At 65.6% G+C, this 111,628-nt stretch carries 102 protein-coding genes (2 of these 102 only partly in view); 45 read left to right on the top strand and 57 right to left on the bottom strand.

The annotated features are described in order from the left end of the window. Positions 1-315, bottom strand: the beginning of a protein-coding gene (locus tag AC1DQ3_RS01280) for a hypothetical protein (protein ID WP_477118353.1). 2,517 nt of this gene lie to the left of the window's left edge; the window shows 315 of its 2,832 coding nt (coding positions 1-315); its start codon is at positions 313-315; its stop codon lies beyond the left edge, outside the window. Between the two features lie 145 nt (positions 316-460). Between AC1DQ3_RS01280 and AC1DQ3_RS01275 the strand changes: the two genes are divergently transcribed. Then, the gene (locus AC1DQ3_RS01275) at positions 461-1,147 is read left to right on the top strand and encodes a hypothetical protein (protein WP_477118352.1); all 687 of its coding nucleotides are present in this window, start codon (positions 461-463) and stop codon (positions 1,145-1,147) included. A 19-nt stretch (positions 1,148-1,166) separates the two neighbouring features. Here AC1DQ3_RS01275 and AC1DQ3_RS01270 read toward each other — a convergent pair whose 3' ends face one another. Further along, positions 1,167-2,138, bottom strand: coding sequence for a DedA family protein/thiosulfate sulfurtransferase GlpE (locus AC1DQ3_RS01270; protein ID WP_477118351.1), 972 nt, complete (start codon positions 2,136-2,138; stop codon positions 1,167-1,169). A gap of 219 nt (positions 2,139-2,357) precedes the next feature. After that, positions 2,358-2,744 carry a copper resistance protein CopQ gene (locus AC1DQ3_RS01265; RefSeq protein ID WP_477118350.1) on the bottom strand — a complete coding sequence of 129 codons (387 nt, stop codon included), beginning with the start codon at positions 2,742-2,744 and terminating at the stop codon, positions 2,358-2,360. 228 nt (positions 2,745-2,972) lie between these two features. Here AC1DQ3_RS01265 and AC1DQ3_RS01260 point away from each other — a divergent pair, with 228 nt between their 5' ends. Further along, a complete protein-coding gene (locus tag AC1DQ3_RS01260) occupies positions 2,973-3,497 on the top strand; it encodes a cupin domain-containing protein (RefSeq protein WP_477118349.1) in 525 nt (174 codons plus the stop codon). Positions 3,498-3,525: 28 nt separating this feature from the next. On the opposite strand, the gene AC1DQ3_RS01255 is transcribed toward AC1DQ3_RS01260, so the two are convergent. Further along, positions 3,526-4,047 carry a hypothetical protein gene (locus tag AC1DQ3_RS01255; protein ID WP_477118348.1) on the bottom strand — a complete coding sequence of 174 codons (522 nt, stop codon included), beginning with the start codon at positions 4,045-4,047 and terminating at the stop codon, positions 3,526-3,528. Positions 4,048-4,445: 398 nt separating this feature from the next. Here AC1DQ3_RS01255 and AC1DQ3_RS01250 point away from each other — a divergent pair, with 398 nt between their 5' ends. Then, entirely contained in the window at positions 4,446-5,294 is an 849-nt protein-coding gene (locus tag AC1DQ3_RS01250; RefSeq protein ID WP_477118347.1) for an IclR family transcriptional regulator domain-containing protein, read from the top strand. Between the two features lie 52 nt (positions 5,295-5,346). Here the strand turns inward: AC1DQ3_RS01250 and AC1DQ3_RS01245 are convergent, their stop codons facing one another. Continuing rightward, positions 5,347-6,096 (bottom strand): flagellar brake protein, encoded by a 750-nt coding sequence (locus tag AC1DQ3_RS01245; RefSeq protein ID WP_477118346.1) that lies wholly within the window; start codon positions 6,094-6,096, stop codon positions 5,347-5,349. Positions 6,097-6,339: 243 nt separating this feature from the next. After that, positions 6,340-7,329, bottom strand: coding sequence for a LysR substrate-binding domain-containing protein (locus AC1DQ3_RS01240; protein ID WP_477118345.1), 990 nt, complete (start codon positions 7,327-7,329; stop codon positions 6,340-6,342). A 165-nt stretch (positions 7,330-7,494) separates the two neighbouring features. Here AC1DQ3_RS01240 and AC1DQ3_RS01235 point away from each other — a divergent pair, with 165 nt between their 5' ends. Beyond that, the gene (locus AC1DQ3_RS01235; protein ID WP_477118344.1) at positions 7,495-8,133 is read left to right on the top strand and encodes a LysE family translocator; all 639 of its coding nucleotides are present in this window, start codon (positions 7,495-7,497) and stop codon (positions 8,131-8,133) included. Positions 8,134-8,165: 32 nt separating this feature from the next. Here AC1DQ3_RS01235 and thpR read toward each other — a convergent pair whose 3' ends face one another. Genes thpR through AC1DQ3_RS01220 form a run of 3 tightly spaced genes read right to left on the bottom strand, consistent with a single transcriptional unit; the run spans position 8,166 to position 10,811 of the window. Then, entirely contained in the window at positions 8,166-8,777 is a 612-nt protein-coding gene (thpR, locus tag AC1DQ3_RS01230; protein ID WP_477118343.1) for an RNA 2',3'-cyclic phosphodiesterase, read from the bottom strand. 28 nt (positions 8,778-8,805) lie between these two features. Continuing rightward, a complete protein-coding gene (locus AC1DQ3_RS01225) occupies positions 8,806-9,342 on the bottom strand; it encodes a methylated-DNA--[protein]-cysteine S-methyltransferase (protein WP_477118342.1) in 537 nt (178 codons plus the stop codon). Next, positions 9,339-10,811: an AlkA N-terminal domain-containing protein gene (locus tag AC1DQ3_RS01220; protein WP_477118341.1), complete on the bottom strand. Its 1,473-nt coding sequence runs from the start codon at positions 10,809-10,811 to the stop codon at positions 9,339-9,341. The genes AC1DQ3_RS01225 and AC1DQ3_RS01220 overlap by 4 nt, the downstream gene beginning before the upstream one ends. Positions 10,812-11,050: 239 nt before the next feature. Between AC1DQ3_RS01220 and AC1DQ3_RS01215 the strand changes: the two genes are divergently transcribed. The 3 genes from AC1DQ3_RS01215 (at position 11,051) to AC1DQ3_RS01205 (ending at position 16,154) form a co-directional block, all read left to right on the top strand. Beyond that, the gene (locus AC1DQ3_RS01215; protein WP_477118340.1) at positions 11,051-13,888 is read left to right on the top strand and encodes a M16 family metallopeptidase; all 2,838 of its coding nucleotides are present in this window, start codon (positions 11,051-11,053) and stop codon (positions 13,886-13,888) included. A 160-nt stretch (positions 13,889-14,048) separates the two neighbouring features. Then, positions 14,049-14,453, top strand: a complete 405-nt coding sequence (locus tag AC1DQ3_RS01210; RefSeq protein ID WP_035874511.1) for a hypothetical protein — start codon at positions 14,049-14,051, stop codon at positions 14,451-14,453. Between the two features lie 390 nt (positions 14,454-14,843). After that, positions 14,844-16,154: an MFS family transporter gene (locus AC1DQ3_RS01205; protein WP_477118339.1), complete on the top strand. Its 1,311-nt coding sequence runs from the start codon at positions 14,844-14,846 to the stop codon at positions 16,152-16,154. Positions 16,155-16,195: 41 nt separating this feature from the next. Here the strand turns inward: AC1DQ3_RS01205 and AC1DQ3_RS01200 are convergent, their stop codons facing one another. The 3 genes from AC1DQ3_RS01200 to AC1DQ3_RS01190 all read right to left on the bottom strand — a co-directional run bounded on the left by AC1DQ3_RS01200 (position 16,196) and on the right by AC1DQ3_RS01190 (position 18,972). Further along, on the bottom strand, positions 16,196-17,047 hold the full coding sequence (locus tag AC1DQ3_RS01200) for a hypothetical protein (RefSeq protein ID WP_477118338.1): 852 nt from the start codon (positions 17,045-17,047) through the stop codon (positions 16,196-16,198). A 127-nt stretch (positions 17,048-17,174) separates the two neighbouring features. Further along, on the bottom strand, positions 17,175-18,332 hold the full coding sequence (locus tag AC1DQ3_RS01195; RefSeq protein WP_477118337.1) for an acyl-CoA dehydrogenase family protein: 1,158 nt from the start codon (positions 18,330-18,332) through the stop codon (positions 17,175-17,177). A 319-nt stretch (positions 18,333-18,651) separates the two neighbouring features. Beyond that, on the bottom strand, positions 18,652-18,972 hold the full coding sequence (locus AC1DQ3_RS01190; protein WP_477118336.1) for an H-NS histone family protein: 321 nt from the start codon (positions 18,970-18,972) through the stop codon (positions 18,652-18,654). A gap of 961 nt (positions 18,973-19,933) precedes the next feature. Between AC1DQ3_RS01190 and AC1DQ3_RS01185 the strand changes: the two genes are divergently transcribed. The 9 genes from AC1DQ3_RS01185 to AC1DQ3_RS01145 all read left to right on the top strand — a co-directional run bounded on the left by AC1DQ3_RS01185 (position 19,934) and on the right by AC1DQ3_RS01145 (position 27,810). Continuing rightward, positions 19,934-20,884: a LysR family transcriptional regulator gene (locus AC1DQ3_RS01185; protein WP_477118335.1), complete on the top strand. Its 951-nt coding sequence runs from the start codon at positions 19,934-19,936 to the stop codon at positions 20,882-20,884. A 115-nt stretch (positions 20,885-20,999) separates the two neighbouring features. Further along, positions 21,000-21,473 (top strand): aminoacyl-tRNA deacylase, encoded by a 474-nt coding sequence (locus tag AC1DQ3_RS01180; protein ID WP_477118334.1) that lies wholly within the window; start codon positions 21,000-21,002, stop codon positions 21,471-21,473. A 534-nt stretch (positions 21,474-22,007) separates the two neighbouring features. Then, positions 22,008-22,526: an arsenate reductase (azurin) small subunit gene (locus tag AC1DQ3_RS01175; protein ID WP_477118333.1), complete on the top strand. Its 519-nt coding sequence runs from the start codon at positions 22,008-22,010 to the stop codon at positions 22,524-22,526. Between the two features lie 15 nt (positions 22,527-22,541). After that, positions 22,542-25,028 (top strand): arsenate reductase (azurin) large subunit, encoded by a 2,487-nt coding sequence (locus AC1DQ3_RS01170; protein ID WP_477118332.1) that lies wholly within the window; start codon positions 22,542-22,544, stop codon positions 25,026-25,028. Positions 25,029-25,239: 211 nt separating this feature from the next. Then, positions 25,240-25,566, top strand: a complete 327-nt coding sequence (locus AC1DQ3_RS01165; RefSeq protein ID WP_477118331.1) for an ArsR/SmtB family transcription factor — start codon at positions 25,240-25,242, stop codon at positions 25,564-25,566. Positions 25,567-25,578: 12 nt separating this feature from the next. Continuing rightward, complete coding sequence (locus AC1DQ3_RS01160) at positions 25,579-26,061, top strand: ArsI/CadI family heavy metal resistance metalloenzyme (RefSeq protein ID WP_477118330.1); 483 nt, start codon at positions 25,579-25,581, stop codon at positions 26,059-26,061. A gap of 10 nt (positions 26,062-26,071) precedes the next feature. After that, positions 26,072-26,566, top strand: a complete 495-nt coding sequence (locus AC1DQ3_RS01155) for an arsenate reductase ArsC (RefSeq protein ID WP_477118329.1) — start codon at positions 26,072-26,074, stop codon at positions 26,564-26,566. A gap of 18 nt (positions 26,567-26,584) precedes the next feature. Beyond that, complete coding sequence (locus AC1DQ3_RS01150) at positions 26,585-27,079, top strand: arsenate reductase ArsC (RefSeq protein ID WP_477118328.1); 495 nt, start codon at positions 26,585-26,587, stop codon at positions 27,077-27,079. A 5-nt stretch (positions 27,080-27,084) separates the two neighbouring features. Beyond that, positions 27,085-27,810 carry an aquaporin gene (locus tag AC1DQ3_RS01145; protein ID WP_477118327.1) on the top strand — a complete coding sequence of 242 codons (726 nt, stop codon included), beginning with the start codon at positions 27,085-27,087 and terminating at the stop codon, positions 27,808-27,810. 139 nt (positions 27,811-27,949) lie between these two features. Here AC1DQ3_RS01145 and AC1DQ3_RS01140 read toward each other — a convergent pair whose 3' ends face one another. After that, a complete protein-coding gene (locus AC1DQ3_RS01140) occupies positions 27,950-28,315 on the bottom strand; it encodes an ArsR/SmtB family transcription factor (protein WP_477118498.1) in 366 nt (121 codons plus the stop codon). Positions 28,316-28,669: 354 nt separating this feature from the next. Between AC1DQ3_RS01140 and pdxR the strand changes: the two genes are divergently transcribed. Beyond that, a complete protein-coding gene (gene pdxR / locus AC1DQ3_RS01135; RefSeq protein WP_477118326.1) occupies positions 28,670-30,268 on the top strand; it encodes a MocR-like pyridoxine biosynthesis transcription factor PdxR in 1,599 nt (532 codons plus the stop codon). Positions 30,269-30,369: 101 nt separating this feature from the next. On the opposite strand, the gene AC1DQ3_RS01130 is transcribed toward pdxR, so the two are convergent. The 3 genes from AC1DQ3_RS01130 to AC1DQ3_RS01120 form a co-directional block, all read right to left on the bottom strand. After that, entirely contained in the window at positions 30,370-30,684 is a 315-nt protein-coding gene (locus AC1DQ3_RS01130; RefSeq protein ID WP_477118325.1) for a HigA family addiction module antitoxin, read from the bottom strand. A 144-nt stretch (positions 30,685-30,828) separates the two neighbouring features. Continuing rightward, positions 30,829-31,608, bottom strand: a complete 780-nt coding sequence (gene eutC, locus AC1DQ3_RS01125; RefSeq protein ID WP_477118324.1) for an ethanolamine ammonia-lyase subunit EutC — start codon at positions 31,606-31,608, stop codon at positions 30,829-30,831. A gap of 40 nt (positions 31,609-31,648) precedes the next feature. Continuing rightward, complete coding sequence (locus AC1DQ3_RS01120) at positions 31,649-33,031, bottom strand: ethanolamine ammonia-lyase subunit EutB (protein WP_477118323.1); 1,383 nt, start codon at positions 33,029-33,031, stop codon at positions 31,649-31,651. Between the two features lie 244 nt (positions 33,032-33,275). Here AC1DQ3_RS01120 and AC1DQ3_RS01115 point away from each other — a divergent pair, with 244 nt between their 5' ends. Beyond that, entirely contained in the window at positions 33,276-34,313 is a 1,038-nt protein-coding gene (locus tag AC1DQ3_RS01115; RefSeq protein WP_477118322.1) for an AI-2E family transporter, read from the top strand. Between the two features lie 201 nt (positions 34,314-34,514). Here AC1DQ3_RS01115 and AC1DQ3_RS01110 read toward each other — a convergent pair whose 3' ends face one another. The 4 genes from AC1DQ3_RS01110 to AC1DQ3_RS01095 all read right to left on the bottom strand — a co-directional run bounded on the left by AC1DQ3_RS01110 (position 34,515) and on the right by AC1DQ3_RS01095 (position 39,252). Continuing rightward, positions 34,515-35,666, bottom strand: a complete 1,152-nt coding sequence (locus tag AC1DQ3_RS01110; protein WP_477118321.1) for a CaiB/BaiF CoA transferase family protein — start codon at positions 35,664-35,666, stop codon at positions 34,515-34,517. Between the two features lie 60 nt (positions 35,667-35,726). Then, a complete protein-coding gene (locus tag AC1DQ3_RS01105) occupies positions 35,727-36,179 on the bottom strand; it encodes a PaaI family thioesterase (RefSeq protein WP_477118320.1) in 453 nt (150 codons plus the stop codon). Between the two features lie 166 nt (positions 36,180-36,345). Continuing rightward, a complete protein-coding gene (locus tag AC1DQ3_RS01100) occupies positions 36,346-37,326 on the bottom strand; it encodes a Bug family tripartite tricarboxylate transporter substrate binding protein (RefSeq protein WP_477118319.1) in 981 nt (326 codons plus the stop codon). Between the two features lie 111 nt (positions 37,327-37,437). Then, positions 37,438-39,252, bottom strand: a complete 1,815-nt coding sequence (locus AC1DQ3_RS01095) for an acyl-CoA dehydrogenase family protein (RefSeq protein WP_477118318.1) — start codon at positions 39,250-39,252, stop codon at positions 37,438-37,440. 274 nt (positions 39,253-39,526) lie between these two features. On the opposite strand from AC1DQ3_RS01095, the gene AC1DQ3_RS01090 reads away from it, so the two are divergent. Beyond that, complete coding sequence (locus AC1DQ3_RS01090) at positions 39,527-40,405, top strand: LysR family transcriptional regulator (protein WP_477118317.1); 879 nt, start codon at positions 39,527-39,529, stop codon at positions 40,403-40,405. 238 nt (positions 40,406-40,643) lie between these two features. Here AC1DQ3_RS01090 and AC1DQ3_RS01085 read toward each other — a convergent pair whose 3' ends face one another. Next, positions 40,644-40,943 carry an antibiotic biosynthesis monooxygenase family protein gene (locus AC1DQ3_RS01085; RefSeq protein WP_477118316.1) on the bottom strand — a complete coding sequence of 100 codons (300 nt, stop codon included), beginning with the start codon at positions 40,941-40,943 and terminating at the stop codon, positions 40,644-40,646. A gap of 255 nt (positions 40,944-41,198) precedes the next feature. Between AC1DQ3_RS01085 and AC1DQ3_RS01080 the strand changes: the two genes are divergently transcribed. From AC1DQ3_RS01080 to AC1DQ3_RS01070, 3 genes are read left to right on the top strand one after another with little or no spacing between them, the layout of a single operon-like run. Next, positions 41,199-41,504 carry a FeoA family protein gene (locus AC1DQ3_RS01080; RefSeq protein WP_477118315.1) on the top strand — a complete coding sequence of 102 codons (306 nt, stop codon included), beginning with the start codon at positions 41,199-41,201 and terminating at the stop codon, positions 41,502-41,504. 21 nt (positions 41,505-41,525) lie between these two features. After that, positions 41,526-43,403, top strand: coding sequence for a ferrous iron transport protein B (feoB, locus tag AC1DQ3_RS01075; RefSeq protein WP_477118314.1), 1,878 nt, complete (start codon positions 41,526-41,528; stop codon positions 43,401-43,403). Between the two features lie 14 nt (positions 43,404-43,417). Then, complete coding sequence (locus tag AC1DQ3_RS01070) at positions 43,418-43,738, top strand: DUF6587 family protein (RefSeq protein WP_477118313.1); 321 nt, start codon at positions 43,418-43,420, stop codon at positions 43,736-43,738. A gap of 162 nt (positions 43,739-43,900) precedes the next feature. Here AC1DQ3_RS01070 and AC1DQ3_RS01065 read toward each other — a convergent pair whose 3' ends face one another. Both AC1DQ3_RS01065 and AC1DQ3_RS01060 read right to left on the bottom strand, forming a co-directional pair. Then, a complete protein-coding gene (locus AC1DQ3_RS01065; RefSeq protein WP_477118312.1) occupies positions 43,901-45,271 on the bottom strand; it encodes a hypothetical protein in 1,371 nt (456 codons plus the stop codon). Between the two features lie 656 nt (positions 45,272-45,927). Further along, positions 45,928-47,424, bottom strand: a complete 1,497-nt coding sequence (locus AC1DQ3_RS01060) for an AMP nucleosidase (RefSeq protein ID WP_477118311.1) — start codon at positions 47,422-47,424, stop codon at positions 45,928-45,930. A 173-nt stretch (positions 47,425-47,597) separates the two neighbouring features. Here AC1DQ3_RS01060 and AC1DQ3_RS01055 point away from each other — a divergent pair, with 173 nt between their 5' ends. Next, positions 47,598-47,987 carry a GNAT family N-acetyltransferase gene (locus AC1DQ3_RS01055; protein WP_477118310.1) on the top strand — a complete coding sequence of 130 codons (390 nt, stop codon included), beginning with the start codon at positions 47,598-47,600 and terminating at the stop codon, positions 47,985-47,987. Positions 47,988-48,029: 42 nt separating this feature from the next. Here AC1DQ3_RS01055 and AC1DQ3_RS01050 read toward each other — a convergent pair whose 3' ends face one another. The 3 genes from AC1DQ3_RS01050 to AC1DQ3_RS01040 form a co-directional block, all read right to left on the bottom strand. Beyond that, the gene (locus tag AC1DQ3_RS01050) at positions 48,030-49,016 is read right to left on the bottom strand and encodes a Bug family tripartite tricarboxylate transporter substrate binding protein (RefSeq protein WP_477118309.1); all 987 of its coding nucleotides are present in this window, start codon (positions 49,014-49,016) and stop codon (positions 48,030-48,032) included. A gap of 72 nt (positions 49,017-49,088) precedes the next feature. Next, a complete protein-coding gene (locus AC1DQ3_RS01045) occupies positions 49,089-49,454 on the bottom strand; it encodes an AtuA-related protein (RefSeq protein WP_477118308.1) in 366 nt (121 codons plus the stop codon). Continuing rightward, entirely contained in the window at positions 49,451-50,812 is a 1,362-nt protein-coding gene (locus tag AC1DQ3_RS01040) for an acyclic terpene utilization AtuA family protein (RefSeq protein ID WP_477118307.1), read from the bottom strand. The genes AC1DQ3_RS01045 and AC1DQ3_RS01040 overlap by 4 nt, the downstream gene beginning before the upstream one ends. Before the next feature lie 193 nt (positions 50,813-51,005). On the opposite strand from AC1DQ3_RS01040, the gene AC1DQ3_RS01035 reads away from it, so the two are divergent. After that, positions 51,006-51,902, top strand: a complete 897-nt coding sequence (locus tag AC1DQ3_RS01035; protein WP_477118306.1) for a LysR family transcriptional regulator — start codon at positions 51,006-51,008, stop codon at positions 51,900-51,902. A 44-nt stretch (positions 51,903-51,946) separates the two neighbouring features. On the opposite strand, the gene AC1DQ3_RS01030 is transcribed toward AC1DQ3_RS01035, so the two are convergent. From AC1DQ3_RS01030 to AC1DQ3_RS01000, 7 genes are all read right to left on the bottom strand, one after another. Beyond that, positions 51,947-52,714 carry an SDR family oxidoreductase gene (locus tag AC1DQ3_RS01030; protein WP_477118305.1) on the bottom strand — a complete coding sequence of 256 codons (768 nt, stop codon included), beginning with the start codon at positions 52,712-52,714 and terminating at the stop codon, positions 51,947-51,949. A 220-nt stretch (positions 52,715-52,934) separates the two neighbouring features. Then, a complete protein-coding gene (locus tag AC1DQ3_RS01025) occupies positions 52,935-53,447 on the bottom strand; it encodes a DUF1269 domain-containing protein (protein WP_477118304.1) in 513 nt (170 codons plus the stop codon). Positions 53,448-53,692: 245 nt separating this feature from the next. Further along, entirely contained in the window at positions 53,693-55,132 is a 1,440-nt protein-coding gene (locus tag AC1DQ3_RS01020) for an acetate kinase (protein WP_477118303.1), read from the bottom strand. A gap of 120 nt (positions 55,133-55,252) precedes the next feature. Continuing rightward, positions 55,253-56,443: a hypothetical protein gene (locus AC1DQ3_RS01015; protein ID WP_477118302.1), complete on the bottom strand. Its 1,191-nt coding sequence runs from the start codon at positions 56,441-56,443 to the stop codon at positions 55,253-55,255. A 10-nt stretch (positions 56,444-56,453) separates the two neighbouring features. Next, positions 56,454-57,149: a C39 family peptidase gene (locus tag AC1DQ3_RS01010; RefSeq protein WP_477118301.1), complete on the bottom strand. Its 696-nt coding sequence runs from the start codon at positions 57,147-57,149 to the stop codon at positions 56,454-56,456. Then, positions 57,146-57,601, bottom strand: a complete 456-nt coding sequence (locus AC1DQ3_RS01005) for a hypothetical protein (protein WP_477118300.1) — start codon at positions 57,599-57,601, stop codon at positions 57,146-57,148. The genes AC1DQ3_RS01010 and AC1DQ3_RS01005 overlap by 4 nt, the downstream gene beginning before the upstream one ends. Before the next feature lie 194 nt (positions 57,602-57,795). Continuing rightward, positions 57,796-59,265, bottom strand: coding sequence for a hypothetical protein (locus tag AC1DQ3_RS01000; RefSeq protein WP_477118299.1), 1,470 nt, complete (start codon positions 59,263-59,265; stop codon positions 57,796-57,798). A gap of 661 nt (positions 59,266-59,926) precedes the next feature. On the opposite strand from AC1DQ3_RS01000, the gene AC1DQ3_RS00995 reads away from it, so the two are divergent. From AC1DQ3_RS00995 to AC1DQ3_RS00980, 4 genes are read left to right on the top strand one after another with little or no spacing between them, the layout of a single operon-like run. Further along, positions 59,927-60,703: a GntR family transcriptional regulator gene (locus AC1DQ3_RS00995; protein ID WP_477118298.1), complete on the top strand. Its 777-nt coding sequence runs from the start codon at positions 59,927-59,929 to the stop codon at positions 60,701-60,703. 50 nt (positions 60,704-60,753) lie between these two features. After that, the gene (locus AC1DQ3_RS00990; protein ID WP_477118297.1) at positions 60,754-61,782 is read left to right on the top strand and encodes a tripartite tricarboxylate transporter substrate binding protein; all 1,029 of its coding nucleotides are present in this window, start codon (positions 60,754-60,756) and stop codon (positions 61,780-61,782) included. Next, on the top strand, positions 61,779-63,086 hold the full coding sequence (locus AC1DQ3_RS00985; protein WP_477118296.1) for a 3-isopropylmalate dehydratase large subunit: 1,308 nt from the start codon (positions 61,779-61,781) through the stop codon (positions 63,084-63,086). The genes AC1DQ3_RS00990 and AC1DQ3_RS00985 overlap by 4 nt, the downstream gene beginning before the upstream one ends. Next, entirely contained in the window at positions 63,083-63,601 is a 519-nt protein-coding gene (locus AC1DQ3_RS00980; protein WP_477118295.1) for a LeuD/DmdB family oxidoreductase small subunit, read from the top strand. Before AC1DQ3_RS00985 ends, AC1DQ3_RS00980 begins: the two co-directional genes overlap by 4 nt. An 18-nt stretch (positions 63,602-63,619) precedes the next feature. Here the strand turns inward: AC1DQ3_RS00980 and AC1DQ3_RS00975 are convergent, their stop codons facing one another. Beyond that, entirely contained in the window at positions 63,620-64,327 is a 708-nt protein-coding gene (locus tag AC1DQ3_RS00975; protein WP_477118294.1) for a phosphoribosyltransferase, read from the bottom strand. A 403-nt stretch (positions 64,328-64,730) separates the two neighbouring features. Between AC1DQ3_RS00975 and AC1DQ3_RS00970 the strand changes: the two genes are divergently transcribed. After that, positions 64,731-64,913: a hypothetical protein gene (locus tag AC1DQ3_RS00970; RefSeq protein ID WP_477118293.1), complete on the top strand. Its 183-nt coding sequence runs from the start codon at positions 64,731-64,733 to the stop codon at positions 64,911-64,913. 55 nt (positions 64,914-64,968) lie between these two features. On the opposite strand, the gene AC1DQ3_RS00965 is transcribed toward AC1DQ3_RS00970, so the two are convergent. Continuing rightward, a complete protein-coding gene (locus AC1DQ3_RS00965; RefSeq protein WP_477118292.1) occupies positions 64,969-65,145 on the bottom strand; it encodes a CsbD family protein in 177 nt (58 codons plus the stop codon). Between the two features lie 669 nt (positions 65,146-65,814). Between AC1DQ3_RS00965 and AC1DQ3_RS00960 the strand changes: the two genes are divergently transcribed. After that, positions 65,815-66,417 (top strand): response regulator, encoded by a 603-nt coding sequence (locus tag AC1DQ3_RS00960; protein ID WP_477118291.1) that lies wholly within the window; start codon positions 65,815-65,817, stop codon positions 66,415-66,417. Positions 66,418-66,769: 352 nt separating this feature from the next. On the opposite strand, the gene AC1DQ3_RS00955 is transcribed toward AC1DQ3_RS00960, so the two are convergent. Then, complete coding sequence (locus AC1DQ3_RS00955) at positions 66,770-66,898, bottom strand: hypothetical protein (RefSeq protein WP_477118290.1); 129 nt, start codon at positions 66,896-66,898, stop codon at positions 66,770-66,772. 476 nt (positions 66,899-67,374) lie between these two features. Here AC1DQ3_RS00955 and AC1DQ3_RS00950 point away from each other — a divergent pair, with 476 nt between their 5' ends. The 9 genes from AC1DQ3_RS00950 (at position 67,375) to gmd (ending at position 77,050) form a co-directional block, all read left to right on the top strand. Further along, entirely contained in the window at positions 67,375-68,082 is a 708-nt protein-coding gene (locus tag AC1DQ3_RS00950) for a GntR family transcriptional regulator (protein ID WP_477118289.1), read from the top strand. A 375-nt stretch (positions 68,083-68,457) separates the two neighbouring features. Beyond that, entirely contained in the window at positions 68,458-68,586 is a 129-nt protein-coding gene (locus tag AC1DQ3_RS00945; RefSeq protein WP_477118288.1) for a hypothetical protein, read from the top strand. Positions 68,587-68,658: 72 nt separating this feature from the next. Further along, positions 68,659-68,991, top strand: coding sequence for a hypothetical protein (locus AC1DQ3_RS00940; RefSeq protein WP_477118287.1), 333 nt, complete (start codon positions 68,659-68,661; stop codon positions 68,989-68,991). A gap of 441 nt (positions 68,992-69,432) precedes the next feature. Continuing rightward, positions 69,433-70,398: a GDP-L-fucose synthase family protein gene (locus AC1DQ3_RS00935; protein ID WP_477118286.1), complete on the top strand. Its 966-nt coding sequence runs from the start codon at positions 69,433-69,435 to the stop codon at positions 70,396-70,398. 1 nt (position 70,399) lies between these two features. Then, the gene (locus AC1DQ3_RS00930; RefSeq protein ID WP_477118285.1) at positions 70,400-71,476 is read left to right on the top strand and encodes a glycosyltransferase; all 1,077 of its coding nucleotides are present in this window, start codon (positions 70,400-70,402) and stop codon (positions 71,474-71,476) included. A 45-nt stretch (positions 71,477-71,521) separates the two neighbouring features. Then, positions 71,522-72,784, top strand: coding sequence for a WcaI family glycosyltransferase (locus AC1DQ3_RS00925; protein ID WP_477118284.1), 1,263 nt, complete (start codon positions 71,522-71,524; stop codon positions 72,782-72,784). An 815-nt stretch (positions 72,785-73,599) separates the two neighbouring features. Continuing rightward, on the top strand, positions 73,600-74,499 hold the full coding sequence (locus AC1DQ3_RS00920; RefSeq protein WP_477118283.1) for a helix-turn-helix transcriptional regulator: 900 nt from the start codon (positions 73,600-73,602) through the stop codon (positions 74,497-74,499). A 213-nt stretch (positions 74,500-74,712) separates the two neighbouring features. Next, positions 74,713-75,645 (top strand): glycosyltransferase family 2 protein, encoded by a 933-nt coding sequence (locus tag AC1DQ3_RS00915; protein WP_477118282.1) that lies wholly within the window; start codon positions 74,713-74,715, stop codon positions 75,643-75,645. 208 nt (positions 75,646-75,853) lie between these two features. After that, entirely contained in the window at positions 75,854-77,050 is a 1,197-nt protein-coding gene (gene gmd, locus AC1DQ3_RS00910) for a GDP-mannose 4,6-dehydratase (protein WP_477118281.1), read from the top strand. Positions 77,051-77,113: 63 nt separating this feature from the next. Here gmd and AC1DQ3_RS00905 read toward each other — a convergent pair whose 3' ends face one another. From AC1DQ3_RS00905 to AC1DQ3_RS00880, 6 genes are all read right to left on the bottom strand, one after another. Continuing rightward, positions 77,114-78,286 (bottom strand): glycosyltransferase family 4 protein, encoded by a 1,173-nt coding sequence (locus tag AC1DQ3_RS00905; protein ID WP_477118280.1) that lies wholly within the window; start codon positions 78,284-78,286, stop codon positions 77,114-77,116. Positions 78,287-78,292: 6 nt separating this feature from the next. After that, the gene (locus AC1DQ3_RS00900; protein ID WP_477118279.1) at positions 78,293-79,666 is read right to left on the bottom strand and encodes a hypothetical protein; all 1,374 of its coding nucleotides are present in this window, start codon (positions 79,664-79,666) and stop codon (positions 78,293-78,295) included. After that, the gene (locus tag AC1DQ3_RS00895) at positions 79,660-80,838 is read right to left on the bottom strand and encodes a glycosyltransferase family 4 protein (protein WP_477118278.1); all 1,179 of its coding nucleotides are present in this window, start codon (positions 80,836-80,838) and stop codon (positions 79,660-79,662) included. The genes AC1DQ3_RS00900 and AC1DQ3_RS00895 overlap by 7 nt, the downstream gene beginning before the upstream one ends. A gap of 3 nt (positions 80,839-80,841) precedes the next feature. Then, positions 80,842-82,149 (bottom strand): hypothetical protein, encoded by a 1,308-nt coding sequence (locus AC1DQ3_RS00890; protein WP_477118277.1) that lies wholly within the window; start codon positions 82,147-82,149, stop codon positions 80,842-80,844. Positions 82,150-82,209: 60 nt separating this feature from the next. Next, positions 82,210-83,397 carry a glycosyltransferase gene (locus tag AC1DQ3_RS00885; RefSeq protein ID WP_477118276.1) on the bottom strand — a complete coding sequence of 396 codons (1,188 nt, stop codon included), beginning with the start codon at positions 83,395-83,397 and terminating at the stop codon, positions 82,210-82,212. 65 nt (positions 83,398-83,462) lie between these two features. Beyond that, entirely contained in the window at positions 83,463-84,290 is an 828-nt protein-coding gene (locus tag AC1DQ3_RS00880; RefSeq protein WP_477118275.1) for a class I SAM-dependent methyltransferase, read from the bottom strand. Positions 84,291-84,674: 384 nt separating this feature from the next. Between AC1DQ3_RS00880 and AC1DQ3_RS00875 the strand changes: the two genes are divergently transcribed. Next, positions 84,675-85,400 carry a polysaccharide deacetylase family protein gene (locus AC1DQ3_RS00875; RefSeq protein WP_477118274.1) on the top strand — a complete coding sequence of 242 codons (726 nt, stop codon included), beginning with the start codon at positions 84,675-84,677 and terminating at the stop codon, positions 85,398-85,400. Between the two features lie 54 nt (positions 85,401-85,454). On the opposite strand, the gene AC1DQ3_RS00870 is transcribed toward AC1DQ3_RS00875, so the two are convergent. After that, positions 85,455-86,510, bottom strand: coding sequence for a glycosyltransferase family 4 protein (locus AC1DQ3_RS00870; protein WP_477118273.1), 1,056 nt, complete (start codon positions 86,508-86,510; stop codon positions 85,455-85,457). Between the two features lie 459 nt (positions 86,511-86,969). Here AC1DQ3_RS00870 and AC1DQ3_RS00865 point away from each other — a divergent pair, with 459 nt between their 5' ends. Genes AC1DQ3_RS00865 through AC1DQ3_RS00855 form a run of 3 tightly spaced genes read left to right on the top strand, consistent with a single transcriptional unit; the run spans position 86,970 to position 90,762 of the window. Next, on the top strand, positions 86,970-88,061 hold the full coding sequence (locus AC1DQ3_RS00865; RefSeq protein ID WP_477118497.1) for a polysaccharide biosynthesis/export family protein: 1,092 nt from the start codon (positions 86,970-86,972) through the stop codon (positions 88,059-88,061). A gap of 11 nt (positions 88,062-88,072) precedes the next feature. Then, positions 88,073-88,537 (top strand): low molecular weight protein-tyrosine-phosphatase, encoded by a 465-nt coding sequence (locus AC1DQ3_RS00860; RefSeq protein WP_477118272.1) that lies wholly within the window; start codon positions 88,073-88,075, stop codon positions 88,535-88,537. Then, the gene (locus tag AC1DQ3_RS00855; RefSeq protein ID WP_477118271.1) at positions 88,534-90,762 is read left to right on the top strand and encodes a polysaccharide biosynthesis tyrosine autokinase; all 2,229 of its coding nucleotides are present in this window, start codon (positions 88,534-88,536) and stop codon (positions 90,760-90,762) included. Before AC1DQ3_RS00860 ends, AC1DQ3_RS00855 begins: the two co-directional genes overlap by 4 nt. Before the next feature lie 170 nt (positions 90,763-90,932). Here the strand turns inward: AC1DQ3_RS00855 and AC1DQ3_RS00850 are convergent, their stop codons facing one another. From AC1DQ3_RS00850 to AC1DQ3_RS00840, 3 genes are all read right to left on the bottom strand, one after another. Then, positions 90,933-92,798, bottom strand: coding sequence for an alpha/beta fold hydrolase (locus AC1DQ3_RS00850; protein WP_477118270.1), 1,866 nt, complete (start codon positions 92,796-92,798; stop codon positions 90,933-90,935). 105 nt (positions 92,799-92,903) lie between these two features. Beyond that, the gene (locus tag AC1DQ3_RS00845) at positions 92,904-95,240 is read right to left on the bottom strand and encodes a polysaccharide biosynthesis tyrosine autokinase (protein ID WP_477118496.1); all 2,337 of its coding nucleotides are present in this window, start codon (positions 95,238-95,240) and stop codon (positions 92,904-92,906) included. A gap of 87 nt (positions 95,241-95,327) precedes the next feature. Then, complete coding sequence (locus tag AC1DQ3_RS00840) at positions 95,328-96,794, bottom strand: mannose-1-phosphate guanylyltransferase/mannose-6-phosphate isomerase (RefSeq protein WP_477118495.1); 1,467 nt, start codon at positions 96,792-96,794, stop codon at positions 95,328-95,330. Between the two features lie 510 nt (positions 96,795-97,304). On the opposite strand from AC1DQ3_RS00840, the gene AC1DQ3_RS00835 reads away from it, so the two are divergent. Beyond that, on the top strand, positions 97,305-98,381 hold the full coding sequence (locus AC1DQ3_RS00835; RefSeq protein ID WP_477118269.1) for a DUF1839 family protein: 1,077 nt from the start codon (positions 97,305-97,307) through the stop codon (positions 98,379-98,381). A gap of 41 nt (positions 98,382-98,422) precedes the next feature. Here the strand turns inward: AC1DQ3_RS00835 and AC1DQ3_RS00830 are convergent, their stop codons facing one another. From AC1DQ3_RS00830 to AC1DQ3_RS00780, 11 genes are all read right to left on the bottom strand, one after another. After that, positions 98,423-99,145 (bottom strand): Crp/Fnr family transcriptional regulator, encoded by a 723-nt coding sequence (locus AC1DQ3_RS00830; RefSeq protein WP_477118268.1) that lies wholly within the window; start codon positions 99,143-99,145, stop codon positions 98,423-98,425. Between the two features lie 306 nt (positions 99,146-99,451). Continuing rightward, positions 99,452-101,977, bottom strand: coding sequence for a glycoside hydrolase family 2 protein (locus tag AC1DQ3_RS00825; protein ID WP_477118494.1), 2,526 nt, complete (start codon positions 101,975-101,977; stop codon positions 99,452-99,454). 17 nt (positions 101,978-101,994) lie between these two features. Then, a complete protein-coding gene (locus tag AC1DQ3_RS00820; RefSeq protein ID WP_477118267.1) occupies positions 101,995-102,978 on the bottom strand; it encodes a DUF1839 family protein in 984 nt (327 codons plus the stop codon). Continuing rightward, positions 102,978-103,955 carry an amino acid--[acyl-carrier-protein] ligase gene (locus AC1DQ3_RS00815; RefSeq protein ID WP_477118266.1) on the bottom strand — a complete coding sequence of 326 codons (978 nt, stop codon included), beginning with the start codon at positions 103,953-103,955 and terminating at the stop codon, positions 102,978-102,980. The genes AC1DQ3_RS00820 and AC1DQ3_RS00815 overlap by 1 nt, the downstream gene beginning before the upstream one ends. Before the next feature lie 10 nt (positions 103,956-103,965). Continuing rightward, positions 103,966-105,141 (bottom strand): acyl-CoA dehydrogenase family protein, encoded by a 1,176-nt coding sequence (locus AC1DQ3_RS00810; RefSeq protein WP_477118493.1) that lies wholly within the window; start codon positions 105,139-105,141, stop codon positions 103,966-103,968. 17 nt (positions 105,142-105,158) lie between these two features. After that, a complete protein-coding gene (locus AC1DQ3_RS00805) occupies positions 105,159-105,407 on the bottom strand; it encodes an acyl carrier protein (protein ID WP_477118265.1) in 249 nt (82 codons plus the stop codon). A 105-nt stretch (positions 105,408-105,512) separates the two neighbouring features. Further along, on the bottom strand, positions 105,513-106,916 hold the full coding sequence (locus AC1DQ3_RS00800) for an undecaprenyl-phosphate glucose phosphotransferase (protein ID WP_477118264.1): 1,404 nt from the start codon (positions 106,914-106,916) through the stop codon (positions 105,513-105,515). 117 nt (positions 106,917-107,033) lie between these two features. After that, the gene (locus AC1DQ3_RS00795) at positions 107,034-107,708 is read right to left on the bottom strand and encodes a phosphatase PAP2 family protein (protein WP_477118263.1); all 675 of its coding nucleotides are present in this window, start codon (positions 107,706-107,708) and stop codon (positions 107,034-107,036) included. Between the two features lie 676 nt (positions 107,709-108,384). Beyond that, positions 108,385-108,696, bottom strand: coding sequence for a hypothetical protein (locus AC1DQ3_RS00790; RefSeq protein ID WP_477118262.1), 312 nt, complete (start codon positions 108,694-108,696; stop codon positions 108,385-108,387). 98 nt (positions 108,697-108,794) lie between these two features. Next, positions 108,795-109,247, bottom strand: coding sequence for a DNA-binding response regulator (locus tag AC1DQ3_RS00785; protein ID WP_477118261.1), 453 nt, complete (start codon positions 109,245-109,247; stop codon positions 108,795-108,797). Between the two features lie 224 nt (positions 109,248-109,471). Further along, positions 109,472-110,320 carry a helix-turn-helix transcriptional regulator gene (locus AC1DQ3_RS00780; RefSeq protein WP_477118260.1) on the bottom strand — a complete coding sequence of 283 codons (849 nt, stop codon included), beginning with the start codon at positions 110,318-110,320 and terminating at the stop codon, positions 109,472-109,474. A 498-nt stretch (positions 110,321-110,818) separates the two neighbouring features. Here AC1DQ3_RS00780 and AC1DQ3_RS00775 point away from each other — a divergent pair, with 498 nt between their 5' ends. Continuing rightward, positions 110,819-111,628 carry the beginning of a phage integrase family protein gene (locus AC1DQ3_RS00775; protein WP_477118259.1) on the top strand. It continues 855 nt past the right edge of the window, so 810 of the gene's 1,665 nt are visible here — the first part of the coding sequence; its start codon is at positions 110,819-110,821; the stop codon falls past the right edge of the window.

Raw genomic sequence — 111,628 nt, 5'->3', positions numbered from 1 at the left:
GGTGGTGGCCGGCGGGGGCACGGCGACGGCAGGCGCGGGACCATCGCCTTCCTGCACGGCGTCCTGCGTGGCCTCGGGAGCGCCGTGTTCCTGCGTGACCGCATGCGGCGGCGCACCGGCCACCGGCGGCGTTGGCGCCTTTGCCAGCGCCTGCATCACGCCCAGGCAGAAGGTAGCGCTGCGAATCCCGCCGCCGGAGAGGGCCAGGGCCCAGTTGCCGTCGCCATCGCGGATGCGCCTGGCAATGCCGAGTTGCCGGCGCCGGCGCGCGATGCGGGCCAACTCGTCTCCGGAAACCTGGTCTTCGACTGGCATGCCGGGCCTCCCTGACAGATCCCCGCCCAAGTATAGGCGGCGCCACGGCGTGCGGAAGACCACACGCGGGCATTTTCAGCGGGCGCGCTTCGGTGTATGGTTGCGCTCCCGACGCAGTCCCTGCCTTAGCGGCTATTCTTGCAACATGCTCCGCCTGAACGACACCGACAGCCCCGCGCTGTCCCGCTGCCTGTCCACCCTCGCCGCCTGCGCCGCGCTGGCTGCCCTGCCCGGCTGCGAGCGCAATGAACCGGCGCCGGCCGCCCCCACGGCCGCGGCCGCCTCGGATGCGCTGGCCGCACGCCGCGACGACGCCGCCCAGCCGGACGACACGGCCACGTTCGCGCCCGCGCCGCTGGCCCGTCCGCTGGTAGCCCTGCGCGGGCTGACCAGTATGGCGGATGTCCAGGCAGCGTGGGGCAAGCCGCCCGACATCACGCCCAACCAGGACGAGTGTGGTACGGCGCTGGATGAAGAGCACCTGATGGACTACCGCTATCCGGATGCGCTGATCGAAGTAGGCCGCAGCGGCGACGCCGTGATCCGCGCGCTGCACGGCATCCCGGCCGGCCTGACGCTCAAGCTCGAAGGCCACGACATCACCGCGGCTTCCACGCTGAAGCAGCTCAACGCCGCCCTGCACAAGAACCCGCGCTGGAAGATGGCCGAGGCGCCGGACAAGGTGCGCAGCCCCGCCGACCGCGACGAGAGCGATCCCCTCGAACACCTTGCCTACACCACGCTCTACACGCTGGATGGCGACGGCGACCAGTACCGCCTGTACTTCCTCGGCGACCGGCTGGTGGGCTACGCCTACTGGGTCGGCTGCTGACTTACGGCCTGCGCCGCCGCTAGCGCGGCACGCCGGGAACGTGCGCGTGTGGCGTGAGCGTCTCCGCAGCGACGTCTTCCACGACGCCATGCAGCCGCTTCCACTCGTCGAAGCCGCCGGCCAGCGCCCAGGTATTGGCATAGCCGGCGGACTTGAGCCGCTCCGCCAGGATCGCGGCCGATACCTCATGCGGACACGCGCAGTAGATGACGATATCAGTCGTGCGCGGATGGTCGGAAAGCAATGCCAGCGGCGCGTTCAGGTCAATGATCATGGCGCCGGGGATGCGTTCGGCCGCGTCGCTGCGTACATCCAGGACCAGCGGAAAGCGATCGCCCAGCCGGCGCGCCTCCAGTTCGCTCACCGACATGCGCGGCACGCGCTGCGTGCGGCGCAGCAGGCGCACGCGGCGCCAGAATTTCCACGCCACGAAGGCCCCGAACGCCGCCACCAGCAACATCACGGCCACCGGGCCATACGTGCTGAGCGCGCTCAGGATGACTTCGACGAAATCGGTAAACACCACGCCCACCAGCAGTGCGCCGCCAGCCCACACCAGCGCGCCGAGCGTGTCATAGAACAAGAAGACAAGGAAAGGCGTGGACGTCATGCCCGCCATGGCCGTGGACAGCGCGCCGGCGCCCGGCAGCAGCTTGGCGAAGATGAGCGAGCGCGGACCCACGCGCAGGTACAGCGACTGGGTCTGGCGGATACAGCTGTCGGGCGAGATCGAGACGCGGCAGATGGTGCGCAGCATGGGCTGGCCGAGGCGCTTGCCGGCCAGGTACCAGGCCGTATCGGCAATCAGGCACGCCAGGATGACCGCCGCCAGCACCGCGCCCAGCGCCGGGCCGCCCTCGCGCATGCCGAGCGCGCCGGCGACGAACAGCATGGGAACGGCCGGCACCGGCAGCCCGGCCTGCTCGGCCAGCACGTTGAGAAACACGAGCGTGACGCCGTGGCTCTCCAGCAAGGACTGCAACTCGCCCACACCAATCTCCCGCTCTTGCGCATTTGCGCTTGTTCCGCCCCGTCAAGGTATCCGGCGCGAGCGACACGCTCGCGCCGACGGGCATAAGCCGTAGTGTGCCACCAAGGCGGGCACGGTGCAGTTCGTTGTCTTGCATGCCAACGTCAAAATCCCTGAACGAATGGCCGGTGCCGACGTTGGCGCGATGGTCAGGCGTGGTTCAGGCTATCGCGCCGATAGTCAGGCGTTGGCGCCATCCTGGAACGTATCGAATTTGCGAGCAGGGTCCGAGGAAACGCCGCTACGGTCCATGCCGGCCAGCTTTTGCGCGCCGTCCTGGTAGGGATCGACCTGCCGGGCGGGGTCGGAGGAGACGCCGGTGCGGTCCATGCCGGCCAGTTTTTTCGCACCGTCGGAGAACGGATCGGGCTTGCGCGGCCGGCTGGCGTCGGCGCCGTCGCTGTACACATCGAAGCGCGAGGCGTGGAACACGTAGCCATAGCGGTCCGCGGACACGGGGCTGTCCTTGGGGCCCGAGGCTTGTGCCGGAGCCGCCATGGCGGCAAGTCCGGCAAGTCCGGCGAGTGCGGCCGAAGTCATCAACAGCTTGAGGCATTGGTTCTTCATGACGGTCTCCTTCTGGCGATCGGCGGATCGCCGCTGGCTTGCGGGAAGCAGCGCATCGCGCTGGTCCGGCCACACGTGAATCGCGTGGTTAGACCAGATACGCCGGGCAACGCGGCGTGGATGCAAAGGGGAACGAAAATGCTGGCGTCCTGGCGTCCTGGCGTCTGGCTTATTGCTTGATGCGCTCTTGGGCGGGCATCATGGCGGCTACCGAACCCGGAGCCGCGCATGCCTGCCCAACCCGCCGCGCAAGACCAGTTGATCCATCGCTTTGGCCTGCAGCCGCATCCCGAAGGCGGCTACTACCGCGAGACGCATCGCGATATGGCACGCGTGGCACGCGAAGGCGCGAATGGGGGCCCGGCCACGCACGCCGCTTCCACTGCGATCTACTACCTCCTGTGCGACAAGGCGTACTCCGCCTGGCACCGGATCCGCTCCGACGAGGTGTGGCACTTCTACGCCGGCTGCCCGCTCGACGTGCACGTGCTGGAGGACGGCGGCCGCCTCACCACGCACCGGCTGGGCAACGCGCTCGCGCATGACGACGCGGTGTTCCAGGCAGTGGTCAAGGCCGGCTGCTGGTTCGCCGCCGAGCGCACCGATCCGGACGGCGTCTCGCTGGTAGGCTGCACGGTAGCGCCGGGTTTCGAGTTCAGCGAATTCGAGCTGGCCGATAAAGACAGCCTGCTGGCAACGCATCCACGGCACGCCACGCTAATCGCGCGGCTCGCGCCAGGGCCGCAGGGCTAATGCATCATCAGGCAATGTAACCAGCCACCTAGCGCGGTTTCCGGTATTCGTTCCCGATCCAATCCACTGCACTAGCCTTGCTCAGCTTGAACCCTGCCGGCACCCGCACCTGCGCCAGCTCATCCCCGTTCCCGTCGCTCGCCCTCAGCACCGCATAGGGATCATCCTCGTCCGGCACGATATCCAGCGTCACGCTGATACGCCCCGTATCCGTATCCACAAACACACTCTTGTGCAGCATGGCATGCAACTGCTGCTCATGCCGGCGCAGCACTTCCGAGGCCGTCTTGACCAGCGTCGAAAAAGCGTTGGTATCGAGCGGCTTGGGGTTCTTTTTATCCCGACCCATGGTCCAGGGCCCAACCAGGGCGGGCTCCGGCTCGCCATCCTTGATCATGGCAACAGCCCAGCCATCGTCGTCCTCGTTCTTGATCACGCGGGCGGTCCAGCCGTCGGCGCGCCACAGGCGCGGCTCCTGGATCTTCTCTGCGTTGTCGCCGTCGGCGTCCTGGTCGTAGGCTTGGGGTGAAAGTTCGGGCTGGTTGGTCATGGCTGGCTTCGATTCGGGGCTGCGCGGTGGACTGCGGGCGCCGCCCGGGCCAGGCGCCCGGTACTGGCGGCTGCGGGGCGGGACGGCGGCGGCAACAAGGGCGCGATTTTACCCGCCCTGCCGCGGCGGGGGCGAAAGCGGTCCCCGCGATACTTCAATCCCCTCCGAAGTTGCATGTCATGCCTGAGCGCGATGTCCTATGGTGGAAACGTCGCCAAGGCCCCCGTCCTGGTGACGCACTCCTTCCAGTCGCCGCCACCTTGAAACGGCGACATTTTTTATCCGCCGCCCGATTCCTCGCACCAGAACAGGGAGCGGACTTAACAAAAGCACTGGCCCGGGGCGCCCGGCCGGTTTAAGATGCGCGATTATCGAACAAACTGCGCGCACTCGCTCACATGGACGCCCCTCCTCCTAGCAGCCCTGGCCAGGCAACGGCCGCTACTGTCCGCGTCGCCCGCCCCCAGGCCGACCTTCTCAACAGCTTTTCCGGCGACCCGAATTTCATGCTGTCGCTGGCGCGAGGCCTGAGCGTGCTTGAGGCCTTCTCCGAGCGTAAGCGCCCGCTCACCATCTCCCAGGTGGCCCAGCGCACTCAACTCTCGCGGGCATCGGTCAGGCGTTGCCTGTACACGCTGGAGCAACTTGGCTACGTCAGCCAGCAGGCTGGCCAGTTCGCGCTACGCCCGCGCGTGCTGCACCTGGGACATGCCTATTTCTCGTCGACCTCGCTGGTGTCGCTGGCCCAGCCTATCCTCGACAGCCTGAGCGCGCGCATCCAGCAGACCACGGCGCTCGCCATCCTGGACGACACCGACATCCTTTACCTGGTGCGCTCGGAAGTGCAGCGTGTGCTCACATATTCGCTCGGCATGGGCAGCCGTTTGCCGGCCTATTGCACCTCGATCGGCCGCCTGCTGCTGGCCCATCTCGCCGAGCCGGCGCTGGAGGACTTCTTCGACCACGTCGATCTGCGCCCGCGCACGCTGCAGACCAAGATCTCGCGCCCCGAGCTGGAAGCCAGTTTCGCCAACGCGCGCGAGCTGGATTACGTGGTGATCGACGAAGAACTGGAGCCGGGCCTGCGCGCCATCGCGGTGCCGGTGCGGGGCATCTCGGGGAGTGTGATGGCGGGCATCAGCGTGAGCGTGCGCGCGGCGCAGGTGTCGGAGGCCGAGATGATCTCGCGCCTGCTGCCGCCCATGCGTGAAGCCGCGGGGGCTATTGGCAAGCTGATCGCCGCCTGAGCCGCATCAGCGCGGGCCAGGCGGGAAGGAACCGCCCCCGCGCCTCGGTCGGTCAGCCGCGGCTGGCCAGCTCCAGGGCGAACACCAGACGCTGCAGGAAGTTCTCCATGCGGCCATCGAGATTGGAGAAGGCGCAGCCGAAATGGTGGATGGCGCTGTCATCGCGCCCGGCAAGCCAGTGGCCCACCACTTGCAGGCTCAGGTCGAGCTTGCCCAGCGAGCCAAAATCCAGCTGGACGCCCGCGATCGTGCAGCCGACCGGCAATTTCGTGGCATCCACGGTCTTCGAGCGCAAGCCGACGCCCGAAAGCGAGAGATCGGCAATATCGAGCTTGAGCACGGTGCCGTCGCTCATCTTGATGGTGCAAACGTAGCCCTTGGTCAGCAGGGTGCGCGCGCGGAAATGGCGGCGGCGCTGGAAATGGTAGAGCTTCTCCGGGAACGGCGCGGTGAAAGCCGGACCGCCCTTGAACTGGGTGGTCTCGGGGGTACCGATGATGAAGTTCACCGGCACGCCGCGCAACGATGCCGAAAAGGCATTCTCCCTGGAAATCAGCAGCGCCTCGCGCTCGGGCTCGGTGGGGCACCAGTCGAAGACGAAGGTGCGGCTGGCCGGGTCCACATGCAACACGGTGGTGACCATCTCGTGCGCGGAATGCGCACGCACGTTCAGGATGCACTTCTGCCACGCGAGGTCGCGCAGCACCGTGCCGATCTGCGAGGAATGGGTGAGGCGATAGCGGTCGTCTGGCAACGCGCCGGCGTCAAGCTCGGATTGCTCCGGGGAATCTTCGAGACTCATGAAAATCGCGCAAACGTCTGAGAGAGAGGCCTGTGTCGCGCCAGACTGGCTTGCGACGGGGAATTCGGGCTGCCCGCATATCAGGTGCAAGCGGGGCGCGAGCAGCCAGCGCCGCATGTTAAGCGCGGCGCCCGCCGCTATGCAAGCTCTTGTTTGGACAACGGCAAAGTGTAGCAAAACTTGAGACAAACTTCCGTGGGGTAGCCTGCCCGGGCGGATTTACGCATCGGTGGTCTGCGTGGACTAGTCTGACCCTGCTAATTTGTGACTTAAAGCGCCCTTTCCCACCACGCGCTGGCCCGCTGTGCCCTTGGCTCGGCGGCGCCCCTTTGCCCTGTCCGCCGGCGCGGCCGCCGTCCCAGGATCCGCGCCAAGCGATGCTTGCGCCTCGTGGCACAGCCAGTCGCGGACCGCACGGCGTCGCTCGTCGCGCTCGAACGCCACCGCCGAGAGCAGATGGTAAGACGAGCCGTCGCGCACGAATCCCCGCGGCGCGACGATGCGGCCGTCGGCCATCTCGTCGGCCACCATGAGGCGCGAGGCGATGGCGCAGCCAAGCCCGGCCGCGGCGGCCTGGATGGTCAGGTAGAAATGCTCGTACCACGCATCGGCGCCAAAGCGCTGTGTGCTGCCGGCGGCCTGGGCCCAGCGCTGCCAGGCATCGGGACGCGAACGCGTGTGCAGGCGGTTGAGCGAACTCAAGGCAGGCGCCCGCGCCGTGCCGATGCCCGCGCGGCACACCACGCCTACCCATTCCTCGGCAACCTCGTGCGCATGCAGATGCGCCCCGAAGTGAAAATCGTTGCGGCGCAACGCGAGGTCCACGCCGCTGCGGGCGAAGTCGACCGGCCCGCCGGCGGCCATCAGGTGCAGCGTCACGTCCGGATGCGCCTCGGTAAAGCGCGGCAGGCGGGGAATCAGCCAGCGCATGGCAATGGTGGGCTCGCACGACAGCACCAGCGCCTTGGGCTGCCCCTGCGCGCGGATGCGCTCCGCCGCCGTGGCCAGCACTTCCAGCGACTGCGTGGCGGCGGCATGCAGGATGCGTCCGGCCTCGGTCAGGAAAACGGCCCGGTTGCGCCGCTCGAACAGTGCCACGCCGAGCGCCTCCTCGAGCTGGCGAATCTGGCGGCTGACGGCGCCGTGGGTCAGGTGGAGTTCGTCGGCCGCCCGCATAAAGCTCTGGTGCCGTGCCGCCGCCTCGAAAAAACGTATCCCGCCCAGCCAATGCATGTTCGCCTCGATGTGGTTTTTATGTCAGTTTTCCTCACGGATTTGCACGAGTATAAATCGATTGTGGTGCGCCTTTCCGGCGCGGAGAATTGCATCGTTCCAGCCGGATTCCAAATGCAGGCGCCAAGAGCCCGTTCCCGTCCACGTCACGAATACTCACACGATATGCATTCCCTCACCGAACTGCTGGCCGTCGCCACCATCACCGTGCTGGCCGTAATCAGCCCCGGCCCCGACTTCGCCATGGTGATGCGCAACAGCTACCTGCATGGCCGCAGGGCGGGGTTGCTTTGCGCGCTCGGCATCGCGCTGGGCGTGCAGGTGCACGTCTTCTATACGATGTTCGGCGTGGCGCTGCTGATGGAGCACGCCCGTGGCCTGCTGACCGTGGTCAAGATCCTCGGTGCCGCCTACCTGATCTGGATCGGCATCCAGACCTTGCGCAAGCGCGTGCCGGATGAGACTGTGGCGTCGTTCGCAGCGCACGCTGCCACGCCGGCGTTGACATCGTCCGGCGCGCTCAAGATGGGTTTTCTTACCAATGCGCTCAATCCCAAGACCACGCTGTTCGTGGTCAGCACCTACACGCAGGTGCTGACCACGCAAACGCCGCAGGCAGTGCAGTTCGGCTATGGCCTGTTCATGTCGCTGACGCACCTGGTGTGGTTCGGGCTGATTGCGTGCTGCTTCACCACGCCCGCGCTGCGCGCCGCGATGCTGGGGCGGCAGCGCGTGCTGGACCGCGTGATCGGTTCGGCGCTGCTGGGGTTGGGGCTTGCGCTGGGCCTGAGCAACCTGGCCTGATGGGCCGCTTCGGGGCCGCTTCGCGTGCGGCATCAGCCTGCCAAAGGATCTTTCATGGCGTTGAGCGCATAGGCGCGACGGCACACATGCTGCGCGCCGCCGGAATGCAGGTGGCTTTGGTACAGGATGAAGCGATCGACATGGAACGGCTCGCACACCATCCCGTCGTGCGAACCCCGCCATGCCTGCAGCACCGTATCCGGCACGGCCGGCATGCAACGGGCCAGCGTGATGTGTGGATGGAAGCGCGGATGGGAACGCGCCCGGGGCCGTGAAGCGGAGTCCGGCCCGGCAGTGCTCTTGTCGTCGTGCCCGCCACCCATTCCGGCGAGGGCGTACTCCACGCCCGCGTGCAAGCCATCCAGCGCCGCGTTGGGCGCCACGCCCGCCCACAGCACGCTGTTGCCCCGGCTGCGGAAACAGCCAGCCTCTTTCACGGTAAGCGCAAACGGCACGCCGGACACCGTCTCCAGCGCCTGCTCGATGCGCGCTGCCGCGGTGTCCTCCTGCTCTCCGAGGAAATGCAGCGTGAGATGGATCTGGTTCAGTGCCGCTGGCCGGATGCCCGCCACGCGGGGTACGCGCGCGAGCAGCGCAAGCGCGAGCGGCTGCGGGATCTCGATTGCGACGAACAGGCGTGCCATCGGTCTCGCCTCGCTTGCGTGCCTGCGTTCACTCCAGGGCCAACGCTGACTGGCGCAAGATAGGCAATGCCATGGCCGCGGCCGTGCCCTCCAGCTTGAGCAGCGCGCGCTTGCGGTCCGTGCCGCCGGCGTAGCCGGTCAGGTCGCCGCTCGCGCCCAGCACGCGGTGGCAGGGCACGATCACCGACAAGGGATTGCGCCCCACCGCGCCGCCTACCGCGCGCGCGTGGGTGGGCGCAAGCCCAAGACCGGCAGCGAGTTCGCCGTAGGAAATGGTCTCGCCGAACGGGATCTCGCACAGTGCCTGCCAGACGCTGCGCTGGAACGGACTGCCGGCCAGCATCGTCGGGACGGAGAAGGCCTGCAGGCGTTCGGCAAAGTAATCGGCCAGCTCGTCGGCGGCCTGCTCGAAGAGCGGCCTGGCGGCGGCGGGTACATCGGCATCCGGCGTGGCTGCCGCCGGATAGTACTTCTGCCCGGTAAAGAACAGTCCGCTCAAACGCGCGCCATCCGCGCGCAGCAGGACTTCGCCCAGCGGGCTGGCGACGATACGGTAGGCAATCATGGTGTGTCCCTTTTCCTGTCTTCTTGTCCCGGCTTGCGTTCTTCGTGGCGCCGCCACAGGTGGATGGCAGCGTAGGCACGCCACGGCGCCCACTGCGCCACGTGCTCGTTCATGCCTCGCACGGTAGCGATGCCGAGCACCTTGCGCAAGACATAGTCGGTACCCGGGAAGGCGTCCGGCCAGCCTAGCGCGCGCATGGCCACGTATTGCGCGGTCCAGTCGCCCACGCCTTCGATCGCACGCAGGCGCGCCAGCGTGTCTTCCGGCGCGGCGCTGGGCTCCAGCCTGAGTTCGCCCGCCGCCACTCGGCTGGCGATAGCGTGGATGGCCCGGCCCTTGCCCAGCGGAATGCCGATCTCGCGCAGGCTCTCCGGCGTTACCGCGGCCAGGGTGGCTGCGTCAGGGAAGGTAAGGCGCAGCGCAGGCGCCGGCTGCGCCAGCGCGCGGCCGTGGTGCTCGGCCAGCCGCGCCAGCAGCGCGCGAGCATGCTTCACGGAGATAACCTGGCCCACCACCGCGCGCACCGCGATCTCGAAACCATCCACCGTGCCCGGCAGGCGCATGCCGGGCGCCTCGGCCGCCAGCGGCCCCAGGTGCTGGTCCACCACATCGGGCCGGCAACCCAGGTCGCACAGGCGGCGCACGCGCCCCAGCGCTTGCGGAATCACGTGCGCCAGCGAGCCGGACAAAGTCACCTTGATCACATGGCGCCGCGCCACATGCTCCAGCCGCAGCCAGCCGAGATGGCTGCGGCCCGCGCCGTCGATCGCCAGCGTGCGCGCATAGCTGTCATCGCCAAGCTGCTCGATGCCGTCCACCGCCCGCACGCGCAGGAATTGCAGGAAGGCCGCCCAGGCCATCGGCGGACGGTAACCCAGTTCGAACACCAGTTCGTCGGCCACGTTGTCGGCGGCGCGCTTGCGCATCGCGAGCGGCGTCAGCCCGTAGCGCGTCTTGAGCACATCGTTGAAACGCCGCACGCTGCCAAACCCGGCGGCATGCGCCACATCGGTGACCGTCAGCGCGGTATCGGTCAGCAGGCGCTTGGCCAGCAGCAGCCGCTGCGTCTGTGCGTACTCCAGCACCGAGACGCCGAACTGCGCGTCGAACAACCGGCGCAGGTGGCGCTCGGTAATGCCGATGCGCGCGGCCAGCCCGGCGACGCCGGCATCGGCCATGAAACCTTCGTCGATCAGCGTGGCCGCCGCCTGGGCCAGCCGTCCCGACAGGTCGGCCAGCCCATGCCCCGGTGCCAGTTCGGGCCGGCAGCGCAAGCAGGGGCGGAAACCTTGCTTCTCGGCCGCCGCCGCGGTTTCGTAGAAGGAACAGTTCTCGCGCTTGGGGGTACGCACCGCGCAGACCGGCCGGCAGTAGACGCCGGTCGACGACACGCCCACGAAGAAGCGGCCGTCGAAGCGGCGGTCATGCGAGGCAACGGCCTTGTAGCAGGTGTCCGGATCAAGTTTCATAGCCCGCATGCTACTCCGTCGCGCGGGCCGGACTAGCCGGATTCGGACATTTGCCTCGGCGCCATGCCGGAGTCCGAAGGATGCGGAATATTCCCAGGTTCACGGCGAATCGACCGGGAAGCGCGGCGCCGTGTGGCCATGGGGCCGACAACAGCTAGAATCAGCTATCGGGCCGGCCTTACCGCGGCCGACTTGCCGCGCCCCGCGACAAGGCAGCCAATCCGCACATCGAATTCCGCATGCGTCTCATCTTCAAGCGCCTTACCTGCCTGCTGGCCCTGGCTTTCAGCGTCTCCGTACCCGCTGCGCCGGCAACGCCGGCGGCCGCTGCCGGCGCGCCGGCCGAAGTGGCCAGCGTGGAAGGCATCACCGAGTACCGGCTCCCCAACGGCCTGCGCATCTTGCTGGCGCCCGATGCCGCGCAGCCCGTCACCACCGTGAACATGACCTACCTGGTCGGCAGCCGCCATGAGAACTATGGCGAAAGCGGCATGGCCCACCTGCTCGAACATCTGCTGTTCAAGGGCACGCCATCCCTGCCGGGCAACGCCATCGCGCAGGAATTCACGCGCCGCGGCATGCAGTTCAACGGCACCACCGCCTTCGACCGTACCAACTACTTCGAGAGTTTTGCCGCCAGCGAGGAGAACCTCGACTGGGCGCTGAAAATGGAAGCGGACCGCATGGTCAACAGCTTTATCGCCCGCGAGGCCCTCGACAGCGAGATGACGGTGGTGCGCAACGAGATGGAGCGTGCCGAGAACAGCCCCGGCGGCGTGCTGATGCAGCAGATGCGCTCGGCGGCCTATCGCTGGCACAACTACGGCAAGCCGCCGATCGGCGCGCGCAGCGATGTGGAGCACGTCGCCATCGGCAACCTGCAGGACTTCTACCGGCGCTATTACCAGCCCGACAACGCGGTGCTGGTGGTGGCCGGCAAGTTCGACACGGCCGCCACGCTGGCGCGCATCGGCACTTACTTCAGTGCGATCCCGCGCCCGTCGCGCACGCTGCCGGCCCAATACACCGTGGAGCCGCCGCAGGAAGGCGCGCGCGAGGTCACGCTGCGCCGCGTCGGCGACTCGCAGGTGGTTGCCGTGCAATACCATATCGCCCCCGGCGCCCATCCGGATACCGTGGCCATGCAGTTGCTGGCCGACATCCTCACCGATGGCTCGGGCGGCCGCCTGTACAAGGCGCTGGTCGAGAGCGGCAAGGCCAGCTGGCAGTTCGGCTCGCTGTCGTCGCTGAAGGATCCCGGCACGATCCTGTTCGCCGCCGGACTGAGCAAGTCACAGGATCTCGGGGCGGCGCGGCAGGTGCTGCTGGCACAGATCGAGGGCATTGCCGCCCGGCCCATCACCGAGGTGGAACTGGAGCGTGCCCGCACCCGTATGCTCAACGGCTACGAGCGCCTGCTGGAGAATCCCTCCGGCTATGCCGTGGCCTTGTCCGAGGCCATCGCCAAGGGCGACTGGCGCTTGCTGCAGATCGCACGCCAGCAGGCCGAACGCGTGACGCTGGCCGACCTGCAGCGGGTGGCGCAGAACTACCTGCGCGCGAGCAACCGCACGCTGGGCCGCTTCGTGCCCATCGATATGCCCGGCGATACGCCGGCCGAGGCACTCGCGCAGGCCAGCATGCCCGCCGCGCCGGACATCGCCACGCTGGTGGCCGCCTACCAGGCCAGGCCGGCCAAGGCCGCCGTGCCGGCCTTCGACCCGAGCCCGGACAATATCGAGTCCCATACTTCGCGCGGCAAGCTGGCCAACGGCATGCAGTTCGCCTTGCTGCCCAAGCCCAGCCGCGGGCAGACCGTCAATGGCATGCTGATCCTGCGCATGGGCGACGAAAACAGCCTGCAAGGCATGGATGCCGCCGGCACCCTCACCGCCGCCATGCTGATGCGCGGCACCCTTGGCCTGGATCGCCAGCAGATCGCCGACAAACTGAATGCGCTCAAGGCCGTGGTGTCGTTGCAGGGCGACGCCGAATCCGTCAACGTGCGCTTCGAGGCGCGGCGAGAAACGCTGGCCGCTACGCTGACGCTGCTGCGCGACATCCTGCGCGAACCCAGCCTGCCCGCCGCCGAGTTCGAGACGCTGCGCGCCAACGCCATTGCCGGCGTCGAAAGCGGGCTGAGCCAGCCCGAGACAGTCGCATCGAATGCGCTCGGCCGCCACGGCAATCCCTACGAGCTGGGGGACCCGCGTTATGTCCCCACGACAAAAGAGAATATTGCGGCACTCAGGCAGGTGCGGCTGGCCGACTTGCGCTATTTTCACTCGCGCTTCTATGGGGCCAGCCACGGACAGGTGGTGCTGGTCGGCGACTTCGACCGCGAGGCGGCCGAGGCGCAGCTCGCCACCCTGTTCGGCGACTGGCAGGCGCAGGCGCCCTATATCCGTGTCGAACGCCCTTTCATTCCGCTCGCTCCCGCCCGTCTGACCCGCGAGACCCCGGGCAAGGCCAATGCCATCTACCTGGCCGCCCTGCCGATCGAGCTGACCAGCAATTCCCCGGATTATCCGGCTCTGGTCATTGCCAATCGTGTGTTCGGCGGCAACGCGCTCAAGGGTCGCCTCGCAGATCGGCTACGCCAACACGACGGCATCAGTTACAGTGTCGGCAGCTTCGTGCACGTGGGTGCGCTCGACACCAACGGCAGGTTCGGCATGCAAGCGCTCTATGCGCCGCAGAACCTGGATAAACTCAAGCGCGGCGTCGAAGAGGAATTGTCCCGCCTGACCAAGACCGGCATTACGCCGGAGGAACTGGCGCAAGCCAGGAGCGGCCTGCTGCAGCAAGGCACGCTTGGCCGCACCAGCGACTCGGCATTGGCCGGCGAGCTGGCCAACCAGCTGTTCCTGGGGCGCACGATGCGCTTTGTCACAGAGTACGAGCAAGCTATCGCCACAGCGACCGTCGAACAGGTCAACGCGGCAATCCGCAGGTACCTGGACCCGGCGCGGGTGGTGCATGTCTATGCGGGGGATTTTTCTGTCACGGCAGCGCAAAATGCCGGAGCGACGATGAAAACGAACGGCGCGGCTGTTGAGACCGCGCCCACTCCCTAAATGGGCCAGACTGGAGGAAAATAGCGGCAGCGCGAGGCGGCGGAGGACGCTGCCGGCGCGGTAGTCCAAAAGTAGTGTAAAGCGCCCGGGGGCTAACCCCTTGCCGCAATGACGCGTTGACTGTATATTCGTACAGTATAAGACGATATAAGAGGTGTGGATGTCAATAGTGCGAGCTAGCAGCAAAGCAGAAGCGCTTCGGCTTCTCGCATCGAAAGATGTGCTGGCGCTTGAGCTGGACTATGAAACCGGATGGCAGGACGCCGTCGAACTCGGCCGGCTCGGAGAGAAACGCGGCATCAAAGTGCAATACCGCGGACAGGAAAGCATTGCTGTCCATTCGCGCGAAGCCCTGATCGAGGGGCTGGCCAAGACCAAGACCACCTTCCGGCAGCGCAACCTGTATTGCCAGTTCGATCTCGGCACGCTGGCCGATCATGAACTGCTCGATCTCGAAGCCAAGGCGACCCGACTGGGCGACTACATCCTGGCAGGCCATCTGCTAAGGGATGTGGACGGAGTCTGGCCGCAAGAAGCGCAAGAAACGCAAGAACCCACGCAGTAACCCGCGCGATATAGCCGTAAGTCGCGGCAAGAGGCGCCATCCACGTCGAACACGGCGGCACGGGCCTGCCGCCGGACGGCAAGCGGCACCTGGCGTGCCGCTTGCCGCGACCAGCATCGGTGCCGGTTTGTTTTCGTGCGGCGCCGTCACCTTGCACAGGAAGCCCCTGGTTCATTCATGGCGGCATCTCGTTCTTCCTGTGCTTCGCGTTCCTTCCCCGCCTGCTCCTTCCCATCTGTCTCTTCATGCCTGGCTCATGCCTGGCTAGCGGTTACCGAGTCGGCAGGGACTCGACGCGAGCATGCACAAGCGCACTACACTGGATGCTACGTGCCGATCTCGCGCCACGGCTCTTCACGTGGACGACCTGCCGAAAGGAAGAGACAAATCATGACCGAGCTGTCCACCCCCCTTCTCGATGCACCGCCGACCTCCGAGGAAAAGCGCAAGCGCATCTACGCGATCGTGGCTGCGTCTTCCGGCAATCTTGTCGAGTGGTTCGACTTCTACATCTATGCGTTCTGCGCAATCTATTTCGCGGGATCCTTTTTCCCCAAATCCGATCCCACCGCGCAATTGCTGAATACGGCGGGCGTATTTGCCGCGGGCTTCCTGATGCGGCCGATCGGCGGGTGGCTATTTGGCCGCTTCGCCGACAGGCACGGCCGCAAGAACTCGCTGCTGCTCTCGGTGACGATGATGTGCTGCGGTTCGCTGATGATCGCCAGCCTGCCCACCTACAACAGCATCGGTGCCTGGGCGCCGGCACTGCTCCTGGTGGCGCGGCTGTTGCAGGGGCTGTCGGTGGGCGGCGAGTATGGCACCACCGCAACCTATATGAGCGAGGTCGCGCTCAAGGGCCAGCGCGGTTTTTTCTCGTCGTTCCAGTACGTCACGCTGATCGGCGGCCAATTGCTGGCCGTGCTCGTGGTCGTAGTGCTGCAGCAGTTCCTGGACGAGCCGGAACTCAAGGCCTGGGGCTGGCGCATCCCGTTCGTGATCGGCGCGATCACGGCGGTGGTGGCGCTGTTGCTGCGCCGCACCTTGCATGAAACCACCTCCGCGGCCACCCGCGGCAGCAAGGAGGCCGGCACGCTGACCGAGCTGTTCCGCAATCACAAGGCGGCCTTCTTTACCGTGCTTGGCTACACCGCGGGCGGTTCGCTGATTTTCTACACGTTCACCACGTATATGCAGAAGTACCTGGTGAACAGCGCCGGCATGCCGATCAAGACCGCCAGCTATGTGATGACCTGCTGCCTGTTTTTCTACATGTGCATGCAGCCATTCTTCGGCGCGCTTTCCGACCGCATCGGGCGGCGCGCCAATATGCAGCTGTTCGGCGCGCTGGGTGCGCTGGCCACGGTACCGATCCTCACCGCGCTCGGCAGCGTCCACAGTCCCTTCGGCGCCTTCGTGCTGATTTCCCTCGCCCTGGCCATCGTCAGCCTGTACACCTCCATCAGCGGCATCGTCAAGGCCGAGATGTTCCCGACCGAAATCCGGGCGCTGGGCGTGGGGCTCGCTTATGCCGTCGCTAACGCAATCTTCGGCGGCTCCGCCGAGTTTGTGGCGCTGGACCTGAAAGCCCTCGGCCACGAATCCAGCTTCTACTGGTACGTGACGGTGATGATGGTCATCGTGTTTGTCGTCAGCTTCCGCTTGCCGCGGCAGGCCAGATACCTGCATCACGAACACTGACGCCGGGACGGGCGCGGGCGATGGCCCGCGCGCCGCCGGGGTTAGAAGGGAAAGGCCGCGTGCTGGTGCGCGCCTGCCCGCGTTGCGCCATGCCTGGCGTCCACGGCCAGCTCGATGCTGAGGCCGTCGTCGAGCCGCAGCGTTTGCGGTGCCGCGCGCAAGCCCTTCCCGCCGCCGAGGTCACCGGCGAGCAGCCCGAACGCCGTCTCGCTGGCCCAGGTGCCAAGCGCGGCGCCATCGCGCCTGAGCGTCAGCATGGCCTTGCGGGAGGTATAGGACAACCAGCGCCGCGCCACGTGATGCACCGGCAGGCAGAGGCGTCCGGCCAGCGTGGCCAGCACGTCGAGGTCCACGGCGCCGGGCAAGGCCAGGCGGCAGGCGTTGAGCGGCATCAGCAGCCGGCTCGCGAAGCCATAGGCCAGCCCGCCCGCGGAATCATCGTCCGGCATCGCCATCAGGTCGGCGTTCGCGCATTCCACGTAGTCCAGCGCGCCGCCGCCGAGCAACTGGCAGCCCAGCAGGTAAGCAATCATGAAGCGCACATCCGGCGCGGCCAGGCTATCGCTGTAGAGAATGGTCCAGGCGCCGGTGCCGGTGCGGTAGAGCGCGCCGTCAAAGCTCTGCAGGCGGGTCGGCTGGACCGAGGTCACGGGATCGGCGCGGCCCAGCACGCCGGCCGCGTCGAGCGCCAGGCGGATACAGTCCAGCGGCGCATTCGAGGGACGCGCGGCGCAGGCCATCAGCGCTTCGATGATCGGGTAGCACGGTGCGCTATCGGGGTCCGGCACCGTTTGCCACGACGGCGCGAGGACGGCGGCACCGTGGCTGGCCGGGTTCCGCCGAGGCGGCAGGTCGGCACTGCGAACGGGAAGACTGAGAGCGGCAATTGCCATCGGGGCGGCCTCCGTTGAAAGCAACAGGACAAACGCGTGCGCGCTTCGATTGGCCCGCGAGCCGGGCAGGCGTGCGCACGCGAACGACAAGGCGGGCCTTGCGCCCGCCTCGCTTCGCGTCGTCCGATCAGTCGCGCAGCAATTGCTTGGCGATGATCAGTTGCTGGATCTGCGTGGTCCCCTCATACAGGCGCAGCAGGCGCACATCGCGATAGAAGCGCTCGGCCTTGTACTCGGCGATATAACCGGCGCCACCATGGATCTGCACAGCGCGGTCCGCCACGCGGCCTACCATCTCGGTACAGAACATCTTGGTGCAGGAGGCCAGCATGCTGACTTCCGGATCGCTCTTGCCAGGCGTCTTGGCGTCGTAGCGCTGGGCGCAGTCGCGCACCATCGACAAGCCGGCATACATCTCGGCCTGGCTATCGGCCAGCATGGCCTGGATCAGCTGGAAATCGCCGATCGGCTGGCCGAACTGCTTGCGCTCCCTGGCGTAGGCCACGGCATCGGTAATCAGGCGGTGCGCCATGCCGCAGGCCAGTGCGGAGAGATGCAGGCGGCCGCGGTCGAGCACCTTCATGGCGGTCTTGAAGCCAACGCCGGGCACGCCGCCGATGATGTTGGCGGCAGGCACGCGCACGTTTTCCAGGACCACGTCGCAGGTCTTGGTGCCGCGCTGGCCCATCTTCTTGTCCGGCTTGCCGAGCGAGACGCCCGGCGTGTTCGCTGGCACGATAAACGAGGAAATACCCGATGCCCCGGCGCCGCCAGTGCGCGCCATCAGCGTAAAGGCGCCGGCGCGCGGCGCGTTGGTGATGAAGCGCTTGGTGCCGTTGATGACGTAGTGATCGCCGTCGAGTTCGGCCTTGGTCTGCAGCGAAGCCGCGTCGGAACCCGCGTTCGGCTCCGTCAGCGCGAACGAGATGACCAGTTCGCCGCTGGCGATCTTCGGCAGGTATTCCTGCTTCTGCGCCTCGGTGCCGTCCATCAGGATACCCTGCGAGCCGATGCCGACATTGGTGCCGAAGACCGAGCGGAAGGCTAATGCGGTGTGACCGAGGTCATACACCACATCGCATTCCTGCGCCATCGACAAGCCGATGCCACCATAGGCCTCCGGAATGGAGATCCCGAACAGGCCCATCTCCTTCATGTCGGCGACGATATCGGCCGGTACGTCGTCGGTTTCCTCGAGCGTGTCTTCCGCCGGCTTCAGGCGTTCGTCGATGAAACGCTGCACCGACGCGCGCAGCAGCGAAAAGGATTCTGCATCCAGGCTCATGGGGATCTCCGATCAAAGCAAACAACGATGTGGCTCACATGGTACGCCGACACATGGATTTGACAATCCCACAGACACTGGACAGAATGGATAACAAGATTTGACAATGCGGATGCGCCGCCTGCGCGGCAAAGAACACAGCAAGCACTAACGCTGAAAGCAGCGCTTTTTTTATTTGCATCCTTTGGAATATTGTCCCGGACGCCATTGGCGCGCGCATGGCGCGGCCAATGGCTTATCGCAATGCCCGATAAGGGACAAACCAGATGGGCAGGCGAGCGCCGGCCGGGGCCAGCGCGTTCAGGCTGCTACGGCGCGATCAGGCTTCGGCAATCAGGAAACGGGTGCGGTTCCTACCCAGCCATGCCGGTGCACGGCCACGGCCGGTCCAGGTGGCGCCGGTCTTGGGATCGCGATACTTGGGGGGCAGGCTGGTCTTGGGCTTGGCCGCGGCGCCATTCGCGCTGGCGGCCGGGCGGCCCCGGCGGCGCTTCGGGGCGATATCGTCGAGCGTCAGTTCGTATTCCGCCATGAGGCCCTGAATCTGGGCAATAACGCCGTCCACTTCGCTGGCACGCATCTCTGCCAGCTTGGACTCAAGCGCTTCCTTTTCTGCAATCAGTTGCTTGTAAGTCGCCATGTTGATTCTCCTGGAGCGGTGTTAATTCAATGATAGGGGAGATTTTGCCGGCACAGCCTACCACGTTTGATTAAAGAAAATCCAATAGCGTAATAACTTGATACATCCGACCGAAACTGTACCGAAATGAAAAGGCTCCCGGACACACGCATTGCACGGCGGATTGGAGTGTGGAATGCCGGGCCGGAGCGGACCAATTCCTGACCGCATTGCCGGATTCAAGTAATAGCTTGCGCGGCAACGAGGGGCCGACAATATGCTCCCGCTTGCCGCTGACGGCATTGACGCGGCTCACGGCGACACACATCGGCACGAAGACGCAATAAGACAAAGCCGTCCACATTGTCCTTGCAAGGACATTGCGCCAGTCATCGCCAGGCAAGCCATCAGACTAATCCGAAAGATGACTGGACGATACCGATGTGATAAGGAAGACAGGCCCGGCGAGGATGGGCTTACGATAGATGGGCTTATGATAATTACCGGACATCGGGATAAGGCCCACTCCCGATGCTGAGCGCCAGGCAGCAGCTCGCTTTGATTTCGCCGTATTCGTGCCCGACGGCAGGTCGGTCGAATGGCTGGCCGGCATGGCGCGCCGCGGAGTCCGCGTGAGCCCGAGGCAATGCAATGCCAAGATCGGTCGAATTTCCTTTTGCTGCCGAGGCCGAATTCAATTCCGCTGTTCAAACGCACCGGGCAGGATCGCCGAGCGACCTGATTCCCGTGAACGGATTGTCCGCAAGCAGGGATGGCGTATTGGCCAGCAGGCTCACGCCAAGGAAATCCTGCCACGGGCAATAGGAGGGCAATAGAGCAATGGGGCAATGGGGCAATAGGGGCAGCGCCGAACCTGTGCATTGCGCCCTATTGACTCAATCATGCTGGCTGCAAACGCTACACTATCTGCCGTGCCCGCGCCCGCCGGCACGTTTTCCCCCAAAGGAAGCCCACCTACCCCATGGATCTGAACGCCCTACGCCTTTTCGTGGACATCGTCGACGCCGGCAACCTCTCGGCTGCCGCGCGCAAGCTCAAAATGACCCGCGCGAACGTAAGCTACCACCTGAAGGCGCTTGAAGAGGAACTGGGCGTGCAATTGCTGCGCCGTACCACCCGCCATGTCGAACCCACGCCGGTGGGCGCCGGCCTGTACGAACACGGCCGCAACATCCTCGGCGAAGTGGCGGCGGCCAACGCGTTGATCACCAGCATGGGCAAGAGCCTGCAAGGCCACGTGCGCCTGTCGGTACCCACGGGGCTGGGGCATTCGCTGCTCTCGCCGTTGCTGGTGAAGTTCAAGCATCGCTACCCCGACATCACGCTCGACGTGGTGTTCGACAACCGCATCCACAACCTGGTGTCCGAAGACGTCGAAGTCGCCCTGCGCATCATTTCCACGCCGCCGGATTCGGTGGTGGCGACCGAGATCGGCGTGGTCGAATGGGTGGTGTGCGGGTCGCCTGGCTATCTCGCGGCGCAGCCGCATCCGCGCGTGCTGGCCGACCTCAAGGACCATGCCATCGTCTGTGCCTCGCCCATCGGCCAGAAGCTGAAAGCCTTCGGCACACGCGCCAACGGCAGCGACGCCATGCGCGAACAGGTGGCGCTGGAGCCCACGCTGAGTTCGGAGAACTTCGCCTTCCTGAAGGACGGCGTGCTGGGCGATCTCGGCCTGGGCATCTTCCCGCGCTATGCCGTCGACGCGGAACTCGACGCGGGCACCTTGCAGCCCGTGCTGGCGGATTACCACATCAGCGTATTCGGCAGCCGCCTCTATCTGCTGACCATGCCCAACCGCTACCAGACCATGGCCACGCGCTACCTGCTGAATTTCCTCAAGACCGAATTGCAGGCCCTGTGGCCCCAGCCGCGCCGGGCACCGCCCGCGCAAGCGGACGAGGAGGCATGAAGGCATGCCTGGCGGCAAGGCGGTCGCGGCGGACAGCATTGCACCGTCTATAGTAGGAAAGGCAGGGGCCCGCCCCCGTGGCCCTGAGCACAACGTACAGCGAAGGAGACGCACCATGGCCTTGGCTACCACACTGGCAAATTGCCTCAACAGCAGAAACAGCCGCTTCGACACCATCCGCCATCCCTACACCCTCAGCAGCATGGCCACTGCGGAGGCTGCGCACGTTCCCGGAGATCGCCTGGCCAAGACGTTGTTGCTGGAGGATGACATCGGCTACGTAGCCGCCGTGATCCCATCCAGCCACCACCTGAACCTGGCCGCCATCTGCGCGCAAACCGGGCGCACGCTGGTGCTCGCTCACGAAGAGGAAATCCGCGAAGTCTTCAAGGATTGCGACCTCGGCGCGATACCGCCGGTCGCCATGGCCTACGGCATGCACACCTACCTCGACGACAGCCTGCTAGCCCAGCCCGACGTGTTCTTCGAGGCAGGCGATCACCAGCAACTCGTCCACATGAGCAGCGACCAGTTTGCCGACCTGATGGCAGGAGCGGAGCAAGGGCATTTTTCGCGCCGCATGATGTAACGGGCAGACACCCGACTTCCTCGCCGCACGGGCCAAGCGAGACGTCACGCTCTTGCCGGGGCCCGCCCTCTCCCCGGCGCCCTCTCCCGCGGGCGGGAGAGGGAAGCCAACCAAAGACAACGCAAACCTCGCGGCTTGCAACCGTGTTTACCTCCCCGCGCGGGTTGGTGAAACCCGCTTTGACTTTACTGGTTTGAGTGCGCGCAAATCATGCTTGACGATTCCGCTGTCGAGATTCGCTCAACGCTGAACTTTGCTCACTTAACTTTGATCTCCGGCGGCCAAGGTGGCCCATGCCAGCCAAGGGGGGTGGCGCGGTTGCACTTTTTGGCGACTGTCTGTACCGCAGTGCAACTTGCATTCGTTGCACCGTTGCCCTAGAAATAATTAAATATTTCCAAAAATATCGGCTGTTGTCATAGCCGCGTGGCCCCACCGGGGCTGCGGCCGCAAGCATGACCCCCATGCCAACGACCACGGAATGCCGGAGACCCGCGACGGGCATCGCTATCGCATTCCGTAGAAGGGGTGATCATGTCCATCACGCGCAGACAGTTCCTGAAGGCCACCGGCGGCGCGGCGGCCGGCGTTGGCGTTTCGGGGAGCTTGCCCACTCCGGCGCAGGCCGCGCCACCCCCCGCACAGCTAGGTCGGACGACCTTGCCGTTCACCCCTAGAGTGGTCGCGCACCTTGGCCAGCTGCGGGTCAATACCCCGGTCAGTTTCCTCTACCCGGACGCGTCGTCACCCTGTGCCGTCATCAAGATGGGGATTCCGGTGCCCGGCGGGGTCGGCCCCGACCGCGACGTGGTGGCCTACAGCACGCTCTGTACGCACATGGGCTGCCCCGTCGCCTACGACGCTGGCGCGCGCACCTTCAAATGCCCCTGCCATTTCAGCATCTTCGACCCTGAGAAGAGCGGCCAGATGGTATCGGGGCAGGCAACCGAGAATCTGCCGATGATCCAACTCCAGTACAACGCCAGCGATGGCACGGTGAAAGCCGTCGGTGTCGAGGGGCTGATCTACGGACGTCAAGCCAACCTGCTGTGAAGGGGGCGTACTGCCATGGCAACCAACAAGGACCGGGTGGCGCTGCCACCCGTGAATGCGCAGCGGACCAACCTGACCTGCCATTTCTGCATCGTCGGCTGCGGCTATCACGTCTACAAATGGCCGGAGAATAGCGAGGGAGGGCGAGCGCCCAGTCAGAACGCGCTGGGGCTGGACTTTCGCAAGCAGCTGCCTGCGCTGGCGGTGGTGATGACGCCGAACATGCAGAACACCATCACCGACCGGGACGGCCAGCGCCACAACATCCTCATCGTCCCCGACAAGCAATGCAGCGTGAACAAGGGCTTGTCGTCGACGCGAGGCGGCCAGTTGGCCAAGGTGATGTACAACCCCGATGGCGTGGCCAGGGCCCGCTTGCGCAGCCCGCGCGTCTATATGGCCGATCAGTGGGTCGATACCAGTTGGGATGATGCCCTGGCCCTGTACGCCGGCGTGACCAAGCGGATCCTGGATCGCGACGGGCCCGCCGGGCTGGCGTTCGATTGCTTTGACCACGGTGGTGCGGGCGGCGGCTTCGAAAACACCTGGGGCACTGGCAAGCTGATGTTCACCGCCTTACAGACGCCGCTGGTTCGCATCCACAACCGGCCGGCATACAACTCCGAATGCCACGCCACCCGCGAAATGGGTATCGGGGAGCTCAACAACAGTTACGAGGACGCCGAACTGGCCGACGTAATCGTGGCGATCGGCTGCAACTCCTACGAAACGCAGACCAACTACTTCCTGGCCCACTGGCTGCCGAATCTGCAGGGCCAGACCATGGACAAGCGCAAGGCGCGCTTCCCGGGCGAAAGCGTTGCCGCGGCCAAGGTGATCTTCGTGGACCCGCGCCGCACCACGACGATCGCGGTGGCGGAGCAGGCGGGCGGCAAGGACAACGTGCTGCACCTCGATATCGAGCCCGGCACCGACATCGCGCTGTTCGATGGGTTGCTGACCTACGTGGTCGAACAGGGTTGGCACGACAAGGAGTTCATCGCGGGCTATACCAAGGGCTTCGATGCGGCGCTGCAGGCGAACCGGTTGTCGCTGGAAGACACGAGTCGCATCACCGGCGTCCCGGTCGATAAGCTCAGGCGCGCGGCGGAGTGGGCCTACAAGCCAAAGGCGTCCGGGCACCGGCCGCATACGATGCACGCCTATGAAAAGGGCATCATCTGGGGCAACGACAACTACCTTATTCAGTCCGCGCTGGTGGACTTGGTACTGGCCACGCACAACGTGGGCCGGCGGGGCACGGGCGTGGTGCGCATGGGTGGGCACCAGGAGGGTTATGCCAGGCCGCCGTATCCTGGCAACACGAAGATTTACGTGGACCAGGAGATCATCCACGGCAAGGGGCTGATGTACACGGCGTGGGGCGCCAATCCATTTCAGACCACGCTCAATGCGCAGGAGCACCGCGCCGTGATCCTGCGGCGCACCGCGGTCGTGCGAGAGGCGATGGCACGCCAGCGCGGGGCTACCGGGCCGCAGATGGCGGATGCGATCTACGACGCGGTGAAGAGCAAGGGCGGGCTGTTCCTGACCAACATCAACCTGTATCCCACCAGCCTGGCAGACGCCGCGCATCTGATGCTGCCGGCCGCCCATCCGGGCGAGATGCACCTGACTTCGATGAACGGCGAGCGCCGGATGCGCCTGTCGGACCGGTTCATGGATCCACCGGGCACCGCGCGTCCGGACTGCCTGATCGCCGCCGATATCGCCAATACGCTCAAGCGGCTGTACGAAGCCGAGGGCAAGCGCGAGATGGCCGCGCGCTTTGGCGGCTTCGACTGGCGGACCGAAGAGGATGCCTTCAATGACGGCTTCCGCCAGGCGGGCCAACCTGGCGCCGTCCCGATCGATAGCCAGGGCGGCAAGACCGGCAATCTGGTCACGTACGAGCGCCTGCGCGCGATGGGCAACAATGGCGTGCAGCTGCCCACCAAGGAGTACCGCAACGGCCAGCTGATCGGGACCGAAATGCTCTACATGGACGGCAAGTTCGATACGGCCGACGGCAAGGCCGAGTTCAAGCCGGCGACCTGGCCTGGACTGCCGAAGCCGGTCGCCGAGCAGAAGGCCAAGTATCACTTCTGGATCAACAATGGCCGGGTCAACGAGGTGTGGCAGACGATGTACCACGACCAGTTCAACGAGTTCGTGCGTGCGCGGGTGCCCATGGCCTATCTCGAGATCCATCCAGAGGACGCCCGGGCGCTGGGCGTGACGTCCGGCGACGTGGTCGAAGTCTATAACGACTACGGTTCCACCTATGCCCTTGCGTATCTGGAGCCGGACATCAAACGCAACCAGACCTTCATGCAGTTTGGTCATTTCAACGGGGTCATGGGAAACGTAACCACGCCGTGGACCGACCGCAATGTCGTGCCGTACTACAAGGGCACCTGGGCGGACCTGCGCCGCGTTGGCAGCATGCAGGATTTCAAGGATACGGTCAGCTTCAAGCGGCGACGGTTCGACCTTGCCTAGCGCGAATCCGATTGGTGGCGCGCTCCACGTTCTGCCCGTCCGGCCGCCAACCCCCGGTGGCCGGACCGAGCCCATGCCCGCTGGCCGGTGCGCCAGCCTTGCCGATCACGTCACGAATTTGACATTGACGGCGCCTACTGTCGAACTGGAGCGCGCCTTGCCCGCGCTTGGCGTGTTTGCCTTTGATCCATATTTCTAATATTATGGAAACATGGAAGAAAACGATGTGATCCGCTCGCTCGCCGCGCTGGCCCATGGCCTGCGCCTTCAGGTTTTCCGCCTGCTGGTGGTGGCCGGGCCGTCGGGGTTGACGCCCGGTTCGATCACCGAGCAGGTCGGGGTGCCCGGTGCGACGCTGTCTTTCCACCTGAAGGAACTGATGAATGCCCGCCTGATCACGCAGGAGCGTGAAGGCCGGCACCTGATCTATCGCGCCGCGTTTGAGCACATGAATGACTTGCTGGGCTTTCTGACAGCTAACTGCTGCCAAGGAGAGGCCTGCATCGAAAATACCGCTGCCACCGTTTGTCCGTGTTAAAGGGGAACTCCAATGAAGCGCTTTCACGTCCACCTCAACGTCCAGGACCTTGGCAAGAGCATTGCCTTCTACTCGAAGCTGTTCGCGGCCGAGCCCACGCGTGTCGAGAGCGACTACGCAAAGTGGATGCTGGAAGATCCGCGAGTGAACTTCGCCATCTCCACGCGTGGCGGGGAGCCTGGTGTGGATCACCTGGGGTTCCAGACCGACAACGCGGAAGAGCTCGTGGCGCTGAAAGACCGTGCGGAAGCTGCCGATATGGCGCTGCTCGATGAAGGGCAGGCCACCTGCTGCTACGCACGTAGCGATAAGCACTGGGTCACGGATCCCCAAGGCATCGCCTGGGAGCATTTCCATACGCTCGGCAATGTGCCGGTGTTCGGTGAAAGCCGGCCCACGGAGTCGGCAAACGCAGACTCGGCATGTTGCGCGCCGCGCGCCCCGCAGGGCAAGCCGATTGGCATCGCCGTGAAATCCAACTCGTCGTGCTGCTGAAGAGTCCAACATGAGCGAGAAGACCTATAACGTGCTCTTCATCTGTACCGGGAATTCGGCGAGGTCCATTCTCTCCGAAGGGCTGATGAACCATCTGGGCAAGGGGCGCTTCCAGGCCTACTCGGCCGGCAGCCACCCGACGGGCGTGGTGAATCCCCTTGCGCTGGCGACCCTGAAGCACTACGGACTGCCGACGGAAGCCTTCCGCAGCAAGAGCTGGGACGAGTTCTCCCAGGACGGCGCGCCGCAACTCGATTTTGTCTTCACAGTCTGCGACAAGGCCGCCGGAGAAGTGTGCCCGGTGTGGCCGGGTCAGCCGGTGACGGCGCACTGGGGCGTGCCGGACCCGGCCGCATGCGAAGGGACCGAGGCGCAGAGGCAGCAGGCGATCAACGATGCCGCCATCACGCTGAAACGACGCATCGAACTGTTCCTGTCCCTACCTATCCTTAAGCTCGATGCCGTTGCCCTGCAGAAGGCAGTGCGCGATATCGGGCAAAGCTGACCATTGCTGGCAGTGCTTATGACAACCAACGTTCTAATCCTCTGCACCCACAACTCTGCGCGAAGCGTACTGAGCGAAGGCATGCTCAACCATTGGGCAAAGAAGCTGGGCAAGAATGTCCGTGCCTATAGTGCGGGAAGTGCGCCAAGTGGCCGCCTGAATCCGTTCGCCCTCGAGGCGCTGACCAATGCCGGTGTTGACGTCAGCGGCTATCGCAGCAAGAGCTGGGACGAGTTTGTCGGCGAAGGCGCGCCTGAGATGCACATTGTGATCACCGTGTGCGACAGCGCAGCCGCGGAGGAATGCCCATATTGGCCGGGCAGTCCGGTGAAGGTGCATTGGGGTTACGTCGACCCGTCGAACGCGCCCGGTGGGGATGACGGTAAGCGTCAGGCCTTCGAGCTGACACGCCAGGCCATCAGCTACCGCATGTTGCAATTGCTGCAGTTGCCGCTTGAGAATCTGAGCAAGGCCGATCTGCAGGAAGTCTTGACCGCCATTTCGAAGAGCTAAGCATCATGGCAGACCTGCCTCGCAAACTTGGGGCGGAAGCCCTTGGCACGGCGCTACTGCTGGCCGTTGTCATTGGTTCGGGAATCATGGCCGAGCGCCTGGCCGGTGGCAATGTCGCCATTGCCTTGCTGGCCAACACACTCGCCACTGTGGGCGGCCTCTATGTGTTAATCGAGGTATTCGGTCCGATCAGTGGAGCGCACTTCAATCCGGCCGTCAGCGCGGTCATGGCGGTCCGGGGCGAACTGCCCATGCCGGCCCTGCTGCCTTACATCGTGGCCCAATTGCTTGGCGCCGTGCTCGGTGCGTGGCTAGCCCACGCGATGTTCGACATGAGCATTCTGCAGTTTTCCGCCAAGGTGCGAACCGGCCCCGGCCAGTGGATCGCGGAAGCAGTGGCGACGGCCGGCCTGCTTCTGGTCATCCTGCGGGCGCCGAATGGGCGCGCACCCGCCATGGTGGCGAGCTACATCGGCGCCGCGTACTGGTTCACCGCTTCCACTTCCTTCGCCAATCCGGCGGCCGCCTTCGGTCGGATGTTCAGTGATACGTTTGCCGGCATCGCGCCTGCGAGCGTGCCTGGATTCATGGTCGCCGAGTTGGTTGGCGCTGCCGTCGGACTGGCGCTGCACAGCGCGTTCGAGCCTCGCACGAAGAGCGCCGGTCATCCGAACGTGATCGAGTCCTCAGGCCAACAGGACCGCGCTCCAGGGGCGCGCGAAAATCTCTAAAGTGTTCGCACGGAAAGCGGTGACCGCGGACCCGGTCACGAGGCCTCCGAATCCCACTCACCTCAAAGGTAGCGCCTAGCCGTAACACTGGGCGCTATCACCTCTGGCGCTGCGGCTATGGCACTGAGAGCCCCGTCGCTCAAGTTGTCTTGACGGCCGACCTGGTTCGTTTTGCCGACTTGGGCTCGCATTCGAACGGCGTTACGTCGCAACCCTCAGGGTTGCCCTCGCAGCAGTGTTCAGTGAGGAAACCAATGAGCTCGTTGATCTGGTCATACTGGGCCTGGTAAATGACGAACCTGCCTTCCTGGTGGCTCCTTATCAGCCCGGCGTGGACGAGTTCCTTGAGATGAAACGAGAGGGTGGCCGGCGGCAGCCCCAACTCCTGGCCAATCCGTCCGGCGTTGACGCCTTCCAGGCCCGCTTGAACCAGCAGACGGAAGATCGCCAGGCGAGATTGTTGCGCGAGCGCGGCCAGGGCTTTGACGGCGGAGGCACTTTGCATTGGTTGTTGCATTTGGAGAAGCGATTCCACGTATCCACGTATTCTCCGTCAGGTTTCAGACGGACGGTTGCTTCCTGGCATGGATGCCGGGAAATCAATGCGATCGAGTGCGCCCCCAGCAATCGCGCCTTGAGGTTTAATGCTCAGCGAAACTCGACATGCGCGACCGGAACAGAACGACCGCCCCCCACTTGAGCCCCATCCAGAGAAGCTTGGCGGTGGCGTCCACCGTGGTGAGCAGCGTCAGTGTGGCGAGGCCTCAAGAACCCGACGATCGAAACACAATGGGTGGAAACTTGGCCGATCATTGGTACCATACATAGATCCATATTTCTCTTTCCACCAGGGGCCGCTTTGAAAGAAACAATTCTATCGGAGCTGCTGCTACAGCGTCTGGAGCGGCCCGCGGACGGTCCGGCGGACAAGAATGGCGCGCATATGAACCGCCAGCTCTACGAGATCATTCGCCAGGCAATCCTTGCCGGCTCACTGATTGCGGGCAGCAAGCTGCCCGCCTCGCGGCTGCTCTCCAAGGAAGTGGGCGTTTCCCGCAATACCGTGCTCTACGCTTATGAGCAGTTGCTCGCGGAAGGCTATGTCACGGCAGCGAGTGGAAGTGGCACCTTCGTGTCGCAGAGTTTCCCCGACCATAGTGCATTGCACACCATCAGGCCACAAAGCGGCACCGCGTTTGTGACAGAGATGCAGCGAAACCCGAACCGCTTCACGCTTTCGCGGCGCGGCCAGCATCTGGTATCGCATTCCGGTGCATCGGATCGGCAATGGGGTGCCTTTGTTTCGGGCGTGCCCGACGTGTCGCTGTTTCCGCACGCTGTGTGGGCACGCCTGTTGAACAAGCATTGGCGCGCGCCGCGCCCCGAGCTGCTCACTTATGCCAACAACGGCGGCTACATGCCGCTGCGCCGCGTGATGGCCGAGCACCTGCGGCTGGTGCGTTCGGTGCGCTGCGACCCCGAGCAGATCATCCTGACCACCGGCATCCACCAGGCCATCGACCTGATCGCCCGGCTGCTGGGCGACGTCGGCGACAAGGCGTGGATGGAAGACCCCGGCTACTGGGGCACGCGCAGCCTGCTGAACAGCGCGGGCATCGAGACCATCCCGGTGCCGGTGGACAGCGAGGGGCTTGCCCCGGACGCGGCTACCTTGCAGAATCCGCCGCGCTTTATCTTCGCCACGCCCTCGCACCAGTACCCGCTGGGCATGGTGATGAGCCTGTCGCGCCGGCGCATGCTGCTGGAGTATGCGCGCCAGCATGGTGCCTGGATCGTGGAGGACGACTACGACAGCGAGTTCCGCTTCGAAGGCCGGCCGCTGGCCTCGCTCCAAGGGCTGGACGAGCACGACCGCGTGATCTACATGGGCACGTTCTCCAAGACGCTGTTCCCCGGCCTGCGCATGGGCTTCATGGTGCTGCCCAAGCCGCTCGCCCCGCATTTCGCCACCGGGCTGTCGGAGCTGTTCCGCGAGGGCCAGCTGGTACAGCAGGCGGTGCTGGCCGACTTTATCGAGGACGGGCACTACGCCACCCATATCCGCCGCATGCGGCAGCGCTACGCGCAACGCCAGGGCCTGCTGCGCGCAGCCATCGCGGCGCGCTTCGGCGCGGACTGGCCGACTTCCACGCACGAAGCGGGCCTGCACATGGTGATCCACCTGCCGCCGGGCGCGGACGATCTCGGCATCAGCATGGCGGCGCGCACGCGGGGCCTGTCCACGCGGCCGCTGTCGCGCTATTTCGCCGATCCCGCGCAGGCGACGCAGCAGGGACTGCTGCTGGGCTATGCCTGCGTGCCGGAAGCCGAGATCGGGCCGGCCTTCGACCAGCTGGCGGAAGTGATCGAACCCGCTCTGGAGCACCTGGCGCGCACGCAGGCGCCGCGCCGCGCGCCGGCGGCGGCGATCAACCGGGAGGCGTGGAGCGGCGCGTGAGTGCCCGGGCGATGGTGCCGCGTGATGTACGGTGTGGTGCGGGAATGCAAAGGCAGCGTTTGCGCGGAACACGGTCCGAAAGCGCGGGCGCGCGGAAGTGTTCAGGCAGCCTCGAGATCGCGTGGTGTGATCTCGGCAGCAATCTCTTTGCCATGTTCGCGCTGAGCGACTTTCAGATCATAAGACAGCTGCAGCTTAAGCCAGGATTCAGCGTCGCCGCCGAAGTAGCGCGCCAGCCGCAGGGCGGTATCTGGCGTAATCCCCCGGCGCTCGCGCACGATGTCGTTGATGCGGGCTGCAGTGACATGCAGTGCCACAGCGAGTGCATTGGCGCTCATGCCCAGGGGGACAAGAAATTCCTCGCGGAGGATTTCGCCGGGATGGACCGGACGCATACCGTTCTGGAAGCGGGCCATGGTGATTGCCTTTCAGTGATAGTCCACGATCTCGACGCCCTCCGGGCCGTCGGCCAACCAACAAAACACACTCGCCACTGATCGTTGATGCTGTCGATTATCCCGCACAGCCATTTCTTCCGACCGATCGCCGTCTCAGCCGCGTCAGGTCAGTGCGCGCGGCGATGGCTCCGGCCACGCAACTTGCCCGCTGTCGTCCTTGAGATCCACGCCGCTGCGCCCGAGCGCCAAGGCACCGCGCAACAGGAACGCAAGCTTGTCCGCCGCCAGGACATAGGACAGCCCTTCTGGCCGCACGTTGGAGATGCAGTTACGCTCGGCGTCGCTGCGCCCGGGGCGCGGGTCATAGGTGAGGTAGACGCCGAGGCTGTCGGGCGAGCTCAGCCCGGGCCGCTCGCCGATCAGCATCACCACCTGCCGCCCGCGCAGCAATAGCCCGGCCTCGTCGCCCAGCGCCACGCGCGCCTGCTCAGCCACCACCACCGGCCCGATGCGCCAGCCGGGCAGGCGCTCGCGCACGGCCAGCAACAGTGGCACGGCATGGCGTTCGGCGGCCAGCGCGGAAAGGCCGTCGGCAATCACGAAGACCACGTCGGGCGCATCGGCCGCACGTGCCTGCGCCAGACGCTGGCGGCTGGCGTCGTCAAGCTGGCGGCCCAGGTCCGGGCGGCGCAGATAGTGCGCGCGGTCCGCCGCTGCGCTGTGCGCGGCCACGCTCGCCAGGCCCGCATCGCGCAATGCCTGTTCGATGGCGGTGCGCGCCAGCGGCAAGTGCACCGCGTCGCGGGCCTGTGCGTGCGCCAGGCCAAAGGCTAGCACCGTGTCCGTCGTCTGGCTGTTGCCGGCGCGGCCCAGCGCGATGCGCGCCACGGTGAACTGGCGCAGGCGTTGCCAGGGGTTATCGTGGATCAGCTTCTGGCTCATGGCGGTAGCCTCAAACGTGCGCGGGTGCGTTGGCCGGCCCTTACAGGCCGCGGGCGAGTTGCAGCAGCGGCTGGCGCTCGGCCAGTTCCAGCAGGCGCCCGTCGGCGCCGAGGATGCCCATGCGCTGCAGCCAGTCGTCGAATTCCGGCGCGGGCCGCAGGCCCAGCGTGTCGCGCAGGTAGAGCGCGTCGTGAAAGGAGGTGCTCTGGTAGTTCAGCATGATGTCGTCGGCGCCTGGCACGCCCATGATGAAGTTGATGCCGGCCACGCCGAACAGCGTCAGCAGCGTGTCCATATCGTCCTGGTCGGCTTCCGCGTGGTTGGTGTAGCAGACGTCGCAACCCATCGGCACGCCGAGCAGCTTGCCGCAGAAGTGATCCTCCAGGCCGGCGCGGATGATCTGCTTGCCGTCGTACAGGTATTCGGGGCCGATAAAGCCCACCACCGTATTGACCAGCAGCGGCGAGAACTCGCGCGCCACCGCATAGGCGCGCGCTTCCATGGTCTGCTGGTCCACGCCATGGTGCGCGTTGGCCGACAGCGCACTGCCCTGGCCGGTCTCGAAGTACATGAGGTTGTTGCCCACGGTGCCGCGCGCCAGCCCTTGCGCGGCAGCGTGGGCCTCGCGCAGCAGGGCCAGGCTGATGCCGAAGCCGGCGTTGGCGCGCTCGCTGCCGGCTACCGACTGGAACACCAGATCCACCGGCGCGCCCTGCTCGATGGCGCGCAGTGTGTTGGTGACGTGGGTCAGCACGCAGGACTGGGTAGGCACGTCGAAACGGCAACGCAGGTCATCGACCAGGCGCAGCAGCGTCACGATGGCGCCGAGGCTATCGGTGGCCGGGTTGATGCCGATGGTGGCATCGCCGCAGCCATAGAGCAGCCCGTCGATCATCGAAGCGGCAATGCCGCGGGTGTCGTCGGTGGGATGGTTGGGCTGCAGCCGCACCGAGAGCCGCCCGGGCAGGCCGATGGTATTGCGAAAGCGCGTGACCACGCGGCACTTGCGCGCCACCGCCACCAGGTCCTGGTTGCGCATCAGCTTGCTGACCGCCGCCGCCATCTCCGGCGTGATTCCCGGGGCGACGCGCGCGAGCACGGCGGAGTCGGTCTCGTGCAACAGCAGCCAGTTGCGCAAATCCCCCACGGTGAGGGAGGCGATCTCGCGAAAAGCCTGGCTGTCATGGCGATCGATGATCAGGCGCGTGACCTCGTCTTGCTCGTAGGGCACCAGCGCCTCGCTCAGGAAGTGCGCCAGCGGTACCTCGGCCAGCGCCATGCGCGCGGCCATGCGTTCCTCCTCGCTGGCGGCGGCCAGGCCGGCCAGGTAGTCGCCCGAACGCGCCGGGCTGGCCTTGGCCAGCAAGGTCTTGAGATCGGCGAAGAGATGGCGCCGCGACGCCACTGTGTGCGCAAAGGTCATGATCCGTCCCTGTCAGCCACGAAAAGCGCACCGGCGCGGGCCCCGCGCCGGCGAAGTACCGGGCGCGGGCGAGCGGATGCGCGAGCACCAGACCGATCATAGCAATCGCGAGGGTGCGTTGTCGCCCGTGCCGGCCGGCCCGCTCGCTTGCCTTCGCCGCCCGCGCATCGGACAATCAAGCGCCGTACAATCCACAGACGCCAGACAGTCCGCCCGGTGTCCCGGCCCACATGCAGGAGACTTGATGAATCAGCCCGATCCGCCACGCTTGCCCCGCTTGCCGGAAGCAAAGTGGTTCAGTGTCGGCACGGCCGCATATGTCCTGACCGCCCTGGCGCTCTGGACGGTGATGCAGGCCAACCTGGTGGCAGCCCTGCTGGCCGGCTTGCTGCTTTATTCGCTGGTGGACGTGCTGGCGCCCAAGCTGGCCCGCCTGCACCAGCGCCACGACGCCCTGGCGGTGGCGATCCTGTCTGCCGTCACCTTGCTGGTGCTGACGCTGGGAGGCTGGGCGCTGGTGCGCTTCGTCAGCGGCGACGGCAATACCCTGGACACCCTGCTGATCCGCACCGCCGATATCATCGACAAGTCCCGGGCCCAGTTACCGGTATGGGTCAGCGACGCGCTGCCGCGCGGCGTGGACGAACTGGCCAACACACTGATCGACTGGCTGCGCGAGCACGCGCAAATGGCCCGGAAACTGGGTGCCGAAGTGCTGCGCGCGCTGGCGCACATCCTGATCGGCTTCGTGATCGGCGCCATGGTCGCGCTGTACCGCGCCATCTCCAAGCCCAACCGCAGGCCGCTGGCCACGGCACTGGTGCAGCGCGCACGCAACCTGCAACTGGCCTTCTCGCAGTTCATCTTCGCGCAGGTGCAGATCTCGCTGATCAACACCGTGCTGACGGCGATCTACGTGCTGGTGGTACTACCGCTGTTCGGCGTGCACCTGCCGCTGGCCAAGACGCTGGTGGCCATCACCTTCGTGGTCGGGCTGCTGCCGGTCCTGGGCAACCTGGTGTCGAACACCTTCATCGTGGTGGCCTCGCTGTCGATCTCGCTGCCGATGGCGATCGCCTCATTGCTCTACCTGGTGGCGATCCACAAGTTCGAGTATTTCCTCAATGCGCGCATCATCGGCGCGCGCATCAATGCCGCCGCCTGGGAGCTGCTCACGGTGATGCTGCTGATGGAATCGCTGTATGGCATCCCGGGGGTGATTGCAGGGCCGATCTACTACGCCTATCTGAAGCGCGAGCTGTCCAATGCGGGACTGGTTTGAGCGACCGTCCCGGGCGTTGCGCAGTTTGTCGGACTTGCTGCGCGAGCGCGGGCAGGCGGAGCAGGCACGACGCAAGCCATGGCGCCCACGCCAAATCTCACGCCGGCGTAGCTCCCGAACAGAACAACACGGCCCAAGGCAAATGCATCCAAACGCACGCCTGCCGCGTGCAAATGCGCGGCAGGCAGCGGGACGTCGGTGTCACTCGCTATCGTTGGCGGCGTCGCGCGGCAGGAACCGGTCGCCCTCGGCCAGCGGCGCGTAGCGGTAGGTGGCCGGGGTGCGGCTCAGCTTGACGGGCGCGCCCAGTCCCTTGTAGCCGTCGGCCATCTCCACCACCATCTCGCGGTGCGCGGTGTGCGGATGCTGCAAGGCATCGGCCACCGACAGCACCGGCGCGCACGGCACGCCCGCGGCCACCAGCGTATCGGCCAGCACCTTGCCATCCAGCTTGCCCATGCGCGCTTCCAGTTCCACCTTCAGCAAGACACGATTGACCGAACGCGCGCCGGCCGTGGCGTAGCGCTCGTCGTCGGCCAGCGCGGCCAGGTCCAGGTGCTCGCACAGGATGCGGAACTGCCGATCGTTGCCGACCGCGAGGAAGATCGGGTCGGTGGCGGTGGCGACGATGTCGTAGGGATAGATATTCGGATGCGCGTTGCCGGTGCGGGTCGGCTCCTTGCCGTTCATGAACCAGTTGGCGGCATGCGGATGCAGCAGCGACAGTCCCGAGTCGTACAGCGCCGCTTCGACAAACTGGCCGCGCCCGCTGCGCTCGCGCTCCTGCAGCGCCAGCAGTACGCCCAGCGCGGCGTTCAGCCCCGTCACCATATCCACCACCGGCAAGCCCACGCGCAGCGGATCGGCGCCGGCTTCGCCGTTGATGCTCATGATGCCCGCCATGGCCTGGATCGCCGCGTCGTAGCCGGGCAGGCCGCCCAGCGGGCCGTCGGCGCCGAAGCCCGAAACCCGGCAGTGCACCAGGCGCGGGAAGCGCGCCGACAGCGCGTCGAAGCCCAGGCCCCACTTCTCCAGCGTGCCGGTCTTGAAGTTCTCCACCAGCACGTCGGCATCGGCCAGCAGGGCGAGCAGCACCTCGCGGTCGGCGTCGGTGGTGAGGTCCAGGCGCATCACGCGCTTGTTGCGGTTCAGGCCGAAGTAGTACGAGGCCACGCCGTCCTTGAACGGAGGTCCCCAGGTGCGGGTGTCGTCGCCCTGCGGCGGCTCGATCTTGAGCACGTCGGCGCCGTGGTCGCCAAGGATCTGGCCGCAGAAAGGCCCGCCCAGGATGCGGGAGAGATCGACCACGCGGATGCCGGCGAGCGCGCCGGGGGATACAGGGAGTTTGCTCATGGGTAGGTTCCGTAGCTGCGGCGGTTGACGTTTGATTGCTGATCGCTGATCGCTGATCGCTCAGGCAGCCGCAGGCACGCGCTCGAGCAGCTTGAAGGTACCGGTGGCCAGCGCCAGCAGTTCGCCCTGCGCGTCGCGGACCTCGCCGCGCGCGAAACACAGGGAACGGCCGCGCCGCTCGCACCAGGCGGTGGCGATCAGTTCGCCGCGCCCGGGCGCGGTGAAGTGCACGGACAGGTCGATCGTCGCCACGCCGAAGCGCCGCGGATCGTGGCCGCGCGCGGCGCAGGCCAGCGCGCAATCCAGCAAGGTAGCCAGCGCGCCGCCATGCACGTCGCCGCGGCTGTTGGTGTGGTCGGCGTGGTAGGCCATGCTCACGCGCGCCTCTTTGGCGCCGATGTGCACACCGGTCAGCCCGAAGACGCGGGCCATTGGCATCGGCAGGGCAAACAGCACGCCCGGCGCTTCACCGGCGAATTCGTTGGTGGGCACGGGCTTGGGGAAATCTGTCATATACGGCGGGATCGGTTGGGGCAGTCGTGGAAATCTGGCGCGAAGGGCTGTCATGCCATCGCGTGCGTAGAAACGCACGCGCGTTCACCGGCAACGATACTACAGCCGAGCCAGCCATCGACGCCACCGCCGCACAGCAGCGGGCGCTGCCCCCTGCGTGCTGCACTCAGTCCAGTTGCGCGCCCGATTTCTGCACCACGCTACGCCATTTGGTCACCTCCGCCTTGACGAAGTTGCCGAGTTGCTCCGGCGTCGTCGACGGCGCAAGTTCCAGGCCCTGGGCCAGCAGGGTTTTACGCACATCGGGCTGTTGCAGCGCGTCGGCAAAGGCATGATTGAGCTTGGCGATGACTGCCGGCGGCGTGCCGGCCGGCGCGACCACGCCGAAGAACACCGAGACGTCGAAGCCGGGCACGCCCTGCTCGGCCACGGTGGGCACATCGGGCAGCGCCTGCGAGCGGCCCTTGGTGGTCACGCCCAGCACGCGCATCTTGCCGCTCTTGATAAAGGGCAGCGCAGTGAGGACATCGGTAAAGGCCATACTGACCTGCCCGCCGAGCAGGTCGTTGAGCGCGGGGCCGGTGCCCTTGTAGGGGATGTGGCGGAAGTCGGTGCCGGCCACGTTGTTGAACAGCACGCCGGCCAGGTGCGAGGACGCGCCGTTGCCCGAGGAAGCATAGGTCAGCTTGCCCGGGTTCGCCTTGCCATAGGCGATCAGTTCCTTGACGTTCCTGGCGGGCACCGACGGGTTCACGACCAGCACGTTAGGCAGTTGGCCGATCTGGATCACCGGCGCAAAGCTCTTGACCGGGTCGTAGTTGATCTTGCGGTACAGGCTGACGTTGATCGCCAGCGGGGCAGATGTGCCGAACATCAGTGTATAGCCATCCGGCTCCGCGCGCGCCACGGCCTCGGCGCCGATATTGCCGCCGGCGCCGGCGCGGTTTTCCACCACGACGGTCTGGCCGAGGCTGCCCTTGAGTGCGGACGCCAGGGTGCGCGCCATCACGTCGGTGGGGCCGCCGGGCGGGTAGGTCACGATCATCATGATCGGCTTGGACGGGAAATCCTTTTGCGCCAGCGCGGGGGCGACGCCCACGCAGAGGGTGCAGGCGGCGACGGCGGCGATGCGTTGCCAGAGGGTCATGCTGGTCTCCTGGTTCAGGTCTTCTTCCGCTGGGCAGCCGGTGCTGCGGCGGAGTGGGCGGCGCCGGTTGGCGCCGCCGGGGTTTGTTGGTTGTTGCGGTACAGCATCAGGTCAGAAGAGATTGACCTGCTCCACTTCGCCGGTGGCGCTCACTGCGCCATCGGCCGGCGGCGCGATGGTATCGGCCAGCCAGTTGGGTTCGGCCTCGCCGGCCAGCGGATCCTGGGGCAGCACGCGATGCATCAGCACCAGTTGCGCCAGGCGCATGCGCCGCACCGAGCCGATGCGGCCGGCTTCCCAGGCCATGGCGACCGCGCTGGTCACGTGGTACAGCGCGGAGGCGGCCTGCCGGGCCAGTACGTCGCCATCGGCGCCGGCTTCGGCAGCGCGGACGGCCAGCCTGGCGGCGCGGGCAATCGCCGCGGTGAACGTGGCGCGCGCCTCGGCATGCAGCGGCGTGGCTTGCAGCAGGCCGGCCAGGTGGGCTTCGAGCACCGGCAGCGCGCCTTCGCGGCGGATCGCGCGCAGCACGTCGAGGGCGACGATGTTGCTGGTGCCTTCCCAGATCGAGCCGAGATGCGCATCGCGCACCAGGCGCGGGTCGCTCCATTCCTCGATATAGCCGCAGCCGCCGCGCATCTCCATGGCGTCGCCGGTGACCTTGCGCGCATCGCGGCAGGCGCGGAACTTGATCAGCGGCGTCAGCACGCGCATCAGCGGATAGGCATCGGCCTCGCCGGCATCCGCGCGGCGCAGTGCCTCCGCGGTCTGGAACACCATGGTGCGGGCCTGCTCGGTCGGCAGCACGAGCTTGAGCAACTGGCGGCGCATCAGCGGCATATCCAGCAGGCGCTTGCCAAAGGCCCGGCGCTCGCGCGCGATGAACTGGCCTTCGGACAGGGCGCGGCGCATCAGGCCGGCCGCGCGCACGCCGTTGGACAGGCGCGAGTTGTTGATCATGTCGGCCATCTGCACAAAGCCCCGGCCGAGTTCGCCCACCAGGTAGGCATGGGCGCCTTCGAGGCGGATCTCGCCGCTGGCCATCGAGCGCGTGCCGAGCTTGTCCTTCAGCCGGATGATGCGGTAATGATTGGCGCTGCCATCCGCCAGCGTGCGCGGCAGCAGGAACAGCGACACGCCCTTGATGCCGGGCGCGGCCTCGCCGTTCTCATCCTCGACGCGGGCCAGCACCATCGCCAGCGCGGCGTCCGGGTTGGAGCAGAACCATTTGTCGCCCGACAGGCGCCAGCCGCCCTCGGCCTGCGCATCGCGCGCGGCCCGGGTGGTGGTGGCGGCCACGTCGGAGCCGGCGCCCTGCTCGGTCATGAACATGGCGCCCTGGTACAGGTCTTCGAAGACCTGGGTGGTGAGGTTGGGCAGGAAGCGCTCGACCACGGCCGGATCGCCGAACTTGCGCAGCGTGCGCGTCAGCGAATCGGTCATCGACAGCGGGCAGCACAGGCCGAACTCGGCCTGCACGAACAGGTAGGTCAGCGCGTACTTGGCCGCGGCGGGCATCGGCTTGTCCCAGCCGAGCACGCCGCCGCGGTGCGATGCCGCCGCCAGGCCGAACTCGGAAAACGCCACCTTCTCCAGTTCCACATAGGCAGGATGCTTGTCGATGCGCTGCGCATCGATGCCGGTGCGGGTACGGTGCGACAAGGTGGGCTTGTTCTGGTCAGCGGTATGCGCGAGCTCGTCCAGCACGCCGCCGGCCAGCGCACCCATGCGATCGAGGTGGGGCAGCAGGTGGGCGAACAGGTCGGACGGGAGATACAGCGGCAGCAGCGCGCGCAGATCCGGATCGCTGGCAAACAGGTTGACGCCCTGCTGGTCCGGCACCGGATGGGCTGGCGTAGCCGTGGCCGTGGCGGCGGGGGCTGCGGGGGCTGAAACGGCAGTTTGGCGCGCTGCGCTGGTCTGCATGAAGTGTCTCCTGAGTTTGCCGGCACATGATGCCGGGTCGAAAGCCAGACCTGCTCCTGGGCGGAAGCTCCAGGTCGCCGGTAGGCGGTTCTTGCGCTGTTTGGTGGTTTTGCTGCTTCTTACTGCTTCTTTTGTGCTTTTACCGGCTGTTCTGCTGCGCAGCCGTTACATGGCCCACGCGGTGGCGGGCGGATGCGTTGCCTGCATTATTCAAAGCCCGGCGATTCGTGTCTAATTCTAAAATTGGCTTGGTCCATATAATTTTTATATCGCCATGGAATTCCGTCACCTGCGCTACTTCCTTGTGCTCGCCGAAGAGCTGCACTTCGGCCGTGCCGCACGCCGCCTGTCGATCTCCCAGCCGCCGCTGTCGCTCAATATCCAGCAACTGGAAGCCTCGGTGGGCGCCCGGCTGTTCGAGCGCGACAGCCGCGGCGTGCGCCTGACTGCCGCCGGCCGGGCCTTCCGCGAATCGGCCAGCGCGCTGCTGGCACAGGCCGAGGAGGCCCGCCTGCTGGCGCGCGAGATCGAGGCCGGCGCGGTGGGACGGCTGCGCATCGGCTTCGTCGGCTCGATGTTGTATCGCGGCCTGCCGCAGCGCCTGCGCGCGTTCCAGGCCAGTTATCCCGGCATCCAGGTGGCGCTGACCGAACTGAACTCGCAGGAACAGATCGACGCGCTGCTGCACGACGGGCTGGATGCCGGCTTTATCCACACCAACCGCGTGCCGGACGAACTCGCCACCGCGCTGCTGCACAGCGAACCCTTCCTGTGCTGCGTGCCGGACGACCACCCGCTGGCCAGCCAGGCCAACGTAGCGCTGAGCGAATTGCGGGACGAACCGTTTGTACTGTTCTCGCGCAAGGCTTCGCCCGACTACTACAACCGGATCTTCGAGATGTGCGCGGCGCAGGGCTTCTATCCGCAGATCCGGCATGAGGTGCGGCACTGGTTGTCGGTGGTGTCGCTGGTATCGCAAGGCACCGGCGTGGCGGTGGTGCCGGCGGCGCTGCAGCGCTCGGCGATGGCGGGGGCGGTGTTCCTGCCGCTGGCGCAGGCCACGGTGCCGTCGGAGGTGTATTGCGTGTGGAAGGCCGGGCCGGATGATCCGGCCCGGGACCGGTTTCTGGAGATGGTGCGGGAGGTACGGTAGCGCCAGGGAGGTTTCGGTCCCCAAGCGTCGACTTATAGGGAAAACCCCAGCCCAACAAGAAAAATGCCACCTACTTTACCGGCAGGTGGCACGTCAAATACGCGTGGAACGGGGGTGTTCAGCGTGCGAAGAGCTTACCTCCGGGCATTTGTCTTTCCAATAACACAAACGTGTTATTCAAGCCCCCTCCTGAAGCAGGAGGCCTGCGCCAGCCAGGTCTGCGCGCCTGCCGCCAGCCTCAGATTCCTTCGATCGCGACGCTGGCATGGCCCACATCGGGCGCCGCCGCGAAGTACTCGCCAACCAGCTTGCGCCACTCGGCGAAGTCCTCGGATTCGCGGAAATCCACCATATGGTTCTCGACCGTCTCCCATTCCACTTCCAGGGTATAGCGCGTGGGATTCTCGATCGACCTGAGCAGGCGCATGGCGTGGCAGCCGCGGGCGCGCTTGAAGAGCGGGGCCGCCTTGGCGACGCCGGCCTCGAAGGCCGCTTCCGAACCCGGCTTGATCTGGATCTGCGCTATTTCGAAAATCATGTCTTGTGCTCCATGTTTGCGTGGCATGGCTCGCCTTGAGCCGGCCTCGGGTGTGTGCCGACTTGCATTCTATGCCAGGGGACGGCCTGCCGTGCCGCGCGGATGCAAGGCAGCCGGCATGCCCGCCCCAGTGTGACAACCCCGCGAAAGCCAAACGCCAGCATGCAAATCAGCTACAATTGGAACGATTTTCATTTACCAACCCTGGCGTGAGTTTGCCGACCGCGTGCCGCGCGCCAACGGACTGGAAGACTCATGCGGTTGTCTGAACTTCCGCGGCGCATTGCCGCTGTCATCGTATCTGTCGACGACATCACATCGAACGACGCCATCGCCCGTCGCCTGCGCGAACTTGGCTTCGTGCCCGGTGAAGCCGTGCAGGTCATCGCACTGGGACCGTTCGGCATGGATCCCCTTGTCGCCCAAGTGGGCTTTACCCGGTTTGCCTTGCGCCGCTCGGAAGCGGCGCGCATTACCGTGGAAGTGGCAAGCGCTTCCGTCACCAGCATCACGCCGGCGGCGCTGGCTGACGCGCCCGCCGCCAAACGCTCCGTTGCCTGACCGGGCAGTTCCCCCAAGACCATGTCTTTCGCCACCCCGACTTCCGCTTCCCAGCGTCCCGCCCTGCGCGTTGCGCTGGTGGGCAATCCCAACTGCGGCAAGACCGCCCTGTTCAATCGCCTGACCGGCAGCCGCCAGAAGGTGGCCAACTATGCCGGCGTCACCGTCGAGCGCAAGGAAGGCCATTTCGTCTCGCCGGCCGGCCGTCAGGTGCGCGTGCTCGACCTGCCGGGTGCCTATAGCCTGCACGCGGCCAGCCTTGACGAAGCCATCACGCGCGATGTCTGCCTGGGCCGGCGCCCGGGCGAGCCGCGCCCCGAACTGCTGGTGTCGGTGGTGGATGCCACCAACCTGCGCTTGCACCTGCGCTTCGTGCTCGAACTGCGCCGCCTGGGCCTGCCGATGGTGCTGGTGCTCAATATGAGCGACGCTGCGGCCAAGCGCGGTATCCACATCGATCGCGACAAGCTGGCCGCCGCGCTCGGCGTGCCGGTGGTGGAGACCGTGGCGGTCAAGCGCGATGGCGCCGCCAACCTGCTGGCCGCGCTCGACGCCGCCCTGCCGGCGGTGCCGGTCGCCGCGGCCACGGCCGAGCCGGCTTCCGACCTGGATGTCCACCAGGAGGTCAAGCGCCTGCTGGATGCGGCCGTCACCATGCCGGCGCGCACCGCCGCGCTGGACGACCGGCTCGACCGCATCCTGCTGCACCCAGTGTTCGGCCTGATGATCCTGGCCGTGCTGCTGTTCCTGATGTTCCAGGCGGTGTTCTCGTGGGCCGCGCCGCTGATGGACGGCATCGGGGGCGGCGTGCACTGGTTCGGCGAGATCGTCGGCAGCCACCTGCCCGAGGGCATGCTGCGCAGTCTGCTGGTGGACGGCCTGATCGCCGGCCTGGGCAGCGTGATCGTGTTCCTGCCGCAGATCCTGATCCTGTTCCTGTTCATCCTGACGCTGGAAGAATCCGGCTACCTGCCGCGCGCGGCCTTCCTGCTCGACCGCCTGATGATGGGCGCCGGCTTGTCCGGCCGTTCCTTTATCCCGCTGCTCTCCAGCTTTGCCTGCGCGATTCCCGGCATCATGGCCACACGCACCATCCAGGACCCGCGCGACCGCATCACCACCATCCTGGTGGCGCCGCTGATGACGTGCTCCGCGCGCCTGCCGGTCTACGCGCTGCTGATCGGCGCGTTCATCCCGACACGCACGGTGATGGGGCTGTTCAACCTGCAAGGGCTCGTGCTGTTCGTGCTCTATGTGGCGGGCATCGTGAGCGCGCTGGCGGTGGCCTATGTGCTGAAGTATTTCCGCCGCGACCGCACCGACCATCCGCTGATGATGGAACTGCCCTCCTACCGCATCCCCAATCCGCGCGATGTGGCGATCGGCTTGTGGGAACGTGCCCGCATCTTCCTGTCCCGCGTGGGCAAGGTGATCCTGACGCTGACGGTGCTGCTGTGGTTCCTGGCCACCTTCCCGTCGCCGCCGGACGGCGCCACCGCCCCGGCCATCAATTACAGCTTCGCCGGCATGATCGGCCGCGCGCTGGAGCATGTCTTCGCGCCGGTGGGCTTCAACTGGCAGATCTGCATTGCACTGGTGCCGGGCCTGGCCGCGCGCGAAGTCGCCGTGGGCGCGCTGGCCACCGTCTATGCGCTGTCCGGCAGCGAGGACGCCATGGCCAGCCAACTCGCGCCGATGATCGCCGCGCAATGGTCGCTGGCCACCGCGCTGGCGCTGCTGGCGTGGTACGTGTTTGCACCGCAGTGCATCTCCACGATGGCCGTGATCCGGCGCGAGACCGGTTCCTGGAAGGTGATGGCGGCTTCCACCGCCTACCTGGCGACGCTGGGCTACGTGGCCGCCTTTGCCACGTACCACATCGCCCTGATGTTCAGCTAGCCAGCCACACAATCATGAACCTCTACCACGCCTTTGAATCCCTGCTGGTGCCGCTGATCGTGCTGGCCTGCGCGGTCTCCGTGCTGGCGCGCTATGCGCCGCGCACGCGTGAGCGGGTCAAGGCAGCGCTGGCGGCGAGCCTGGGCGGCGCCGCGGCCAGCGGCTGGCGCCAGCGCGTCGTGGCCTGGCTCGCGCCGCGGGCGGCGGCCGGCTGCGCCAGCGGCTGCGACAGCGGCGGCTGCAATACCTGCGGTTCCAGCACGGCGCAAAGCGATCAGCCGATGCCTGGCAAACAGGCGAACGAGCAGATCGTCCGCTTCGTGCCCAAGCGCTGAAACGCTCTCGAAACCCATCGCGAATCCTGCTTCCGGTCCACGCGGGATACACGCAGAAACGGGTACGCCCTGGGTGTGCCGGGCTGGTTTCCAGCCTCTCCGGCGCCCGGCGGGAAAGCATGCCGGGCGCCGCGTCAAGGCACAGGAAGACCGCTTCGCGTATTACATCACCGTGCCCGGAATCGTGATCGACATCGGCTCCAGCTCCGCGCCCGCGTTGCAGGTTGCGGTCACGGTGAAGTCGCCGGCCGCCAGCGGCGTCACCAGGATCTGCGCGGCATTGGCGCCGGGCGCGAACGACACGTTGGCGCTACTGGTCCAGGTCCAGCCGGTGCAGCCAAGGTATGCGGTATCCGCGCCGTAGTTCTTGAGTGTGGCGGTGACCGGAATCGGCACGGGCAGCGACAGCAGCAACTTGAGGGGCTGCGGCCCGGCATAGACCAGCGCCCACTTCGGCTGCTCGGTCACCGTCAAGCTGGCCTTGGGCGTGCCCGATACCTTGGTGCTGGCCGCAGTCACCAGCAGCACGCTCTGTACAGTGGGCGCGCCGATCACGATACCGGAGCTCACCACGGCTTGCCGCGTGGCTGAATTGGCGGAGACGGCAAGCGTCGGCGAAGTGGCCGCGTAGCTCCAGGTCCCGTCGAAATCCGCGGTGGAATCATGTGAATCGCTGCGGATCACGCGGGCGCCAAAGGTCTGTGGATAGCCATTGAGCACCGTGAGCGCGTTGATTGGCGCTCCTCCTTGCGACAGTTCGAGGCGGTACGTGTAGCTGGTGTTTTTCTGCACCGTCACCAGCATCTGTCCACTGACGGGGCTGCCGTTGGGCGCAGTGACTGACACCGTGACCGTGCCGACCGCGGGAGCGGTATCCGAGTTGTTGACCCCGGTCAGCGAGGCGGCGTTCTGCGCCGCACTGACCTGCACGTTGGCGATCGAACTGGCCCAGGCCCAATCGTGCACGGCCCCGCTGACATCCTTGCCGTTGCCGTCGACCAGCGTCGCCGTGACCGGCTGCACCTGGCCGTCGACCAGCGACAAAACCGGATTCGATAGCGTCAGGTTGTAGCTGGCCGCAGCCGGCACGACCGTCATCGTGGCGGTTTGCGCGGGCAACTGCGTGGTGGTGTTGTCGGCCGCCTTGACCGTGGCGACCACCTGGATGGTGGCCGTCCCTACCGCCACGCCTGTCACGGTGGCGTTGCCGTTTGCAATGGCAGCCGGCGCCACGGTAGCCACGGCGTTGCTGGACGAAGTCCAGGCAAAGGCCGTGGATGCAGTCACGTCCGTGCCCTTGCTGTCCACCACCGAGGCCAACATCGAAATGCTGCTTCCCACGCCAACCTGCCCCGCGGTCATCGTGAGCGTCACCAAGTATTTCACCGGCGTGGTGTCGGCCGCGGTGCTCGCGGCAGTGGGCACTGGCGAGCTTCCCCCACCCCCGCCACCGCTGCCGCCGCCGCAACCCGCCACCAGTAATGCCATGCCGGCGCAGGCCAGCCATGCTGGCCACCTCTTGGTGTTTGTCATGATGTCTCCCCCGTATGGCGTCCTGTCCGCACATGCCGAGCCATGCAAAGGCGCAGGTGCCGAATCTCGTTTTCCCGGACGCGCCAGCTGGAAAATGGCGGAATCTGTGGCAGCGTCCTTGTCTAGACTAGACAGGATGTACACACTGCTGTACCGGCCATACGGTTGAGGGGTCGCGGCTTACGTGCGGGGGCGCACATGCTGCTGCGCCATCTGCCATGGCTGACCCTGCGAGGCGTCTCGACCATGCTTGCCAGATGCTTGTCGCCGCGTCGAAAACATGGCCGACAAGTCGGACCCGGTCGGCGGCGTCGGTGGCAGTGGACGGTTATCGCCGGGGACGCGGGAGAAGCATGCGCGCGCTGTCGTCCCTGCGGGCGGCAGCGATCCGGATCATGACGGTTGCCAGGGGGGATGTTGCTGAGGCTTTCTTCAATCAGCATCGCAGCCGGCCGCTACGGGCCGGTCCGAGCTTATTTCAATCCATGCCGAGGTTGGCCTGCTTGAGCTGCTTGACCTGCCTGAGCTGCTTGAGCTGCTTGAGCTGCTTGAGCTGCTTGAGCTGCTTGAGCTGCTTGAGCTGCTTGAGCTGCTTGAGCTGCTTGAGCTACGTTACAGGGCCTTCTTCCATCGCAGTCTCTTTCGAAGAAACCAGCCTAACGAAACGCCGGCTCATCAAAACTGCGCAACTTGCGCGAGTGCAATTGCTCTGCACCGCCCTCACGCAAAATGCGGATCGCCTCCAGCCCGATCGACATATGCTGGCTCACCCGCTGCCGGTAGAACGCATTGGCCATGCCCCGCAGCTTGAGCTCACCGTGCAGCGGTTTGTCGGACACGCACAGCAGCGTGCCGTACGGCACGCGCAGGCGGAAGCCATTGGCGGCAACCGTGGCGCTCTCCATGTCGATGGCAATGGCGCGCGACTGGTTGAAGCGCGCGTATAGCGCCTTGGACTTGAGTTCCCAGTTCCGGTCATCGGTGGAGACCACCGTGCCGGTACGCATGCGGGTCTTCATTTCGTTGCCGGACAAACCCGTCACTCGTACCACGGCCTCCTGCAGCGCGACCTGAATCTCGGCGATCGGCGGCACAGGCACCCATGGCGGCAGATCGTGATCGAGCACATGGTCGTCGCGCACATAGGCGTGCGCCAGCACGTAGTCGCCCAGTTGTTGCGAGCGGCGCAGGCCGCCGCAGTGACCGACCATCAGCCAGCAATGCGGGCGCAGCACGGCGAGGTGGTCGGTCATGGTCTTGGCGTTGGACGGGCCCACGCCGATGTTGACCAGCGTGACGCCGAGCTTGTCCTCGCGCATCAGGTGATAGGCCGGCATCTGCGGCAGCGCGCGCGGACGCAGCGCGTCGTCGGGCTCGGCCTCGCCGCGCTCCTGCAACACGTCGCCGGGTTCAACGAAACGCACGTAGCCTTCGGCGCCCTTCTCGTCTTCGGCCGCCATCAGCGAGCGGCCGAGTGCGATGAACTCATCGACGTAGCGCTGGTAGTTGGTGAACAGCACGAAGCGCTGGAAATGCTGGGGCGCGGTGCCGGTGTAGTGGTAGAGACGCTGCAGCGCCAGGTCGACGCGCTCGCCGGGGAACATCGAAAGCGGCCAGGCTTCGCCGGGCACGGGCTCATAGGTGCCGTTGGCGATGGCGTCGTCGATGCGGCTCAGCTCCGGCAGCACGAAGGAGGCTTCCAGCTCGCGCGCCTGGGTGTAGCTGATGTCCGTGGTGGAGGCTTCGATGACGAAGGGCAGCGGGATCGGCCGCCGGCTCACGCCGACCACCACCGGCACGCGGTGGTAGCGTAGCAGGCGCTCGATCTGGTCGCGGTAGTAGTCCCCCAGCAGTTCGGGACGAGTGACCGTGGTGCCGTACACGCCGGGGTAGGCCACCGTGCCCCAGGATGGCCGGCTGTCGGTGACCATGGTTTCGAGGTTGACCGAGATGCCGAGGTAGGGATAGCAGGCATGTGCCGCGGAAGGCAGTGGCTGTCCCTTGGCAAAGGCATCGAAGCGCGCGCGGATGGCGCCGACCGAGGCATCGTAGATTTCACGGATGCGGGCCAGCGCCGCGTCGGCATCGCTGAACTCGGCCAGCTGATCGGCCGGGTGGGCGGAAGAGAAGATCGAGGCATTCATGGTGTCCATGATACCCCCCCACGGCATGGTCGCAAGATGGCCCACCGCAAATTGACGGGCCTGCGCGCGCTCGCTACACTGCCAGCAGTCTTTCGCGGCACCGCGCCGCCCTCGTCTCGTGACGCGCCCCCCTTAAGAAGGGCTGCGCCGGGTTGCAGTATGTGCTTGCATGGGGAGCCCTGATGGAAATCCGCAATCTGCTGCCAGACGATCTCGAGGCAGCCAGACAACTCCTTGCGGCCAGCGGGTGGGCGCACCGCGTCGCCAACACGGAACGCTTCGCCCGCCTGATCGCCAACTCGCAACGGGTGGCGGTGGCGGTCGATCACGGGGAAGTCGTCGGTTTCGCGCGCGCCTTGTGCGACGATATTTCCAATGGCTACCTGTCGATGGTGGCAGTGGCGCCGAGCCATCGCCGGCGCGGCATCGGCGGCGCGCTGATACGCCACATCGTGGGCAAGGATACCGATATCACCTGGGTGCTGCGCGCCGGGCGCTCGTCCGAGGCGGCCTTCTTCGGCCAGCTCGGCTTCGTGCCCTCGCTGGTGGCCATGGAGCGCCGCCGCACCTGAGTCGCGCACGGCCGCCACCCTGGTGCGCAACGGGCCGTCATGTTACTCGGGCTGGATATTGGCGGCCTTGATGATGCGGCCCCACTTGGCCGATTCCTGCGACTGGAATTTCGCCAGTTCCGCCGGCGTGCTGGTGAACACTTCGGTGCCGGTGGACTGGTAGAAAGTGGCCGCGGTGTCGCTCCTGGCTGCCTTCACCATCATGGCATTGAGCTTGTCCACCAGCGGCTGCGGCGTCTTGGCCGGTGCGTAGGCGGCGAACCAGTAGCTCATCTCATAGCCCTTGACGCCGGCCTCGTCGATGGTCGGCACGTTGGGCGCCAGCGGCGAGCGGGCCTTGCCCGACACGCCCAGCGCCTTGAGCTTGCCGCTCCTGACCTGGGGCAGGCCCGTGGCGGTATCGGTGATCATCATCTGGATCTGGTTGCCCAGCAGGTCCGTTACCGCGAGCGGATTGCTCTTGTAAGGCACGTGCAGCAATTGCACATGCGCCATCTGCTGGAACAGCTCGCCGGCGATGCGCGAGGACGAGCTGCCGCTGCCGAAGCTGAGCTTGCCCGGCTCCTTCCTGGCCAGCGCGATGAAATCTCCCACCGTATTGACCGGCAATTGCGGGTTGACCACCATGATCTGGCCGCCGCGGCCAAGCGCGGTCACCGGAACGTAGTCCCTCACCGGGTCGTAAGGCAGTTTCTTGAACAGGTGCTCGTTGGCCGCATGCGTGGTGTTGGTGGTGATCAGCACGGTGTAGCCGTCGGGGCTGGCCTTGGCGACGTCGCTGGCGGCGATAAAGCCGTTGGCGCCGGGCTTGTTGTCGACCACTACCGTGACCTTGGCATCCACGGTAATGGCCTGGCCGATCGCGCGGGCGAGCTGGTCCGTCGCGCTGCCGGCGGCGAACGGCACCACGAAGCGGATCGGCTTGTCCGGGAATTCCGCGTGCGCCGGCCCGGCCAGCAGCGCGAGCGCGGCGGCGGCTATGCCGGTGACCACCTTCAGGGCGGAAGCGGGCTTGGTATATGCGGACATCTTGGGTCTCCTGTTCGAATCTCGAATCGTTGTGGCTTGCGGTTTGTGGTTCGTGGTTTCTGAATCCGGCTTTCAGGCGCCGGCCAGGCGCGGGGGCAAGGGAATTTCCAATTGCAGCAGCAGGAAGGACAGCGCCTTGCCGTGCGTGTCGAGGTTGAGCGCGTCGTTGACGCCGCCGTCCAGCACGCCGTCGATGACGAAGTTCATTGCCTGCAGCGAGGGCACCAGGTAGCGTTTTACCGCCGACGGCTGGCGGTAGCGGAACAGCGCCGCCACTGCGTCTTCGGTGACATGGGCGACGAGGTGATCGAAGTCGCGCGGGTCGTAGGCGATCACGCTGATATTGGAGCGATCGCCCTTGTCGCCGGTGCGTCCATGGGCGAGCTGGTAGAGCGCGATGGTGGCCTGCGAGGCAGTATCGGTGGTGGTTGCGTTCATGGCAGCAGAGTATGGCTTGCGGTAACGGCGCTGCGCGGCACCAGGCAGGACATGGCATTGAGCCGCGCGCGCAGCGCGGTGCGCACGCCGCCGCCGCCGGCGGGCCCGCAGGTATAGAGGGCGTTGACTTCGCGCAACAGCGTTTCGGCCACGGACTTGTCCTCATGCGCCAGCGCGGCGCGCAGGCGCACATCCCGCGCCTGCGCCTCGCCGGCTTGCGGCTGTTGCAGCAGGCGCCCGCCATCGTCGGCGAACACGCTCAGCACGCCGATCAGGTCGAAGCGGATCGGCACCGCGTGGCCGAGCAGGTCCATGCGCTTGCGCACGATCTGCGCGGCCAGGCGCGCGCGCGCTGCGGCATTGGGGCCGGCGTAGGAGATCTCGGCTTCGGCGATCCAGCCGCCTTCGTAGAACAGGTTGGCCTTGAGCTGTCCGGGCCGCTCGCGGCCACGCACATTGCGCACCGCCACGCGGTCCGGGCCAAGCTGTTCGACCGTGGCCGCGCTGATATCGGCGATCACGTCCGGCGTGAGATAGGCAGCGGGGTCGTGCACCTCGTACAGCAGTTGCTCCTTGACCGTGCGCAGGTCCACGCAGCCGCCGGTGTCCGCCGCCTTGCCCACCTCGATATTGCCGTCTTCATCCAGGCGGACGATGGGATAGCCAACGGCGTGCACATCCGGTACTTCCTTCATGCCGGGGTCGGCGAAATAGCCACCGGTGACCTGCGCCCCGCATTCGAGCAGGTGGCCGGCCATGGTGGCGCGCGCCAGGCGATCCCAGTCCTGCCACGACCAGCCGAAATGCGCCATGGCCGGTCCCACCGCCAGGGCGGGATCGGCCACGCGCCCGCACACGACCACCTGCGCGCCCGCGGTCAGTGCGTCGGCGATGCCCTGCGCCCCGATATATGCGTTGGCGCAAACGAAGCGCGTTTCGGGAAAATCCGGCCCCACGATCCGGCGCAATACGGCACGGCCGGCCTCGTGCGAAAGATCATCTCCCGCCACCGCCGCCACCCGTGGCGGCGCCAGGCCAAGCTCCGCCGCCAGTGCGCGCACGCGCTGCGCCGCCGCATGCGGATTGGCGGCGCCAAAATTGCCGACAATGGGAATGCCGTTGGCCAGGCACAGTCCGAGCACCGGCGCCAGCAGCGCGTCGAGCAGCGGTTCGTAGCCACGGGCGGGATCGCTGCGGCGCGCCAGTTGCGCCAGCGCCAGCGTGCGCTCGGCCAGCGTTTCGAACATCAGCACGGCCGGGCCGCCCGCCGCGATCAGGGATCGCACCACAGGCAGGGCGGCGTCGGTGCGGTCGCCGGAGAAGCCGGCGCCTGAGCCAATCAGCAAAGGGGCGGTCATGGGAAGAAAGCCTGGTGATGGCCTGGGAACAGCCTGTATGGTGAACGGATAACGCCATTCTAGGCGTGCCGCCCTCAACCAAAAAGCGGATAATTTGGATTAATCTATCGATTTTTCAGGTGAATCCGGGGCTACCGGGGATTGCCTGCCATGGGCCCGCTGATGGCCTTCACAGCGCGCGAGGCGCTTGCCAATGAACCTCTCAGTCAAACACTTGCGCGCCTTCGTGGCCCTGGTCACGCATCGCAACTTCACGCGCGCGGCGCAGGCGTGCCACCTGTCGCAATCGGCCTTCAGCGCGCTGATCCAGACCCTGGAGGAACAAGCCGGCATGCGGCTGTTCGAGCGCACCACGCGCCATGTGGAACTCAGCGTCGAAGGGCGTCGCTTCGAGGACGTAGCGGCGCGCCTGCTGGCGGACTTCGAAACGGCCTTCGCGGAACTGCGCGACCATGCCGAGCGCCGCAAGGGACGGGTCTCGATTGCCGCGCTGCCCTCGCTGGCTGCCGGCGACCTGCCACCGATCCTGGCGGCCTTCCATCAGCGCTATCCCGGCATCGCCATCGAACTGTTCGACCTGCTGGCCGACGGCTGTATCGACCTGGTACGGCGCGGCCGCGCGGATTTCGCGCTGGCGCCCGCCCCGGCGCAGGACAGCGACCTGCGCATCGAGCCCCTGGTGACGGACACCTTCCACCTGGTGTGCCCCGCCGATCATCCACTGGCGCGCCGCCGGCGGGTGGCGCCCCAGGCGTTGGCGGGCGTGCCCTTCATCCATCTCTCGCGTACCAGCAGCGTGCGCCAGCACCTGGATGCCGCGCTGCATCCGCTCAGGCTCAACGGCGTGATGGAAGTGGAACATCTCGCCACCGTGGCCGCGCTGGTGGCGGCGGGGTTGGGGGTAACGGTGGTGCCGGCGCTGGCGCTGTTCCAGTTCCGGCAAGAGAGCCTGGCGATCCGGCCGCTGCAGTTGCCTTCGCTGGTGCGGGATATTTGCCTGGTGCGGCTGCACGAGCGCGGCGACTCAGCCGCGGCGGCGGCAATGATCGAAGCCGTGCAGGCGCATTTCATGCGCGGCAAGGGCAACTAGCGGCGACTAGCGGCGTGGCACGGCCTCCGGGCCGCCCGCCCGCTTTAGAAATGCGCCAGGTAGCCTCCGTCCACCGCCAGCACGTGGCCGGTGATATAGGAGGCGGCCGGCGAAGCCAGAAACACCGCGGCGCCCGCAACCTCCTCCGGCTGGCCCCAGCGGCCGAGCGCGGTGCGCTGGCGCAGCCAGTCGGCAACGCTGGCGTCATCCACCATCGGCTGGTTGGGTTCGGTGGCGAAGTAGCCGGGTGCGATGGCGTTGACAGTCACGCCGTCGCGGCCCAGATCGGCCGCCATCGCACGGGTAAGCGCATCGAGCCCCCCCTTGGTCGCGGGATACAACACGTCATCGGCACGCGCCACCTGCCCCGCGATCGAGCTGACGTTGACGATACGTCCATAGCCACCGCGCCGCATCAGTCGCGCGGCATGCCGGCACAAGGCGTACGGCGCCACCAGGTTGGTTTCCAGCATCTCGCGCAGGTCCGCGGCGTCCAGATGCGCCATATTGCTGCGCTTGCGCGCGCCGGCATTGTTGACCAGGATATCGAGGCGGCCGTGGACGGCGTCGACGTGGGCAAAGGCAGCATCGACCGCAGCTTCGTCGGTAATGTCGAGCACCAGCGGCTCGGCGCTGCCGCCGTGCTGGGCGAGTCGGGCCGCGGCGGCATGCACGCGTTCGGCGTTGCGCGCGGCAACGATCACGTGCGCGCCGGCTTGCGCCAGGGCGGCGGCAATCGCCAGGCCCAGGCCTTGCGCGCCACCGGTGACCAGCGCCACGCGGCCTTGCAGGGAAAAAGGTGAGGTAGCCATGCGGCGACTATACCGCAGCGCGCCGCCGCCCCGGCGTCACTCGGCAGGCCCGCCGCTCAACGAAGCAGCGGATCAGCTTGCCGGTCGACGACACGATCGACAGGCGCCACCAGCCGGTCCCAGGCCGACATCGGCAGGGAGGAGGAGAAAGGGTAAAGCGCACGAGGGCGGGCGGCCCGCAGGCGCAGGCCACCGTGCCCTGCTCCTGCCGGTCCTTCGTTCAGGGGAAGGCGGGTATGGCGGGATCCAGCCCGGCGAAACGGGCTTCCGGGTGGGCGCTTTGCAGCAGCGCTTCGATTTCCTCGACGCGGCCACGCGGTACGTCCACCATCAGCAGGATCTTGCCTTCCTCGATGTCTTTCTCGAAGGCCTTGTGCCGGCTGTTGGGTGCAGAGCAGCCAATCATGCTGGAAGCCCAGGCGCCAAACGCCGCGCCGAGCACGGCCAGCACGCCGACCAGGCCCCATTGCGGGTTGTCGCTGACGATGGGGAACAGGGCGACCAGTGCCCCCGCCACAATGCCGATGCCACCGCCAACCATCAGCCCCATCTCCGCGGCATGCACGATGTCGGAAGTCTGGAACAGGTTGGCTTCATGCAGGCCAGTCATGTCGGCGCCATCGCGCGCGATAAAGTGGATATGACTGTTCTCGACGCGAGCCAGCAGCAGATCGTCCATGGTGCGACGGGCGCTCGCCAGATCGGGCAACAACCAGAAGATGCGTTTGCGCATGACTTTCTCCTCGCTTCAGGCCATTTTGCGGCCATTTCGGGCCATCCCGGTCGCGGTGTGCATGCGGAGCCGCCTTCACGCAGTCATGGAAAACATGGAGGTGGAGGTACTTCCGTATCCGCCCAGGGGACGGGGTTACTCATTTGTACGCCAGTCGCGTGCCAAGCGCAAGGCGATGAAGGTGGCATGCCCAGCGCGCATCACGTTGCGTTTTCATCCGTCGGTTTCGCCCATGTCGCCAGCCTTCAGAAAGTGATTGGCAGGCGCACCGTGACCTGCAGATCCGGGGTGTCCCGCGTCAGCCCCGCGCCCACCGATACGTTCAGCGTATAGCGGCTGTTGAAGCGATACGAATAGCCCACCAGCAAGGTGCCCTGCGTGATGCGCACCGAGCCGGGTACGGTTTGGCCGTTCTGCTTGGTCGGCCAGATGATGCTCTGGTCGTAACCGATACTGAACGAGGCATGCTCATTGAGCGACAGGCCCATGCCGAAATTGAAACCAAAGATATCCCCGGGCGCGATCTTGCCGAGGGACTCCTGCTGCCCGTTGAGCACGGTGCGGCTGACATTGTCGCGCGAGAAATTGTGCAGGTAGCTGAAGGTGCCGAAGAACACCGCCGGATCGGTCGGCAGCAGCCACGTAATGCCTGGCTGTATGGCCTGGAAGCCGGTGCCGGTGGGCAGCCCTAGCGGCAGGCCAGTACCCGTCGTATTGCCCACGCAACGTGTCACGCAGTCGGTCACTACGTCGAAGGGGCTCTTGCCGGTAGCGGACTTGTAGCGCAGCCAGCCGATGAAGTACGGTATTTTCTCGTTGCCGAAGTTGAGCTGGTAGCGCACGGTCGCTTCCACATCGCCCAGCCCCGTGCCGCTGGAATTGAAGACGTTATCGACCGCCGTGCCGGTGAAGACCTCGCGGCTGATGGTGGAACCCGAGGTCTCCACGTAGGGCACCTTGACCTCGAGCTCGAGCCGCTTGGTCACGCCATAGCGCAGCGCAAGCTGCTCGATGTAGGTCGAGGTCTTGACCTCGCGGACATCGATCAGCCCGATCAGGACGGCGGGAATGATCGTGTAGCCGACCAGCGCCACGCGGTTGTTGGACGAATAGCCATATTGGAAGCTCGGTTCGAGCACGAACTTGCCAGCGGGCGTGAGTACGCCAGGCTGATCGAAAATCGGTGCGATCGCGGGCGGGGTGGTGTCGGCCTCGGGTGGCTTGCCCACCGGCTGCTCGTCGCCGGCCTGCGCGACCTGCGCGCCGTCGGCTTGCTGCGCCTGTTGTGCCTGTTGCGCCGGCATGGCGCCTTCCTGCGGCACATTGGCGGTATTGGGCAAGGCTTGCATGCCTGCCGCTCCGGCGGCGGCGGCCGCGGCGTTGGTGGCGGTGTCGCCGGGTGTGACGCCGCCGGTGCCCGGCGTACGCTGGCCACCGCGCTTTTTTGCCAGTGCGTCGTCACCCAACACGCTGCGTAGTTCGCGGATGGTGGCTGCTTGCTCCGCCATCGACCGCTTCATCTGCTCCAGGGTGGCCGCCTGCTCGGTCACCTCCCGCTTGAGCGCTTCCAGCTTTGCCGCCGTTGGTCCTTCGTCAGGCGGGGTCTGGCCCTGTGCCATCCCGCCCAGCAACAGCAATGTCGAGCACCCGGCCTGCCGGATGCCTCGCAGCGACCTTCTATCCATTTCGCCTTCCTCCCCCGGACGGCGGACTGCTTAATACAGGGAGTCCGCAACCTGCCTAACGCATACTGCTCCTCTCGTTGCATGTACTACCAATCACAACTGCCCTTCGCCTGCAAGTGCTCAGTGCCGGCTGGCCGCATTCAGCAATGCGTTGTTCAATGTCGAGCTAGCTACCTGGGCGCGGAATGCCTGCAGGGTGTTAACCCCTGCATTGATGGTCACCAGATTCTGTATCGACTGGTTGTTCAGCGTGTTCTGAATTACCGTGGCAGGCGTGCCGGCCAGCATGCTGGCGGCAGCGCTGTTGCCCGGCCCGTTCTGTATCAGGCTCAGTGCACCGTTGGTCGTCACCACGGCGCTGCCGGCCGATACCGCCGTGGCTGGCAGGCTGGTCAGCGTCGTGCCCGGATTGCCGGTCGCGCTGGCACTGGTACCTGTACTGCTACTGCTGCTGCTTGCCGTGCTGCTGCCATTCGTGCCCGTCACGGGGTTGGCGGCCAGCGCGCTGCTTACAGCCGCCCCAGCCCCGGCCCCCGCTCCTGCTGCCACGCCGAGCGCCACGGCCAGCTGACTGGCCTGCGCTGCGGTGATGCGACTCACATCCGGAATAGTAAGGCTGGTTGCCACCACCAGGGCACCGTTAATGAACACGGCGCGTTCGATACCGAACGAAACTTGCAGGCCGGCACCCACGTCGAACCCGCCGCGCAGATCGTCCAGCCGCTCTTGCGCGACCGGTTTCCAGCTCGCCATGGTGGTGCGCGCGGCGTGTACGCGAGGTGCTACAGGTGCTACAGCTGCTACAGCTGCTTCAGGTGCTTCAGCTGCGGCCAGGGTCACCGGCGACGTGGCCGGGCTCGAGCTGGCGAGCGCATCGGACGCCCGATGCGCCGCGGTGCCGGAGGCGGCGCCCGACACGTCGAGGCGCGCAGGTGGGATTGGCTCCCAGTCCGCCGCGCTCACCTCGGTGGCAGACGTGGCGCCGAGGGTTGTGCCGCTATCCGCCGGACGATCCGCCGGCTGCGTCGCGAGGGGTTCTTCCGGGACTGGTGTCACGCCGGCCGTGTTGCCGAGTGCCGCAGCCAGGTAGGGGTTGTCGGATTGTTTGTCGGATTCCGTCTGCACTGCGGGCGGTGCCGTGTAGCCGGCGGGGTCGGTCGCGCCGAGCGTGCCGAGCGCCTCGATCCCCGTGCCTTCGTCCGCCCGCGCCTGCCCGGCGCAGGCTAGGCCCGCGCCCAGCAATACGATCGCAGTGGCCGAACCGGCGCCACTGCGGCGATGCTGCGCGGACTTGGAGGATGCCTGGAACATAATACGTTCCTTAGAAATCGCTACCGCCATGCGAAGGCATGACGGTGAAGAACAGGTTATCCCGGTTGATGCCCGTCCAGTAAGGACCGGTAGGCGCCACGCGCCAGTCGGCCGCCAGGTTGAAGCGAGCGGATTCCTCACGGTTGTGGATGACGAACAGCAAGTGGCTGTCCCAGATCTGCTCGAAGTGCTCACGCGACAGCGCGCGCGTGCCCAGCGCCGGATCGCCGACCAGCACCCGGTCGCCGTGCACCCCCTTGACCACCACAAAATGGTGATACCCGTTCTCCACCACCAGCACGATGGCGGGGACCTGGGTTTCCTCCAGCTTGGACAGCGGCAATTCAAAGCCATCGGCAAGAAAGCCGCGCGACTCCAGGAAGCGCTTCATGTCCAGCAGCGAAAAGCCCTCCTGCCGGATCTTGGCCTGATCGCCGTTGACATACATGTTCTGGAACACCGTCTGCTCGCTGACCGGAAAGCTGTACTGGTAGGTGAGCAGCGTAGCCACCGCGGCAGAGCCGCAGCTGAAGTCGTATTGCTGGCGGATGGTGGTCTTGAACCGGGCCTCCTTGAGGCTGGTCACCCGTACGTTGTAGTAATTCCCGCCATCGCCGGGCACGTAGATGTAATCGGCCCACGCCACCGGCACGCCGGCCGAAGCCAGCAACAGCGTAGCCTGCAGAAGCAGCTTGCGCAGCATCATGGCTTGAACTGGACGTTGATGATGGTCGCGTTCTGGATCAGTACGTTGGAGCCTGTGTTCTGGATGACAGTGGGCAAACCCGAGGCGCCGGCGAAAGAGCCTTCGGCAATGCTGTTTGAGCCGCTGATCACGCGGTTCGCGCTGTTATCCGCCACAGTGCCGCCAAGGCGCATGTCGTTGACCACCAGTTCGGAGCCGCCGCGGATTTCTTCCAGTTTGTCGCTGCCGACGGGCTTGCCGAGACCGGCAAAGACACCGCGCGGAACGCCTCCCCCCGCTACGGCAGCGGGAGTTTGATCCGGGGCCGCCGCGCTGGTATTCATGGCGGTTCCGGCGTTGACCGCAGGCACTGCGGCAGATGGCCCGGCGGGCTGTGGCTCGGCACGGGCTTGCAGGCCGGGCCAAACCAGGATTGCTGTCGCCACCAGGACAGCGGAGCGGACCGATCGCATGTTGGTGTCTCCTTCAGCCTCTTGCGTGCCGTCCCCATCCTGACGATCACACCGGAAGCGGGTCGACGCTTGGTCGATGGGGCATCCCGGAGCACACTGCGCACCGGGATGCCCGACGTTGCCAGAGTCAAGCTGTGCTGGCGGAGCGTGCAGGCGGGCCATCCACCCGCGAAGCACGCTGCCGCGCACGCGCCTTAGTGACCGACGCTCAGGTTGGCCTGGACATTCACGCTTTGTTGCACCAGCGAAGCGAAGCCACTGTTTTGGTTGGCGATCATGATGCCCGCTGCCGACTGGCCAACGCTGGTCATGGTGTTGGACATGTTGAAGGTGCCAGCATCGACATAGTTGGTGCCGCCAGCGCCGCCGGCTCCACCCACTGCGCCATTGCCGGTACCACCGGTGCCGCCCATGCCAGTACCACCAGCACCGCCCGCGCCAGACGTCGCACCAACCGCACCGTTGCCGGCCGTCGCGCTGCCATTGCTGGCCTGGCTCGATGCGCCGCCATTGGTAGCGCTGCCACCATTACCGCCGTTACCGGCCACGCTGGCCTGGCTACCGCCTGCGCCGCCCGTGCCCGTGGCTGCACCAGCCGTCGAGGTTGCCGCGCCGCCGGTACCCGCACCGCCAGCACCGCCAGTGCCGCTCGCGGCACCGCCGCTCGCCGTGGCCGTACCAGCACCGCTGGAGCCGCCGGCACCGCCCGACGCCGTCGCGGCGCCACCAGTACCGGTAGACGCACCGGCTGAGCCGGCACCGCCATTACCGGCATTGCCCTTGGCATGAGTGCCGCCGCCAACGCCAACGCTTGCTGCCAGCGCGCCGCCGCCTTCACTACCGGCGCCGCCGCCCTTGCCGCCACTACCCGACTTCGCAGCACCGAGCGCGCCGCCGCCATCACTGTAGGCACCGCCGCCCTTGCCACCCAGGCCAGCGCTACCAGCGAGCGCATCGCCACCGCTGGCCCTGGCGTTTCCGCCGTCGCCAGCCCAGCCGATGGCCTTGCCACCATTACCGCCGTCGCCGGCAGTGGCGCTGCCGTTGCTCGCATAGCCGGCCGTGGCGCTGCCATTGGTAGCCGAACCGCCAGCGCCGCCGTTGCCGCCAGCGCCGCTATTGCCGCCGTTGCCACCGGTGCCGCCATGGCCCGTGCCGCCATAACCGGCGCCGCCCTTGCCACCGGCGCCGCCACTGGCGTTACCGCTGTTCGTGGCGACATTGCCGATATTGCCGATCCTGACGCCGCTCACCGTGCCTTCCAGCTTGCTGATCGCAATCGCCTTATTGGTATTGAAGGAGTTGGTGAAATTGGCAGTGGCCGTGCTGCCGTTGTTGGCGCCGGCGTTACCATAGCCGCCGTCGAAAGAAACCTTCCCCTTGTTATCGGCGTTGGTCTTGGTGATGGTCTTGGTGCTGGTCTTGGTGACAGTGGTTGTCTTGGTGTCAGTATCAACCTTGCTGTGAGTGCTGTTATCCTGCAATGCCGTGGAGTTTTCGTTCGCCGCAGCGCCGCTGCCGGATTGCGTTGAAGTTGCGGTGGCGGTTTGCGTGTTGGTGCTATCCGCTTTCGTCGGATCACTGGTGTTGGTCGGGTTGGCCCAGGCCTGACCGCCGGCCCCAAGGGCTAAGGCAATCGCCGACGCTAGTAAGGTCTTTTTCATACAAAGCTCCCAGGAGGATTTCACAGCAGCTCAGCCTCTTGCCAGCGCTCGGGGAGAACAATGACTGGAGGCCCGGGTCCGGCACTCGGCCAAACCAGCCTCTCTTTCAGCATAATCGGTGCCAGCCCAATGTCCCGGTCTTGTATTCCCTTGTAATACAAGGGCTACAGAGCCATGCCTTGAGCCTTTATCCAGCTTGCAGAAGGCCCGCGGCGACGCCACCGCTGTGAACCGCACGCGACATGTCACACGGCTGTGACAGGGCTCGACGCGCTACATGGCGAAGAGTTCCCCATGCCGGCGGAAACTCCCCTGCTATCAGTCCTTTAGCAGGGTTCCCAAGGGAAACCCGGGGGCCACCCATGCTGTATCGCAAGTGAAACACCTTTTTCGCCCGGTGCACTGGTCGTCGCTCGTGACGACTCCCCAAACTTCGGACGCGACGCTGCCCGGCAGCCCGGCGCATCTGGACCGGTCCGCCGGCAAGCCAACATTGCGCCGGGCGATTGCGCCGGCTGCTGCCCATGCGCTGCGTGCGCGCAACGCCGTAGCGCCATTTATGTAACGAACAATGCACAAGTGACAACATGGCTAGGCTCTATGTCTGATTTAAAGTACATTGAAGCTGTTTGAGACATGTCACCTATTCGCAAGGGAAACCATGAGTGATGCCGTCGTTCCCCTGTATCACCAGATTTACGTGGTACTACGCCAACAGATTGTGGAAGGCCGCTTCGGCCAAGGCCCCTTGCCGGGCGAAATCGATCTCGCCAAGCAGTTTCACGCTTCGCGCGTGACCATGCGCCGCGTCTTCGATCGCCTGGTTCAGGAAGGGCTGGTGCGCCGCCATCGCGGCCTGGGCACCTTCGTCAATCCGCACCCGATCAAGCCGGTTACGGTCGTCGACGCCGGCGGCCTGCTGGATAACATCATCGACGTGGGGCAGAAGACCTCGGTCAAGGTGATCTCGATCGACGAAGTCCATGCCACCCCGGAAGTCGCCGAAGCGCTAGGGCTGCAACCGGGCGACCCGGTGGTCAAGGTGGTGCGTGTGCGCCATTACGGCAGCCGCCCGCTATCGCACATCACCGCTTATCTTCCGGCCGACCTGGGCCGCGGCCTGAATCGCAAGGACCTGGAGATCACGCCGATGCTGCGCCTGCTCGAGCGCTCGGGCGTGCAACTGGGCCGCGCCAGCCAGACCCTGTCGGCCCGGCTTGCCGACGTGGTGGTGGCACCGCTGCTCGACGTCCCCGTGGGCGGCGCGCTGCTGGCGGTGCGCCGTGTGGTGCTGGACAAGGCTGGCCGCCCGGTGCAATTACTGCTCGGCCAATACCGGCCGGACCGGTATGAATACCGCATGGAGCTCGCCCCCGCCGGCGGCGACAGCGCCAATATCTGGGTGGAAAGCGAGGCGCGAACAGAGCTGCGCGAGTAAGAAAAGCAAGCGATACTGCACGCTCACGATCTTTCCCGAAGGAAAACGCGATGCCTGCTCCCAGCACGGGGCGACTTTGCTCCCCTGCACTCACCTGCCCGGCGCGCCGCGAGGCGCTACGCGGCCTGCTCGGTGCCGCCGCCAGCGTTGTGCTGCTCGCGCAGGCGCCGTTGGCGCGTGCCGAGATCGCCGGCGGCAAGCCGATCCGCATCCTGGTGGGGGCGCCCGCCGGGGGCACCACGGATACGCTGGCACGCACCATCGGCCAGGAGATGGCGCGTGAGCTGGGCCAGTCCGTGGTAGTGGAGAACCGGCCGGGCGCAGGGGGCAATATCGCCGCCGACCTCGTCGCCAAGAGCGCGCCGGACGGCACCACCTTGCTGATGAGCTTCACCAGCCACGCCATCAACGCCACGCTGTACAAGAAGCTGCCGTTCGACCCGATCCAGGATTTCACGCCGATCACGCTGGTGGCCACCGTCCCGAGCGTGCTGGTGGCCACGCCGAGCCTGCCGGCCAACAACATCCCGGAGCTGATCCAGCTGGCCAGAAGCAAGCCCGGCAAGCTGAATTTCGCCATCGGCTCGGTGGGTTCGTCGATTCACATGGCCGGCGACATGTTCAAGATGATGACGGGCACCTACATCGTCAACATTCCCTACAAGGGCACCGCGCCCGCCATCACCGACCTGCTCTCGGGCCATGTCGACCTGATGTTCGCCAGTACCTTCAACGTGCTGCCGCACGTCAGGAACGGCAGACTCAAGGTGCTGGGCGTGACAAGCGCGACACCGTTGCCGCAGTTTCCTGGCGTGGCGCCGATCGGCGCCACCGTCAAGGGGTTCGAGTCGAGCGCCTGGTTCGGCCTGTTCGGCCCCGCCGGTCTTCCGGCCGACACCTTGCAGGCGCTTTACCAGTCAGCCCGCAAGGGCCTCGAGACACCCGTGGTACGCAAGCGCATGGAGCTGGATGGCGCGCAGCCAGTGGGCAATCCGCCGGAAGCCTTCGCCGCTTTCTTGCGCAATGATGTGCAGCGCTGGGCCAGGGTGGTCAAGTACTCGGGAGCCACAGCGGAATGAAGCCGCTGGCCGGGCCCGACCACGCGCCCGCCACGCTGGCGCAGAAGCTGGTTGCCCGCGCCGCCGGCCTCGACGCGGTCACGCCTGGCACGGTGGTGACATGCCGGGTCGACCTGGCCATGTCGCACGATTCCAGCGGCCCGCGCCGGGTAGCGCCGCTGCTGCGCGAGCTGGGCGCCAAGGTATGGGACCCGGAGCGCTACGTGGTGGTGACCGATCATTACCTGCCCGCGGCCGATCCCGAGGCCGAGGCCATCGTTCGTTTCACCCGCGACTGGGTGCGCGAGGCGCGCCTGCCCCATTTCATCGACGGCGAGGGCATCTGCCACGTGGTGCTGCCCGAGCACGGCCACGTGCTGCCGGGCCGTTTCATCGTTGGCGGTGACAGCCATAGCCCCACCGGCGGCGCGTTCGGCGCCTATATGTTCGGCATCGGCGCCACCGAGATGGCGGGCGTGCTGGCCACGGGCGAGATCTGGCTGCGCGTGCCGCACACCATCCGCCTGCAATGGGACGGCAAGCTTGCCGCCGGCGTCTGCGCCAAGGACATCATGCTGTTCCTGTGCGGCCAGCTTGGACTCGACGGCGGCCGCTACGAGGCCATCGAGTACACCGGCACGGCCGTGGCGGCCCTGCCCATGCAGGAGCGCATGACGCTGACCAATATGAGCGCCGAACTGGGTGCGCAGACCGGCCTGATCGCACCCGATGCCACCACGATGGCCTGGCTGGCCGAAGCGGGCGTGCCCGCCGCCACGCTCGACGCCATCACGCTCGCGCACTGGCGCACCGAGCCCGGTGCCACCGTGCTGGCCAGCCACCGCTTCGACGCGGCCACGCTGGCGCCGCAAGTGGCCGCGCCGCATTCGCCGGCCAACACCGGCCCCGTCGGCCAGGCTGCCGGACAGGGCGTGGATATCGCCTACCTGGGCGCCTGCACCGGCGCCAAGCTGGAAGATATGCGCATGGCCGCCAGCGTGCTGCGTGGACAGCGCGTGGCGCCCGGCGTGAGCCTGCAACTGGCGCCCGCCTCGCTGCGCGACCAGCGCCAGGCCGAGCGCGAAGGCACCTTGGCCATCCTGCTGGATGCCGGTGCGCAATTGCTGCCCAATGCCTGCAACGCGTGCGCGGGCTACGGCCCGTCCCGCTTCCCGCCCGGCAGCCGCGCCATTGCCTCCACCGCGCGCAATTTCGCCGGCCGCATGGGCGACAGCGGCAGTACGGTCTGGCTGGCTTCGCCCCTGACGGTGGCGGCATCCGCCGTCACCGGCAGCATCACCGACCCGCGCGGAATGTTGTCATGAGTCCGCTCCCCATCCCGCCCCCGCCCCTGCCCGGCGGCCGCATCTGGCGCTTTGGCGACAATGTCGATACCGACCAGATGGCGCCCGGCATCCATATGAAAGGGAGCGTCGAGGAGATCGCCCGTCACTGCCTGGCCGGGCTGCGGCCGGAGTTTCCGACCACGGTGCGCCCCGGCGACCTGCTGGTGGCAGGGCGCAATTTCGGCGCGGGCTCCTCGCGCGAGCAGGCGCCGCAGGTGCTGCGCCTGCTCGGCCTGGCCGCGGTGATCGCGCCGTCCTTCGCCGGGTTGTTCTACCGCAATGCCATCAACCTCGGCCTGCCGGTGCTGACCTGCCCCGACACCGCGCGGCTGGTGGATGGGGGCCTGGCGCGCCTTGAGCTGGACCGGGCTTGCCTCCTGCTGCCCGACGGCAGCCGGGTGGCATGCGAACCGATCCCCGACTTCCTGCGCGCCCTGCTGCGGGCCGGCGGACTGGTACCCCACCTGAAGGCCAGGCTCGCGGCGCAGCGCTGAAGCGCCGGCCGCCCGGGCTCATGCCGGGCGCCCGCTGGCGCACTGACGCAGCAGGGCGATGACTTCCTCGTCGGTGGTCTGGCGGAAATCCAGGTAGAAAGCACCCACGGCGCCGAAGCTGGCCGGCACGCGCAGGCAAATCACCTGGTCCGCCGCCGCGCGCAGGCTGTCCAGCCCTTCCTGCGAGGCGACCGGCACCGCCGCCACCACCAGTTTTGCGTCCGCATGGCGCACGCCCTCCAGCGCGGCCCGCATGGTCGCGCCAGTGGCCACGCCATCGTCCACCACGATCACGGTGCGGCCGGCCATGGCTGGCACGCTCGCCCCGTTGCGATAGCGTTGCTGCCGGCGCACGATCTCGTCGAGCTGGCGCCCGCGCTCGGCATCGAAGGCACCGCTCTCCAGTGCGCGGCGTGTCCAGGGATCGTCGTTGGTCACGGTGTGCGGCGCGCTGCCGTCGGCTGCGCCTTCCACCACCGCGCCCAGTGCCAGCTCCGGGTAACCGGGGGCGCCGATCTTGCGCACCAGCAGGATGTCGAGCCGCCCTTCCAGGATGCGAGCCGCCTCGAAGGCGACAGGCACGCCGCCGCGCGGCAGGGCCAGCAACAGCGGCGGCTCGCCCGCCGCGGCGGCACCGAAGCCCAGTCCGGCCAAGTGCCGGCCAAGAAAGATCCCGGCTTCGCGTCGATCGGCAAAGCACGGCGGCAATAGCGTAGCGCTGGACATGGCTGACTCCTGCAATGGGTCGGTCGGGCCGGGTCGCGGCAGGCCAGTGCGGTGGCAACGCTACCCGCGGCGCAACGGCTTCGAGGCAGCCCTAGCCAAATATAGACGGATAAGGCGGGCGAATCGAGGTGTCCGGCAATGCCGGGAACACAAGGAAGGAAGTCATGGCGCGTGAGACGCAGGAATCGCACGGCACACGATGCAAGCGCCCCCGGCAGCCCAGTGGTGGGGGCGATTGGGCGCGATTCCGAAACAGTGTATTTTGCCGGGCGTGGGTTTTCTTTCGGGCGCTTGTGGATAAGATGGCTCGGACCGATGGCAGCCACACGGATCGCCATTTCACCAGCGCCCGCCATGCCGAATTGCCGCGCGGCGGGCGCCGTCAGGACCAGCGAGAACGCACATGAGCACGCATCACAAATCCAGCCACGAACCCCATCGCGAGGATCACGTCGCCACGGACGCCAGCAGCCTGGGCCTCGACATCCCTTTTGGCTCGCTCGATGCCGCGGCGCTAGCCGAACTGCCGTACACCTTCCGCCCCACCGGCAGCTTCACGCGCTACTATAACGAGTGCTTTAGCTAAGCCAGGCTGCGCCTGCCGCCCCGGTTCGACGACGCGGGCCGGCAGGCTCCCGATGTCAGCGGGTACGCTTGGCGTCCTCCCTGGCGTCACCGTAAGCTGCACGCGTCTTGCCGACAATCTGCTGCGCCTTGCCCTTGACCTCGGTCGTGGTGCTGCCGGTCACCTTGCCGGCGACCTCCTTCAGCTTGCCCTTGGCTTCCTCGATACGGCCCTTCAATTGATCCTTGTTCATAGTCGGCTCCGGTTAGCGACGATATAGGATTGAACCGTCCCCCGGCATTGCACAACGGCAAGCTGCCGTGCCCGTGCCGCAGCCGCGTCCACTTGCTTGAACAGGGGGCGTCGGTATCAGCCTAGACAGCCGCTGCGCCTTCGCTTGTCAGACGGAGGCTGTAACCCGTGTAGGACGAGTGCCCATCTATCGAGCCATGGAGCCATGGAGCCATGGAGCCATCGGACAGTGAGCGGGAAATGAAAAGAGCGCCTCGCGTGGGACGCGAGGCGCGGGCCGGCAACAGAATTCCGGCAGGGACGCACATAGCCCGACGGGGAAGTAAGGCTATGGCTGGATTCTATATCATTTTTATCAATTAAAAATACGAAGTAACTTTCATATTTACACCACCAACCGTGTCGTCCCCCGCGCGACGGCAGCGCGCGTTTCGCGTGCACGCGAAAATACTGGTGATGGCTCAGGCCCTGCGGTTCGCAGCCCGCGATAGTGGACGGCCGCAGCTGCCAGCCATGTATCCCTTCGGCAGTTCAGCGATGCCCTATCATCATTGCGTTTTTTCCCGGCATTAAGTTGCGCTTTGGCAGCTTTTCAAAGAATAATGAAATCAATACGATACGTTGCGCCCCAGCCCTGCCTGGCGCGCGTCGCAGCAGTCGACGGGGCCCTATGACCGATCTGCGCTTTTATTCGACCAAGACCGCCGCTGAGATGCTGGGCGTGTCCTTGCGCACGGTCCAGCTCTGGGTCGAGAACGGCCGTTTGCCCGCGTGGAAGACCGACGGCGGGCATCGCCGGATCCCGGCTGACGCGGTCGACCGCATGGTGGCCGACCAGCGCAGCCAGACGGCGGCAACAACGACGCCCGCTGCGCCGGCCGCAAGAGCCTTTCGCGTACTGCTGATGGAAGACGACGAACACCTGCTGCAGATTTACCGCATGGCGCTTGAAGCCCTCAGCCCGTCAGTCGAAATACTCGAGGCCGCCAACGGCTACGATGGCCTGCTGCTGATCGGCAGCAGCAAACCCGACCTGGTCGTCCTGGATCTGATCATGCCCGGCATCGATGGCTTCCGGTTGTGCCGGACTCTCGACGCGCAGCAGGAATTTGCCGCAACCCGGATCGTCGTGGTGACTTCGCTGGACAAGCATGCGATAGCGGACCGCGGAGGCATTCCCGCGCATATCCGCGTCTTTTCCAAGCCGATCCCGATGTCGGTACTGCAGTCGCTGGTCGTGACACTGCGGGTCAGCCCAGGCGCTGCAGGCTAGGACAGGCAAGGGCGGAATTCAGCGCCGCCATTGTATATCATATTTGCACATTTCTTGAGGCGGCTGGTTTCATATTTACGTGTGCCGCCGCTACCGCTCACACGCCAACCGGCCGGCTTGGCGGCGGCCGAACTCCATGGCGCATAGCACGCCGCAGCGCGGCCATGCCACGGCGGGAATTCAAGACGTACCCATTTCTGCGCGGATGCCCAACCCCTGTCGCGTACCCGTTTCTGCGTGAGTGCCGCCATGCCCAGGAAGCCGGGTGTACCCGTTTCTGCGTGACGTAGTACAAGCGGCAACCGGCCTGCAATACCGCCTGCATGCGGAAGGCGGCGGCCGCGCGGCGATCTCAGGGAAGCCCGTTCGACCAGGAACAGGTGGCGGCGCACGCCCTGTCGTATCGCACCAGCACGGAGAATGAGGTAGCGCCGGGCACCAGGGCCTGCAGCGCCAGCACAGCGAGGATAATCGGCATCATCACGCCTCCCGTGGTTTCGAGCGCACGACCTCGGGACCCCGTGCAAGGTTTGTGCCACTACGCAAGACGGTGCGCACGGCCACTGGCGCCGTGCACGCCGTCTCGCACGCACTGCCGCGGGGAATACGGCCGCGCCTGCGCACCCGCGGCCAGCCGCCGCGCCCCTGCGCGGTGCAGCGCCGGGCATGGCCTTCCACCCGCGCGCGGCGGTGCGCGTGGCACAGCCATTGCATGCATGCAAGATCGCATGCAAGCGGGAGCACATGCCTCCCGCGCCCGTTCAGGCTGAGGCCTGGGGCAAGCAAATCCCTGGAGGAATGCCATGACCCAGCTTTGCAATGAGGCGCGGGCGCACTGCGCCCGCAATGGCTCAAGCTGCATGGCCTGGCACTGCCGGCGCACGCTGAGGCCCGCGTGATCGAACAATTCCTGCGCGTTGCCACGCGGCCATCGGCGCTGCTGACAGGGGCGGCCGCATGAGCAGCGTGGAAATCCGCGTTGCCTCGCGCGCCGAAGCAGTTTATGCGCAATTGCGCGACGATATCTTCGAGTTCCGGATGCTACCCGGCGACCGTTTCACCGAAGGCGAGATCGCCATGCGGCTTGGCGTGTCCCGTACGCCTGTCAGGGAGGCGCTGCAGCGGCTGCAATCCGACGCGCTGGTGCGGGTGTACTTCCGCAGCGGCTGGGAAGTGGTGCCGCTCGATTTCACACGCTTTGACGAGCTCTACGCGTTGCGCAAGCTGATCGAAATCAACGCCGTGCGCAGGCTGTGCTCAGACGCCATGCCGGCGGTGGATCGCGGCGCACTGGCGCAGCTCGTGCCGTTCTGGTGCGTGCCGCAGGACGAACGCCTGGAAGACGGCCGCCTGGTGGCGCAGCGCGATGAAGACTTTCACGCCGCGGTGGTAGCCGCGGCGGGCAACCGCGAGATTGCGACCGTGCACCGTCAGGTGACCGAGCGCATCCGCATCGTCCGCCGGCTCGATTTCGCCTACGCCGCGCGCGTGACCGCCACCTACGAGGAGCACGCCGCCATCCTGCGCGAGATCCAGCGCCAGCGCGCCGAGCAGGCCGTGCTGCTGCTGACCAGCCATATCGAGGAAAGCCGCGCCGTAGTACGCAGGATCACGCTGCACCGCTTGCAAACGATACGCAGCGGCGGCGCGAATGCGCGCCAGTAGCGGGGCCGCTTTTTTTCGGCAGCGTACCTGTTTCTGCGTGGCCCCGAAGACCATCGGCGGGCCCGCGACAAGCGTATCGGGCAGCGCTGCATGGGCAAATCCTTGCGAGAGTTATTTCCGATGTAACGCCACATTACGGGACCGGCAGCGGCCCCGTTATCTTTCCAGGCTGCCGCGGGCCGCGCGGCCAAGCCCGCGCACCCAATGCCGGCAAGGCCTGGCGGGCGGCGAGCGGGGGCCGGCGCTGGCATGCCGCGCAGGACGCCTCGCCTTGCGCAACTGTGAGCAAGCCTTACAAGTGCAAGCACACCGGCACCGGGCCGCTGGCTACAGTGATGCCATGTTCAATGCGAAGCCAGTCACGGAGCCCCCGACATGAAACGCGCCATCGCCCTGGTTGTCCTGCTCTCTTCCGCAGCGGCCCTGCTGTCTGCCTGCATTGTGGTACCCCCGCGCGGCGGTCCGCCGCCGTATCGCTACCACGACCGTTACGACCGTTACTAAGCGGCCTCCGCTAGCACGCACGACAGCACCGATCGCATCCAACGCGCCCCTTCACATCCCTGGAGTTGAATCATGAAACGCCAACTGCTGCTTGCCCTCGCCACCCTTGCCACCGGCGCCGCGCTTGGCCTGGTCTCGCCGGCGCAGGCCCAAGCCTATCCCCCGGGCTACCGCGGCGACCCGCACATGCGCCCGGCCCCGCCGCCGCCGCGTTATGAGCCGCGCCCGGCGGCCCGCCAGGGCTATGCCTGGACACCGGGACACTGGACGGCCACCGGCGACCGCTACGACTGGCGCGGCGGCTATTGGCAGCGCGCGCGGCCGGGCCAGCGCTATGTACCCGCACGCTGGGTGCAAGGCCCGCACGGCGGCTGGGCGATGCGGCCCGGCTACTGGGTCCGCTAAAGGCAAATCCCGCGCCATGACCCAATCGTCCCCGCCGCCGCGAGGACGATCTCATTCCAAAGCGCGCGTCCTGCGCGCTTGCCTCACCCGCCGCATACACCAGCTCTCGCGGCTCTGAGTGTGTGCTAGGGAACAGTCTCCCCCGCAGCAGGCCAATACAGTCACGACACTACCCGTCACTCGGCTCGCCGCGAGGGCGAGGCAGGCCTCGCCCCATGTGAAGGAGACATGCCATGCCAGACGGCAAACAGATCGTACCGGTCATCCCGCGCGGCGGCAGCAGCGCCGCGGCGCGCTGCCATGCCTTCGCCGGGTTGACGGACTTCCGGGCCCATCATCGTCATGCGTGAAACGAACATGGTAACGCCGCAATTCACACCGTCATCTGCGTCATCTGCGTCATCTGCGTCATCCGCGCCGTGGCGGCGGCCTCGCGTATTCGTGGCGGGACATCGCGGCATGGTCGGCTCGGCCATCGTGCGCGCGCTGGACGCATGCGGACAGACCGAGACGATCACGCGCGGGCGCGCCGAACTCGACCTCGCCGACCAGCAGCAGGTACGCGGCTTCTTTGCCAGCGAAACCATCGACACGGTATACCTGGCTGCCGCCCGCGTAGGCGGCATCCACGCCAACAACATCTATCCCGCCGAGTTCATCCACCAGAACCTGATGATCGCGGCCAACGTCATCCACGAGGCGTGGCGCGCCGGCGTGAAACACCTGCTGTTCCTCGGTTCGAGTTGCATCTATCCGAAGTTCGCGCCCCAGCCCATTGGCGAAGCGGCGCTGCTGACAGGGCCGCTTGAACCGACCAACGCGCCCTACGCCCTGGCCAAGATCGCCGGCATCGCACTGTGCGAGAGCTACAACCGCCAGTACGGCACTGACTACCGCTGCGTGATGCCGACCAATCTTTACGGACCCGGCGACAACTACCACCCCGACAACAGCCACGTGATACCAGGGCTGCTGCGGCGCTTCCACGAGGCCAGCATGGCGCACGCGCAACAGGTGCCGGTGTGGGGCAGCGGGGCACCGCTGCGCGAGTTCCTCTACGCCGACGACCTCGCCGCGGCCTGCCTGCACGTGATGGACTTGTCCGAAAATGCGTACCGCAAAACCGCGCCGGCCGGCTTCCTGAACGTCGGCAGCAACGAGGAAGTCAGCATTCGCGAACTGGCCACGCTGGTGGCACAAACGGTGAGCTTTCGCGGCGACATCGTCTTTGACAGCCGCAAGCCAGACGGCACCCCGCGCAAGCGGCTGGACTGCACGGCGCTCGCCTCGACCGGATGGCAGCCCGCCGTGTCGCTGCGCGACGGTCTTCGGCTCGCCTACCTGGACGCATTGCAAAGCGGACGTCTCGCCTATGGCACGGCGCCGGCCCAACCCGCGGAAGCCTGACATGAGGCCACTGCATCGCCATTTCGAAAAGCGCGCCCGGTCCCCGGCCGTCGCCTCCGCCACCGCCACTGCAACCGGCGCGGCAACATCCGCGGGCGGGCTCTGGCCAGGCCAGGTTGTCTTTCCCACCGGCAGCGCGGATGCCGGCACCTGGCGGCGCCGGCTGCAACTGGTGCGTGCCATCGTACTCAGCCCCGGCGCACTGGTGGTGCTGGCCGGTCAAACCCGGCTGGACAACTGGACCATGCTGCTGGCCAGCATGGCACTGGGGCGGCGGCGCGCCGCCTTCTTCCACGGCGCCGCGTTCGCCGGCGTGCCCAGCCACTTCGGCGCGCTCGCCGACGCCATGCTGCTGCGCCATTGCCAGGGCGTCTTCGTCGGCAGCGAGCGCGGCTGCGCGCGCGCCATCGCCGCCGATGTGCCACCGCGCAGGATCTTCGTCTGCCGGCCGCCCGCGGTGCTGCCGGACCGGTTCGATGCCGGCGCCGCGCTGCGCGAGCGCGTCGAGCATGCGCCCGCGCCGCATGCGCCGAATTTCCTGCATGTGGGCACCCTCACGCACGCGCCGGCCCTCTTGCTGCTGCTGCGCGCCTTTGCCGCCGCGCGGCAGGCGTGGCCGGCTGCCACGCTGTCACTGGTCGGCACCGGCCCAGGCTACGGCCGGCTGCGCGCCGCGGCCGATGCGCTCGGGCTGGGCGCATCGGTACGCTTCCTGGGCACCATGGCACAGCCGGATTTCGCGATCGAATACCGCAAGGCGAGTTGCCTGGTCCTGCCTGACGCGGCGCAGCGCTGGCATCCGCTGGTGCGCGAAGCACTGAGCTACGGCTGCCCGGTGTTGGTCAGCGTCAACAACGACGACGCCGGTGAACTGGTACGCGACGGCGTTACCGGCTTGTACTTCAAGGCTGGCGATGTGAACGCGCTGGCAGGGAGCCTTGCGCAAGTGCCCAGGCATTTCGCCGATGCCGCCGCCACCGCGGCCCGCTGCCAGGCCGCTGCGCTGGAGGACACGCCCGCCTCGGCAGGCAGGGCCATCGCCGCCGGCTGCATGCGGATCATGGCTGCGGCGGATTAAGGGTCAAGCGCGCACCGGACCGGAGCACCGACGCAAGCCGATACCATGAAAATACTGATGTACTGCCTCAACTACGCACCCGAGCTGACCGGCATCGGCAAGTACACCTGCGAGCAGGCCGAGTGGCTGGCCGCGCGCGGGCATGACGTGCGCGTCGTCACCGCGCCGCCGTACTATCCGGCCTGGCGCGTCGGAGATGGCTATCGCGCCTGGCAATACCGCCGCGAGCAGCGCGGCCGGGTGCAGGTGCATCGCGCGCCGGTCTGGGTGCCGCGGCGTCCCGGCGGCATCACACGGCTGCTGCACCTGGCAAGCTTTGCCTTGTCCAGCCTGCCCAGCCTGCTATGGCAGTTACGCTGGCGTCCGGACGTGCTATTCGTCGTGGAACCCCCGCTGATGTGCTCGCCTGCGGCGTTGCTCTTCGCCAGTTGGAGCGGCTGCAAGACCTGGCTGCACGTGCAGGACTACGAAGTCGACGCTGCCTTTGCGCTGGGACTGCTGCGCCGGCCCTGGCTGCGTCGCCTGGCGCAGCGCGTGGAACATCGGCTGATGGCACGCTTCGACCGGGTCTCGTCGATCTCGCCGGCCATGGTCTCGCTGGCTTGCAGCAAGGGCACGCAAGCAGAACGTGTGGCACTGCTGCCAAACTGGATCAACCTGCGGGAAATCAGTGCCGGCAACGCCGCCCTGGCCCGGCGCACGCTGCAGATCCCCACCGAGGCCGTGGTAGCGCTTTATTCCGGCAATATGGGGGCCAAGCAGGGCCTGGACATCATGGCTGAAGCGGCGCGCCTGCTGGCGGACCACGAGCGGCTGCACTTCATTTTCTGCGGCGACGGTGCCGGGCGGGCGGGGCTGGAAGCTGCCTGCGCGGGACTGCCACGGGTGCGCTTCCTGCCTTTGCAGCCGGCCGCTATGTTCGCATCGCTGCTGGCCGCCGCCGATATCCACCTGCTGCCGCAGCGCGCCGGCGCCGCCGACCTGGTCATGCCCTCCAAGCTGACCGGCATGCTGGCCAGCGCTCGCCCGGTCGTCGCCACCGCGGAGCCGCAGACCGAGCTTGGCCGCGTGGTCAGCCAATGCGGCATGCTGGTGCCGCCCGGCAACGCTGCCGCGCTCGCCGGCGCCATCGACTCGCTGGCCGCGCAGCCTGCGTTGCGCGCGCATCTGGGCGACGCCGGCCGCCGGTGGGCCGAACAGCACCTGGACCGCGACATGGTGCTGGGTGAGCTGGAGAACGCCCTGCTCGCGCTGGTCAGGCTCGCCCCCGCGGCCGCGACCACGGCTGCCGGACTGGGCGGAGAATAGGGCGCACCGCGCTGCGTTTCGCGGGCGCAAGGCGCTCCTTCGCAAGTGGCCGCCAATGTACCGGGAGCAGTGCTCCCACACTGCACGCTACCCCTGCCCCACAGCCAAACCCACCCGGTGCCGAACACCAGCACCAGGCCGGCCTCCAGCTTGCTCCCCCCTATGAGTCGGTAGCATGGCCATCGGACGAACCCCACTCGTCCAGAGGTAGGAAGCCAGACTCATCCTTTTGCACTAGTCCTCTTTGGTAGTCCACCCGGCCCCTTGGCGCCAGTGCAAAAAATACACGCTCGCGAGTCAGGTTTCAAACTTGGAGCAAGCCCGTACCAGAAGATAATCCACCGCCCCCCGAAAGGGTGAAACCAAGTCGGAATTGGCGCGCATGGCGAGAGCTTCCGTTTCAACGCTGAAACTTTCTCAAATCGATTTGTTGCAGGGCTGAAACTCCGGCGAAAGGCATTTGAATGACGCTTGAATAACTCTGCGAAGCCTTTACCATCAACGATTTCTGGATTGTGAAAAATTCCTCAATCATCCTTTCGACAGGCTGAGAAAGGAGCGCTTGCATTCCCTCCAACCAGCCCATAAGATGATTTTAAGCCTGTTATGGAGGCAAGATTTCTCGGGGTAGGGTTCGGGTCATTCTTCTGGCTGCGCGGACAAAGTTCCATTTTAAACGGGACGTGTCGCAGTACGAAGGCACGGGGTTTCAGCATACATTGCGGGCGCCGCCGGCGCGCGCAATGCGGCCTGGCATTCCGTCACGCAAAAGCGTCCCGCACTCCCTGTCCCGATTAACGGGGAGTCATAAAAGCATGAACGCGTTGCTGATTGAGGAGCATCCTTTGCTCAGTCTCGGGCTGTTTCAAATGCTCGAGAACATCCACGGTGCCGGGCACGTCATTAGCCTCTCGCCCACCGATATCGCCCACCTTGATAGCAGTCATCGCAACGCCGACCTGCTGGTGTTCGGCATGCCCGCCGATACCGCCTCCGGCTGGCAGTTGCTGGACCGCGTACGCGACCTGATCTCGCCCAAGCGCATCCTGGTGCTGGCCGACTCGCTACCGCTGTGGGTAGCTTCAGCCGACAGCGCGCGCAGTATTTGCGGTTGCCTGCCCAAGTCGGCATCGCTGCCCGTGATCGAGGCCGCCATCCGCATGGCGATCTCGGGTAGCCATGGCTTGATGCTCGCCACCGACCCAGGCGTGGGCGCAGCACCTGCCGCATCGCGTTCAGCCCTGCCGGCGACGGCCTCGCTCGCCTCCGCATCGCCATTGCCGCTGGCTGTTGCCGTGCAAGCCGATCCGCACGCAGCCGCCGCCTGTGCCGCGACACCGCGCTCGGCACTGCGCAGTGCGCTGGCCAGCGCGCAATCGCTGTCAGCCCGCTCCGATGACGCGGAGCCCAGCTACGACGAGGCCGAGATGCTCAAGATCACGCCGCGCCAGTATGAGGTGCTGGTGCTGCTCGCACGCGGACACCCGATCAAGACTGTCAGCCGCATGCTCAACATCTCGGTGGCGACCGTCAAGAGTCACGCCTGCACGCTGTACCAGCGGCTCAAGGTCCGCAACAAGGGCGAGGCCGTCTACGCAGCGCTGCAGCGCGGCGCCACGCTGGACTGGGTCAGCGGCGACGAGCGCGTGACCACCATGGCGTTGGCAAGCACGCGGCGTAGCGAAGCGCACGGAGCCAGCAGCGCTGCGCTCTGAGTGCCTGGTTGGGTAGGGCGGCGGTGCCTGAGCGCACCGTCAAACGTAGCGGCGCCCGACGCCGCTACGACAGAGAGAGCCGGGCGTCCCGACGCACCGGCCAGCGAGGAGATCGGCAGGCGCAACCGGTCCATGGCAAGCGCGCTCACCAGCCTTGGTGCGTGCGTTGCCGCGAATCGATCGGCCGGCCACGTCCCTGCCATGGAGGCCACCATGCCAGCAAGCACATTCCTGCCGAGCTTCTCGCTCTGCATCTGCACCCGCGATCATCCTGCCGGACTGCAGCGCACACTGCAGTCCGCGTTTGCCTCTTCGATGGCGCCGCACCAGATGCTGGTATCCGACGACAGCACCAATTACGAAACGCGCCGGATGATGCGCGCCGAATTTCCCGCCGTGAAGTATCTGGAAGGGCCGCGACGCGGGCATGCAGCAAACCGCAATCGCATGCTCCCGGTCATTACGGGCTCCCATGTGCTGTTCATCGACGACAAGACCGTGCTTGGACAGACGTTCCTGCAGCAAGTGGCCGAGCGGATCGCGTATGACAATGTCTATCGCCGCATCGGCGCCGGCACCGCCACGCCGCTGATCGTCACCGGCACCAGCCTGAACGATGGGCAGAAGTCCAAGCCGAAGAAAAGCTCGTTCCTGGGCTTTCCCTCGCTGAACTACTGCCATGGCGAGCGCCTCTGCTCGGTGGTGCTGCACAGCACGGTGTTCCCGTCCGAATTGTTCCGGCACGTCGCGTTCGACGAGCGGCTGACCGGTGGCTATGACGTGATCGACCTGGCCAGCCGCGTCGTGCTCGACGGCGGGTGCCGTATCGAACTGCTGCCGAGCGCCGCGAACCAGCATATTGCCGTAGCCGAGCCGGCCGATGCCGGTTACCTGGCGGAGGCATCCCGCATCTACGCGACGCTCCACCGCTACAGCCACTACCAGCACCGCCATGGAAAGGCGGCGATCTTCCTGCTGCTGGCGCTGCCGCACAGCCTCGCATCCAACCTGCATCGATCCGGACTGCGTGGCACGACCGCCTTCTACGCCACCGCCCAGTCGTTGTGGAACCATCTGCGCAGCCCTTCCCGCCCCGGCTTTGCCGCCAGGCCGGACGACATCGGCGCGAACCTGAGGCAGGGCTGAGCCCCCTTGCGTACCCGTTTCTGCGCGCGCATCGACGGGCGCCGTTCCCACCCAGGTTGAATGCGGCGCCGCACTATGTGTGCTAGCAAACGGTTATCCCTATGCGCCGGCGCTACAGTCCCAACGTCGGCCTTTGTCCGCATTGCACGCGGCGCGGCGCGCTTTGAGTTGCTTGGCAAGGATCACACTCACCGGACATCAGAACGCTATGGGCGCAAACGAACTGGAACCTCTCGGCCATCTGGCAGCAAGCAGCCTGGCCACGCCACAGGATCATCGGCCGCGGCGCGCGCTGATTACCGGCATCACCGGCCAGGATGGCTCATATCTGTGCGAACTCCTGCTCAGCAAGGGGTATGAGGTGCATGGCATCAAACGGCGCAGCTCGCTGTTCAACACCGAGCGCATCGATCACCTCTACGAGCACCCGCAGGCCGAAGACCGCCGCCTGATACTGCATCATGGCGATATGACCGACACGGCCAGCCTGGTCCGCGTGGTGCAGCAGTCGCAGCCAGACGAGATCTACAACCTGGCGGCGCAAAGCCATGTGCAGGTCTCGTTCGAGCAACCGGAATATACCGCCAACACCGATGGCCTGGGCACGCTGCGCCTGCTCGAAGCCGTCCGCATCCTGGGCATGGAAAAGCAGACTCGCTTCTACCAGGCGTCCACCTCCGAACTGTACGGCCTGGTGCAGGAAATCCCCCAGAAGGAGACCACCCCCTTCTATCCACGCAGCCCCTACGCCGCTGCCAAGCTCTACGCCTACTGGATCACCGTCAACTATCGCGAGGCGTACGGCATGTATGCCTGCAACGGCATCCTGTTCAATCATGAAAGCCCGGTGCGCGGAGAGACCTTCGTGACGCGCAAGATCACGCGCGCGATCGCCCGCATTGTACTGGGCCTGCAGGACACGCTGTACCTGGGAAATCTCTCGGCGCTTCGTGACTGGGGCCATGCGCGCGACTACGTGGAAATGCAGTGGCTGATGCTGCAGCAAGACACTCCGGAGGATTTCGTCATTGCCAGCGGCGAGCAGCACAGCGTACGTGAATTTGTCGAGCGGGCGGCACGCGAGTTGGGTATCACGATCGAATTCAAGGGGACCGGTGCAGATGAGATCGGCATTGTCGCCCATATCGACAGTGAGAGTCGCAGGATTACACCCAGCTGCAAGGTCGGCGATGTCGTCGTCCGCGTCGATCCGCGCTATTTCCGTCCGACCGAAGTCGAGACGCTGCTGGGCGACGCCAGCCGGGCACGCGAGCGCCTGGGATGGTCACCGCGCACCAGTTTCGAAGCACTCGTCCGGGAAATGGCCGAGTCTGACTACCTGGCGGCTCGACGCGACGCGCTCGTTACCCTGGCGGGCTTCAAGGCATACAACCATCATGAGTGAGCCAGATCCCTCATCTTCGTGGCAGGCCACCGGGGCCGCGCGCCCCCTTTCACCCTAGACGTTTTACTTGCGCACCGCCGCCTGCAGGACGCTCCGATAGGCGCGCTCGTAACGATCGAGCGCTTCGTCCGCAGAAAACCGCCGCGCCCACTCTATCGAGCGGGCGATAACCTCGCCACGTTTTTCCGTCGTCCACTCGGCCATTTCCGCCAGAACGTGCGCGTTGCGCGCCGCCCACGCAGCCATGTTCTCTCCGTTCATGGGCTCGACCAGCTGCGCCGCTCCGCCGGCAATCTCGTTCATTGGGGCGCGATCTGTCGTAAGCACCGGCGTGCCGCAAGCCATGGCCTCGATGATAGGCCAGCCGAACCCCTCTTCCAGGCTCGGAAAGACCAGCGCCGTGGCCATTGAATAAGCAGCATGCAGCGCCTCCGTCGACACGCCCATCAAAAAACGTACCTTGCCGCCGCAACGTTCGGCTCGCGCGGCTGCATCAAGTAGAGCCGGACTTGGCTCGGCACCGATCATCCACATGGCCCGTGGTGTCTTTACCAGCCGGCAATACGCCTCATACAGCGCCAGCACGCCCTCGCGATTCTTGTACCACTGGTTGCCACCCACATGCATCAGGACACCCTCTGCATTTCCCTCGATTCCCGCACGCCGCAGTCGCGCTGAAGCGTCGTCCGGGTCCAGGCGGCAGAATGGGTAATTCAACCCGTTGTAAATCACACACGACTGTTCCGGCGTGCCGCGGAAAAAGCGGGCGAGATCCGATGCTGTCTTCTGCGACACCGAGATAAATGCCTTGCCCTGGCAGACGCCCCAACGAATCAGCGACTGGTATAGATGCCCGGACACCGACAGCCGCAGCTCCGGAAATTCGCCCTCCAGCATCCGTATCGCAATGAAATCATGACAATGAATGATGTGCGGACGCTGCCGGAAGAGTGGCATCCACATGCCGAGCGCGTGATCGGCCAGCACGATCAGCGTACCCTGGTCGACGCGGCGCAAGCGCCAACGGGCGATAAACGGAAAAATAATGTATTGGTCGATATAGCCCAACCACTTGCGCATGCTTGCCGGCGCCGGCAAGCGGTGAACAAGGGCCCGGGGCGACCAGAGCTCCACCTCATGGCCGCGATGGCGCATCCCTTTTACAATCATCTCGGCGAAAAGGTCCATGCTGTGACTTCCGAAGAAGCGGGGATGACCGAACAGGATGATCTTCATACCTAATCAATTGAATTGTTTAGCTTGCGATGAATACCGCTGAACGCCGGGAATAGGGGCACGGCGCTCTTCCAGCCGGGTCACGGCCAAGGTAAATCCGACGAAGAGAAAGCCCAGCACATTGTCGGTGAGTTGTCCTGTCAGCGACCACGACATCAGGCAGAGGATGGCGGTAGGCCACAAGATCAGGGCAAAACAGCGCCCGGTCCGCGCCGCCGCGCGAACCGCCCGGAACAGACCAAGAATGCAGACCAGAAGCTTGAATCCGATGAAAACGTAGCCGAGCAGACCCGTCTCGGCGATGATGCGACCGCTCTCGGTTTCTGCAAGCGTGAACTCTTCATCTCCCCGGAAGCGATTGGCCATATTGCTGGCCTTTCCCATTCCGCTGCCAAGCACGCTTTGCCTGGCGTAAACATCGCGTTCGCCCAGGAAAATGGTTTCCACGCGCTCGTTAATATTCTCGTCTTCGCTCGCGCTCGAAAACCGCTCGCGCGTAGCGTCGAAGGCTGAACTGATTACCACGATCGATATTGCCGTGATCATCGCCGACGCCACACCCCACACCAACGCGCTCCGGCGCCGCCCCGCGCTGCCGTAAAGCAAATTGACCGCAACCGCAATCAGGAAAACAAGTGGCGTCAGAATAACGGCGGCACGCGATCCGCTGACCAGGGAAGAGACAACCAGGCATCCCACGATGGCCAATGAGCGAAGCCAGTTCAATTTGGTGTTGCTGCGGGCGCTCATCACAAATTCCAGTGTGATCGGGCAAGCAATCGCCAGGAACGTTGTGTACCCCTGCGTAAAGGAAAAGGTTCCGGTGGTACGAACAACGCTTTCCACAACTATGAATATTTTATCGACATCACCATCCACCTGCCGATTCAGGAAGCTTCCGGGTGGCAGGAAATGCTGCACCACCGCCAGAGGCGTCATGATCAGCAGCAAAAACAGCACCACCTTGCAAACAGCAGCGATGTCCTGCTCTTGCAGCAGCGCCGCGGCGGCGCAGCCGAACCATAGGTAGAGCAGCCAGAATCGCACGCCGATGACAAAAATCGGGATTGAGCTGAGACCCGCGATCAATTGGATCCCACCCCAACAACACACGATGGTGGACCATAGCAGCAACAGATATACCGAGCGCCGGGCCAAAGTCAGGCCGGCGTGGCGAAATGCATAGTAGATGCCGTATAGCGCCAGGAGGTCACGCGCCATGATCAGCGGCGTCGTTAGCGAATCCGACACCCATTTTCGTGCCGCCCCCTCAAGCACCGCGGTCAGGAGCATCAGAATGAATATCTTGCCGAAATGGGTAACCCGGGCTTGCCCGTCGTTCCGCGTACCCGGCGCGAGAGAGATGGATTGGCTTAGCATAGCGCGGCAATGGTTTTGGCAGCTTCTTGACGATATCTGGCCCAGCTATATCTGGCTCCCGCGAGGCACGCATGCGCTCGCGCCTCTTCGAGTTTGATCCGGTCCAGCGACAGCTCCCGCATGCGTTCATACAGGGCTTGCGCGCTCAGCGGGATGATCCACCCGGCAGCGGGGAACTCATTGAGGATCTCCTTCGCGCCAACCCGGTCCGAGAGAACTACCGGGACGCCGCAGGCAAGCGCCTCGGCCACCACCATGCCAAACGAATCAAAGCGTGACGGCAGCACGAAGCAATCGGCATCGGCAAAAACCTGGAACAGTTCTCGCTGTGGCAGCGCACCCAGGTGGATCACGCCTGGCGTCGCAGCGATTTGAGCGGCAAGAGCCGGCTCCTCAATGGTGCCCGCGATAACCAGCTCCACCTCCGGCATGCTGCTTCTTAGCTTCGCAAACGCCTGCAACAGCAGATCCGAGCCCTTCAGGTAACTCACGCGTCCGGCAAACAGGAAGCGAGTATTCCCGTCTGTACGTCGCCGCGCCAGTCCATCGGGAAGACTGGCGCCAAGCAGGAGCGGCTTCAGCTTGTTCGCCGGTACACCGGCCTCCTCATAGGACTGGGCAGCAAAGGCCGAGCACGTAATAATCAGGTCGGCCAGTGCCACTTCGCCATCCTTTTGTGCATTGATTGCCGCCAGATAACGATTGTCCTGCGCCGGCAGCATTTCCCTGGCTGTGCGGTGATGCACCGCTGGCGCTTCCAACACACATTTGGCACCGATGCGCCGGGCTGCCTGGAAGGTCTTTAGCGCTGAGTTTTCGTAAGCCACCACGATTTCCGGACGGATCGCCTCGACCTGACCCGCAACCCATTGGTCGAAGAGATGGAAAATCCTGTGTGCATAGGCGGAAGGCGACCCTCCCACGCAGCGGTAGAGGCCGAGCTTGAGCATGGCGGGGAAAAACACCGGGTGGCGCCGCAACGCCCTTGGAATGGCGACCTCACGGAGCTTGGCGCGATGTTTCGCCGGCAACCACCAAGGCGGCGCCTCCCCCGGACCGCTGACTGGGACGCCGGACCAGTATTGCCCTAGCAGATCTTGCTCATAAAGCGCCTGAGCCATCTGATGCGAGTGCTGAAGCCCTGGATGCGTAACCAGCGTCTTTATCATCATTCCCTATCCTGTTCGTTTCTCAAGCTGACAAGGGCGTTCGCCAACAACGCTGTCAGGACCAGGACTCACCGCGAAGCCCTCCTTGGCCGGCAACAGCCGGCCGGCGCGAACGGCGCCGATGATCTCGCACAGGACCGCCGCCATCAGCCCCGAGGCAAGCCCGAACTCAAACCAAAGCACACCGCGCAGCGTGGACAGATCCAGAAAATGCGGGGCAACCAGGCACCAGGCCAGTACAACGGGTACTTGTACAAAGGCAAAATGGTTGAGGCCTCGGTTCGCAAGCAGTTCCCAGGCAATAGAGGCCACGCTATATGCGCCGGCACTCAGGCAGGCGATCACCAGCTCGGACGTGAGACTGGCATAATTCGGCCCTACCAGCCACAGCACGGCACCAGGCCATACCACCGCGAGGGTCACCAGGCCGCAGGCAGGCAAGGAAGCCAGAAGTACCCACCCGGCAAAGCGGCTGAGTAGTGCATCTCGCGCTTGTGCGAAGCGCGGGATCGCGTAGGATCCGGCAACCACAGTGACCGGCATCAGCAACTGCGCAATGCGCGACAATGCCCCCAGCGAGGCCGTCTGGCTTGTGACACCGTAGTACGCAACGATGGCAAAGGTCAACTGCGACTGCACGCAGTAGAACGCATCCAGCGGCAGTTGTCGCTTGACGATGGCGCGCATGAACCGACCGTCCTCTTGATCCACGATCGGCGTCGAAGCCGGGATTTCCTGCCTGACCCATCGGCGCACGAACGGTATCCGGGCACCGGCAGCAAGCACATTGACAATCGTGGCCGCAAGCGCGCCCTGCAGGCCCAGCGCGAATAGCAGCCATGAGAGCAACAGCCGGCTCACGGACAGACTGGTATCAAGCGCCTGTAACAGCGGCGCCCGGTTGGCGAAAAGCAGGACTTGATCCACTACCCGCGATTGCATGTCGCAATACCACGTGGCAAGCAGCAAGAGCAGCAGCACGGCAATCAGGCCGGGGCCCGCATGGTTCCGGTCCAGCAACAGCCCCGCCACAACCAGCAGCAGCGGGAGCAGGAATGCCGAAATCTTCCAGCGCTGCAGGAGTGCCACACGTGTTGCCTGTGCCGCACGCGGGCGGTCCGGCCAGGTCCGCCCGAGGATTGCGTTCAGGCCCAGATGGATGCCGCCCTTGGTCAGGATGGCCATGGCGCCCGTTACGACGCCGATCAGCGTATAGATCGCGTAGTCTTCCACATTCAGCCAACGCGCGAGCAAGAAGCCGGTCAGCGCGCCAATGGCCTGCGACAACACCGCGAACACAAGGATTTTCAGCATTCTCACGGCAATTCCACCCCAGGTGTTGCTTCGGCCATGTCCGGCGCGCGGTCCACCAGGCTAACCGGGGACTGCCGATTGACGCAGTAACGGTGCATCCATGGGTCCTCTGATGATGTCGGAAAGTCTTTGCGCCGCCTGTCCCACGTGAAAGCGTTTCTGGAAACATTCCAAGGCAGCTTCACGGATCCGCGCACGCGCATCCGGTGTGGCGGCAAGCCACTGTGACAAGCAGTCCACGGTACCCTGGACCGTGTCTGCGCCAACGATTCCCGCACCATCCGCGGCAATCTCCCGCCAGATGTTCACCTTGTTGGAGATCAGTACAGGCAAGCCGCAACCCAGGGCCTCCGCCACCGCGACACCGAAATTCTCCTGGTGCGATGGCAGGCAGAAAACTTCCGCCGCATGAAAGGCGCCCCACTTCAGATCGCCGGACAACATGCCGGTCCAGCTCACGCGGTCCTGCAGGCCGTGTCGGCCGATACGCTCGGCCAACCGCCTGCGCAGTTCCGGCTCCACCGGCCCCGCCAGTACCAGGTGGAATTGCGCATGCTGTGGCGCCACACTCGCGAAAGCTTCTACCAGCAGATCACACCCTTTCTTCTCGTGAATTCGCCCCAGGAACAGCGCGATGCGTTTTCCACGCAAATCAGCAAACGACGTGAAGAACTGTTCCCGCAGACGACTGGCGTCCAACGGTGGTTGTGCCGTGCCATACGCAGCGACCACTTCCCGGCAGTGATAGGGCCAGAATGCGTTTCTCGCCAGCATCCGCTCCTCACTGCAGGTGAACAAGACGGCCCGTGCGTTTCGCAAGAGCCAATAGTCGCCCACCAGCCAGTACAGGCTCTTCTTGATGTGCTTTAGCGGATACCGATGACGGAACCAGGGATCGAGCATGCCGTGCGGGAAAACGAAATAGGGAACAGACTTCCCGCGCAGCGCCAGCCGGACTGCAAGCGCGTGAAACTGCCAAAGTCCCTCGACGACGACAGCATCATAATCCTCAGCGTGCTCCCGCAGCCATGTCAGCATACGGCGATTGAAGCCGTACTTCAGGCTGGAAGGGCCCATTGCGAACACCTTCATCCCGCTGTTGAGCACGAAGGGAGCATCCGGTGCATCGCCGCAGCAAACGTCGGCTTCAACGCCGCGCTCCCGCAGTGGCAGCTGCAATTGCCGGATGCCCTCGATCGGACCGCCGCCGGCCGGGTCGATGGAAGGGATAACATGGAGCAGTCTCATCTTTCTTGCGTTCCCAGACCTGGTAGAGATTGCACGATTGCAGGATTGCACAGCGACGTCGCCGCTCAAAGCTTGCGGGCGACAAAGTGAAACCAATTGATGCTTGTCAAATCGGCCCCTTCCTGAAGCTCATGCTCGTCGAGATTGCCGAATGTGACCAGGCTGCGCATTCCGGCAAATTCGAGTCCGCGCTTCTGCGCCGCAATTTCCGTATAGACGATCACGATGCCGAATTTATGCGCGGCACAAACACGTATGGCATAGCCGTTGAATTCGCGATTCTGCGGCGCATGGCGCAGGTAGTTGAATGCGGCGATCGGCAGGTTGTAAACGATACGCGCCGCATCGATCCCCACTGCGATCGGGTTCGCCGAGAGCCGCGGCAGGCGCAGGAAGCGCGTGAGATTTTCCCGATAGCTGGGCCCGCGCATATTATGCGTCGAGAACAGAACCATTCCGCCGGGACGCAGCACTCGCGCGATTTCGCTCAGGATGGCGCCGCGCCCCTGGTAGTCGACCGCATCGATACCATTGAAGCTGAACATCACAAGCGCAAAGCTGTTGTCGGCGAACGCCGACATGTCGCGGGCATCCATCTGGTGTGCGCGGACACCGGGATGATTGCGCCGACAGAGCGCCACCATTTCCGGCATGTAGTCGATCGCCGTGTAATCCTGGCTGATAGCCGTCAGCAGGGGCACCGTCCTGCCGCCACCCACGCCAATATCGAGAATCGGCTGGTTCCGGACCTCATCGGCCATCCACCGCACGGCGGCGGCCTCCCCAGGATCGGTCCAACCCTGAAGTGATCCAAACCAGTGTCGCGCTCCCCAACTACTCCACGCCTTTCGGTTGATCCGGTCCTGAACGGTGTCTGCGGTGTCTGCTTTCATGCCAACCTCACATGGACGGGCCGTGAAACGGATGCTTTCCCGCCTCTCGCGATCGTGTCGGTAAGCAGGCCGCTTTGCCTGCACGCCGACAGGATGCAGCCGGCTGCCGCTTGCATCTGTTCGCTCGCACACGGATGTACCGGTCATGACGCCGGACCCGCAATACGAGGCCGGACGACACGCCAGGATAGCCGGCCCGAGTACCTGGTACGGCCACGATCATCACAGTGGAATGTGGCAAGCCGCACAAAGCATCGGCGCCCCGGTCTCCCCTGGCGGACGCGCATGGAATACCCTTGAGGTTCCCGAGCCTTCGCGCCGAGGCCTGTTCACCCGGTCCGGCAAGACCGGAGCGCCCAACAGCCACACTGCTGCCAGCTTGCTATGTCCATCCCGATTCTTACCTACCATCAGGTCGCGGTCCCTCCGCCACGCCGCACTCCGGCCAGAGGGCTGACTGTCCATCCGACAAGCTTCCACCGCCAGATGAGAATGATGCGCGGCCTGGGCTACCGAGGCCTCTCGATGCGTGATCTGATGCCTTACCTGCGCGGCGAGCGGACTGGCAAGGTCTTCGGCATCACCTTTGACGACGGATTCCGCAATGTGCATCAGCATGCTTTGCCGATTCTTGCCGAACTCGGCTTCACTGCAACCAATTATTTCGTGTCGAAGCAATTGGACGGCAGCAATTTCTGGGATCGCGAATTAGGCGTGCCGTCGGCCGCTTTGATGAGCATCGCCGAAATGCGTGAATGGGACAAACTGGGCAATGAGGTGGGCTCGCACACGCTCGATCACGTGAATCTTCCCCGCATTAGCCTTGATGAGGCACGCCGCCAGATCACCGAGTCAAAAGAAGAACTTGAGCAGTTGCTGGGGCGCGCCGTCACTGCCTTCTGCTATCCCTACGGCAGCCAGGAATTGATTCACCGCCAGATGGCAAGGGAAGCCGGATACGACAATGCTACCGTGACGGAACGCGGCCTCGCCCGCGTGACCGACGATCCGTTCGGGCTGCCCCGCGTCAGTGTCTTTTGTGGGACGGATCCTCTGGGATTCCTGCGAAAATGCCTGACGCACCACGAAGACGCCTGGAGAAAAGCCTAGCTCCCAGGCGACGGCCCCCAGCCCTCTGCGCGACGCTGCCTTGCGGTCGGCTGCTCAGGCCGCGGATGTTGCGCGCACCGGGCTTTGGAGCGCCAGCGTGATGGCATCCGCGTACTTCCCGGCTACAGCCAGTCGCGCATGTTCCTGCAGATATTCGGAAATGCCGGGCTCCAGGCGTCTCGACTCGCCCGCCAGTACGGCCTTCATGGCAGTACACAGACCATCCACGCTCGTTTCCACGACCCAGCCGAAAGCGCCGACGGCCTCCGGCAACCCCCCCTGCCTGGTCACGATGACTTCGCAGCCTGCCGCCAGCCCTTCCAGCACGGCGATGCCGAACGATTCGTTTCCGATCGATGGCACCACCTGGCACTGATGGGTGGCGACTATCCGGGCAACTGCCTCCGCCGGCTGGCTGCCTGAAAATGTCACGGCGTCCCGACACCCAAGGCCGGCCGCCAGCGCTGTCAGGGCATCCCGCTCAGGGCCGTCGCCAACGATCGTCAAGCGCACCTCCGGCCGCTCGTCATGGATCCTTGCGAAGCTTTCGATGAGCAGATGTGCCCCCTTCTCCGTGACGAGCCGCCCGACGAAGACGAAACTGCCTTCGTGACGGGAGTTCGCTCCCCTTCTGAACAGATCGTCACGATAACAATTGTGAATGACAAGGTGCTTGCCAGCCAGCCTGCTGGCCAGGTTATGGCTCACGCTGATATTCCGGAAGAAACGGCATAGCCAGCGCTTGACGGCTCCAGCGGAGAATCGATGCATATCGTCGGGCTCCGAGTACGCGCCATGGTGCGTCAATATCATCCTGCGCAGGAGCAGCGTGCCAAGCATGACATCGAAAAACGTGAAGCCGACAAAAAGCGTCAGGTCGCTACTCAGCATGGCGCGGGCTAGGACATCGTATCCCGAGATCCTCAGCACGGGAAAGCTGAAACGCTCGGCATCGCTCTGCGAGCCAGCAGGTGTGCGGGTCGCCAATTGGACCTGGCAACCAAGCTCGGTGAGACCGCTGGCCAGATCCTCCGCATAGCGTTCCATGCCACCCATCAGGGGATAGAACGGGGCACTATAGATCAGTATTTTCGGGAGCGCGGCAGGCATGCTGTTTTCATTCCTTCAATCGGGCCGTTCGAGTACATCCCGGCGCCAAGCCAGGCATCATCGGATGGCGATGTACTTTCGCTCTCAGGCGCTGCGCCGGGCCAACCGTGCACCGAGATAGGCAGGCCCGCAAGTTGCCTTTCCGGCCCTGCGTTCCCGCTGCCATGTGCGCAGCGTAGGTCGCCGGCAGCCCGGATTCCGTGCGGCGACCCACATTGCCCAGGCCCTTGCCCAGGCCCGGGAAGCCGCCGCGGATCCAGCCGGCGCCATGCCACCGCGTCTATGTGCGACAACGAACCGAATCGACGGCCTGGGGTGCCTAGGATGCCCTTACCGGAGGATATGGCATCCCGTGCCGTGTCCATCTGCTACGAGGAGAAAGCAGTGAACACTCTCAGACCCTGCAACGGCTCTTCCATCAGCCAGACTCGTCTGCATCGAACCGTCCTGCACCTGGGCATGCTGTGCGCAACCGCATTGCTGTGCGCCTGCGCCGCTTCGCCAGGCATGTATTTCGATCCCAAGTCATCGGTGAGCGCCGTAGGCCCCGACTCCGTCCCCAACGTGACGCCAATTACACTTGAACTCGTACGGGAAATGCACGCGAAGGCGAGGCCGACCAATGAGGGCGTAGAGGAGCTGTACGCGACACCACAGCCATACCACATCGGTCCCGGAGACATCATCTCGGTGGTCGTCTGGGACCATCCGGAACTGGTTTTCCCCACGCAGACCTATAGCATCGGCGCGGCGTTCGAGATTCCCACTTCCAGCGGAGGCTCGAATGTTCCGGGCTATGTGGTGAGTGCGCAGGGCGACATTCAGTTTCCCTATGCCGGCGTGTTGAAGGTAGCCGGGAAGACGGCCAATGAGGTCCGCGACCAGATGGCTCGCATCCTGTCACGCGTGGTGAAGGACCCTCAGATGACGGTTCGCGTGCTGGGCTTTCGCAGCCAGCGCATCTACGTCGACGGCGAAGTGAAGATCCCCGGCATGCAGGCCATCGATGACGCACCGATGACCCTGGTGGAAGCCCTGAACCGCGCGGGTGGCGTGCTGAACCTGACCGGCGACAACAGCCGCGTGCGTGTCACACGGGGCGAGCATAGCTGGTACGTCAACATGCCGGCCCTGCTCGCCAAGGGCATCGATCCCGCGCGCATCCTGCTACGCTCCGGCGACATCGTGCGGGTTGAGCAGCGTGAAGACAGCAAGGTCTTCGTAACGGGTGAAGTGCTGCGTCCTTCGTCGCTGCTGATGCGTAACGGGCGCATGAGCCTCAACGAGGCGCTCGGCGATGCGGGCGGGGTCAATCCGGGCTCCGCCAATGCAGAGCAGATCTTCGTGATCCGCAAGATGCCCGAAGGCGAGCCAAAGGTATTCCATCTCGACGGCTCGTCCCCCGTAGCGCTGGCCGTTGCCGAAGGCTTCGAACTGGAACCCAAGGACGTGGTCTATGTGGATGCCCGCGAGGTGGTGCGATGGAGCCGGGTCATGAGTCTGCTGATTCAGCCAGTCGTGGGCACAGCGTCTTCAGTCGTTCGCCCCTGAGGGGAGCGCCAATGGTTCGTTCGATCCTTGTCGTCTGCCTGGGCAACACGTGCCGAAGCCCAATGGCGGAAGCCCTGCTCCGGCGCGCCTTGCCGGGATGCGAAATCAGCTCCGCCGGGCTTGAGCCGCCCGACGGCGCCCCGGCAGACCCGCGCGCCGCCCGGCTTCTGGCCGAGGAGGGTTACGACCTCACTGGTCACCATGCGCGCACCGTCGACGCGGCGCTGGTCGCGAACGCCGACCTGGTGCTGGTGATGGACACCGAACAGCGCGATGAACTCGAGAGCAGATATGGGATCGCCTGTGGAAAGACGTTCCGGTTATGTGAATTCGTTCCCGCCGATGTGCCGGATCCGTTCTGCTGCTCGCAGAATATGTTTGCCATCGTGCTCGGTCTGATCAAGCAAGGCGTCGAGTCATGGTCGGCCCGCATACAAAACATGGCACTGGCTAACCAACACGGGGAGGCATCATGAATACTTTCAGTTCGCGGACCGAGGTTCCCGACACCTTGGACGACCGCGGCAAGCCGATCGACCTTACCGCCTATGTCGACGTTCTGGTTCGCTATCGCTGGACGTTCATCGTCATCGCAGGCTTGATCTCCCTGGCGGGCCTGGTCTACGCTCTCCTGGCGACGCCGGTCTACCGGGCCAACATCCTGGTGCAGGTGGAGGATAACAACACCGCTTCCAACTCAACCAAGACGACTCCTGCCGCCGCGCCCGTATTCGACGTCAAGCCGACGGTATCCGCGGAGATCGAGCTGCTGCGTTCGCGCATGGTAGTGGGCAAGGCGGTGGACAATCTGCGCCTCGACATTTCCGCCACGCCGCGTTATTTCCCGATCATTGGACCGGCGATCGCCGGCCACAACGCGCAACTATCCACGCCGGGACTGTTCGGCCGGGGCGGTTTCGCCTGGGGCCAGGAGTCGGTCGAGGTCTCCAGGCTCGACGTCCCCACGAAGCTGGAGGCACAAGCGATCCAACTGACCGCGCTTGGCGACAAGGCGTATCGCCTGTGGATTCCCGGCTACGACGTGCAGGCCAACGGCCGCGTGGGTGAAACGCTGAAGGTTGATACCCCCGCCGGCCCCCTCAGCCTGCTGGTCGACCAGATGATCGGTCGCCCCGGCTCGCTCTTTATCGTTCGCCGTATTCCCCGCGCGGCCGCCATCGATGCATTGCAAGGCGATTTGACGATCACCGAGCGAGGCAAGCAGAGCGGCGTGATCGGCGTTACGCTGGATGGGGCATCGCCACGGATGGTCTCCTCGATCCTTAATGAGATCGGCGGCGCGTATGTTGAACAGAACGTGCGGCGCAAGGGGGCCGAAGCGGAAAAAACCCTCGAGTTCCTGGAGAGCCAGCTGCCGAAACTCAAGCAGCAAGTGGAGGAGTCGGAAACACGCTACAACGCGATGCGCAATCAGCGCGGCACGATCGATCTCGGCGAGGAATCGAAGCTGATCCTCGGCCAGTCCGTCCAGATCCAGACCCGCCTGCAGGATCTCAGGCAAAAGCGCCAGGAATTGATCGCCCGTTTCACGCCCAATCATCCCACTATCGTGATCCTGGACAGCCAGATTGCCAGCCTGACATCCCAGCTGAACGGAGTGAGCGGGAAGATCCAAAAACTGCCGGACGTTGAGCAGAACGTGCTGCGCCTGATGCGTGATGTCAAGGTCAGCACCGAGCTTTACCAATCGCTGCTGAATGACGTTCAGCAACTGAAGCTGGTGAAGGCAAGCAAGGTCGGCACGGCCCGCCTGGTTGATCTGGCGGAGGCGCCGATCATGCCGGTGCGGCCAAATCGGAAGTTGATTCTTGGTGTTTCGACGTTAATGGGCATTGCACTGGCCTTGCTGGCCGTCTTCTTGCGGCGAACCCTCGATGGCGGCGTGAGCGACGCGGACGAGATCGAACAGCGCACTGGGCTCACTGTGTACGCCACCATTCCTTTCAGTCCGCAACAGGAACAGTCCGGCGACAAGGTAATCGGCGAACTACTGGCGTTGCAGCAACCCGGCGACCCGGCAATAGAGAGCCTGCGTGGCTTCCGCTCGGCACTGCAGTTCGCCCTGGCCAACGGCCGCTGCCGCGTGGTGGTCATCACGGGTCCGGCACCGGGAGTGGGTAAATCGTTCATCTGCGCAAACTTCGCGACGGTGCTCGCCGCAGGCGGAAAGCGCGTGGTACTGGTCGACGCCGATCTTCGCAGAGGCGGCCTTAACCATCGTTTCGGCGTGGAGCGCACCCCCGGCCTGACCGAGGTACTGGCGGGAACGCCGCTCGATCAGGCGCTGCATCGTGGCGTGACGCCCGGCCTGGACTTTATCGCGACCGGCACCGAGACCCCGAATCCGGCTGACTTGTTGCTCGACAACCGGCTTGATACCCTGCTCGATGAACTGAAGCGTCGCTACGATATCGTACTGATCGACACGCCGCCGGTGCTGGCCGCGTCCGATGCGGGTATCCTGGCCTCCAAGGCCGGCGCGGTCTTCATGGTGGCCCGTGCGGACCAGACCACCCTCGGCGAACTCGAAAGCGCTGACAAGGCGCTTCGCCAGGCCGGCAGCGAGATCAAGGGCGTGCTGTTCAATGGCTTGCAGATCGAAGGCCGCTGGTACCGCTCGCACTATTACTACGGCAAGTACCGCTATCTCAATCAGTACGGCGACACCAAGCGTGCATAGTCTGACGTTGCCGAAAGCCGGCGCCCCAACGGCGCCGGCTTTCTCGTTGTCCGCCACGCCATCGGGAGCGGCAACGGAACGGGTAGGGGAGCGCATGGATCGCGCAGGGACCGGTAAGCCTGCCCATGCGTCAGTCCGGTCTCTCCGCCGCAAGCTGCGGGCAACGGAAATCAATGATCAGATGAATTGAACAGCCCCATGGCGGGAAAAGATGGCTCGGATACCCGAGCCGCGTCGCGCGGATTACCGCCCGTCATCATTGCAGTCTCGGCGATCAGCTCGGCCTCGTGCCGCATGACATGGCGGACCAGGAACTCGGCAAATGCCTCCCGGCTCTCCGGCAGGAACAGCGAGTGGTCCATGCAAGGCAGCGTCTGAAGCTTCACGCGTTCCAGTGCGCTGATGGCCTTCATGTCGCCCCCGAAGCAGAACGCTGCCTCCTCCAGGCCGACATCGCCCTTGCCGTAGAGAAAATCGATATGCACGCCGCGCCGGTTCAACTCGCCCATCGCATGGCAGGCGAAGCCGCTGACCGTGGTGGTGTCGGCGATGCCGCGCAGCCGTGCCATCAACCTGGCGTGGCGCTCGGCGGCACGCCGCGCGATCCGGCCGGCCAGGCTCGACGCAATCGGCCATGCGCGAATCTCGCCGCGCAGCAGCCGCTGCCAGTTTTCCGGCTTGCGGGCCGCCACCAGGTAGCCTCGTATCGATTGCAGCTTGCTGCCGGCCGAGGCATCGTCCGCGAGATCCCAGCGGAACTTGACCAGGTTAGCCAGGACCAGCCCATTGACGCCCTCGTTGGCGAGCGCAGCGTGCAAGCTGAGGTAGGCGCCCGAGCAGACTCCGGCAAGCACGACGCGCCTGAAGCCGCGCGCTCGTACCCACTCGACCGCGGCGCTGACATCCGCGCACGGCGGCGGCGAATAGATGGATGGAATGCTCATCTGCCGTGCCGCCGCCGGGCTGTCGCCAAGCGCGGACACGTCGAGCCTTAGCGCGGCCACGCCCCGGCGGGCGAGCTGGCGCGACAGCGTGACGAAGATCCTGCCATCGCCAACGTGGTGGTTGCCTCCGGTATTCGGGAAAATCACCGCGGTGTGTGCCGACAGCCTTTTGCTTGGGACGCAAAGGATGCCGAACAGGCGTCCGCCGCCCAGCCAGACCGGCTGCTCGAAACCGCCGTCCACCTGCAAACCCGGTGTCGGCCGCGCACGCGGGACGCCGCTGCGCGTCTGCGGCCGCGCAGGCGCGGCGGCCGGCCGCACCCAGTCGACCAGTTTCCGCCAGGCCCGCTCCGGCACCGCGGCATACTCGGCCGATTGCATCATGCCGGGATACTCGTCAAACGCGGCAAGCTGGACTTGCGCCCCCGCGGCCTGGTAGATTGCCGCCAGCGCCGCTACCGCCGAGGCAGTACCAGGCCAGGCATCCAGCAACAGCACGCGTGGCGCCGGGCAAGCCTGTCTGTACGCCAGATTCAGCGCGCCGATCTTGGCCACGGTTTCCGCCACCAGGCGAAATGCCAGGACTTGCTGCGCACCGTCCTGCGCAGGCGCCACGACAAGATCGGGAATCGCCCTGCTCAGCCAATTGCCGTGGAGCGCCCGCAGTTCACGCAAGTAGGCACGGCCATTGGCCGCCGGCGCCAACAGTATCAGGCCTGCGGCCGCCGTGCTGCAATCGGTGGCCATGACTTCGGCGGCGAGCACCGCAAGGCTTGCGCCAAGACGCAGGCCGCAAAGCACTACCCGCTCGACGCCGGCCAGCTCGCGCAGCCGCGCCGCGGCCGCGACAATGCTGGCCACGGCTTGCTCGACAAAGCGAGGATCGTCCTCGCTGCCGTCCGAGTCGCCGCTGCCCGGATAGTCAAAGCGCAGCGCAGGCAGGCCGGCAGTGGCCAGATCATCCGCCAGGTGGCGCCAGGCACGATGCGACCACATGGCTTCGTGCCCACCCGGCGCGCAGAGGACCACACCGGTCCCGCCGGTCTCGCCGTGAAGCCATCCGACACAGCCGTGCAGTATGACGCGCTTCATGCCAACGCTCTGTCCGTTGCTCATTTTTTTGGGCGCTGCTTTCGTCTCCGCTTGCGCCGGCAAAGCCCACGCAGAAACGGGTACGCTCGCCAACGCCAGGCGGCACTATGATGCCATTCCCTCCGCGCCGGCCGCGCGCTCCAGCTTCGGCACGCTGGGCACGGGCTCGGGCATACCCAGATAGGGATTGATGCTGTTGAAATCGGCCCGGTTGCTGCGCCGTGCCGCCACGCCGTTCAAGATGCCACCCAGCAGCCGCGCGTGCGAGCGGGCCAGGCGCTTGAGCGTCTCTTCGACCTGGTCCGGCGGTGTCTGGTCCGCGCGCACCACGACCAGTGTCGACCCGGCGATATTCGTCACCAGCGTCGCGTCGGCCACGGCCAGCACCGGCGGCGTATCCACGATCACCAGGTCAAAGCGCTTGCCGCACAGACGCAGGCACTCAGCCAGGGCAGGACGCATCAGTAGTTCGGAGGGATTGTGGGGCGTCGCGCCCGTGGTCAGGATCGACAAGCCGCTGACGACGGTGGGGCGCACGGCGGCGGCCAGCGTAAGCTGGCCCGCCAGGATCTCCGACAGACCGCCCTCCGCCGACTGGTCGAACCAGCTCGCCACCTTGCCCCGGCGCAGGTCCGCGTCGATCAGCAGCACACGCTGGCCGGCTTCGGCAAACAGCACCGCCAGGTTGATCGCGGCGAAGGTCTTCCCCGCGCCCGGTGCCGGGCTGGTCACCGCCACCACACCGTCGGCCGCGCTGCGCAAGGCGAAATGCAGCGCTGCGCGCACGCTGCGCAAGCCCTCGACGGCCAGGGAATGCGGGGCGCTTCGCGCCAGCAGGTAGCGGTCGTGCAAGCCCTGACGCAGCAAATGCTTGATGAAGTCCGGGTAGGACTCGTCGATCGCCTCCAGTGCGTGGCCCGGCTCGGGCCCTTCCAGGCGCCCGGCGCACTGCGCGGCGAAGCCGGCGGCGATACCCAGGCGCGCCTTGGCCTCGATGAGCCGGTCCAGCTCTTGCTGCTCGCGGCTGTACGCGATATCCCCGAGCATGGGCATGCCGAGCAGGGCTTCGGCTGCGCTGGCGCTGGCAACAGTCGGCTTCGTGCGCTGGCGTACGCTCACGCAGACAATGCCCAGGCACAGGCCGAGCAGGCCGCCGCCGGCCGTCAGCGGCCAGGGCCCGGACCCCACCGGCGTCATCGGCACCACCGCGCTGTCGACCACGCGGACCTGACTGCTGTGGTCCGAGACGGCCAGCGACAATTCCTGGACCTTGTTGCGCAAGATCATGTACATGTCTTCCGCCACCTTGACATCGCGCGTGAGCGACACCGACTCGCGCTCCGACACCGAGAGATTCTGCATGCGCGCATCCAGATCCTTGCGCTCACGCATCATCTGCGCAATCTTGTTGTCGATGGTGCGCACCTCGTTGGATTCGGTGGTGAAGCGCTGCAGCAATCCGGTCCGCTCCATCTTCAGCGCGGCGATCTGCTTCTGGTAGTCGATGCTGCCGTTGAGATAGGACTGCGCGTCCTGCGAGGGCTGTATCGAACCGGAGCGCGAACGGTAACGTGTCAGCGCGGCTTCGGCGCGCTCCAGTTCGCCCTGCACGCGCGGCAGCTGGCCGGAAAGGAATGCCAGCGTGCTGGCCGCATCGTCGTTGCGCTGCGCCGTGCGCCCCGAGATATAGGAGTTGGCGACACCGTTGAGCAGCGCCGCGGTCAGCTTCGGGTTCGTGCTCTGCCACGCGATGCGCGCCGTACCGGCTTCGCCCTCCTCGCTGCTGACCTTGATCTCTCCCGCGATCGTGCTGACCGTGGCCGCCAGGTCGTGGCGGGTCAAGGTGAAGCGTGTACCGGGCAGCGCGTCGATGCGCTGTACGAGCAACTCCACGCCGTTGCCGCTGGCCGGCTCACCAACCCTGCCCTCCAGCAGCACCGCATCCTCGGAGCGCAGCACGAAGCGTTGCTCCGGCAAGACCTCCAACAGCAGCGGCACGTTGAGCAGGCGCTCCGGCACGCTCATTTTTTCCACCGCGATGCGCTGCCCGCCCCACGCATAGCCGAGGCTCGCCGGCCAAGGCTCGCCGTACTTGCCCGGCGTGGCAAAGCGGGCGGCCAGGCTGCCCAGCAGCGGTGCGCGTACCGGCTCGGCGGAGATATCGAGATGCAGCCTCTCCACCACCGGGCCGACCATCGCGCGGCTTTTCAGCATGCCGACGTCGAAGGGCGCGGACTGCGCGCTGCGCGCCACCCCCTGCGTGACGGCATCCCTGACGCCGATCTGTACCAGCGCCTCGGCGCGGAACTGCTGCGGTGTCGACAGCGCCAGCAGCGCCGCCACCGCGGCACCCGTCAGGCCGGCGGCAAGGATCCAGCCGATATGGTCGAGCAACACACCTGCAGGCGCGATGCGATCCGGCGCGACGCCGGCTAATGACATTTTGCTCACAGCAAATTCCCCCGCTAGGTTCGTCCCCGGCCTGTCCGCGGCAGCATGCAAGCGGGGGCCTGTTTCCGTACCGCAGTGCTAGCCGCGCCCATAGTTGTCTTCGAATCGGACGATGTCATCCTCGCCCAGATAGGCACCGGACTGGACCTCGATGATCTCCAGCGGCGTCTTGCCCGGATTCTCCAGCCTGTGCAGCGTGCCGATCGGGATATAGGTGGATTGGTTCTCGGACAGGATGCTGACCGTGTCGCCGCAAGTCACGCGCGCGGTTCCGCGTACCACCACCCAATGCTCGGCACGGTGGTAATGCATCTGCAATGACAGGCTGGCCCCCGGATCCACGACGATGCGCTTGACCTGGAAACGCTCGCCGTGATCGATGGAGTCGTAACAGCCCCAGGGGCGGTGGACCTTGCGGTGGTTCACCACCTCGCATCCGTGATCGGAGCGAATGCGCTGGACCACGTTCTTGACGTCCTGCACATGTGCCTTGTCCACGACCAGCACGGCATCCGCCGTCTCCACCACCACCACGTCCTTTACCCCGACGCACGCGATCAGGCGTCCCTCGGAATGCGCCAGGCAGGATGAGGCGCCGTCGAACAGCACGCGTCCGCGTCCCACATTGCCTGCTGCGTCCTTCGAAGCGATATCCCAGATCGCGGCCCAGGAGCCAACGTCGGACCAGCCTGCGTCCAGCGGCACCAGCATCCCGCTCACGCTGGGCATGGTCTCCAGCTTCTCCATCACCGCGTAGTCGATCGAGTCCGACAGACAGTTGCCAAACGCTTCCTTGCCAATGCTGAAGGTGTTGCCGCGGCACTCGCCGGCCTCGTAAGCCGCCTGGCACTGCTGGTACATCTCAGGCTGCAACTGGCTGAGCGCCTTGAGCCAGATCGAGGCCCGCACGACGAAGATGCCTGCGTTCCACCAGTAGTCGCCCGACGCCACGTAGTGCTCGGCCAGCTCCAGATGGGGTTTCTCGACAAAGCGCTCGAGTGCGAAGGCGCCGTGATGCTCGCGCCGACCGGCGCGGATATAGCCGTAGCCGGTTTCCGCTGCAAGCGGGCGCACCCCCAGCGTCACGATGGCGCCCCAGTCGGCATGCTGTATCGCCGTCGCCAGCGCCTGGCGGAAGGCTTGCGGATCCGCCACGCTGTGGTCCGCCGGGGTCACCACCAGGACAGCATCCGCACCTTCGCTCATGCCTGCGACGGCGTGCAGCGCCGCCATGGTGAGCGCGGGCGCGGTGTTGCGTCCACAGGGTTCGACGATGAGTTGCGCGGGCTTCCCGGCGCGCTTCATCAACTCAGCGATCATGAAACGGTGGTCCTCGCCGCATACCACCATCGGCGGCACTTCCTTGCTTGCAGCACGGCCGGCCAGTTGCACCAGGCCGTCGAAACGGTGCACAGTGGCTTCCAGCAGCGTGTCTTCGGCAACCAGGTTCAGCAACTGCTTGGGATGTTGCTCGCGCGACAGCGGCCACAGCCGGGTTCCGGAGCCGCCGGCCAGGATGACCGGCTGGATCACTGCCATCGGCATGGACTGCAAGCCGCGGCCGGTGGACACCTTTGCCGCCACGTCCAGTGCCTGGCGCTTTTCCCGGTTCGTTGCTTTCATCTTGACTCCTTGCCAGCCGCAGCCCGGAGAGGCTGCGGAAACTCGTCACGTGCGCAGGACACGCCCTGCGCTGTCTTTATCCCGGGGATCGCCGGTGCGCCTGCAGCCGCTGCACCCGGCGTGGGGCGTAACGCTCCCGGACGCGAAGCCGGCCTGGGCAGGACGGTCCGGTGCATGCTGAAAGTCAGTGTAGGAAGCGGGATCAAGGGCATCTGTTCGTTGCCGCACACGTCAGGCGCCCGCCTGTTCCCGCACCAATGTGTTCATCACAGTGTCATATTCTCTGTTGGCTCTGTTGGGCACCGAACGGATTGGAAGAGCCAATGCGATTGCAATGGCAGGCAGGGCGCATCTCGGGATTCGAGCGATTCGAGCGATTCGAGCGACAAGGCGGCACGACAACGGAACGACAACAGACGCAGGAGGCAGGAGATGAAACGGGACGCTGTACTCATACCTGGCGACGGCGCGGACAATGCGGCGCAGGCAAGCCCGCGCGCCGCCCCGATGGCGGAGCTCCTCACCAGTACTGCCGCTCCCGCGATCCATCCGCACGCGCTGCATGGCCCAGACGCGATCTGGCAGGAAACCAACTGCTATATGGATCTGTGGATCGAACTGTTGCACGGCTGGGGACTCGATCCCCGTGCCGCCCTGCCGTTCACGGTGGCGCAGGATTTCGAGGGCGACCATTTCACCTTCTTCAAGTATCCGCAGATGGACCTGGAGCTGCTGTACGGCACCGTGGTGCAGGAAATGCCGGTCTATGACACGCTCGAGGCCCACGTCCTGGCACAGGTGAGCCGCGGCCATACCGTGCTGGTGGAACTCGACAGCTACTACCTGCCCGATGCCCGCGCCACCGCCTACCGGCGCGAGCACGTCAAGACCACGGTGGCAGTCGACCGCATCACGCCGGCATCCCAGGAGTTCGGCTACTACCACAGCCTTGGCTATCACGTGCTGGCAGGAGAGGACTACCGCGGGGCGATGCGGCTTGCGCCCGAACTGAGCGGCAACGGCAACATCCTGTTTCCGTACGCCGAGTTTGCCCGGCAGGCGAGGCCGCCGCTGCGCACGCGTGAACTGGTGGATGCGTCGGTATCGCTGATGCGCCATCACCTGTGCCGGCGCCCCGAAACCAACCCGGTCAGCCAGTGGCGCAAGGCCTTTGGCGGGCAGATGGAAGTCCTGCTGGCGCGTGGAGATGCCTACTTCCACCAATACAGTTTCAACCTGCCGCGGCAGTTCGGTGCCAGCTTCGAGTTGCTTCATCATTATCTTGGCTGGTTGGCCGAGCATGACTACAGGACCCCGGCAGCGGCGGCACTTGCGGCCCGCGCCGTTGCCATCGAATGCAAGGTGCTGCAATTCCGTCTGGCGCGGGCCGTGGCGCGCCGGCGGCAAGACGATTGCACGGACTGCCTGGATACGCTGGAAGCGGCCTATGAGCGCGCCATGGCCAGCCTGGTCTCGGCGTTCGGGTGCGCAACGTGCCTTCACGCCTGAACCCTGTGCCAACGGACCCCGGCGCGCCGGGGTCCGTTTCCTCAGGCGTGCGCCAAGGCCGGCAGCAACCGGTCGTACTCGCGCTTGACCAGCTTGTAGCATTCGCAGGAGTGCTTCTCGAGGCCGCAGCGGTCGAGCACGGTGATATGCCCGCGGCTGTGGTGGATGAGCCCGAGGTCCTCCAGTTTGCCGGCCGCTTCCGTCACGCCTTCGCGCCGGACACCGAGCATGTTGGCGATCACCTGCTGCGTGATCACAAGCTCGTTGGAACTCATCCGGTCGATCGCCAGCAGGAGCCAGCGGCACAATTGCTTGTTGAGGGAATGATGGCGATTGCAGGCCGCGGTCTGCGCGATCTGGGTCAGGACGGCCTGCACGTAGAGCAGCGTCACGCGCAGCAGCACCGGCGTGCGAATGAGTTCGCTACGCAGGTCGCGTGCCGGGATGCGATAGGCGAAGCCCGGGCTGCGCACTTCCACGCGGCTGGGCATGGTATCGCCGCCGGTGACGACCGGGATGCCAACCAGGCCTTCATGGCCGATCGCCGCAAACTCGACCGTGGCGCCGTCCTCGAGCAGCGAAAGCATGGAGACCACCGCCGTGGTGGGAAAGTAGGCATGGACGATGCGCTGCCCGGAATCCGTCAGCAACTCCCCCGCGCGGAGCCTGACCAGTTCGAGATGGGGACACAATGCCTCCCATTCGTGGCGCGGCAATGCGCTGAGCAAATGATTGACATGCAGATCTGACCGGTGCGTGATCATGTTGGACCTCCCTTGGACCCTAGGATCACGGCTTGTGCCAGCAAGACACGCTGACGCCCTTATTGCTGGACGCTACTGGCAATGCCGCTCCACCCATTGCAAACAACCGCTGACTTCGTGCCAACTGGTTATCTGTATTAAGCGCCACGCAGCTCGGTTGTGACAGTGGGCAGACGGCTAGTACTAGTTCATCCCTTGGTAGGTAGGAGATGGCACCGGCGCGGCTGGCCGCCCGCCCGCATCGACACGCACGCACGCGCCGGCGGCGGCGCAAGCCATGCCGGGAGCCGGAATCGGCCGCGCACCCTATGCGTCGTAGCTGATCGGGCGCTCGGCGTTGATGGCGTGAATCTCGCCCGAAGGGATGAGCTCGCCGTGCGCCTGTGCGCCCCCTTCATGCATAAGGCGGATACGCCGGCTCTCGCCGGGAGCAAGATGAAACCAGTCTTGTGCCGGTTGGAAGACATGATCCTCGATATGCACCCAGCGCGCGAAGCGCTGCGTGCTGATTGTGAGCCACCATTCGCCCGCCACGCATTCGAGATCGGCCTTCAGGCCAGGCGGCTTGAGGGCGCTCGCCCTGCGATCCGGCAGGTATGCCACCTGGCTCAGCAGTTCGCCGCCATCGGCCCCTGCCAGCGTGGCCACCACGACATCGTGCGCCGGCGGACCAAAGCGATAAGCGTAGGTGAAATCGAAGAACGTATCCATCAGCGACGCGGCCTCGATGCGGTGCGCCTCACGCGCGGCCAGCACGAGATCCTGCGTGGCTTCGGCCACCAGCGTCTCGCCGTCGCGGTAGCAGCGCAGCGACAAGTGCACCCGGCGCGGCTCCGGCGATTCGTTGAGCAGGTGCAGGTGCAAGCCGTTGAGCCCCTCGTCGGTCAGGAGCAACTGCAGCGGCTGCCATACCTGGCGCAGGGCATGCCAGGCCGATTTGGGACGCGCGCATGCGTCCACGATGCCCCAGCCCGGCCCCGGCAGCAAATCCTGCAGCTGCCAGACCAGCGCACCCGCGCAGGTGGAACCAACGCGCCGCCATTCGCTGAAGACATCGGTCATGATCTCGGCCACCACCGCGCGTGAAAGGGCCAGGTAGCGCGCTGGCTGCTCGTAGCGCAGCCGCGGCGGATCGACTTCGTACAGCGCGCGCAGGTAGAAGTCGCGCACGTCTTCGAAATCCCACGGCGCGCCGGCATCGCGCGGGACGCGTGCCTTCCAGCGGGGATCGTGCAAGGGCTGGCCAAGCGCGTGCTCGGCCAGGGTCCGCTGGCAAGGTACGTTGGCGAACGCCAGGCATTCCGCGGCGAAACGCACATTGGCCAGGCGCGCATCCGCCAGCGGGCGCTGGTAGGCGCCGACGCCATAATAGTGGCTGACGCCGGCGTCCGGCTGGAAGGGCCAGGCGCCTTCGCAAGGGGAGTTGCGCACGTAGACGGTATCCGGCCGGTGCGCGGCCACCAGGCCGGGGATCACCGCATCGAACAGTGGCTGGCGCCAGTCCGTACGCGCCACGCCCATCATGGCGGCTTGCTGCTCGGCCTCGCTGCCGCCGCACAGCACCGCGACGCTCGGGTGCGCGCGCGTGGAAACCAGCCACTCCGTCACCTCGCATGCGGCGTCGTCCATCAGCGCGGATGCGGCGTCGCCGCTGCCGTAGTCGAAATTGGCGAACATGAAATCCTGCCATACGAGCAGGCCGAGTTCGTCGCAGAGCCGATAGAAGCGCTCGCCCGGATAGCAGGTGACGCCGCTCACGCGCACCATGTTCATGTCGGCCCCGCGTGCCAGTGCCAGCCAGCGTCCGACCGTCTCCTGCGCATCCGACAGGCCGTGCAGGTCGTGGCTCGATACGCACGCGCCGCGGCAGAAAAGCCGTTCGCCATTGACGCGCAAGGCAAAGGCGCCAGGCGCGGCACCGCGGTCCGCCTCGATGGTGCGAAAGCCAATGCGGCCGCATTCCACCGTGGCACCCTGCAGCGTGGTTTCGACGCGGTAGAGATAGGGCTCGCCGTGTGTGTGCGGCCACCATAGCCGGGCATGCGCAATGCGCACCGTACCCGTCAGCGTGTGGGCATCCAGGCGGCGCAACTGGCCGCGGCAAACCGTTTCGCCGTCACCGTCGACGGCACCGAAGCTGCCCTGCAGCGGCGCTTCCCCCGGAAAATGAAGCCGCAGGGAGACCACGCCCTCATGCCCCTCGATCCGGCTGGCCAGATCGGCGCGCAAGCCGTGCAACGCATCGTCGCTGGCGGGATCCAGCAGTTCGACCGGACGCCACGGCCCCACCGCATGCACCGGAGGACACCAGCCTGCCATATGGCCAAGCAAGGTGGTACGCACCGCGCGCAAGGTCGGTGGCGCGATCATCCGCGGCTTCCAGCGCACCGCGCCGCGCTGCGTGCGCAGCCAGGGATGCAACGCGCGAAAGCACAGGTGCAGTGTGTTCTCGCCCGCCAGGTCGACTTCGACCTGATGGCTCACGAACATATGGCGCGTGGTGAGCACCAGCACGCCGTTCATCCACACTTCCGCCAACGTCGCCAGGCCGTTGAAGCGCAGCAGGCGGCGGCCGCTGCCCGTGAAACACACGCGGTACCAGTGATCGTGCTGGTGCAGCGGCGGCGGCTCGGCATCGTTCCATCGGCCGGCAGCGCGCAGGGCACCTGCCACGGTGCCGGGCACCGGGGCAGCCAGCCAGCCAGCGTCCTGCGGCAATGCGTGCGGGCTGCTGGCAGCGCCTGCGGAGGTTTCGAGCCACGTCCACTGGCCGGACAACGGCGCACCATTTACCGCGACGCCGGGCAGTGCCTGCAAGCGGCGCTGACGCATGTCGAGATCGCGTGCGCTCACGCGCCACCCTCCCCGAAATAGGCCGCCAGCGCCGGCACCGTCGCCTTGTAGGACATCTCGAGCTGATCGAGGCAATCGTGGCAGGGGTCGGGCTTGCGGCTGATGACGGCACGCATCAGCCGGAACTGCATCACCATGGCCTCGGAGGCGATGGTGTAGCAAGCCTCGGCGATGGTGTCCGGCAAAGGCTGGCCATGCATCACCAGCCAGCGCAGGTAGCAACCCAGCAGCTCGAAATTCGCGCCAAGCTGGCGCAGCACGCTCGACGCATAGACCTGGAAGCCAGGCTCCCCACGCCCCATCATCTGATCCAGGTGCGCGGGAAAAACCGTACGAAAGGCGCTGATCGGATTGAGCCGCGGCCGTCGTGCCAGGTGGCGGCGCAGCAGGTCGAGCGAGATCCGCACCGATGCGGCATCGGTCTGGGGAGCAAAGCGGCGCCGTACCGCTCTCGCACGCGGATACGGCGCGATATCCTTGTCCATCAGTTCCGCCGGCAAGCAAAAGATGGCCTGGTATTCCTCGCCGCCGACCGTGTGGTAGCCGTCGCCATGGTAATAACCGGCGGTCATGGCTTCCGGCACCAGCAGGTCCACGCCGATGCAGGACCTCGCATGCTGGCGCCGGTAGCCCGCCGCGGCGGCATAAGGCAGGTGGAAGCTGTCGACGTCGAGCAGTACCACGTTACCGCGGCATGTCTGCGCGGCAACGTGCGCTTGCAGGTTGTCGTAGACAGACAAGTCGTGCGCGGTAACGCCGTAGAGCCGTTCGAGATCGCCGAGCGGGAAACTGACCAATGTGAATTGATCACCCTCGAAATCCTGGCTCACGGCGAATGCCAGCGCGGCAATGGGGTCGAATTCCCAGCCATGCAAAAGCTCTATCCACAGATCGACATCGCAATTTGCGTGCGCCCACACGGGATTTCCGCCGCGCAGACCGAGTCCGCCACGCCCCCCCAACCTGGGTGCTCCATACATTACGCGCTCCAGAGCCGCTCGCGCACGCCTCGCGGCCAACGTGCAGGGTCGAGTCCGTGGTGACGCAGCAGCGCGAGCGCAAGCCGCTCGATGCCGAAGCCCACGCAACCGGTATGCGCGGTGCCACCGTCGTGCGTCTGGATGTCCCACAGCGCACCGAAATGGTCTATATGGTAGTTAAAGCTCATGCAGGCTGTGGACGGCGCCCCGTCATTGACCGGAATCAGCAGTTCGAACTTGAGCTTGAGCTCGCGCTGGCTATCGGCCACGATCTTGCCGCCGCGCCCAAAGAAGGGATCATTGGCCACCTCGACTTCAAGCGGAAGCTGCAGCGCCTTGCCCAGTTGCTGCCCGCGCTCCATCCACAGCTGGCGAAAGGCCACGATGCGCTCTGCTGGCCCCAGGCAGACGTATTCCCTCTGCCGGAACAGCTGCATCCGTGTCGGCTCCAGCGACGGCTCGTGCCGGTAGCAGTAGGACAGCACATCGACCACCTTGCCCTGCACCGGCAGCGCGCCGCGGCGCGCCATCACCGGGTAGACCGGATAGCAGGCCGCCGGGGTCAGCACCACGCCGGAGAATGCCTGCTGGTCGGTCCACGCCTCGCCCTCTTCCAGGCGCGCGAGCAAGCGGCGGTGGCCGCGGTCGTCGCCGCAGAAGCAGTGGACGGTGCCCGCCAGCTGGGGAAAGCTCTTCATGTACTCGCTGGTCTCGAAGTCCGCCTGCCCGATGGCGGGCGGGAATCGCAGGACTTCGGCGTGCTGGTCGCTGCCGAGCGCGGTGATCGCCGCATTCAGGCCGTCGGCAATGGCTTCGAACGTTTCGCTGCGGCCGTACAGGCCCTGTACGCCGGTCGCGATCAGGAGGCCGGCGTCGAGCAGCGCCGCAAGAAACGATGGCGACCCGGTGCGGGCCGGCGCCGAAACGTCGGCTCCGCTCATGTCCGGGGTGTCGCTGATGAGGGTTGTGGAATCCATGGTGGTTCTTTCAGGAGCGATCTGCCAGCAGCAGGTTGGCGGTGTTGGCCAGGATGCGGTCGTTATTGATCATCAATGGCGCCGACCACAGATCGCGCAGGTGACGGCCGAGGCTGAAGGGCGTGCCGTGCTTGTAGCCGGCCATGCCGCAAACCAGCATGGCCTCGTGCACCACCTGCAGCGCCATCTCCGATACCGATGTCTTCAGGCCGTTCATCTCTGCCGCGAGCGAGAACGAAGCCGATACCGACACGCCTGCGTCGCGCTGGCGCTGGCGAGCCAGCGCCAGCGCCAGCCGTCCTTCGATCATCTGCAGCTGGCTCACCGCTTCGGCAACATGGGACGCCGAGGGCGGCAGCGAACCCGGCTTTGCCCGCGCCTGGCCCCGGAAGAGGGTCTTGGCCCGCTGGACCGCGTCGCCGGCGATGCCAAGCCAGAGTGCGCTCCAGAGGATATGCGAGACAGGCGTCATGGTGATGTCGGCGATCTCGCCGAACGCAACCGGCAGTACCTGCGCAGCCTGCCCGGCCGCTTCGAGCCGGAAGCCGTTGCTGCAGGTGCCGCGCATGCCCAGCGTATCCCAGGTGTTGAGGCACTGCAGGGTGTAGTCGCCGTGCAGCACGCACACCAGCACCTGATCGGACGGCGGGGCGTCGGCATGCCGGCGCGCCGTCACGAGGATGCCATCCGCGTACGCCCCGTATGAGATGGTTGGCGCGACCTTCAGCAAGTGGAAATGCTCGCCTTCGAGCTCGACCGCGCAACCGCTGTAGCGCAGTGCGCCCCCGATGGCTTCCTCCGATGTGGCGGAGGCCAGCAGCAGCTCGTCGGCGGCAACGCGGGCAAGCAGGCCTTCATGCCACGCGCTCCCCACGCCATGCCCGGCCACGCAGGCAACCTGTATCTGGTGCATGGCGTAGATCATGCCGGTGGACGAACAAGCGGCGCCGAGGATCTGGCAGATGGCCGCGATGGTCTCCAGCGATGCCCCCGCGCCGCCGCAGGCAACCGGCACCATGGCGCCAAGCAGGCGCTGCTCACGCAGCGCGGCCATGGCCTCCTGAGGGAACCTTGCCTCGCGGTCCACGTGATCCCCGTGCTCGGCCGCCACTGCGGCGACAACATGCGCAGCGGCAAGCAGCGCCGCGCTGGAAGCCGGTTCCGTCTTCGGAGGTGCCAGCTCCATCCTGGCCAGCGGGGCGTTCACGCCACCTCCTGCTGCTTGATCTGCTGCACGGCGGCGGCGAGCGAATCGATACTGCGGAATAACTGCCGCGTCAGCATCCGATCCGGAATCTCGATATCGAAGGCATTCTCGATGGCCAGCATGACATGCACGGTCGCCAGCGAAGACAGGCCTACCTCGTAGAGGTCCGTGCCGTCGTTCAGTTCATCTGCCGGAACGGTGAGTCGTGCTACCTCGCCAAGGATGTGACGGATCGTTGCTTTCATGTCGATCTCCAGCGATTGATATGGGTGCCATTGAACACGGAATCACCGTTGCAGGAAGTGCGCTATCCCACCGATCCCGGCAGGTAGAGCGCCCCTCCGCCAGCTTCAGAACGCGCTTTTGCCGGTCCATCCATGCAGGGCAGTGCGCAGGATGATGGAGATGTCCAACTGGAACGACCAGTTGCGGATGTAGTAGATGTCGAACTCGACGCGCTTGCGCATCTTCTCGACGGTGTCGGTCTGGCCGCGCAGGCCATTGATCTGCGCCCAGCCGGTGATGCCTGGCTTGACGCGGTGCCGGAGCATGTACCGGTCGATCAGTTCCTTGTAGAACTCATTGTGTTCGATCGCATGGGGGCGTGGACCGACCACGGACATCTCGCCGCGCAGCACGTTGAGGAATTGCGGTAACTCGTCCAGGCTCGTGCTGCGCAGGAAGGCACCGATGCGCGTCACGCGCACGTCATCGCGCGTGGCCTGCGTCACGCCTTTCTCCTGGTGCACGACCATGGTGCGGAACTTGTAGACATGGAACGGCGAGCCATCCATGCCGAGTCTTGCCTGGCGGAACAGCACCGGCCCCGGCGAGGACAACTTGACCAGGACGGCGATCGTCATCAACAGCGGCGACAGGCCAAGCAGCACGAGCAGCGCGAAGACCCGGTCGAAGCTCGCTTTCAGCAGCCCCGTGATGCCGGAGATGGGCGGGCTGTTCAGATCGATCACCGGCATGCCGAGGAAATCGCTGAAGCGGTGGCCGAGCAGCTCCACCGACATGATGTCGGGCACCCAGCGCACGTCGACCATGTCATTGCGGAACTGGAACACCACGTCATAGAGGTCGCGGCATGCCGCCATCGGCAGCGTCAGCCAGATCTCGCGCACGCCATTGGCGCGCACGAAGGCACAGACATGCTCGAGCGATTCGAGTCGTGCCACGCCGGCGGGGATGGTCTTCTCGCGTTCGTCGTAGATGCCGACCACTTTGTAGCCGGCGCCGCGGATGCGCTGCACGCGCTGATACAGCTCGTGCCCAAGCGTCCCGTAGCCGAGGATGACCACGCGCTTGGCGTTGATGCCCTGTTCGCGCACGCTGCCCAGCATGTTGTACAGCACCATGCGCGACGTCACCAGCGCGGCGGCTACGCTAAGCAGCCACGTCATCGACCACAACCGCGACAGCATGGCGACCTGGTGCATCAGGAAGGCCGCGACCAGGCCCAGCAGGCACACCGCGCACCACGCGGCCACCGTGCGCAGCGCCAGTGCGGCCAGGCTGCGCCCGCGCCAGGAACCATAAAGGCCGCAGGCGGGAAACACCAGCAATGCACCCACCGCACACAAGGCCACGAGGATGCCGTGCACCGGTGGCGCAGCGAACAGGCCCTGGGGGAAGACCAAGGCACCGACAGCCACGCCACAGGCAGCGACGATGCCGGCATCGGCGATGCGGTACAGGATCTGCAGCGCGGATTGCCGCTCGGCTACGAAAGCTCGGACTGTCGACATGATCGGCCTCCACCTGGCATACCCAAGCTGTGATGCAGACCATGATTGCGCCGCCGGGACGGCCCGTCTGTTTGCTTACGCACACAGGGCGCCCCGGCTCTTGCCGGCGTCAGCGCGTCAGTGCAGCTGCGGCATCGCCGGCGTCAGGCGCGTCAGCACTTGCACGTGTTCGTTCTGCAATGCCCAGGAACGCCATTGGCCGCGCTGGAAAGGCTTGTCGCGCCCGGCCAGCCGGGTCGCGAGCACCTCCAGCCAGCGATTCGTGGGCGCAGCGACGCCCGCGACAGGTACCGCCAGCATCAGGACAAGCACCAGGCTTGTTGCCACTGCGGGGGCCGAGCGTACCGGCCGTGCCGAACTCAGGATAATGGGCAGGCTCACGCCAAAGCCGAGGATCAGTCCGCTCAGCACCTCCGAGCTGGAGTGCGCGTCCAGCTCCAGCCGCGAAATGCCGACCAGCAACGCGAGCAGCATGCCGATACAGCCGGCGCCCGGCGCGAGGCGTTGCCACGAGACCGGGACCAGCAGATAAAGCAGTACCGGCAGCACCGATGCGGCCATCATGCTATGCCCCGAGAATCCGGTGAAGTCGAGTGCGGCGCTACCGATACCCCAGCCCATGAACGCCAGCTTGGAGACCAGCACCGTGGCGGCGGCCACGCCGAAACTCAGGAACCATCGCCACGCGCTGGCCATGGCGCGGACGTGAAACAGCCAGGCGGCGATCAGCATGGCGACCGGGAGCAACAGCGAGGTCTCGCCGAAGCGGGAGATGAATTGCCAGTTGAACATGATTGCATCGAGGATCAGGTACGCAAGGAAAGTAACACAGTTGAAGCGTTTTCCCGTCTCCATCACCGGCGCCCGGCATCATCTCCACCCAGCCAAAAGCATGACAAGGCGCGCATGTGCCGGACAGGCAATGCGGCGAGTCCGTTGCTCCCATTGGGCTGGCGGACATCGCCGGCGCTGTGGCCGATGCGCGTCGCGCTGCGCGGCGGATGCGGCTTCTGGTCGATAGTCCTGCTACCGCTGTTTGATTATCGTCTGAGGAGTGGCCCGCCGAGCGGAATCGTGCCGGCCACTTTAGAGCCCGCATGGTCCCCCGGTCGGCGGGCTCTTTTTTTGCCGGCTGCTTCACGGCGGGAGAGCCGACAAGAAGCCGGCCGTATGGAAGCTGGGAATCGGACGCAAACCCAGGTGCCTTGCGTCTCGTGGCAGCGGCAGAAACAAACAGGCCACGGTCTGCCGCTTGTGCCGCGCGGCTGTTACCGTGGCCATCAAGATCCAGCGCAGCGTGCGCTGCAACCGAAATGCACGTGTGCGCATCCGCATTGGCATTGGCATACGCACCGGCTCGCTCCGGTCCCCCGAACACGCGCTCTTCGTCGCCCCCTTTTATCTTGCCGCCGGGTAACCGCGCCTCGATACTTGCCGGCCACACCGCCTTGACTGGTGATTGCCTGCTCTAGCCCACGGCCGCTTCATTGCGGCCATCGCATGCCTGCTCGCCCGCCACGACCACGCAGTACTCGTGACGGTCAATCAAGCTCGCCCTGACTGTTTCCAACTGCCGGCGCGCTTCCTGCTCGCCGGCGAAGGTGGCTGCGGCGATGGCCGCCGCTTCGCAGTTGTAGCGCCGGCCATGCAGCTCGCCGCGATAAAGCAGCGGCCCATCGCCTCCGGTCATCAATCTGATTTCGTAGCAGCACGCCCACTTTCCCCGGCCTTCGGGCACGGCGAAACCGCGCACAACCAGGATGTCCATTCCCGCGTCCATACGACCCCCTATGCAACGCGCGGCGGCCGGATTGAGAAAGTATCCCCGGCTTCGTTATCCGCGCGTCTTCAGCATAGTTGGCGACGCCACCGTGCGCCTCATCCCGTTGCCGTAGATCCACCTGAACCGATGGGGGATGGCGCGGGCGCCATGGTGAAGGCTCCGCGGGGGAAGCACTGGCCGCCGGCGCCGACCAGTGCCACTGCTGCGTGCGTCTGCTCGGGCGTGGCCGGCACCGCCAGGCAGCCGCTCGCGCCGCGCCGGGCGGCGTAGCTCGCCAGTGCGGGACCGGGTGCCTGGCACAGGATCAGCCAGCGTCTTGGCGCCAGGCGCGCGCAAAGGGTGTCGACGAGGATCAGCGGATCGGCATCCGTGCCGCTGCAATCCAGCAGCGCGAAAGCCAATGGCGCCGGCGGCATTTCCGCCGCAGGCGCTTCCAGGAGCCATTCGGGAGTCTGTGTGAGTATCGGCGTGAGCGATGGGAGTTCGCGTAGGTGGCGCAGCAGTCCGCGGCGCAACATCATATTGTGGGCAAGCAGGAGCGTTGTCATCGACTCGGATAGACGCGGGTAGGCATCGGGCCGGCAAGCGCTGGGATGATCGCCTATCGCATGCGGTACATGTCAACAGCGTAGCAACTACGACAAGGCGCCGCCTCGTGCGTTTGGATGAGCTGACCCATGCCAACGATCGAGGCGGCTGCGCGCGCCCGAACCCCGCCGGATAGACGGATAGACGGATAGACGGATAGACGGATAGGCGGGGGCCGCGCCGCTCAGGCAGCCACCTGGCAGACGGCGGTGCAATCAACCAGCTGCGCGGCGCCACGAATCGGCGTGGCGGCCGCAGGGCCCGGCCAGCTGAGTTTCGCGCCACGCTGCAATGCCACGTAGACCGCCTCGCCTTTGTTGCGCACGTGAAGACGCTGGTACAAGGTGCACGCATGGGTCTTGGCGGTGGCAACGGAGATATTCAGCAAGCGGCTGACGGTCTTGATCGGATAGCCGCGTGCGAGCAGCGCCAACACCTCGTACTGGCGCTCGGTGATATTGAGCAGATGCGAGCCCACCGAGGGTGTCTCGGGCTCCGGCGCCGCATCGGATGCGCGGCGCAAGGGATGTTGGTTCGCGCTTGCCGCCTCGCCAGGCGCTGCTCGCATGGGCAGCGCCGCTGTTGCGGCAAGGCGTGCCTGCCCGGCAGGCCAGGGCGCGACGCCCTCGGTGCCGCGTGCCGCCTGGGCGCGCGCGGGAAAGCATTCACCATCGGCAAGAACAAGGCGGATCGCCGCGTCGAGCATGTCGGCGCTGCAGGCCTTGGACAGCAAACCGCGCACACTGCCTGGCATTTGACCGCTGATCGACTGGGAGGGGATCTGTTCCGACAATACCAGTACCCGCTTGGGCATCAGTGTCTGGCAGATGTCCGCCAGTTCGTGCCAGCCCGCATCCTGGTCCGGCGGCAAGCCATAGACCAGCAAGTCGGCATGGCAAAGCCATTCGGCAGGATAAGGCAAGGATGTCGGATCAATGTCGACCAGATCGCCGTGGAGTCCCGCTTGAGTCAGCAGATGGCGCAGACCCAGGCGCAGCAGAGGATGTGGCTCGATCAAGAGGATTGTGGCCATGGCCGCTCTCTTTTTTTGTTACTGCACGGCGAGCTCCACGACGACCCGCGCATGCTAACGGAAAGGCCCGCTATGTTGCGGTTGCATTTCCATACGATCCGTCGCGTCTCCAGGCCACGACAGCGAACCCGTCCAGGTCCCTCTGCCCGACTGACCATCCCGTGGAGTCGTCTCGAATCGCCCCGTTTGCGTTGTTTTACGCTTTAGATGTTACTTAATTCAGAGTTAAAGAATTCTAACTCTGGGTAACAGGATATGCAGAGTCGGGGGTGAATGCAAGTGAGGGTTACATCCTTGAAGGCGTGCCGCCAGCGTCATGTGTGCTACCGAACCGCGCGGCTTGAAAAACCTTGACTCGGGCGGTGCAGGGATATCCATATGGATTCCCCGTTATAATTATCGGCATTAAAGTTCACTATGCATTTCTACCCGGACATATTTCGCGACTGCTTAAGTGCCTTATGAATCAATATCTTAGCTGCCCAATGGGGCAATATCATGCAGCCCGGTAAGACCAACCTGAGTCTCACCCGCAGCGAATTTGCCGCCGTCCGGGCGTACGTGCAGGGCATGCCGGCGGCGATGGTGGCGGGGCGCTACCTGGCCGACGATGGCGACGACGACGCCGGTGGCGAGTCCGCCTTGCGCCTGCTGCTCGGCCTGCGCGACCGCATGGTGCAACTGGCCCATCTGCATGGCCGGCAGGACCTGGCGGAATTGCTGGAACTAGGCCCCGGCCGCTCCAACCGTGGCATGGACCGGCGCGTGGAAGCGCTGGCTGAACTGGAAAGGCTGGGCACCGCCCGGCCGCGTGCGGATCATCGCATCGAACTCTGGTTTTCGCCAGCGCTGGCGCGGCGTTTGCGCGCCCAAGAGATATTCAATCTTCATATCTTGATTGAGCTTGCCAATCGCCATGGCGGCGCCTGGTGGCGCTCGGTCCCACGTATCGGCGCGCTCGCCGGTGCGGTCATCAATCATTGGCTGGCCGCTCATCGCGATATGGTCAAGGACGAGCGGGGCGAGCCGCTGCTGCGCGAGCATTTCGGCGCCCAGGGCCGCCTGGCCGAAGCCGTGCTGGGACCGCGCCTGCGCCAGCTCGTGCCGCTGGAACTGATGCGCGAGGAGGTACCAGGTGCGGCAATGGCGATTCAGCCTAATAGTGATTCTAAATGCACTTTTACCGGCGATCTTGCGGCAGTGCGCGCATGGCTTGCGGCCAATCGCGCGCAGCAGAGCACCTGGCTGGCCTATCGCAAGGAAGCCGAAAGGCTCTTGCTCTGGGCGGCGGTTGAGCGAGGCAAGCCG

Source organism: Cupriavidus sp. 01T418 (assembly GCF_056398885.1).
The sequence above is the reverse complement of the archived record's forward strand: the minus strand, read 5'-3'. Positions and strand labels throughout refer to the sequence as shown.

What these genes read in the sequence shown, in the direction of transcription:
- AC1DQ3_RS01275 (WP_477118352.1), top strand. Translation starts at nt 461, where the DNA reads ATGCTCCGCCTGAACGACACCGACAGCCCCGCGCTGTCCCGCTGCCTG.
- AC1DQ3_RS01265 (WP_477118350.1), bottom strand. Translation starts at nt 2,744, where the DNA reads ATGAAGAACCAATGCCTCAAGCTGTTGATGACTTCGGCCGCACTCGCC.
- AC1DQ3_RS01260 (WP_477118349.1), top strand. Translation starts at nt 2,973, where the DNA reads ATGCCTGCCCAACCCGCCGCGCAAGACCAGTTGATCCATCGCTTTGGC.
- AC1DQ3_RS01255 (WP_477118348.1), bottom strand. Translation starts at nt 4,047, where the DNA reads ATGACCAACCAGCCCGAACTTTCACCCCAAGCCTACGACCAGGACGCC.
- AC1DQ3_RS01250 (WP_477118347.1), top strand. Translation starts at nt 4,446, where the DNA reads ATGGACGCCCCTCCTCCTAGCAGCCCTGGCCAGGCAACGGCCGCTACT.
- AC1DQ3_RS01245 (WP_477118346.1), bottom strand. Translation starts at nt 6,096, where the DNA reads ATGAGTCTCGAAGATTCCCCGGAGCAATCCGAGCTTGACGCCGGCGCG.
- AC1DQ3_RS01240 (WP_477118345.1), bottom strand. Translation starts at nt 7,329, where the DNA reads ATGCATTGGCTGGGCGGGATACGTTTTTTCGAGGCGGCGGCACGGCAC.
- AC1DQ3_RS01235 (WP_477118344.1), top strand. Translation starts at nt 7,495, where the DNA reads ATGCATTCCCTCACCGAACTGCTGGCCGTCGCCACCATCACCGTGCTG.
- thpR (WP_477118343.1), bottom strand. Translation starts at nt 8,777, where the DNA reads ATGGCACGCCTGTTCGTCGCAATCGAGATCCCGCAGCCGCTCGCGCTT.
- AC1DQ3_RS01225 (WP_477118342.1), bottom strand. Translation starts at nt 9,342, where the DNA reads ATGATTGCCTACCGTATCGTCGCCAGCCCGCTGGGCGAAGTCCTGCTG.
- AC1DQ3_RS01220 (WP_477118341.1), bottom strand. Translation starts at nt 10,811, where the DNA reads ATGAAACTTGATCCGGACACCTGCTACAAGGCCGTTGCCTCGCATGAC.
- AC1DQ3_RS01215 (WP_477118340.1), top strand. Translation starts at nt 11,051, where the DNA reads ATGCGTCTCATCTTCAAGCGCCTTACCTGCCTGCTGGCCCTGGCTTTC.
- AC1DQ3_RS01210 (WP_035874511.1), top strand. Translation starts at nt 14,049, where the DNA reads ATGTCAATAGTGCGAGCTAGCAGCAAAGCAGAAGCGCTTCGGCTTCTC.
- AC1DQ3_RS01205 (WP_477118339.1), top strand. Translation starts at nt 14,844, where the DNA reads ATGACCGAGCTGTCCACCCCCCTTCTCGATGCACCGCCGACCTCCGAG.
- AC1DQ3_RS01200 (WP_477118338.1), bottom strand. Translation starts at nt 17,047, where the DNA reads ATGGCAATTGCCGCTCTCAGTCTTCCCGTTCGCAGTGCCGACCTGCCG.
- AC1DQ3_RS01195 (WP_477118337.1), bottom strand. Translation starts at nt 18,332, where the DNA reads ATGAGCCTGGATGCAGAATCCTTTTCGCTGCTGCGCGCGTCGGTGCAG.
- AC1DQ3_RS01190 (WP_477118336.1), bottom strand. Translation starts at nt 18,972, where the DNA reads ATGGCGACTTACAAGCAACTGATTGCAGAAAAGGAAGCGCTTGAGTCC.
- AC1DQ3_RS01185 (WP_477118335.1), top strand. Translation starts at nt 19,934, where the DNA reads ATGGATCTGAACGCCCTACGCCTTTTCGTGGACATCGTCGACGCCGGC.
- AC1DQ3_RS01180 (WP_477118334.1), top strand. Translation starts at nt 21,000, where the DNA reads ATGGCCTTGGCTACCACACTGGCAAATTGCCTCAACAGCAGAAACAGC.
- AC1DQ3_RS01175 (WP_477118333.1), top strand. Translation starts at nt 22,008, where the DNA reads ATGTCCATCACGCGCAGACAGTTCCTGAAGGCCACCGGCGGCGCGGCG.
- AC1DQ3_RS01170 (WP_477118332.1), top strand. Translation starts at nt 22,542, where the DNA reads ATGGCAACCAACAAGGACCGGGTGGCGCTGCCACCCGTGAATGCGCAG.
- AC1DQ3_RS01165 (WP_477118331.1), top strand. Translation starts at nt 25,240, where the DNA reads ATGGAAGAAAACGATGTGATCCGCTCGCTCGCCGCGCTGGCCCATGGC.
- AC1DQ3_RS01160 (WP_477118330.1), top strand. Translation starts at nt 25,579, where the DNA reads ATGAAGCGCTTTCACGTCCACCTCAACGTCCAGGACCTTGGCAAGAGC.
- AC1DQ3_RS01155 (WP_477118329.1), top strand. Translation starts at nt 26,072, where the DNA reads ATGAGCGAGAAGACCTATAACGTGCTCTTCATCTGTACCGGGAATTCG.
- AC1DQ3_RS01150 (WP_477118328.1), top strand. Translation starts at nt 26,585, where the DNA reads ATGACAACCAACGTTCTAATCCTCTGCACCCACAACTCTGCGCGAAGC.
- AC1DQ3_RS01145 (WP_477118327.1), top strand. Translation starts at nt 27,085, where the DNA reads ATGGCAGACCTGCCTCGCAAACTTGGGGCGGAAGCCCTTGGCACGGCG.
- AC1DQ3_RS01140 (WP_477118498.1), bottom strand. Translation starts at nt 28,315, where the DNA reads ATGCAAAGTGCCTCCGCCGTCAAAGCCCTGGCCGCGCTCGCGCAACAA.
- AC1DQ3_RS01130 (WP_477118325.1), bottom strand. Translation starts at nt 30,684, where the DNA reads ATGGCCCGCTTCCAGAACGGTATGCGTCCGGTCCATCCCGGCGAAATC.
- eutC (WP_477118324.1), bottom strand. Translation starts at nt 31,608, where the DNA reads ATGAGCCAGAAGCTGATCCACGATAACCCCTGGCAACGCCTGCGCCAG.
- AC1DQ3_RS01120 (WP_477118323.1), bottom strand. Translation starts at nt 33,031, where the DNA reads ATGACCTTTGCGCACACAGTGGCGTCGCGGCGCCATCTCTTCGCCGAT.
- AC1DQ3_RS01115 (WP_477118322.1), top strand. Translation starts at nt 33,276, where the DNA reads ATGAATCAGCCCGATCCGCCACGCTTGCCCCGCTTGCCGGAAGCAAAG.
- AC1DQ3_RS01110 (WP_477118321.1), bottom strand. Translation starts at nt 35,666, where the DNA reads ATGAGCAAACTCCCTGTATCCCCCGGCGCGCTCGCCGGCATCCGCGTG.
- AC1DQ3_RS01105 (WP_477118320.1), bottom strand. Translation starts at nt 36,179, where the DNA reads ATGACAGATTTCCCCAAGCCCGTGCCCACCAACGAATTCGCCGGTGAA.
- AC1DQ3_RS01100 (WP_477118319.1), bottom strand. Translation starts at nt 37,326, where the DNA reads ATGACCCTCTGGCAACGCATCGCCGCCGTCGCCGCCTGCACCCTCTGC.
- AC1DQ3_RS01095 (WP_477118318.1), bottom strand. Translation starts at nt 39,252, where the DNA reads ATGCAGACCAGCGCAGCGCGCCAAACTGCCGTTTCAGCCCCCGCAGCC.
- AC1DQ3_RS01090 (WP_477118317.1), top strand. Translation starts at nt 39,527, where the DNA reads ATGGAATTCCGTCACCTGCGCTACTTCCTTGTGCTCGCCGAAGAGCTG.
- AC1DQ3_RS01085 (WP_477118316.1), bottom strand. Translation starts at nt 40,943, where the DNA reads ATGATTTTCGAAATAGCGCAGATCCAGATCAAGCCGGGTTCGGAAGCG.
- AC1DQ3_RS01080 (WP_477118315.1), top strand. Translation starts at nt 41,199, where the DNA reads ATGCGGTTGTCTGAACTTCCGCGGCGCATTGCCGCTGTCATCGTATCT.
- feoB (WP_477118314.1), top strand. Translation starts at nt 41,526, where the DNA reads ATGTCTTTCGCCACCCCGACTTCCGCTTCCCAGCGTCCCGCCCTGCGC.
- AC1DQ3_RS01070 (WP_477118313.1), top strand. Translation starts at nt 43,418, where the DNA reads ATGAACCTCTACCACGCCTTTGAATCCCTGCTGGTGCCGCTGATCGTG.
- AC1DQ3_RS01065 (WP_477118312.1), bottom strand. Translation starts at nt 45,271, where the DNA reads ATGACAAACACCAAGAGGTGGCCAGCATGGCTGGCCTGCGCCGGCATG.
- AC1DQ3_RS01060 (WP_477118311.1), bottom strand. Translation starts at nt 47,424, where the DNA reads ATGGACACCATGAATGCCTCGATCTTCTCTTCCGCCCACCCGGCCGAT.
- AC1DQ3_RS01055 (WP_477118310.1), top strand. Translation starts at nt 47,598, where the DNA reads ATGGAAATCCGCAATCTGCTGCCAGACGATCTCGAGGCAGCCAGACAA.
- AC1DQ3_RS01050 (WP_477118309.1), bottom strand. Translation starts at nt 49,016, where the DNA reads ATGTCCGCATATACCAAGCCCGCTTCCGCCCTGAAGGTGGTCACCGGC.
- AC1DQ3_RS01045 (WP_477118308.1), bottom strand. Translation starts at nt 49,454, where the DNA reads ATGAACGCAACCACCACCGATACTGCCTCGCAGGCCACCATCGCGCTC.
- AC1DQ3_RS01040 (WP_477118307.1), bottom strand. Translation starts at nt 50,812, where the DNA reads ATGACCGCCCCTTTGCTGATTGGCTCAGGCGCCGGCTTCTCCGGCGAC.
- AC1DQ3_RS01035 (WP_477118306.1), top strand. Translation starts at nt 51,006, where the DNA reads ATGAACCTCTCAGTCAAACACTTGCGCGCCTTCGTGGCCCTGGTCACG.
- AC1DQ3_RS01030 (WP_477118305.1), bottom strand. Translation starts at nt 52,714, where the DNA reads ATGGCTACCTCACCTTTTTCCCTGCAAGGCCGCGTGGCGCTGGTCACC.
- AC1DQ3_RS01025 (WP_477118304.1), bottom strand. Translation starts at nt 53,447, where the DNA reads ATGCGCAAACGCATCTTCTGGTTGTTGCCCGATCTGGCGAGCGCCCGT.
- AC1DQ3_RS01020 (WP_477118303.1), bottom strand. Translation starts at nt 55,132, where the DNA reads ATGGATAGAAGGTCGCTGCGAGGCATCCGGCAGGCCGGGTGCTCGACA.
- AC1DQ3_RS01015 (WP_477118302.1), bottom strand. Translation starts at nt 56,443, where the DNA reads ATGTTCCAGGCATCCTCCAAGTCCGCGCAGCATCGCCGCAGTGGCGCC.
- AC1DQ3_RS01010 (WP_477118301.1), bottom strand. Translation starts at nt 57,149, where the DNA reads ATGATGCTGCGCAAGCTGCTTCTGCAGGCTACGCTGTTGCTGGCTTCG.
- AC1DQ3_RS01005 (WP_477118300.1), bottom strand. Translation starts at nt 57,601, where the DNA reads ATGCGATCGGTCCGCTCCGCTGTCCTGGTGGCGACAGCAATCCTGGTT.
- AC1DQ3_RS01000 (WP_477118299.1), bottom strand. Translation starts at nt 59,265, where the DNA reads ATGAAAAAGACCTTACTAGCGTCGGCGATTGCCTTAGCCCTTGGGGCC.
- AC1DQ3_RS00995 (WP_477118298.1), top strand. Translation starts at nt 59,927, where the DNA reads ATGAGTGATGCCGTCGTTCCCCTGTATCACCAGATTTACGTGGTACTA.
- AC1DQ3_RS00990 (WP_477118297.1), top strand. Translation starts at nt 60,754, where the DNA reads ATGCCTGCTCCCAGCACGGGGCGACTTTGCTCCCCTGCACTCACCTGC.
- AC1DQ3_RS00985 (WP_477118296.1), top strand. Translation starts at nt 61,779, where the DNA reads ATGAAGCCGCTGGCCGGGCCCGACCACGCGCCCGCCACGCTGGCGCAG.
- AC1DQ3_RS00980 (WP_477118295.1), top strand. Translation starts at nt 63,083, where the DNA reads ATGAGTCCGCTCCCCATCCCGCCCCCGCCCCTGCCCGGCGGCCGCATC.
- AC1DQ3_RS00975 (WP_477118294.1), bottom strand. Translation starts at nt 64,327, where the DNA reads ATGTCCAGCGCTACGCTATTGCCGCCGTGCTTTGCCGATCGACGCGAA.
- AC1DQ3_RS00970 (WP_477118293.1), top strand. Translation starts at nt 64,731, where the DNA reads ATGAGCACGCATCACAAATCCAGCCACGAACCCCATCGCGAGGATCAC.
- AC1DQ3_RS00965 (WP_477118292.1), bottom strand. Translation starts at nt 65,145, where the DNA reads ATGAACAAGGATCAATTGAAGGGCCGTATCGAGGAAGCCAAGGGCAAG.
- AC1DQ3_RS00960 (WP_477118291.1), top strand. Translation starts at nt 65,815, where the DNA reads ATGACCGATCTGCGCTTTTATTCGACCAAGACCGCCGCTGAGATGCTG.
- AC1DQ3_RS00955 (WP_477118290.1), bottom strand. Translation starts at nt 66,898, where the DNA reads ATGATGCCGATTATCCTCGCTGTGCTGGCGCTGCAGGCCCTGGTGCCC.
- AC1DQ3_RS00950 (WP_477118289.1), top strand. Translation starts at nt 67,375, where the DNA reads ATGAGCAGCGTGGAAATCCGCGTTGCCTCGCGCGCCGAAGCAGTTTAT.
- AC1DQ3_RS00945 (WP_477118288.1), top strand. Translation starts at nt 68,458, where the DNA reads ATGAAACGCGCCATCGCCCTGGTTGTCCTGCTCTCTTCCGCAGCGGCC.
- AC1DQ3_RS00940 (WP_477118287.1), top strand. Translation starts at nt 68,659, where the DNA reads ATGAAACGCCAACTGCTGCTTGCCCTCGCCACCCTTGCCACCGGCGCC.
- AC1DQ3_RS00930 (WP_477118285.1), top strand. Translation starts at nt 70,400, where the DNA reads ATGAGGCCACTGCATCGCCATTTCGAAAAGCGCGCCCGGTCCCCGGCC.
- AC1DQ3_RS00925 (WP_477118284.1), top strand. Translation starts at nt 71,522, where the DNA reads ATGAAAATACTGATGTACTGCCTCAACTACGCACCCGAGCTGACCGGC.
- AC1DQ3_RS00920 (WP_477118283.1), top strand. Translation starts at nt 73,600, where the DNA reads ATGAACGCGTTGCTGATTGAGGAGCATCCTTTGCTCAGTCTCGGGCTG.
- AC1DQ3_RS00915 (WP_477118282.1), top strand. Translation starts at nt 74,713, where the DNA reads ATGCCAGCAAGCACATTCCTGCCGAGCTTCTCGCTCTGCATCTGCACC.
- gmd (WP_477118281.1), top strand. Translation starts at nt 75,854, where the DNA reads ATGGGCGCAAACGAACTGGAACCTCTCGGCCATCTGGCAGCAAGCAGC.
- AC1DQ3_RS00905 (WP_477118280.1), bottom strand. Translation starts at nt 78,286, where the DNA reads ATGAAGATCATCCTGTTCGGTCATCCCCGCTTCTTCGGAAGTCACAGC.
- AC1DQ3_RS00900 (WP_477118279.1), bottom strand. Translation starts at nt 79,666, where the DNA reads ATGCTAAGCCAATCCATCTCTCTCGCGCCGGGTACGCGGAACGACGGG.
- AC1DQ3_RS00895 (WP_477118278.1), bottom strand. Translation starts at nt 80,838, where the DNA reads ATGATGATAAAGACGCTGGTTACGCATCCAGGGCTTCAGCACTCGCAT.
- AC1DQ3_RS00890 (WP_477118277.1), bottom strand. Translation starts at nt 82,149, where the DNA reads ATGCTGAAAATCCTTGTGTTCGCGGTGTTGTCGCAGGCCATTGGCGCG.
- AC1DQ3_RS00885 (WP_477118276.1), bottom strand. Translation starts at nt 83,397, where the DNA reads ATGAGACTGCTCCATGTTATCCCTTCCATCGACCCGGCCGGCGGCGGT.
- AC1DQ3_RS00880 (WP_477118275.1), bottom strand. Translation starts at nt 84,290, where the DNA reads ATGAAAGCAGACACCGCAGACACCGTTCAGGACCGGATCAACCGAAAG.
- AC1DQ3_RS00875 (WP_477118274.1), top strand. Translation starts at nt 84,675, where the DNA reads ATGTCCATCCCGATTCTTACCTACCATCAGGTCGCGGTCCCTCCGCCA.
- AC1DQ3_RS00870 (WP_477118273.1), bottom strand. Translation starts at nt 86,510, where the DNA reads ATGCCTGCCGCGCTCCCGAAAATACTGATCTATAGTGCCCCGTTCTAT.
- AC1DQ3_RS00865 (WP_477118497.1), top strand. Translation starts at nt 86,970, where the DNA reads ATGCTGTGCGCAACCGCATTGCTGTGCGCCTGCGCCGCTTCGCCAGGC.
- AC1DQ3_RS00860 (WP_477118272.1), top strand. Translation starts at nt 88,073, where the DNA reads ATGGTTCGTTCGATCCTTGTCGTCTGCCTGGGCAACACGTGCCGAAGC.
- AC1DQ3_RS00855 (WP_477118271.1), top strand. Translation starts at nt 88,534, where the DNA reads ATGAATACTTTCAGTTCGCGGACCGAGGTTCCCGACACCTTGGACGAC.
- AC1DQ3_RS00850 (WP_477118270.1), bottom strand. Translation starts at nt 92,798, where the DNA reads ATGAAGCGCGTCATACTGCACGGCTGTGTCGGATGGCTTCACGGCGAG.
- AC1DQ3_RS00845 (WP_477118496.1), bottom strand. Translation starts at nt 95,240, where the DNA reads ATGTCATTAGCCGGCGTCGCGCCGGATCGCATCGCGCCTGCAGGTGTG.
- AC1DQ3_RS00840 (WP_477118495.1), bottom strand. Translation starts at nt 96,794, where the DNA reads ATGCCGATGGCAGTGATCCAGCCGGTCATCCTGGCCGGCGGCTCCGGA.
- AC1DQ3_RS00835 (WP_477118269.1), top strand. Translation starts at nt 97,305, where the DNA reads ATGAAACGGGACGCTGTACTCATACCTGGCGACGGCGCGGACAATGCG.
- AC1DQ3_RS00830 (WP_477118268.1), bottom strand. Translation starts at nt 99,145, where the DNA reads ATGATCACGCACCGGTCAGATCTGCATGTCAATCATTTGCTCAGCGCA.
- AC1DQ3_RS00825 (WP_477118494.1), bottom strand. Translation starts at nt 101,977, where the DNA reads ATGCGTCAGCGCCGCTTGCAGGCACTGCCCGGCGTCGCGGTAAATGGT.
- AC1DQ3_RS00820 (WP_477118267.1), bottom strand. Translation starts at nt 102,978, where the DNA reads ATGTATGGAGCACCCAGGTTGGGGGGGCGTGGCGGACTCGGTCTGCGC.
- AC1DQ3_RS00815 (WP_477118266.1), bottom strand. Translation starts at nt 103,955, where the DNA reads ATGGATTCCACAACCCTCATCAGCGACACCCCGGACATGAGCGGAGCC.
- AC1DQ3_RS00810 (WP_477118493.1), bottom strand. Translation starts at nt 105,141, where the DNA reads ATGGAGCTGGCACCTCCGAAGACGGAACCGGCTTCCAGCGCGGCGCTG.
- AC1DQ3_RS00805 (WP_477118265.1), bottom strand. Translation starts at nt 105,407, where the DNA reads ATGAAAGCAACGATCCGTCACATCCTTGGCGAGGTAGCACGACTCACC.
- AC1DQ3_RS00800 (WP_477118264.1), bottom strand. Translation starts at nt 106,916, where the DNA reads ATGTCGACAGTCCGAGCTTTCGTAGCCGAGCGGCAATCCGCGCTGCAG.
- AC1DQ3_RS00795 (WP_477118263.1), bottom strand. Translation starts at nt 107,708, where the DNA reads ATGTTCAACTGGCAATTCATCTCCCGCTTCGGCGAGACCTCGCTGTTG.
- AC1DQ3_RS00790 (WP_477118262.1), bottom strand. Translation starts at nt 108,696, where the DNA reads ATGGACGCGGGAATGGACATCCTGGTTGTGCGCGGTTTCGCCGTGCCC.
- AC1DQ3_RS00785 (WP_477118261.1), bottom strand. Translation starts at nt 109,247, where the DNA reads ATGACAACGCTCCTGCTTGCCCACAATATGATGTTGCGCCGCGGACTG.
- AC1DQ3_RS00780 (WP_477118260.1), bottom strand. Translation starts at nt 110,320, where the DNA reads ATGGCCACAATCCTCTTGATCGAGCCACATCCTCTGCTGCGCCTGGGT.